General features: G+C 69.9%; 91 protein-coding genes, 2 pseudogenes and 1 riboswitch. Of the genes and pseudogenes, 46 read left to right on the top strand and 47 right to left on the bottom strand.

All coding sequences use genetic code 11. The annotated features are described in order from the left end of the window. Positions 1-145 precede the first annotated feature (145 nt). The gene (locus ACIRP2_RS29600) at positions 146-400 is read right to left on the bottom strand and encodes a LapA family protein (protein ID WP_351085683.1); all 255 of its coding nucleotides are present in this window, start codon (positions 398-400) and stop codon (positions 146-148) included. Positions 401-746: 346 nt separating this feature from the next. Between ACIRP2_RS29600 and ACIRP2_RS29605 the strand changes: the two genes are divergently transcribed. Then, positions 747-2,018: an FAD-dependent oxidoreductase gene (locus ACIRP2_RS29605; protein ID WP_404255537.1), complete on the top strand. Its 1,272-nt coding sequence runs from the start codon at positions 747-749 to the stop codon at positions 2,016-2,018. 165 nt (positions 2,019-2,183) lie between these two features. On the opposite strand, the gene ACIRP2_RS29610 is transcribed toward ACIRP2_RS29605, so the two are convergent. Further along, positions 2,184-3,002 carry a ribonuclease activity regulator RraA gene (locus tag ACIRP2_RS29610; protein WP_404255539.1) on the bottom strand — a complete coding sequence of 273 codons (819 nt, stop codon included), beginning with the start codon at positions 3,000-3,002 and terminating at the stop codon, positions 2,184-2,186. Positions 3,003-3,077: 75 nt separating this feature from the next. Here ACIRP2_RS29610 and ACIRP2_RS29615 point away from each other — a divergent pair, with 75 nt between their 5' ends. The 6 genes from ACIRP2_RS29615 (at position 3,078) to ACIRP2_RS29640 (ending at position 12,171) form a co-directional block, all read left to right on the top strand. Next, positions 3,078-4,364: an alpha-L-fucosidase gene (locus ACIRP2_RS29615; RefSeq protein ID WP_404255703.1), complete on the top strand. Its 1,287-nt coding sequence runs from the start codon at positions 3,078-3,080 to the stop codon at positions 4,362-4,364. 4 nt (positions 4,365-4,368) lie between these two features. Further along, a complete protein-coding gene (locus tag ACIRP2_RS29620; protein WP_404255541.1) occupies positions 4,369-6,354 on the top strand; it encodes a heparinase in 1,986 nt (661 codons plus the stop codon). 654 nt (positions 6,355-7,008) lie between these two features. Further along, positions 7,009-8,256, top strand: a complete 1,248-nt coding sequence (locus ACIRP2_RS29625) for an ABC transporter substrate-binding protein (RefSeq protein ID WP_404255543.1) — start codon at positions 7,009-7,011, stop codon at positions 8,254-8,256. Then, positions 8,235-9,191 (top strand): carbohydrate ABC transporter permease, encoded by a 957-nt coding sequence (locus ACIRP2_RS29630; RefSeq protein WP_404255545.1) that lies wholly within the window; start codon positions 8,235-8,237, stop codon positions 9,189-9,191. The genes ACIRP2_RS29625 and ACIRP2_RS29630 overlap by 22 nt, the downstream gene beginning before the upstream one ends. A gap of 9 nt (positions 9,192-9,200) precedes the next feature. Then, positions 9,201-10,112: a carbohydrate ABC transporter permease gene (locus ACIRP2_RS29635; RefSeq protein ID WP_404255547.1), complete on the top strand. Its 912-nt coding sequence runs from the start codon at positions 9,201-9,203 to the stop codon at positions 10,110-10,112. A gap of 136 nt (positions 10,113-10,248) precedes the next feature. Continuing rightward, positions 10,249-12,171: a right-handed parallel beta-helix repeat-containing protein gene (locus tag ACIRP2_RS29640; protein ID WP_404255549.1), complete on the top strand. Its 1,923-nt coding sequence runs from the start codon at positions 10,249-10,251 to the stop codon at positions 12,169-12,171. Between the two features lie 200 nt (positions 12,172-12,371). Here the strand turns inward: ACIRP2_RS29640 and ACIRP2_RS29645 are convergent, their stop codons facing one another. From ACIRP2_RS29645 to ACIRP2_RS29655, 3 genes are all read right to left on the bottom strand, one after another. Continuing rightward, entirely contained in the window at positions 12,372-13,109 is a 738-nt protein-coding gene (locus ACIRP2_RS29645) for a GntR family transcriptional regulator (RefSeq protein WP_404255551.1), read from the bottom strand. A 107-nt stretch (positions 13,110-13,216) separates the two neighbouring features. Further along, the gene (locus ACIRP2_RS29650) at positions 13,217-14,203 is read right to left on the bottom strand and encodes an acetylxylan esterase (RefSeq protein WP_404255553.1); all 987 of its coding nucleotides are present in this window, start codon (positions 14,201-14,203) and stop codon (positions 13,217-13,219) included. Between the two features lie 99 nt (positions 14,204-14,302). Further along, entirely contained in the window at positions 14,303-15,124 is an 822-nt protein-coding gene (locus ACIRP2_RS29655; RefSeq protein ID WP_404255555.1) for an amidohydrolase family protein, read from the bottom strand. 161 nt (positions 15,125-15,285) lie between these two features. Between ACIRP2_RS29655 and ACIRP2_RS29660 the strand changes: the two genes are divergently transcribed. Both ACIRP2_RS29660 and ACIRP2_RS29665 read left to right on the top strand, forming a co-directional pair. Beyond that, positions 15,286-17,187, top strand: coding sequence for a hypothetical protein (locus ACIRP2_RS29660; protein WP_404255557.1), 1,902 nt, complete (start codon positions 15,286-15,288; stop codon positions 17,185-17,187). Next, positions 17,184-18,140: an aldo/keto reductase gene (locus tag ACIRP2_RS29665; RefSeq protein ID WP_404255559.1), complete on the top strand. Its 957-nt coding sequence runs from the start codon at positions 17,184-17,186 to the stop codon at positions 18,138-18,140. The genes ACIRP2_RS29660 and ACIRP2_RS29665 overlap by 4 nt, the downstream gene beginning before the upstream one ends. Before the next feature lie 158 nt (positions 18,141-18,298). Here the strand turns inward: ACIRP2_RS29665 and ACIRP2_RS29670 are convergent, their stop codons facing one another. Then, entirely contained in the window at positions 18,299-19,765 is a 1,467-nt protein-coding gene (locus ACIRP2_RS29670; RefSeq protein ID WP_404255561.1) for a hydrolase, read from the bottom strand. A gap of 250 nt (positions 19,766-20,015) precedes the next feature. Between ACIRP2_RS29670 and ACIRP2_RS29675 the strand changes: the two genes are divergently transcribed. Continuing rightward, complete coding sequence (locus ACIRP2_RS29675) at positions 20,016-22,097, top strand: DUF4139 domain-containing protein (RefSeq protein WP_404255705.1); 2,082 nt, start codon at positions 20,016-20,018, stop codon at positions 22,095-22,097. Between the two features lie 8 nt (positions 22,098-22,105). Beyond that, positions 22,106-23,668 carry a DUF4139 domain-containing protein gene (locus ACIRP2_RS29680; RefSeq protein WP_404255563.1) on the top strand — a complete coding sequence of 521 codons (1,563 nt, stop codon included), beginning with the start codon at positions 22,106-22,108 and terminating at the stop codon, positions 23,666-23,668. A 96-nt stretch (positions 23,669-23,764) separates the two neighbouring features. On the opposite strand, the gene ACIRP2_RS29685 is transcribed toward ACIRP2_RS29680, so the two are convergent. Further along, positions 23,765-24,700 (bottom strand): oxidoreductase, encoded by a 936-nt coding sequence (locus ACIRP2_RS29685; RefSeq protein ID WP_404255565.1) that lies wholly within the window; start codon positions 24,698-24,700, stop codon positions 23,765-23,767. 104 nt (positions 24,701-24,804) lie between these two features. On the opposite strand from ACIRP2_RS29685, the gene ACIRP2_RS29690 reads away from it, so the two are divergent. Further along, the gene (locus tag ACIRP2_RS29690; protein ID WP_404255707.1) at positions 24,805-25,407 is read left to right on the top strand and encodes a TetR family transcriptional regulator; all 603 of its coding nucleotides are present in this window, start codon (positions 24,805-24,807) and stop codon (positions 25,405-25,407) included. Between the two features lie 199 nt (positions 25,408-25,606). Here ACIRP2_RS29690 and ACIRP2_RS29695 read toward each other — a convergent pair whose 3' ends face one another. After that, entirely contained in the window at positions 25,607-26,224 is a 618-nt protein-coding gene (locus ACIRP2_RS29695) for an HAD family hydrolase (RefSeq protein ID WP_404255567.1), read from the bottom strand. A gap of 404 nt (positions 26,225-26,628) precedes the next feature. On the opposite strand from ACIRP2_RS29695, the gene ACIRP2_RS29700 reads away from it, so the two are divergent. The 3 genes from ACIRP2_RS29700 to lnt all read left to right on the top strand — a co-directional run bounded on the left by ACIRP2_RS29700 (position 26,629) and on the right by lnt (position 29,851). Next, positions 26,629-27,492: a universal stress protein gene (locus tag ACIRP2_RS29700; protein WP_404255569.1), complete on the top strand. Its 864-nt coding sequence runs from the start codon at positions 26,629-26,631 to the stop codon at positions 27,490-27,492. A gap of 69 nt (positions 27,493-27,561) precedes the next feature. After that, entirely contained in the window at positions 27,562-28,059 is a 498-nt protein-coding gene (locus ACIRP2_RS29705) for a nuclear transport factor 2 family protein (RefSeq protein ID WP_404255571.1), read from the top strand. 100 nt (positions 28,060-28,159) lie between these two features. Further along, positions 28,160-29,851 carry an apolipoprotein N-acyltransferase gene (gene lnt, locus ACIRP2_RS29710; RefSeq protein ID WP_404255573.1) on the top strand — a complete coding sequence of 564 codons (1,692 nt, stop codon included), beginning with the start codon at positions 28,160-28,162 and terminating at the stop codon, positions 29,849-29,851. On the opposite strand, the gene ACIRP2_RS29715 is transcribed toward lnt, so the two are convergent. From ACIRP2_RS29715 to ACIRP2_RS29725, 3 genes are all read right to left on the bottom strand, one after another. Next, positions 29,802-30,149: a hypothetical protein gene (locus ACIRP2_RS29715; RefSeq protein ID WP_404255575.1), complete on the bottom strand. Its 348-nt coding sequence runs from the start codon at positions 30,147-30,149 to the stop codon at positions 29,802-29,804. The two genes, lnt and ACIRP2_RS29715, sit on opposite strands and share 50 nt — an antisense overlap. 252 nt (positions 30,150-30,401) lie before the next feature. Further along, positions 30,402-31,301: a Gfo/Idh/MocA family protein gene (locus ACIRP2_RS29720; protein WP_404255577.1), complete on the bottom strand. Its 900-nt coding sequence runs from the start codon at positions 31,299-31,301 to the stop codon at positions 30,402-30,404. An 83-nt stretch (positions 31,302-31,384) separates the two neighbouring features. Then, positions 31,385-32,596 (bottom strand): FAD-dependent monooxygenase, encoded by a 1,212-nt coding sequence (locus tag ACIRP2_RS29725; RefSeq protein ID WP_404255579.1) that lies wholly within the window; start codon positions 32,594-32,596, stop codon positions 31,385-31,387. Between the two features lie 83 nt (positions 32,597-32,679). Here ACIRP2_RS29725 and ACIRP2_RS29730 point away from each other — a divergent pair, with 83 nt between their 5' ends. Further along, on the top strand, positions 32,680-33,393 hold the full coding sequence (locus ACIRP2_RS29730) for a TetR/AcrR family transcriptional regulator (protein ID WP_404255581.1): 714 nt from the start codon (positions 32,680-32,682) through the stop codon (positions 33,391-33,393). 75 nt (positions 33,394-33,468) lie between these two features. After that, positions 33,469-33,921, top strand: coding sequence for a hypothetical protein (locus ACIRP2_RS29735; RefSeq protein WP_404255583.1), 453 nt, complete (start codon positions 33,469-33,471; stop codon positions 33,919-33,921). Between the two features lie 54 nt (positions 33,922-33,975). Here ACIRP2_RS29735 and ACIRP2_RS29740 read toward each other — a convergent pair whose 3' ends face one another. The 10 genes from ACIRP2_RS29740 to ACIRP2_RS29785 form a co-directional block, all read right to left on the bottom strand. Then, the gene (locus ACIRP2_RS29740; RefSeq protein ID WP_404255585.1) at positions 33,976-34,461 is read right to left on the bottom strand and encodes a hypothetical protein; all 486 of its coding nucleotides are present in this window, start codon (positions 34,459-34,461) and stop codon (positions 33,976-33,978) included. Positions 34,462-34,595: 134 nt separating this feature from the next. Next, entirely contained in the window at positions 34,596-35,279 is a 684-nt protein-coding gene (locus tag ACIRP2_RS29745; RefSeq protein WP_351072868.1) for a uracil-DNA glycosylase, read from the bottom strand. An 88-nt stretch (positions 35,280-35,367) separates the two neighbouring features. Beyond that, positions 35,368-36,948 carry an ABC transporter substrate-binding protein gene (locus ACIRP2_RS29750; protein WP_404255587.1) on the bottom strand — a complete coding sequence of 527 codons (1,581 nt, stop codon included), beginning with the start codon at positions 36,946-36,948 and terminating at the stop codon, positions 35,368-35,370. A 118-nt stretch (positions 36,949-37,066) separates the two neighbouring features. Then, positions 37,067-37,822, bottom strand: coding sequence for an SDR family oxidoreductase (locus ACIRP2_RS29755; RefSeq protein ID WP_404255589.1), 756 nt, complete (start codon positions 37,820-37,822; stop codon positions 37,067-37,069). A 20-nt stretch (positions 37,823-37,842) separates the two neighbouring features. Next, positions 37,843-38,604 (bottom strand): 3-oxoacyl-ACP reductase FabG, encoded by a 762-nt coding sequence (gene fabG / locus ACIRP2_RS29760; RefSeq protein WP_404255591.1) that lies wholly within the window; start codon positions 38,602-38,604, stop codon positions 37,843-37,845. 236 nt (positions 38,605-38,840) lie between these two features. Then, positions 38,841-39,224, bottom strand: coding sequence for a DUF3037 domain-containing protein (locus ACIRP2_RS29765; RefSeq protein WP_404255593.1), 384 nt, complete (start codon positions 39,222-39,224; stop codon positions 38,841-38,843). Continuing rightward, positions 39,221-40,075 (bottom strand): HipA family kinase, encoded by an 855-nt coding sequence (locus ACIRP2_RS29770; RefSeq protein WP_404255595.1) that lies wholly within the window; start codon positions 40,073-40,075, stop codon positions 39,221-39,223. The genes ACIRP2_RS29765 and ACIRP2_RS29770 overlap by 4 nt, the downstream gene beginning before the upstream one ends. Positions 40,076-40,741: 666 nt before the next feature. Continuing rightward, a complete protein-coding gene (locus ACIRP2_RS29775) occupies positions 40,742-41,626 on the bottom strand; it encodes an ABC transporter ATP-binding protein (RefSeq protein WP_404255597.1) in 885 nt (294 codons plus the stop codon). Next, positions 41,623-42,588: a FecCD family ABC transporter permease gene (locus ACIRP2_RS29780; protein WP_404255709.1), complete on the bottom strand. Its 966-nt coding sequence runs from the start codon at positions 42,586-42,588 to the stop codon at positions 41,623-41,625. Before ACIRP2_RS29780 ends, ACIRP2_RS29775 begins: the two co-directional genes overlap by 4 nt. 56 nt (positions 42,589-42,644) lie before the next feature. Continuing rightward, positions 42,645-43,700 (bottom strand): ABC transporter substrate-binding protein, encoded by a 1,056-nt coding sequence (locus tag ACIRP2_RS29785; protein ID WP_404255599.1) that lies wholly within the window; start codon positions 43,698-43,700, stop codon positions 42,645-42,647. Positions 43,701-44,034: 334 nt separating this feature from the next. Here ACIRP2_RS29785 and ACIRP2_RS29790 point away from each other — a divergent pair, with 334 nt between their 5' ends. From ACIRP2_RS29790 to ACIRP2_RS29820, 7 genes are all read left to right on the top strand, one after another. Beyond that, entirely contained in the window at positions 44,035-45,531 is a 1,497-nt protein-coding gene (locus ACIRP2_RS29790) for a PepSY-associated TM helix domain-containing protein (RefSeq protein ID WP_404255601.1), read from the top strand. Continuing rightward, positions 45,528-46,187, top strand: a complete 660-nt coding sequence (locus ACIRP2_RS29795; protein WP_404255603.1) for a DUF5134 domain-containing protein — start codon at positions 45,528-45,530, stop codon at positions 46,185-46,187. The genes ACIRP2_RS29790 and ACIRP2_RS29795 overlap by 4 nt, the downstream gene beginning before the upstream one ends. 196 nt (positions 46,188-46,383) lie before the next feature. Next, positions 46,384-46,602 carry a hypothetical protein gene (locus ACIRP2_RS29800; RefSeq protein WP_404255605.1) on the top strand — a complete coding sequence of 73 codons (219 nt, stop codon included), beginning with the start codon at positions 46,384-46,386 and terminating at the stop codon, positions 46,600-46,602. Next, positions 46,602-48,884 carry a heavy metal translocating P-type ATPase gene (locus ACIRP2_RS29805; RefSeq protein ID WP_404255607.1) on the top strand — a complete coding sequence of 761 codons (2,283 nt, stop codon included), beginning with the start codon at positions 46,602-46,604 and terminating at the stop codon, positions 48,882-48,884. Before ACIRP2_RS29800 ends, ACIRP2_RS29805 begins: the two co-directional genes overlap by 1 nt. Further along, positions 48,884-49,402 carry a copper chaperone PCu(A)C gene (locus tag ACIRP2_RS29810; RefSeq protein WP_404255609.1) on the top strand — a complete coding sequence of 173 codons (519 nt, stop codon included), beginning with the start codon at positions 48,884-48,886 and terminating at the stop codon, positions 49,400-49,402. The genes ACIRP2_RS29805 and ACIRP2_RS29810 overlap by 1 nt, the downstream gene beginning before the upstream one ends. 136 nt (positions 49,403-49,538) lie before the next feature. Beyond that, positions 49,539-50,276, top strand: coding sequence for a hypothetical protein (locus tag ACIRP2_RS29815; protein WP_404255611.1), 738 nt, complete (start codon positions 49,539-49,541; stop codon positions 50,274-50,276). A gap of 249 nt (positions 50,277-50,525) precedes the next feature. Continuing rightward, positions 50,526-51,155 carry a sigma-70 family RNA polymerase sigma factor gene (locus ACIRP2_RS29820; RefSeq protein ID WP_404255613.1) on the top strand — a complete coding sequence of 210 codons (630 nt, stop codon included), beginning with the start codon at positions 50,526-50,528 and terminating at the stop codon, positions 51,153-51,155. Positions 51,156-51,580: 425 nt separating this feature from the next. On the opposite strand, the gene ACIRP2_RS29825 is transcribed toward ACIRP2_RS29820, so the two are convergent. Further along, positions 51,581-52,291 carry a tectonin domain-containing protein gene (locus ACIRP2_RS29825; RefSeq protein ID WP_404255711.1) on the bottom strand — a complete coding sequence of 237 codons (711 nt, stop codon included), beginning with the start codon at positions 52,289-52,291 and terminating at the stop codon, positions 51,581-51,583. Positions 52,292-52,825: 534 nt separating this feature from the next. On the opposite strand from ACIRP2_RS29825, the gene ACIRP2_RS29830 reads away from it, so the two are divergent. Continuing rightward, positions 52,826-53,995, top strand: coding sequence for a serine hydrolase domain-containing protein (locus ACIRP2_RS29830; protein WP_404255615.1), 1,170 nt, complete (start codon positions 52,826-52,828; stop codon positions 53,993-53,995). A 295-nt stretch (positions 53,996-54,290) separates the two neighbouring features. Here ACIRP2_RS29830 and ACIRP2_RS29835 read toward each other — a convergent pair. Next, positions 54,291-54,410, bottom strand: a pseudogene (locus ACIRP2_RS29835) (IS5/IS1182 family transposase); the annotation flags it as partial. 124 nt (positions 54,411-54,534) lie between these two features. Here ACIRP2_RS29835 and ACIRP2_RS29840 point away from each other — a divergent pair. From ACIRP2_RS29840 to ACIRP2_RS29850, 3 genes are all read left to right on the top strand, one after another. After that, positions 54,535-55,074, top strand: coding sequence for a hypothetical protein (locus ACIRP2_RS29840; protein ID WP_404255617.1), 540 nt, complete (start codon positions 54,535-54,537; stop codon positions 55,072-55,074). After that, entirely contained in the window at positions 55,071-56,612 is a 1,542-nt protein-coding gene (locus ACIRP2_RS29845) for a multicopper oxidase family protein (RefSeq protein ID WP_404255619.1), read from the top strand. Before ACIRP2_RS29840 ends, ACIRP2_RS29845 begins: the two co-directional genes overlap by 4 nt. Positions 56,613-56,992: 380 nt before the next feature. Continuing rightward, positions 56,993-59,446, top strand: a complete 2,454-nt coding sequence (locus ACIRP2_RS29850; protein WP_404255621.1) for a GH92 family glycosyl hydrolase — start codon at positions 56,993-56,995, stop codon at positions 59,444-59,446. A 497-nt stretch (positions 59,447-59,943) separates the two neighbouring features. Here the strand turns inward: ACIRP2_RS29850 and ACIRP2_RS29855 are convergent. After that, positions 59,944-60,730: pseudogene (locus ACIRP2_RS29855) on the bottom strand (transposase family protein). A 342-nt stretch (positions 60,731-61,072) separates the two neighbouring features. Between ACIRP2_RS29855 and ACIRP2_RS29860 the strand changes: the two are divergent. The 6 genes from ACIRP2_RS29860 to ACIRP2_RS29885 all read left to right on the top strand — a co-directional run bounded on the left by ACIRP2_RS29860 (position 61,073) and on the right by ACIRP2_RS29885 (position 67,965). Then, positions 61,073-61,699: a hypothetical protein gene (locus tag ACIRP2_RS29860; RefSeq protein WP_404255623.1), complete on the top strand. Its 627-nt coding sequence runs from the start codon at positions 61,073-61,075 to the stop codon at positions 61,697-61,699. A gap of 745 nt (positions 61,700-62,444) precedes the next feature. Continuing rightward, complete coding sequence (locus tag ACIRP2_RS29865; protein WP_404255625.1) at positions 62,445-63,857, top strand: family 2B encapsulin nanocompartment shell protein; 1,413 nt, start codon at positions 62,445-62,447, stop codon at positions 63,855-63,857. A gap of 76 nt (positions 63,858-63,933) precedes the next feature. Further along, the gene (locus ACIRP2_RS29870; protein ID WP_404255627.1) at positions 63,934-65,262 is read left to right on the top strand and encodes a family 2 encapsulin nanocompartment cargo protein terpene cyclase; all 1,329 of its coding nucleotides are present in this window, start codon (positions 63,934-63,936) and stop codon (positions 65,260-65,262) included. A 5-nt stretch (positions 65,263-65,267) separates the two neighbouring features. Continuing rightward, positions 65,268-66,173, top strand: a complete 906-nt coding sequence (locus ACIRP2_RS29875) for a geranyl diphosphate 2-C-methyltransferase (protein ID WP_404255629.1) — start codon at positions 65,268-65,270, stop codon at positions 66,171-66,173. Between the two features lie 290 nt (positions 66,174-66,463). After that, on the top strand, positions 66,464-67,087 hold the full coding sequence (locus tag ACIRP2_RS29880; protein WP_404255631.1) for a TetR/AcrR family transcriptional regulator: 624 nt from the start codon (positions 66,464-66,466) through the stop codon (positions 67,085-67,087). Between the two features lie 395 nt (positions 67,088-67,482). Further along, a complete protein-coding gene (locus ACIRP2_RS29885) occupies positions 67,483-67,965 on the top strand; it encodes a nuclear transport factor 2 family protein (RefSeq protein WP_404255633.1) in 483 nt (160 codons plus the stop codon). A 53-nt stretch (positions 67,966-68,018) separates the two neighbouring features. Here ACIRP2_RS29885 and ACIRP2_RS29890 read toward each other — a convergent pair whose 3' ends face one another. After that, the gene (locus ACIRP2_RS29890) at positions 68,019-68,399 is read right to left on the bottom strand and encodes a hypothetical protein (protein WP_404255635.1); all 381 of its coding nucleotides are present in this window, start codon (positions 68,397-68,399) and stop codon (positions 68,019-68,021) included. A 647-nt stretch (positions 68,400-69,046) separates the two neighbouring features. Here ACIRP2_RS29890 and ACIRP2_RS29895 point away from each other — a divergent pair. Continuing rightward, on the top strand, positions 69,047-69,496 hold the full coding sequence (locus tag ACIRP2_RS29895; RefSeq protein WP_404255713.1) for a Rieske (2Fe-2S) protein: 450 nt from the start codon (positions 69,047-69,049) through the stop codon (positions 69,494-69,496). Here ACIRP2_RS29895 and ACIRP2_RS29900 read toward each other — a convergent pair. After that, positions 69,480-70,133 carry a cysteine hydrolase gene (locus ACIRP2_RS29900; RefSeq protein ID WP_404255637.1) on the bottom strand — a complete coding sequence of 218 codons (654 nt, stop codon included), beginning with the start codon at positions 70,131-70,133 and terminating at the stop codon, positions 69,480-69,482. The two genes, ACIRP2_RS29895 and ACIRP2_RS29900, sit on opposite strands and share 17 nt — an antisense overlap. Before the next feature lie 112 nt (positions 70,134-70,245). Here ACIRP2_RS29900 and ACIRP2_RS29905 point away from each other — a divergent pair, with 112 nt between their 5' ends. Then, positions 70,246-70,722, top strand: coding sequence for a pyridoxamine 5'-phosphate oxidase family protein (locus ACIRP2_RS29905; protein WP_404255639.1), 477 nt, complete (start codon positions 70,246-70,248; stop codon positions 70,720-70,722). 18 nt (positions 70,723-70,740) lie between these two features. On the opposite strand, the gene ACIRP2_RS29910 is transcribed toward ACIRP2_RS29905, so the two are convergent. Beyond that, on the bottom strand, positions 70,741-71,655 hold the full coding sequence (locus tag ACIRP2_RS29910) for a LysR family transcriptional regulator (RefSeq protein WP_404255641.1): 915 nt from the start codon (positions 71,653-71,655) through the stop codon (positions 70,741-70,743). Between the two features lie 74 nt (positions 71,656-71,729). On the opposite strand from ACIRP2_RS29910, the gene ACIRP2_RS29915 reads away from it, so the two are divergent. Further along, a complete protein-coding gene (locus tag ACIRP2_RS29915; protein ID WP_404255715.1) occupies positions 71,730-72,758 on the top strand; it encodes a DMT family transporter in 1,029 nt (342 codons plus the stop codon). Here ACIRP2_RS29915 and ACIRP2_RS29920 read toward each other — a convergent pair. Next, positions 72,749-74,080, bottom strand: a complete 1,332-nt coding sequence (locus tag ACIRP2_RS29920; protein ID WP_404255643.1) for an aminotransferase class I/II-fold pyridoxal phosphate-dependent enzyme — start codon at positions 74,078-74,080, stop codon at positions 72,749-72,751. The two genes, ACIRP2_RS29915 and ACIRP2_RS29920, sit on opposite strands and share 10 nt — an antisense overlap. 35 nt (positions 74,081-74,115) lie before the next feature. Between ACIRP2_RS29920 and ACIRP2_RS29925 the strand changes: the two genes are divergently transcribed. Then, positions 74,116-74,811: a pyridoxamine 5'-phosphate oxidase family protein gene (locus ACIRP2_RS29925; protein ID WP_404255645.1), complete on the top strand. Its 696-nt coding sequence runs from the start codon at positions 74,116-74,118 to the stop codon at positions 74,809-74,811. A 57-nt stretch (positions 74,812-74,868) separates the two neighbouring features. Here the strand turns inward: ACIRP2_RS29925 and ACIRP2_RS29930 are convergent, their stop codons facing one another. From ACIRP2_RS29930 to ACIRP2_RS29940, 3 genes are all read right to left on the bottom strand, one after another. Then, a complete protein-coding gene (locus tag ACIRP2_RS29930; RefSeq protein ID WP_404255647.1) occupies positions 74,869-75,825 on the bottom strand; it encodes a DMT family transporter in 957 nt (318 codons plus the stop codon). A gap of 156 nt (positions 75,826-75,981) precedes the next feature. Continuing rightward, positions 75,982-77,010: an EamA family transporter gene (locus ACIRP2_RS29935; RefSeq protein ID WP_404255649.1), complete on the bottom strand. Its 1,029-nt coding sequence runs from the start codon at positions 77,008-77,010 to the stop codon at positions 75,982-75,984. A 450-nt stretch (positions 77,011-77,460) separates the two neighbouring features. Further along, positions 77,461-78,030: a Clp protease N-terminal domain-containing protein gene (locus ACIRP2_RS29940; protein ID WP_404255651.1), complete on the bottom strand. Its 570-nt coding sequence runs from the start codon at positions 78,028-78,030 to the stop codon at positions 77,461-77,463. Between the two features lie 248 nt (positions 78,031-78,278). On the opposite strand from ACIRP2_RS29940, the gene ACIRP2_RS29945 reads away from it, so the two are divergent. Both ACIRP2_RS29945 and ACIRP2_RS29950 read left to right on the top strand, forming a co-directional pair. Then, entirely contained in the window at positions 78,279-78,488 is a 210-nt protein-coding gene (locus tag ACIRP2_RS29945) for a hypothetical protein (protein WP_404255653.1), read from the top strand. A 78-nt stretch (positions 78,489-78,566) separates the two neighbouring features. Further along, positions 78,567-78,998 carry an SRPBCC family protein gene (locus tag ACIRP2_RS29950; protein ID WP_404255655.1) on the top strand — a complete coding sequence of 144 codons (432 nt, stop codon included), beginning with the start codon at positions 78,567-78,569 and terminating at the stop codon, positions 78,996-78,998. A gap of 66 nt (positions 78,999-79,064) precedes the next feature. Here the strand turns inward: ACIRP2_RS29950 and ACIRP2_RS29955 are convergent, their stop codons facing one another. Then, positions 79,065-79,676, bottom strand: coding sequence for a PadR family transcriptional regulator (locus ACIRP2_RS29955; RefSeq protein WP_404255657.1), 612 nt, complete (start codon positions 79,674-79,676; stop codon positions 79,065-79,067). Positions 79,677-81,196: 1,520 nt separating this feature from the next. After that, on the bottom strand, positions 81,197-81,781 hold the full coding sequence (locus ACIRP2_RS29960) for a cysteine hydrolase family protein (protein WP_404255659.1): 585 nt from the start codon (positions 81,779-81,781) through the stop codon (positions 81,197-81,199). Between the two features lie 748 nt (positions 81,782-82,529). On the opposite strand from ACIRP2_RS29960, the gene ACIRP2_RS29965 reads away from it, so the two are divergent. Then, positions 82,530-83,495, top strand: a complete 966-nt coding sequence (locus ACIRP2_RS29965; protein ID WP_404255661.1) for a WD40 repeat domain-containing protein — start codon at positions 82,530-82,532, stop codon at positions 83,493-83,495. A 705-nt stretch (positions 83,496-84,200) separates the two neighbouring features. On the opposite strand, the gene ACIRP2_RS29970 is transcribed toward ACIRP2_RS29965, so the two are convergent. Next, the gene (locus ACIRP2_RS29970) at positions 84,201-84,638 is read right to left on the bottom strand and encodes a VOC family protein (protein ID WP_404255663.1); all 438 of its coding nucleotides are present in this window, start codon (positions 84,636-84,638) and stop codon (positions 84,201-84,203) included. A 214-nt stretch (positions 84,639-84,852) separates the two neighbouring features. Between ACIRP2_RS29970 and ACIRP2_RS29975 the strand changes: the two genes are divergently transcribed. Continuing rightward, positions 84,853-85,674: a PhzF family phenazine biosynthesis protein gene (locus ACIRP2_RS29975; RefSeq protein WP_404255665.1), complete on the top strand. Its 822-nt coding sequence runs from the start codon at positions 84,853-84,855 to the stop codon at positions 85,672-85,674. A gap of 169 nt (positions 85,675-85,843) precedes the next feature. On the opposite strand, the gene ACIRP2_RS29980 is transcribed toward ACIRP2_RS29975, so the two are convergent. After that, positions 85,844-86,638, bottom strand: a complete 795-nt coding sequence (locus ACIRP2_RS29980; protein ID WP_404255717.1) for a CPBP family intramembrane glutamic endopeptidase — start codon at positions 86,636-86,638, stop codon at positions 85,844-85,846. 169 nt (positions 86,639-86,807) lie between these two features. On the opposite strand from ACIRP2_RS29980, the gene ACIRP2_RS29985 reads away from it, so the two are divergent. After that, a complete protein-coding gene (locus ACIRP2_RS29985; RefSeq protein ID WP_404255667.1) occupies positions 86,808-88,598 on the top strand; it encodes a substrate-binding and VWA domain-containing protein in 1,791 nt (596 codons plus the stop codon). A 353-nt stretch (positions 88,599-88,951) separates the two neighbouring features. Here the strand turns inward: ACIRP2_RS29985 and ACIRP2_RS29990 are convergent, their stop codons facing one another. Continuing rightward, a complete protein-coding gene (locus ACIRP2_RS29990) occupies positions 88,952-90,457 on the bottom strand; it encodes a glutamate-cysteine ligase family protein (protein WP_404255669.1) in 1,506 nt (501 codons plus the stop codon). A gap of 483 nt (positions 90,458-90,940) precedes the next feature. On the opposite strand from ACIRP2_RS29990, the gene ACIRP2_RS29995 reads away from it, so the two are divergent. Continuing rightward, the gene (locus ACIRP2_RS29995; RefSeq protein ID WP_404255671.1) at positions 90,941-91,534 is read left to right on the top strand and encodes a hypothetical protein; all 594 of its coding nucleotides are present in this window, start codon (positions 90,941-90,943) and stop codon (positions 91,532-91,534) included. 322 nt (positions 91,535-91,856) lie between these two features. Next, positions 91,857-92,063, top strand: coding sequence for a DUF5999 family protein (locus ACIRP2_RS30000; RefSeq protein ID WP_351083398.1), 207 nt, complete (start codon positions 91,857-91,859; stop codon positions 92,061-92,063). Between the two features lie 87 nt (positions 92,064-92,150). Here the strand turns inward: ACIRP2_RS30000 and gcvP are convergent, their stop codons facing one another. Beyond that, positions 92,151-95,036, bottom strand: a complete 2,886-nt coding sequence (gene gcvP, locus ACIRP2_RS30005; protein WP_404255673.1) for an aminomethyl-transferring glycine dehydrogenase — start codon at positions 95,034-95,036, stop codon at positions 92,151-92,153. A 194-nt stretch (positions 95,037-95,230) separates the two neighbouring features. Further along, a riboswitch (glycine riboswitch) is annotated at positions 95,231-95,327 on the bottom strand. 101 nt (positions 95,328-95,428) lie between these two features. Between gcvP and ACIRP2_RS30010 the strand changes: the two genes are divergently transcribed. Next, entirely contained in the window at positions 95,429-95,809 is a 381-nt protein-coding gene (locus ACIRP2_RS30010) for a PRC-barrel domain-containing protein (protein WP_404255675.1), read from the top strand. On the opposite strand, the gene ACIRP2_RS30015 is transcribed toward ACIRP2_RS30010, so the two are convergent. The 10 genes from ACIRP2_RS30015 to ACIRP2_RS30060 all read right to left on the bottom strand — a co-directional run bounded on the left by ACIRP2_RS30015 (position 95,734) and on the right by ACIRP2_RS30060 (position 105,667). Then, positions 95,734-97,194: a DNA polymerase IV gene (locus ACIRP2_RS30015; protein ID WP_404255677.1), complete on the bottom strand. Its 1,461-nt coding sequence runs from the start codon at positions 97,192-97,194 to the stop codon at positions 95,734-95,736. The genes ACIRP2_RS30010 and ACIRP2_RS30015 overlap by 76 nt on opposite strands. A gap of 57 nt (positions 97,195-97,251) precedes the next feature. Next, complete coding sequence (locus tag ACIRP2_RS30020; RefSeq protein WP_404255719.1) at positions 97,252-97,797, bottom strand: MerR family transcriptional regulator; 546 nt, start codon at positions 97,795-97,797, stop codon at positions 97,252-97,254. A gap of 240 nt (positions 97,798-98,037) precedes the next feature. Next, positions 98,038-98,511, bottom strand: a complete 474-nt coding sequence (locus tag ACIRP2_RS30025; protein ID WP_006123076.1) for a bifunctional nuclease family protein — start codon at positions 98,509-98,511, stop codon at positions 98,038-98,040. Between the two features lie 53 nt (positions 98,512-98,564). Then, a complete protein-coding gene (locus tag ACIRP2_RS30030) occupies positions 98,565-99,308 on the bottom strand; it encodes a MerR family transcriptional regulator (RefSeq protein WP_404255679.1) in 744 nt (247 codons plus the stop codon). 17 nt (positions 99,309-99,325) lie between these two features. After that, positions 99,326-100,114, bottom strand: coding sequence for an FHA domain-containing protein (locus ACIRP2_RS30035; protein ID WP_404255681.1), 789 nt, complete (start codon positions 100,112-100,114; stop codon positions 99,326-99,328). 190 nt (positions 100,115-100,304) lie between these two features. Continuing rightward, on the bottom strand, positions 100,305-101,093 hold the full coding sequence (locus ACIRP2_RS30040) for a DUF881 domain-containing protein (protein WP_404255683.1): 789 nt from the start codon (positions 101,091-101,093) through the stop codon (positions 100,305-100,307). 5 nt (positions 101,094-101,098) lie between these two features. Beyond that, entirely contained in the window at positions 101,099-101,431 is a 333-nt protein-coding gene (locus ACIRP2_RS30045; RefSeq protein WP_003970459.1) for a small basic family protein, read from the bottom strand. Next, positions 101,428-102,351, bottom strand: a complete 924-nt coding sequence (locus ACIRP2_RS30050; RefSeq protein WP_404255685.1) for a DUF881 domain-containing protein — start codon at positions 102,349-102,351, stop codon at positions 101,428-101,430. The genes ACIRP2_RS30045 and ACIRP2_RS30050 overlap by 4 nt, the downstream gene beginning before the upstream one ends. A gap of 98 nt (positions 102,352-102,449) precedes the next feature. After that, a complete protein-coding gene (locus ACIRP2_RS30055) occupies positions 102,450-104,945 on the bottom strand; it encodes a sugar phosphate nucleotidyltransferase (protein ID WP_404255687.1) in 2,496 nt (831 codons plus the stop codon). Positions 104,946-105,058: 113 nt separating this feature from the next. Continuing rightward, positions 105,059-105,667, bottom strand: coding sequence for a CDP-alcohol phosphatidyltransferase family protein (locus tag ACIRP2_RS30060; protein ID WP_404255689.1), 609 nt, complete (start codon positions 105,665-105,667; stop codon positions 105,059-105,061). Between the last annotated feature and the right edge of the window lie 188 nt (positions 105,668-105,855).

The raw sequence follows: 105,855 nt of genomic DNA on the forward strand, positions 1-105,855 counted from the left end.
CCCACCGGCCGGCTTCTCCCCCCTGGAGGATGGCGAACTTCCCCCCGCGGAAAGGCCGATCGATGTGCTGAGCCGCAACCGTCCCGCCGGTGCGGCCACTCACCGGTCGTCGACGATCGTCCGGACGGAGCGTCGGTTCGGGGACTCAGCGCTTCGCACGGCGGTGGGCCAGGATCCCGCCCATGATCAACCCGACCAGCAGGGTGACCGTCAGGACCGCCCAGAGCGGCAGGGTGACCGTGGTGACCCACAACCGGATGCCGACCGATTCGGTGTTCACGGCGATGAACCAGATCGCGAGCCCCGCCAGCACCACGAGCCCGATGGTGCGTATCCGTACGTCGCGGCCCTTGACGGAGAGGGTCGGCGGGGCGTGCGGCCGAGAGGTTTTCTGTGCCATGGTCCCAGTATCAAGCGGTCCAGACGATTAGTCCTGACAAGTCGCATCCATCCTCTGCGCGGTGATGTCACGGACGCAGGCCCCAGGGGCCCGGGACCGGCAGGGCACAAAACTGGTCGGCTCGCACCCCGCGGCGCACCGCACGCGGTGTCCCCGGGCTGCCGGGCTGCCGGGCTGCCGGGCTGCCGGGCTGCCGACCCGGTGTCGTCGTCCGACGTCGTCGGTGGACGGACAGTACTGTCAAAGACAGTGGCTGCGGTTTCCGGCAGGCGGCCCTGACGACGAAGGATTCGGAGCCGATCGCCCCGTCACCGGCCGGGTGATGTCACCGGGAGGAGCGTTTGCCATGGAGCGGACCACCTGTTGTGTGGTGGGCGGTGGCCCCGCAGGCATGGTCCTCGCACTGTTGCTGGCACGGGCGGGAGTGGCCGTCACGGTCCTGGAGAAGCACGGCGACTTCCTGCGCGACTTCCGCGGGGACACCGTGCACCCGTCCACCCTGGCGCTGCTGGAGGACCTGGGACTGGCCGAGCGGTTCGGCCGGCTGCCGCAACGGCGCGTGCAGACGGTCCAGCTGCCGCTCGGCCCGGACCGTTCGCTGGTCACCGTCGGAGACATCGGCGCACTGCGGGGCAAGTACAACTACATTGCGATGGTGCCCCAGTGGGACCTGCTCGACCTCCTCGTGGACGAGGCCGGGCGTGAGCCGTCCTTCTCCCTGCGGATGAACACCGAGGCGACCGCCTTCCTGACGGAGCACGGCGAGGTTCCTGCCGGTCGAGCGGAGCCGAGAGCTCGGGGGCGGGTCACGGGGGTCCGGTACCGCACGTCCGACGGCCGTACGGGCGAGCTGCACGCCACCCTCACCGTGGCCTGCGACGGGCGCGACTCGCTGGCCAGATCGTTGCCCGAGCTGGGGCTGCGGGAGTTCGCCTGCCCGATGGATGCCTGGTGGTTCCGGCTGCCGCGGCGGGAGAACGACCCGCACGGGCTCGTGGGAGGCGTGGGAGACCGGTTCGTCAGCGCCCTGATCGACCGTGGGGACTACTGGCAGTGCGCCGCGCTGATCCCCAAGGGAACCGACGGCCGTCGCCGCGCCGCCGGCCTCGGCCGGTTCATGGACGAGTTCACGGCCGCCGTCCCCTGGCTCGCGGACCGGGTGCACACACTGGGGTCGTGGGACGACGTGAAGCTGCTCGACGTACGGCTCGACCGCCTCCGCCGCTGGCACCGTCCGGGACTGCTGTGCATCGGCGACGCGGCACACGCGATGTCACCGGTCTTCGGCATCGGTATCAACCTGGCCGTCGAGGACGCCGTGGCCGCCGCCCGCCATCTCGTCGAACCGTTGCGCGGGGGCGCGGTCGGCCTGCGGACCGTACGCCGCATCCAGCGCCGCCGCCTGCCGACCACCGTCGCGACGCAGGCCCTGCAGTGCTTCGCCCACCGGAACGTCGTCGCCCCGGTGCTCTCGGGCCGACCGGCGTTCGGCGACGCGAAGCGCGCCCGGCGGCTGAGCGAGCTCGTCACGCGCTCGCGGTGGCTGAACCGCGTGCCGGCGTACTTCCTCGCCTACGGCGCGCTGCGCGAACGCCCGCCGGCCGCGTCGGTGCGCTGAGTCGGGGCCGCCCGTGTGCCGCCCGGGGCGGGGACGGCACACGGTTGAGCGTGCGGGCACGGACCCGCTGGATGCGCGTACGGGTCCGCCCCTACGGGCAGTGCCGGTGCCGGGTGTCACGCCGGCCCGGCGGGACGGCGCCGCGGGTGGCCGCCGGCCCGTCGGCTACACGCTGCCGTCGGCGGTGCGGCTTGCCAGGTACTCGGAGAGACCCGCCCCGGTGAGCGGGTAGTAGTCGGACAGCCGCCCGCCCTCGTCGAGGCGCCGACGCGCGAACGCCTCGCGGTCCTGGTGCAGCAGCGAGTCCTCGGCCAGGGGGACGGCCTTCTCCTGCGGCACGACGACGGCCCCGTCCTCGTCGGCGACGATGAGGTCCCCTGGCGTCACCAACGCGCCGCCGACACCCACCGGCACGTTGAACGCCGACGGGAACAGCTCCGTCTGCGAGGCGTAGTGCGGGGTCACGCCGGTGCACCAGACGGGCACACCGAGCGCGCGGATCCGTGCCGCGTCCCGCACCCGCCCGTCCACCACGATGCCGGCACCGCCGCGCAGTTTGAAATAGCGCACCAGCATGTCGCCGAGACAGCCCGTGAAGTGGCTCGCGTACGCCGATACCACCAGCACGTCACCGGGCTGCACGGACTCCAGGACGCCCCACAGCGCCGTCTTGCGCTCGGCGTCCTCCTGGTCGGCGCCGGAGAAGACGTCCTCGCGCTGCGGGAGGAACTGCAGGGTCACGGCGCCGCCGGTGATCTTGACGTCCGGCTCGCGGTGCAACGGCACGGGACCGTCGATGAAGGTCCGCGTGATGCCCATCTGATGCAGCTTCGCGCAGGCCGTCGCCGCGCTCACGTCCGTGAGGGCCTCCACCATGCGCGCGGTCGGGCGCTTGAAGGACGCGGTGTGGACCGGCGCCCGCATCGAGTCGTAGGTCCGCGCCTCCCCCGTCGACGGCGCTCCTTGATCCCCATTCGGGTTCATTCACATGCCTCTCCGCGCGCTCCGTCGCACGCACCACCAGTGACATCATCGCCTATCGATGGTAGATAACAGCCGATCGATAAGGACTGTCAACCGCGACAGGAGAGTTCAGTGCCCACAGCATCCATCGGGTGGTTCGAGGCCGCGCGCTTCGGATTGTTCGTCCACTTCGGCCTGTACAGCCTCGCGGCCAGGCACGAGTGGGTGCGCAGCCGGGAGGCCATGTCGCAGGAGGATTACGACCGTTACCTGGAACGGTTCGACCCGGACCTGTTCGACGCGCGGAAGCTGGCGCGGGCGGCCCGGGAGGCCGGCATGCGCTACGCCGTGCTGACCGCCAAGCACCACGACGGCTTCTGCCTCTTCGACTCGTCGCTCACCGGCTACACCTCGGTACGCGCGACGGGCCGGGACCTGGTGGCCGAGTTCGCCGAGGCGATGCGCGCCGAGGGCCTGCACGTCGGCCTCTACTACTCCCTGCTCGACTGGCACCACCCGGACTTCACGGTCGACCGCTATCACCCGCTGCGCGGGACGCCGGCCGAGCAGGAGCCGCGGGACATGGAGCGCTACCGCACGTACCTCCGCGGCCAGGTAAGCGAATTGCTCACCGGCTACGGGCCGATCGACCTGCTCTTCTTCGACTTCACCTATCCCGACAAGGGACCGGCCGAGTGGGGCGCACAGGAGCTGATGGCCACGGTCCGCGAGTTGCAGCCGGACATTCTCGTCAACGACCGGCTCGGGATCCCGGGTGACTACGTGACACCCGAGCAGTACCAGCCCGACCGGCCGTTGGAGCGGGACGGCGCCCCGGTGATGTGGGAGGCCTGCCACACGCTCAACGGCTCGTGGGGCTACGACCGGGACAACCACGAGTACAAGGACCCCGCGATGCTGGTCAGGATGCTGGTGCAGTCCGTCGCGTGCGGGGGCAACATGCTCCTCAACGTCGGACCCACCGGCCGCGGCGCACTGGATCCGCGGGCCCGGGACACGCTGGCGGCCATCGCCGACTGGACGGCCCTGCACGAGCGGGCCGTGCGTGGTGCCGGACCGAGCACCTTCGAGGCACCCGCGAACGCCCTCTACACCCAGGCCGGACGCCGGTTGTATCTGCATCTGCTCGCGTGGCCGCTCAAGCAGATCCACCTGGCCGGTCTCGCCGGGCGGGTGCGCTACGCCCAACTGTTGCACGACGGTTCGGAGATCCGGTTCCAGCAGTTGGACGGCACGCAACACGAACACAACAATCTGACCCCGCCCGGCCAGGCGGCGGGCACGCTCACGCTGACCCTGCCGATCGCCCGGCCCGGTGTACTGCTTCCGGTGATCGAGCTCGAACTGCTCGGTGATGAGTGATCCCATGACCGGCCCCCTGCAGGAGCGGCTGGCTCCGCTGCTGGATCCGCGCGACGGCGGAAGACTTGAGAAGCTGCTGGCCGATCCCGCGCGGTGGACCGGTGTCCCCGATGTCACCTGCCGTTCCGCCTGGGACGCGGTGCCCGCCGCGGTGCGCGACGGGATACTGTCCGCCGCCGCGGAGGAACTGGCCCGCCCTGCCCCGCGTCTGCTCGCCTCCGCCTGGGCCCGTGCCTTCCGTGACGGCAGTCGCAGCGCGTACGAGGATCAGGCCTGGGCACTGCAGGAACGGGTGGGCCTGCTGGTGCTGGCCGCCGTCCTCACCGGCGAGGTGGCGGCCCCGTCCGCGGCGCCCGGGGACTGCCCGCATCTCGACGGCGCGGTCGACGGGCTGGTCGCGTTCGCCGAGGCGAGTACCTGGTGCTGGGCTCCGCACGAGCGCAACGCGGCCGCACGCGAAGAGGTGGTGCCCGATCCGGACGACCCGTTCCTCGATCTCGGAGCGGCCGAGGTCACGGCGCTCTTCGCCTGGGCGGACCACGTGCTGGGGCCCCACCTGGACCGACGCATGCCGGGACTGCGCCGTCGCCTGCGGCGCGAGGTGGACCGGCGGGTGCTCACCCCGTTCGAACGGAAACGGGACTGGCACTGGATCGGCGCCGACGGTACCGCGAACAACTGGAACCCTTGGATCCACAGCGCCGTGCTCGCCGCCGCGCTGCTGGTCTGCGACGACGACGGCCGGCGCGCCCGCCTGGTCCGGCTGGTCGTCCAAGGCCTGGACCACTACCTGGTCACACTGCCCGACGACGGCGGGATCGACGAGGGGATCGCCTACTGGTGGGTGGGCGCGTGCCGCCTGCTGGAGGTGCTGGATCTGCTCGCCGACGTCGGCGGCGCGGATCTCGACACCCGGGATCTTCCGTTGCTGCCGGAACTGCTGCGCTACCCGCAGCGCATGCATCTCGGCGCGGACCACTACGTCAACGTCGGCGATGCGCCCGCGCGGTTGTCCGGCGAGCAGCCCTGGCAGGTGCCGTTCCGGTGGGGTGAACGGCTCGGGCAACCCGAGACGTCCGCATACGCGGTGGCGGGCGCGCGGGAGTCGGGATGCGCCGCGCCGCCACGGGCCGGCCTCGGGCGCGCGCTGCTGGCGCTGGCGGACCGGCGGTGGTGCCGGGCCGTCGGCGAGGCCCCTCCGGTGGACAGCGCTCCCTGGCTGGCCCGCGAGTGCTGGCTTCCGCGGCTGCAGATCCTGGTGGCGCGGGAATCGGCGGCGCGTACGTCCGGGCTGGCGGTGGCGATGAAGGCAGGCCACAACGGTGAACACCACAACCATCTCGACGTCGGTTCGTACTGGGTGGTCGCGGACGGCCGGCCGCTGGTCGTGGACGTCGGCCGGCCCACATACACCGCCGCGACGTTCGGACCGGACCGCTATGCGGCCTGGCCGTTCCAGAGCGCCTGGCACAACGTGCCCGAGCCCGGCTGCGGGCAGCGAACCGGCGCGGACCACGCGGCCCACGACGTGTCCGTCCGACTCGACGCACACGTCAGCGCGTTGCACGCCGACCTGAGCGGTGCCTACCCGCACGGCCTGCTCACCCGCTGGGACCGGACACTGCGCCTGGTACGCGCCGACGGCGGCGAGCCGGCTCATGCGGTCGTCGAGGACCGGTGGCAGGGGGGTGCCGAACCGTTGAGGCTGCACCACGTCCTGGCCGGTGAGGTGGAGTGCGGCGAGGGGTGGGCCACCGTCACGGGCGCCGGGGGCGAAGGGCTGCGGATGCTCTGGGATCCGCATGTCGCCGTCGCCTCGGTCGAACGCCGGGTCCTGAACGATGCGCAGCTGAGACGGAGTTGGGGCGACCACCTCAGTCGGCTGACGCTGACGGTCCGACAGCCCGCCGCCGAGGGCCGGGTCGCCGTGCGGTGGCAACGAAACAGTGAAGAGAGGGTTGCCGCAGCACTCTTGAAACATTCGGGGTGACCCACATAGCATCAGTAATCGATAGACGATAGCGATGGGGGTGATGACCGATGCGACTCCTTCGGGGGTGGCGGGCTGTCGCCGCGCCACCGGACACGCCGCCGCGAGAGCGGCGGCCCGCACCGACGCGGCCCCCCGCCGCGTGCCGCTCACGAGGGACCACGGTGCGACCGACGCTTCGCCGCCGATCGCACTCACGCCCGTCCGGCGCCGCGCGACCCCCGGTCCGCGGAGGCCGGCATCTTCACCGAAAACGGGCAGGGCCGAATTCCTGACCCGGAAAGAACCACCGAAAACCCATAAGACGTTCTCGCCGCGTCGCCCGAGCAGGCGATCGCAGACGATCGGCGGGAACGGACGACCCCGTCCCGGAACGAGGCGGGGCACACATGCCTGGTATCACCAGAGCTCCAGGCATGGAAATCACCTTCGACATCTTTGATGTCGGAAATGCGTGGACGTCATATCGGGAATCACAATTTCCGACGAACCAGCACTTGATCTGCGGTTTCGTCAAACGGTGCGATATGCCGATTTCCGCGCCCCCGCCGTGCGGGGTCTCCGCTTTCTTTTACTTGTTGACCTCGCCGAAACGCCTGTGCTTCGATCTCGACAATCGATTATTCATTGACTAAGCAATGGAGCGTGTCCCGAATGAGAAAAGTGTGGCGCCGCGCCTGCGCACTCGCAGTGGCTCCGCTGGTGATGGCGTCGGCCGCCGCCTGCGGTGGCAACGACTCCGAAGATGCCGCGGGAAAGAAGACCCTCCGCGTCATCGTCAACATCACACCCAACCTGACCGAGAAGTACTGGTCCGGGCTCTTCGCCCGGTACGAAAAGAACCACCCCGATGTGAAGGTGAAGCTGGAGCTGACGGGCACGATCTCGGCGAACGCGAAACTGACCCAGGACCTGGCCGCGGGCGACCCGCCCGACATCGCACAGCAGATCTCGCTGACCGCGGAGAACGCCTCCCTGTTCACCGACCTGTCGGACCAGCCCTGGACGAACGACACCCCGCTGGTCGACCAGTACGCCATCGACGGCAAGCGGTACATGGTCGGCGTGGGCGAGCAGATCCAGTCCCTCGTCTTCTACAACAAGGCCGCCTTCACCAAGGCCGGCGTCGACGCGACGAAGATCCGGACCATGGATCAGTTCACCAGCGCGATGGGCAAGCTGAAGTCAGCCGGCTACAAGCCGCTGCAGACGGCCGGTCAGTGGGTGACGGGCGCGCAGTTCTCGATGATGGCCGATGCCGGAGTCCTCACCGAGGACCCGCAGTGGACGGTCAAGCGCAACCAGGGCAAGGGCTCCTTCGCCGACAGCGGCTACGTGCCCTACCTGAAGCACTACAAGAGCTGGATCGACTCGGGCTACCTGGAGAAGAGCGCCCTGGGCCTGACCTACGCGGACGGCCAGACGGCGTTCCTCAACGGCAAGTCCGCGATGTACATCATGGGCTCGTACTTCGTGCCCGCCGCGGACGCCGCGAAGAAGAGCGACGAGATCGGCGTGTTCAGCATGCCGACCGACGGCGCGTACCCCTCCGGCCAGTTCGGCAACATCTCCAACCCGTACGTCGTGGTCAACAAGTCGCGGCACAAGGCCGAGGCGACCGAGTTCGTCAAGTGGCTGGTCACCGACCGGGAGGCCATCAAGAGCCAGCTCGCCGCCGACGGCAATCTGCGGGGCGGCTTCAGCTACCCGATGTCCAGCCTCGGCACCGAGGTGCAGAAGGTCCTGGACAAGGCTCCCTCGGTGATCGTCAAGTCCGGTTCCAGCCAGCCGATCTCCGGCTTCAGCGACGAGCTCAACAAGCAGATCCAGTCCTTGTACACGGGCGCGTCCGCGAAGAACGCCGCGGCCGGATTGGACAAGTGGTGGAACTCGCAGAGCTGACACGGCGGGGGCGGTCCGGCACCGCCCCCGCCCGGGCGGGGCGTGACCTGGACCGCCGACGCGCGCGGTTCCGGGAGGCAGCCGTCTCCCTGGGCCTGATGGGACCTGCCGTGTTGCTCTACACGGTGATGACCGTCGTGCCCGTGGGCGTCGCGGTGTATCTCAGTCTGACGAACTGGGACGGGTTCTCCACGGCCGAGTTCATCGGCCTCGACAACTACCGGCACCTGTTCGACGACCCCAGCTCGACCGATTCCTGGTACGTGACCGCCCTCATCGCCGGCGCGGGCACCCTGCTCATGGTCGGTCTGGGACTGGTCTACGCACTGGTCCTCAAGGGTAGGTCGCGGTCCAACTCGTTCTTCCGCGCGGTGGCCTACTTCCCGCACGTGATCAGCGCGCTGATCCTCGGGTACCTGTGGGCTGCGATCCTCGGCACCAACGGCGCCATCAACAACACACTGGCCAAGTTCGGTGTCGAACCGATCGGGTTCCTCTTCGACGAGCAGTTCGCACTGATCACGCTGATCGGCGTGATCGTGTGGGCCGGGTTCGGGTTCAACGTCGTACTGTTCGTGGCCGCCCTGCAGACGGTGCCGGCCGAACTGCTGGAGGCTGCGGCGATCGACGGTGCCACCAAGCGCCAGACGAACCTGCGCGTGGTGATCCCGATGATCGCGCCCGTGGTGACCGTGGCCACCGTGCTGAACCTGGTGGGCCTGATCCGTGCCTACGACATCGTGGTGAGCCTCACCGGCGGTGGACCCGCCGGATCGACGCAGACGTTCACCTACCTCATTCTCGCCCGGTCCTTCGAGGGCACCAAGGTCGGCTACGCGACGGCGCAGGCAGTGTTCCTGATGGTCGTGTCCGCCGCGCTGGCACTGCTCGTGACGGCGCTGCGCAACCGACAAGATCAAGCTGCGACAGGTTAGGAGCCGGTGGTGGTGGTACTAGAGGCGGAGATCCGCGACAAGCACAAGCGGCTGCCGGATCCCGACGACGCTCCCCGCGGCGAGGCAGAGCGGGAGTCACGCTCGGTCGTGCGCTGGGTGATGCTCTCCCTGCTGTTCGTGATCATGATCGTGCCGGTCTACCTGCTCCTGGTGAACGCGTTCAAGTCGCAGGACGACATCCTCGACAACCCGTTCTCGCTGCCGCTGGGCGGTCTGACGCTGGAGCATCTGTCCGCCGCCGTCGACAGCCCCCAGTACAACGTCATAGGCGGCTACGGGTTCACACTGTTCCTCGTCGTGATCGTGGACGTGCTGTGCATCGTGCTCGCGGGACCGGCGGCCTACGCGATCGCGCGCAGTCTCAAACGGCGCACACAACTGGTGCTGCTGTACTTCCTGGCCGGCACCTTCATCCCCGGCGCGGCCGTGATCATCCCGGTGATCTACGTGCTCCGCGAGATCGGGCTCGCGAACACCGTGACCGGTCTGGTCGCGCACGACGTGGCGTCGACCCTCCCCGTGAGCATCTTCCTGTTCGTCGGCTTCATCCGCACCATCCCGGTGGACATCGACCACGCGGCGACGATCGACGGCGCGGGCAGGTACCGGACCTTCTGGACGATCATCTTCCCGCTGATGCGCCCGGCGGTCGTCACGGTGCTGATTCTCAACTCGATCGGGATCTGGAACGACTTCATCAGCCCGCAGATCCTGCTCAGCCCGTCCTCGGGGCACTACACGGTGACGACGGCGATCTACGCCGGGATCAGCCAGTACTCGACGGACCTGACGAAGGTGTTCCCCAACCTTCTGCTCGCGATCGCTCCCGTGATCATCTTCTTCATCTACATGCAGCGTCACATCATCAGCGGCCTCACGGTCGGTGCGGTGAAGGGCTGACCCGGGCGACCCCGTTCCCATCCATCCATCCATCCATCAGAGGAGAGAGGACATTGGAGTGCTGACACAACGGTTGTCACGGCCCCACCGGGGGCTGTGGCCTGCAGCCGCCGCCGTGCTGGCGTCCCTGTGCGTCGTGGCGTCCGCCGTCCCGGCCGGCGCCCATCCCCATCCGGCCGGAGCCAAGGACGGCCGTACCTATTACGTCGCACCGTGGGGACGGGACACGGCCGGTGGCCGCACGCTGCTGACGCCGTTCCGGAACATCCAGGAGTGCGCCGACACGGCGGCTCCCGGAGACACCTGCGTGATCGCGTCCGGCACGTACGAGGAGACGGTCGTGCCAGCCCGTTCGGGCACGGCGGAGAAGCCGATCACCTACCGCGCCGCCAAGGGCGCGAAGGTGACGCTGAGCGGCGCCACGCGGGTCCAGGGATGGTCGCCGGTCACCGGCGACGACGTCGCCGAGATCGGCAAGACCGACCCCTACGCACCGAACTCGGCGTTCAGCGAGGCCGTGGCGGCGGGCCGGGTCTACAGCACGAACGTCGACCTCGGATCCGACGTGACCACCGTGCAGGTCTTCACGGACAAGAAGATGGGCATCGAGGCCCAGTGGCCCTACCCCGGCCTCGACCTGCTCGACCCGGAGCTCCAGTACGCCGGTGCGGGCAGTGCGGACGCCACGATCGCCGACGCGGATCTGACCCGCCCGGCGGGCTACTGGAAGGGGGCACGTGCGCTGACGAGCTACTGGTACGTGTCCGCCACGACCACCGTGAAGAGCTCCGGCGTCGGATCGGTGGAACTGGACGCGGCGCCTCCGTGCGTCCACAAGGTCGTGCCGAAGGACACCCGTTACTCGCTCTCCGGCAAGATCGGGGAGCTCTCGAACCCCGGCGAGTGGTTCTACGACCCGGACGCGAAGCGGCTGTACGTGTACAGCACGGACGATCCCGCTCTGCATCGGATCGAGGCGAGGACCAGGCCGCTGGCGTTCGACCTGACGAACACCAGCCACACCGCGGTCGAGGGCATCGACCTGTTCGCCTCGACGATCAGGACCGGCCCGTCCAGCACGAACGTGACCCTGGACGGCATCACCGGCACGTACCTGTCGCACTACACCGACATCACCCGCGGCACCACCGACTGCGGCAGCTCCGTGACCCGCGGTGTCGGTGACACCGGCATCGTGATCGACGGAACGCACAACAAGATCGTCAACAGCGATCTGTCGCTGAGCGCCGGCAACGGGATCGCGCTGCGCGGGCAGAACAACACCGCCACGGACAACGTGATCCACGATGTCGACTACCTGGGCACGTACGCTGCCGGCATCGCCGTGCAGGGCAACAGCCAGACGGTCATGCACAACACCATCTACCGGGTCGGCCGCAGCGGGATCAACCTGCAGTGGGGCACCACCGAGGGCCTCGCACCGGGGCCGGACCGGATCGCCCACAACGACATCTCCCAGTACGCCCGGCTGAGCCTCGACACCGCGGGGATCTACACCTGCTGCAGCGCCGACATGATGGGGTCGTCGATCGACCACAACCTGTTGCACGACGGCACACCCACCCCTGGCGTCACTCCGTTCGCGGTGGCCGGTGTCTACGCGGACAACGGGCAGAGCAACCTCGTGATCGCGAACAACGTGGGCTGGAACAATCTTGAGGGGACGGTGATGCTGAACGGCCTCGGCACCGGATCGCACGACAACCTCGTGTCCAACAACACCGGCGGCATGACGTTGTTCTACGTCAAGGAACCGGGTCAGTCCACCGGTACCAGGATCTACAACAACATCGGTGCCATCCGGGGTCTGGCCGGTGCCACCGACGGCGGACTGGTGCTGTCGAACAACCTGCCCGCGGAGACGGATCCGCTGTTCGTCGACGCGGGGCAGCGCGACTACCGGCTGTCCGAGGGTTCCCCCGCGCGCAGCCAGGCGATACCGCTGCCGGGCATCAACGACGGGTCGACCGACGCGACCCCGAGCCTCGGCGCCTACCAGTACGGTGCGCCGAAGTGGACGGCAGGCGCCCGCCGGTAGCAACCGATCGGCAAGAAGCGGGGCCCGAGCCGATGTCCGGCTCGGGCCCTTCGCGCTCGCCCGTTCCTCCCCCGGGCCACCGGCCTTCGCCGGCCGGGCATCGGCCCCGGGCCCACCGGGGAGACGCTGAACGGGCCGGGACGCCGAACGCGGCGGGGGTGTGTGCCCACGCACACGCGCCCCGCCCGACACGAGAGGTCCTAGTGGTTCTTCCCGGCCGCGGAAGCCTTTCGCGGCTTCCTCGTCGCACGTGCGTCGGGCACCGGTCCGCGCCCGGCCGCATGGTCGGCGAACGCGGCGGCCGCCACGTCGGCGTCGCCGGCACGCAGCAGGCTCACGAGGCGGCCGTGCTCGTCGGCCATCGCGTGCCGGTCGCCCTCGAAGAGGGGGTCGGAAATGGCGCGCAGCGCACGCAGACTCGGCTCGATGACCTCCCACATCCGGGCCAGGAACGGGTTGCCGGCGATCTGCGCGACCAGGGTGTGGAACTCGATGTCGACGTCGCGGAACCGGCTGACGTCGTTGGCGGCAACTGCGTCGTGCATCTGCTCCACGAGCGCGTCGAGCTCACTCAGGTGTTCCTCGGTGATGCGCCCGGTGGCGAGTTGAGCCGCCAACCGCTCCAGCGGCTCCCGCACCTGGCGGGCGTACTCCGCGTCCTGCGAGGAGATCTCGATCACGAAGTGGCCACGGCGCGGGACGTGCATCAGCAGCCCCTCACGGGCCAGTTGCTTGACCGCCTCACGCACAGGAGCCTGGCTCACCCCGAGGCGCCGCGCGATTTCCGATTCGACCACCCGGTCGTTCGGTGCGAGGTCGCCCTCCACAATGGCCTTGCGGAGCAACTCGTACACCTGGTCGGAGATCAGGGTTTTGCGGAAGCGGTCCTTGTTGGTGGCCAGCGTGGAGACAAATCCAGCCGACGCATTCGATGCCATGAATTCCCAATCCTGCGATGGGGGGAGAGCCGGTTGTGCCATGATACGCGCTCATCGTCTATCGATGGCGAGATCCCATGACGCGGTCCCATGGGTCGTAAGGATTCTCATCCCGCGGTTCCCAGCTGTTTCGCCAGCCATTCCAGTTTGACGACCTCGTGCGCGGGTCCGCCACCCTCGTGATCGTTGAACGGATACACGCTGATCTGCTTGTCCGCCTGGTCGACCCGGCGCTGCGAACCGTAGTGGTTGAACGCGGCGTACACGGTCGAGGGCGGGCAGATGTGATCCATCAGCCCGACCGAGAACAGGGTCGGCGCGTTCGCCCTGCGGGCCAGCGTGACACCGTCGAAGTAGGACATCGTGCGCGCCACCGTGGCCGCGTGCTCCCGGTGCAGCTTCACGAACCGCGAGACCTCGACATAGGGCTGGTGGTCGGTGATCGTGGTGGCGCGCGGGAAATGGCACAGGAACGGCACATCCGGCATGACGGCGACGAGATCCGGGACGAGCCCCGCCGCGGCCAGCGCGATCCCGCCGCCCTGGCTGGTGCCGGTGACCACGACGCGCGCCGGATCGACGGCCGGATGCGTGCGGACCGCCTCGACGGCACGCACCGCGTCGGTGAACAGGCGGCGGTAGTAGTAGCGCTGCGGATCGAGGACGCCGCGGGTGAGGAAGCCGGCTGCCGCCATGTCGCCGGAGGCGGGGTCCGGATCGGGGGTCTCGGCACCCTGGCCCCGGGTGTCCATGATGAAGTGCGCGTACCCCGCGCACGCCCACAGCCGCTTCTCGTGCGGGGCGCCGCGACCACTTCCGTAGCCCAGGTACTCCACGACGGCCGGCAGCGGCCCGGTGCGGGTGACGGGCAGTTGCAGCCAGCCGCGGACCGGATGCCCACCGTAGCCCGCGAAGGTCACGTCGAAGGTGTCGATCGTGGCCAGTCCGTTGTGCACCGGCTCGAACGTCGCGGCGAGCTCGAAGTCCCCCTGCTGTGCGAGGGTCTTGCGCCAGAACTCGTCGAAGTCCGCCGGCTCGGCCAGGGTGGGGCGATATCTCTCCAGCTCGTCCTGGGGCAGGTCGAAGAAAGCCATCTCGGGTCTCCGCGGAGGTCGGGGCCGGCTCGGCCGGAAGAAGGCGACCGCTTATCGCCTATCGATGATCCGAATCGAAGCAGGGCACTCTCAGCACTGTCAACCACACAGTCCGTACACGCGTTCGGCGGTGGTGTGCAGTACACGCTTCTGCTGACCGGCGGGGAGATGGGCCAGTCCGAGCCGCGCCACCGCCAGCGAGTCGGCCCGGGAGCCCCGGGGCAGGCAGATCGGCCAGTCGGAGCCGATGAGGCAGCGGTCGGGCCCGAAGGCGTCGACCACGTGCCGCACCAGACGCGCCACCCGGTCGGCCGGGACGCCGTGCTGCTGGGTGAGCAGGCCGGAGATCTTCACGACCACGTCAGGTGTCCTGGCCGCACGCTCGACGTCCCGGTACCAATCCCCCGGATCCGCCCTGAGGTTCGGGGGGTTGCCGAGATGGTCGACGACCACGGTCAGCCCTGGATGCCGGACGGCCACGTCCGCAGCGGCCGACACGGCGCCGGTGCCGAGGTTGAGTTCGAGCGCCACACCCGCCTCGGCCAGCACCGGGACGAGCGCGCGGGCCGACGCCGGCGTGTCGGCCCAGGCCGGTCCGCCCAGACGCATCCCGTTGGGCCGTGTGTCGCCCAGGCCGCCCAGGAGACCCCGGAAGCGATCCGGGCCGGCTTCCCCGTGGACGTGCAGGTTGGCCACGTATCCGGTGACCAGATCAGGCCGGCGCAGACGCAGGTCACGCAGGGCGAGCGTCTCGCCGGTGTCGCCGCGGGACGCCTCGACCAGGACGGTTCCGGTCAGACCGAGGCCGGCGCCCGCGTCCTCCAGATCCTCGGACGAGAACGACCGGTGGTGCACGGAATCCGGACGGATCCAGGGGAATCCCTCCCCCGGGTTCCACAGATGGGCATGGCAGTCGATCACGGACGGCTTCCTTCCCGGAGGCGTTGCCGAGTATTGACACGTCAGCCCCCGCCGGTGAGTCTAGCCATCGGTAATCGATGGGCGATTGTGAGGGGCCGGGTGTTCTTGATGCTCATAACCGGGCGAATCGGCGGCACGTCCGCAGCAGGAGTGGCGCACCGATGACGACCACCGCCGACGCCGCGCACGTGCCGCATGTGCGTGCGACCCGCCGCGTCACCGACGTTCCCCGGTGGGCCGCGCTCGAACGGGAACTGTTCGCCGTCCAGGACAAGGCGTGGCGCGTCTTCGCCGACCGCTACACCGAACACGACGGCCGCCTCGTCTTCCGCGGTGCACTGGGAGAGGGGCTCGACGGCCGCGACGGCGTGGACGACTTCTACGAGCCGTTCTTCAACTGGCCCACGCTCTATCTGCTGGGCGGCAGTGCGGATCTGCTGACCGCGGCGCGACGGCACTGGCACGGGGTCTCCGAGCAGCTCACGGAGATGGGCATGCTGGAGAGCGGCCTGGAGCGCGGCTACGACTGGTTCCACCAGGGCGAGGGGCTGTTGCTCTTCTACGGCCTGTGCCTCGCCGACCCCGGCGACGCACAACTGCGTGAACTGGCCGGCCGCTTCGCCGACTTCTACCTGCCGGGCGGTCCCAACTACGACGCCGAGCACCGCGTGATCCGTGCCCCGCACAACGGCTCCGCCGGCCCGCGCTGGGGCTTCAGCGACCACGACACGTACTTTCCGTGGAGTCTCGCCCTGCGCCCCTACGGGCTGCCGCTCGACGGGATCGACGACGTCACGTCCTTCGACGAGCTGGCCGCCTCCCCCGAGCGCGCTCGCGCCTACGGCCGGGCGATGTGGGACCGGATGGGCCGCGGCGACACCCTCGTGAACCTGGCCGCGACGGGGCTCGCCACCAACGCGTACCTGCTCGGCGGGGACCGGCGCTACGCGGACTGGGTGGCCGAGTACGTCGGCGCGTGGCGGGAGCGGCTCGCCGGGCACGACGTCGTGCCCGACAACGCCGGGCTGCACGGTGAGGTGGGCGAGTATCTGGACGGCCGGTGGTACGGCGGCCACTACGGCTGGTCGTGGCCGCACGGGCTCTCTCCGGTCGGGAGCGCCACCCTCGTCGGAGCGTCCAACGCGACGCTGCTGACCGGCGACCGGTCCTTCCTCGACCTGGCCCGCAACCCGCTGGACGCGGTGCTGCGCCGGGCCGAGCACCGGAGCGCCGACGAGATGGGGACCCTGGGCGAGCGCTGGGAGCCGCATCTGCGGGCGATGACCGACGAGCGCACGCTCATGGTGCCCCAGCGGCACAACGATTCCGGCTGGTTCGACTTCACGATCATGCCCGGTCAACTTCCCCTGTCGCTCTGGCACTTCAGCCGCGAGGCGGTGGATCAGGAGCGCATCGAGCAGCTGCGGGCCGGATCGAACTGGGACTGGACGGCGGTGCACACCCAGCGCATCAAGGACGAGGCCGGACACGAGGAGCCGTGGTACGAGTTCCTCCAGGGCCGCAATCCGGACTTCCCCGAGCGGATGCTGCTCAGCGCCATGGCCTCCTGCGCCGCACGGATGGAGGCCATCGGGAACGACCCGGTGGATCCGGCCGTGGGCCCCGATGCCCTGGACATCCATCACTGGCAGCATCTCAATCCCGTGGTCACCGAGGCCCTGCTGCAACTCACCACCGGATCGCCGCAGGTGCTCTACAACGGCGGCCTGGCCCAGCTGCATCTGCGCTACCACGACGCCCTCGACCCACGGCCCGGACTGCCCCCGGACGTCGCGGCGCTCGTGTCCGACATCCGGCCGGACCACACCGTGGTGGAGCTGGTCAACCTCGGCGGCGTCGATCGCTCGGTGATCGTGCAGGCGGGTTCGTTCGCGGAACACCTCGTGCACACCGTCCGCGTCGACGACGGACCGGCACAGGATGTCGATGGACCGTACTTCCGGGTGGAGCTGCCCGGAGCCACGCGGGTACGGCTGACGCTGACGATGGCGTTGCACGCCGGCCGGCCGACGTACCGGTCCCCGTGGGAGGTGACTCGATGACCGGCGCGTCGGCGCACGGCGCGCCTTCCCGGCTGTCCTTCGACCTGCCCCGGCTCGGGATCGGCACGGCCCCGCTGGGCGGGTTGTTCCAGGAGGTGTCGGAACAGGACGCGGCCGCGACTCTGGAGGCCGCGGCCGCGGCCGGCATCACCTACTTCGACACCGCACCGCGCTACGGGCACGGGCAGGCCGAGGACCGTCTCGGTCGGCTGCTGGCCCCGGCGGGGATCGCCGAGCCGGTGATCTCCACGAAGACGGGGTGGCTGCTGCGGCCCGAGCCGGACGGCTCGCCGGGCACCGTGGTGACCGACTGGACGGAGCGGGGGATCCGCGCGTCACTGGAGTCGAGTCTGGCGCGGCTGCGGCGGCAGTCGGTCGACATCCTCTATCTGCACGACCCGGACGACTACCCGGACGAGATCCGGCGTACCGCCTACCCGGCGGTGCGCCGCCTCAAGGACGAGGGGCTGGTCCGGGCGATCGGGTTCGGGATGAACCATGGCGAGCGCCTCGCCGCGTACGTGGCGGAGTTCGAGGTGGACGTCGTCCTCGTCGCCGGCCGGTTCTCCCTGCTCGACCACGAGGCGTTGACGACCCTGCTGCCACTGTGTGCGAAGACCGGCACCGCCGTGGTCGTGGGCGGGGTCTTCAACACCGGTCTGCTCGCCGACCCGTCGCACGACGCCATGTTCAACTACCGGCCGGTGCCGGCGGAGGCGCTGGCTCGCGCCCGGCGGTGCCGCGAGATCTGCGCCGAGTTCGGGGTTCCGCTCGCCGCGGCCGCGATCCGGTTCCCGTATCTGCATCCCGCCGTCACGTCGGTCGTGGTCGGCTGCCGTTCGGCTGCCGAGGTGACGGCGAACGCCGCCGCATCCCGGTTCCCGATCCCGGACCGGCTGTGGCAACGGCTCGCCGAGGAGGGTTTCGTGCCTCCGCAGTTGCTGGCCGATTAGCCCGGACGAGCTCGGCCCGGCCCGCCTCGTCGGTGGGCCGGGCCGCTCCGCCCTGACGGAGGCGGTCGCCGGTCACGGCGGTCCCCGTCCGGACGGGGAACCTGCAGCAGAACCCTCCGGCACCCGAGCGCGCCCGTGGCGCCGAGGGGGTTCGCGGTTCAGCTCACGTCGACCGCCGTGTCATCGATGACGAACGATGTCTGGAGCTTGCTTCCCTCGGTCCCGGTGAACTTCACCGTGACCGTCCGCCCGGCACAACCGGCGAGGTTGAACGTGCGCAAGGTGTATCCGGGGGCCGCGTCCAGGTTCGAGTAGGTGGCGAGCGTGGCGAGGACCGTCCCGGAAGAGGCGTCGAGAACCTGGACCTTGAGGGTGTCGTAGGGGGTGGTGCCGGTCTCCGCGGTGTCGATGTGCAGGTGGAAACCGAGGGTCGCGGAGCAGCCGGAGGGAATCGTGACGGACTGGGAGACCGTGTCGGTGGTGGCGGTGCCGTTTCCGTCGAGCCACGCGTAGTACGAGCCGGTGCGCGGGGACTCACCGGTAGCGTCGGTGATGACTCCGTCGGTGGCGTTCCAGGAGGTGGCACCGGACTCGAAGCCGTTGTTGCGCAGCAGTTGGGCGGTTGTGCAGGGGTCCGTGCCCCCACCGCCTCCCCCACCGTCGCCGGTCGCACCGGAGAGCCATGCGGTGGCGTTGAGGGCGAGAGCCGCGTTGGTGGCGCTGGAGTCGTGCCATCCGTCGTAGAGGGTGTTGCCCGCCTGGCCGGTGCCGTCGTCGACGGGTGAGCTGTCGCCCCAGAAGGCGACGCGGCCGCTGCCGAAGGTGCTGGTCGCGAAGAAGGCGCCGGTGTTGCCGGAGTGACCGGTGCGGTAGAGCAACCCCTTGACCGCGGGGTTGTCGGCCGGCTTGAGCGTCGCGGTGGTGCCGTCGGCGATGAGGCTCTTGGCGACGGTGCCGAAGGAGCCGTGCAGGACGGGATCGGTGCTGTCGTCGATGGCCGCCGGATGGTCGGAGCCGACGTCCGACGTGTCGACCGAGAAGCCGAACGGGTCCGTGGAGTCGACGCTGTTGTCGGACATCAGGTCGTTGAGGATCTCGACCGCGTCCTCGCCGTCGTTGTTGCGGTCCGCTCCGCTGTGATCGGAGATCATGAACAGGCCGCCACCGTTCTTGACGAAGTTCATGACGGCCGTCTTCTCGGCCGTGGTGAACAGCGTGTTGGGTTCGGGGAGGACCAGGGTGTCGAAGTTCGAGAGATCGGTCGCCGTCGACCCGCCGTAGGCGAGACCGGCTCCCGGGGGCAGCGTCTTGAGGCTGTAGTCGCCGGTCTGCTGGAGGGCGACCCCCCACGAGGACAGCGCGCCGGTCCAGTCCGTCTCGGCGGACGGAGTCGGGTCCTGGCCCAGGGGGTCGGGCTGGCTGGTGGAGATGATCCAGTCCGCGTTTCCGGCCGTCTCCGCATGGGCGTTGTCGAACAGGACACGGTACGGGGCGGCCGCCGCGGAGGCCGGCGCGGAGGGGACGGCGGCCGGCACTGCGTCCGCCTGGGTGGCGGCTCCCGCGACCAGCAGTCCGAAGGCGGCGAGTGCGGCGGTCGGTCCGCCGGCTTTTCGGTGTCCGAGCATCCTGCATACCTCCGAGCGGGGGTGGGGGAAGAGGCGGCGCGGGTGCCAACTCTGCGCGCGTAGAACGATGGTGGGCTCTTACTGCACAGCTAATGAACTGTACATGACATGCGCTTTGCCGAACAGAACCCGCGAACCGCCTGCACACCGTGACAGCGGGCAGCGGCCGCCATCCTTCCGATTCCACGCGGACACGCGGACCGCCCGGGCGTAAGCTGCGCTCGACGTGGACGCGACGGGGGCGAAGCGCATGCAGAGGTGGGGGTCGACCCTCGATTCGGTCGTGGTGTACGCGCAGGGCGCGGTCTGCCGACGCACGGCCCGGGGCAGCGCGTCGCCCGACGGCCGGGTGCGGGTGACGGGACTGCCCCGCTCGCTGGACCCGGGCTCGCTGCGGGCCCGTGTCCTGGGCGCCCCGGGGGTGCGCGTCACCGAGGTCCGGACGGAGGTCGAGGCCGAGCCGCTCGGCACCGGCACGCCCGACGAGGCGCGGCGCGAGGTCGAGCGGCTGAGCGACGAGTACGCGGCGGCGCAGGGACGCCGGGACCGGCAGCTGAACCTGATCGAGGAGGTCGGGGCTCTCCGCCCGGTCCCACCTCCCCGCAGGCGCGAGGACCCGCACCGCCGCACTCCGGTCGACGCGTGGCTGGAGCTCACCGACTTCGTCGACGAGCGGCTGACGGGACTGCACCGGCGCCTCGTCGAGCTGGAGAAGGCACTGCGCGACGTCGAGCACCAGCTCACCGTCGCCACCGACCGACTCGCCCGCGCCTCCACCGACGCGCCGTCAGTGCATGTGGAGACCACGGTCAGCACGGTCCTGACCCTCGACGGCACCGGTGATGCGGAGGTGGAACTGGAGCTGGAGTACGGGGTGCCGGGCGCCGTCTGGGTGCCGACCTACCGCCTCACTCACCGTCAGGGCGACGGCAGCGGCCGTCTCGTGCTGCGCGCCTCGGTCGCCCAGCGGACCGGCGAGGACTGGACGGGCGTGCGCATCGCCCTGGCCACCGCCGATCTCCGGCGCCGCACCGACCTGCCGAGGCTCCGCTCGGTCCGGATCGGACGCAGTCAGCCCGCCCCCGCGCCTTCCGGCTGGCGCGAGCCCCCGGCCGGGCTCGTCGACCTGTTCTCCGGCTACGACACGGCAGGTCCTCGCCCGGCCCCGACCGCCGCACCCGCGGCCGTCGGGGCAGTCGCAGTCTCCGCGCGCGCGGCTTCCGTGGGCGGCTCGTCGTCCGGTCCCGTTCCGCCACCGCCGCCGGCACCGCAGGGCTACGGCGGGCCGCCGGCCGCGGTCCCGGCGCCCGGCGGCCCGGCCGGTGCTCCCCCGGAATCCTTCGGTGGCAAGATGCCCGTCCCCGCGCAACCAGCCGGGTCGCGACCGGGCCACAGGCCGCGTACGGACGGCAGGTCCTTCGCGGCTGCCCCTGCCTCCATGGCTGCGGGGGCCGGCCTCGCTGCGCCGCCACCCCCTCCGGCACCGATGACCGGTCCGCCGCAGCCGAGCGGCGCCGAACTCGACTATGCCGCTCTCGTCCTGTGCGGCCCCGACGAGCAGGGCGGTCGCAGAGGCCGGCTGTTTCCCGGCTCTCCCTTCGATCCGGTGGCGGCCGAGCACCGCCGCCGTGCCGAAGCGGTGGCCGCGCTGCCGTTGCCCGGACAGGCCGTGCGGCCCCGCGAGTCGGCGGGTTCCTTCGACCACCGCTTCGATGCCACCGCCCGCGCCGACATTCCGTCGGACGGCACGTGGCACACCGTCACGGTCGGCGAGATCCCGGTCGGCCTGCGTACCGAGTATCTGTGCGTGCCGTCCGTGGAGCGGACCGTGTACGCGACGCTGGTCCTCTCCAACGCCACCGACCAGGCACTGCTGGCCGGCCCGGTGGAGATCACCGTCGACGACGACTTCCTGCTGACCGCCGCACTGCCCACGCTCGCCCCCGGCGGTGTCAGCCGGGTCGGGCTCGGGCCGGCCGAGGGCATCCGGGTCACCCGCCGCACCCACCTGCGTGAGTCCGCCTCGGGCCTGCGCAACAACACCACCGTGCTCGACCACCGCGTCCACGTGGAGCTGGCCAACCGGCTCGCCGGGCCCGTCACCGTGGAAGTCCGCGAGCGGGTGCCGGTCACCTCCGAACCGGACGTCCGGATCGAGGAACGGGCCGACTGGACGGCACCCGAGGAAGGCGCGGGACCCGATCGACATGCGCCGGGCACCCGCGTCTGGCGACTGGAGCTGCCCGCAGGCGCCACTGCCGCGCTCGACGGCGGCTACGAGATCCGCATCCCGGCCGGCAGGGCCCTGGCCGGCGGCAACCGCAGGAGCTGACACACGCCATGCCCACGGCCCCGAAGCCGATCGCCCTCCCCGTCACCGCCGTCACATGCCTCGAGGATCGCGCCCAGGTCGAGCGCGTCGTCGTGCTCGACCTGGAGGCCGGCGTCCAGCGGCTGCGTCTCGGGCCGGTCAGTGCGCTGGCCGTCGACCGGACCGTGCATGCCGAGCTGACCGCCGATCACCTCGCGACCGTGCTCGACGTGCGGATCGTCCGCAGCTGGACACCGCGCGGGCCGCTGTCGTCCGCCGACGACGACTCCGCCCTGCGCCACCGTGTGCACACCCTCGAGGAGGAACGGATCGCCCTGGGGCAGCGACGCGACCGGCTGCATGCCCGCCTCGACCTGCTCGGTCGCCTCGCCGCCGACGTGCTGCGGGAGATCGGCGAGGGCGCCGGCTCCGGGGAGAGCGAACGGCCCCGCTGGGCCCGCGAACTGGACCGGGTGGACAACGAGCGTGACGCGCACGGCGAACGACTCCGATCCGTGGAGGCCCGGCTGGACACCCTCGCGGTCGAACTCGGGGAAGCCCGGCGGGCCATGGATCTCTCCGAGGAGGAGCCCGCCGAGCTGGTCGGCCATGTCGAGTTGACCGTGAAGTCCGCCGTCGCCGGGCCCGTCGAGCTGCGCCTGAGCCACCTCACCCCGTGTGCGCTGTGGCGCCCCGTGTACCGGGCCGTGCTCGACGGGGACTCCCTGACACTGGAGACCGACGCGATGGTCTGGCAGCGCACCGGGGAGGACTGGTCGGACGTACGGCTGACATTGTCGACGGCCCGCTCGGCACCGGCGACCGATCCGCCACGGTTGGTCGAGGACCGGCTGACGCTCAAGGACCGCTCGGCGGCGGAGCGCCGCACGGTCGACGTCGAACTGCGGGAGGAGGAGATCGGGACCCTCGGTCCGGCCCCGGTGCTCGGCCTGCCGGGGGTGGACGACGGCGGCGAGGCCCGGGTGCTGAGATCCCCCGTGTCGGTCTCGGTGCCCGGTGACGGCCGCGCCCACCGAGTGCCGCTCTCGGCGTTCACGACGGCCGCGCGCAGTGAGTACGCCTGCGCACCGGCCCTGTCCCCCTTGGTCACCCAGGTGGTTCGGGGCGACAACCTGTCCGGCCACGCGCTGCTCGCCGGGCCCGTGGACCTGGTCCGCGGCGGCGGGTTCAGCGGCCGCGGCACACTGGACTTCACTGCCCCCGGCGCCCCTGTCGAGCTCGCCTTCGGCAGCTGCGACGACTACAGGGTGGTCCGACATGCCGAGGAGTCCCGTGACTCCCGCGGTATCACCCATCGCACCGTGGTCACCCGTACGGTCCGGCTGCATCTGTCCCGGTTCTCCGCCCCCGGGGAGCGCGGAGAGCGGTCGGTCGCCCTCCGGGAGCGGATCCCGGTCTCCGAGATCTCGGCGGTGGAGATACGCCTGCGCAAGGATTCGTGCTCCCCGGCCCCCGACGTGGTCGACGCCGAGGGCATCGCCCGCTGGGATCTCGTCCTCCCGCCCGGCAGTCGCCGCACGGTCACCCTGGTCTACGAGCTGTCGGCGAGCGCCGGAGTCACCGGGCTCTGAGTTCGGTGGGCCGCCGGCCGGAAGAACGTGGCCGTCGAAGCGGCGGACCGAGAAGTCGACCACCCCACGACCTCGCCGTGCGGGTCGAAGATCGAGTCAGACCGGAGTCGGGAACTCGAACCGCACGTCGGTCATTTCTTCCGACACCTCCCACAGACGACGGGCCGTCCCGGCGTCGGCCGCCGCGGAGGACAGCCGCACCCGCGTCGGCGCGCCGCGCAGCTCGGCCGGACCGTCCGGCCCGATGAAGTCGCCACTCTCCGCGTTCGGATCGGTCGCCGCGTACAACTGCGGCAGCGCGCCCTGCGCCGGGGTCTGGGCGAGGAGCGGCCCGCCCACGCGGCCGAACACCACGCGCCACAGGGCGACGGCACCCATCTGCAGGTTGGTGGCGGTGTAGCCGGGATGTGCGAGGACACTGCGCACCGGGCTGGCGACCGCGGTCAGCCGCCGGTGCAGTTCCCTGCCGAACACGGCGTTCGCGAGCTTCGACTGGTTGTAGAAGGCCATGGGTCTGTACCGGCGCTCACCGGCGAGGTCGTCGAAGTGGATGCGTCCCTGGCGGTGATTGATCGAACTCACCGTGACCACGCGCGGGTCGCGCCCGGCGGCCAGCAGATCGAGCAGCAACCCGGTGAGCGCGAAGTGACCGAGATGATTGCAGGCGAACTGCAGCTCGTGGCCCTGCGCGCTCGTCGACCGGGGCGGTGCCATCACACCGGCGTTGTTGACGAGGACGTCCAGCCTCGGACGGTCGGCGCGCAATTGCTCCGCGAAGGTCCGGACCGAGTCCAGGTCGGCCAGGTCGAGGCGGCGGACCTCGAGGTCGGCGCCCGGTTGCTCGGCCGTGATCTCCGCGACCGCCCGGCGCCCCCTCTCCTCGTCACGTACCGCGAGGATCACGCGCCCGCCCCTGCGGACGAGCGCCCGGGTGGTCGCCAGGCCGAGCCCGCTGTTGGCTCCGGTGACGACGAACACCCGATCGGTCTGGTCCGGGATCTGCTCGGCAGTCCAGCTCTGCTGCTGTTTCATGCGGCACAGATTGCCTTTGGTGGCATCGAGTGTCAAGACGCCCCTTGGTGTCATGCAGGGCATGGCGATACGATGATGCGGTGAGTTCCCGTCCTGAAGTGACCATGGCCCAGCGCAAACGTCAGCTCGTCTCGAACGAGTTGACCGAAGCGGCGCTGCAACTGCTGGCGCTGAAGGGGTTCGACGCGGTCACCGTCGACGAGATCGTGACCGCCGCCGGCGTGTCCAAGCGGACGTTCTTCCGGTACTTCGCGTCCAAGGAGGACGTGGTCGTCCAGTTCCTGGCCGACATGGGCACCGGCATCCGGGCCGAGCTGGCGGCTCGCCCCGTCGAGGAGCGGCCCTCCGTGGCGCTGCGGCACGCCGTCTCGGTCCCCATCGCCGCCTGCGCCGATCATTCCGACAGGGCCCTGCGCGTGGTTCAACTGATTCTGCGCACCCCCGCCCTGCTCGCACGCTTCATGGAGCGCCAGACACAGTGGCGCTCTGACCTGACGGCGGAGCTGACTCACCGTCCGGGGCCGGTCCCCGACACCGATCTGTACCCGCAACTGGCCGCCGGAATGGCGCTGGCCGCCTTCGACGCCGTGCTGCGGCGGTGGAGCGGCAGTGACGGCACCGAGGACCCGATCGAACTGATCGACCGCGCCTTCGCCGTGATCGCCCCGGCACTGGACGCCGCCCACACGACGGGGAGGACGGGGTGAACCCCGACCGGCGGGGCTCGTAGGCCGAGTCGGCGGGGCCTTTTGACGCTCGGTCGCGTGTCCGATCCGGAGCCGCCGAGAGGCCTCGCGCCTCGCGCCCGCGCCGCTGAAGGATCCCCGCGGCGCCGCACGACCGACCGGCGCGGCGCCGCACGATCGACGCAGAGGAACGCCGGGAGGGCGCGGCCGGGGTGCGGGATCAGTCCGGTCGCGCCGACGTCAGGTGCCTCTCGATGGCGCCGATCGTCTCCGCGTTGGACTCGAAGAGGAGCCCCCGCATGCCGGCCGCACGCGCCGCGGTGACGTTGACCACGACGTCGTCGACGAAGAAGCAGTCCGCGGGCCTCACCCCGAGCCGCGCGCACGTCACTTCGAACGCGGCCGCCGCGGGCTTGAGAATGCCGATCTCGTGCGAGTAGACGATGTCGTGGACCAGGGCGCCGAAGCCGTACCGCTTCTCCTCGCGTTCCCGGGCGCCGACGAAGCTGTTGCTCAGGATGCCGAGCCTGCAGCGGGAGGCGAGGGACCGTACGTAGTCGATCAGCTCCTCGTTGGGGCTGCCGAGGTACTCGTCCCACAGGTCGGCCATGAACGCCTCCGTCTGCGCCGCGTCCAGGCCGAGGTCCGCCGCGACCCGTGCCCGAACCCCCGACTCGTCGACCGTCCCGACACTCCCCGCTTCCCAGACATCACCCAGCCGCTCGTGCACGGCACCGGGCGGGAGACCGAGTCGCCGCTCCCACGTCCCCTCCCACCCCGTGGCGGGAGTCGTCTCCAGCACTCCGCCTATGTCGAGGACGACGCAGCACGATTCCATCCGGACCACTCCCGCTTCCGTTCCCGGCACCCGGGCGGCCGACCGTCCGGGTGCTTCCGACAGGCACACGCTGGGGCCTGCCGGGAGGAAAGGTCAAGGAGCGGCCGGTACGCCACCGACGGGTGGGAGCACCCCCACCCGTCGGTGGGCGACGACCGCCCGCACCGGCGCCTTGACGACAACCGCCGCCCGGCCGTGGCGGCGGAGGCGGTCCCAGTACGCCGAGCGGAGTACCGGAGGCCGACGCCGGACGCAGGCCGGCCGTACCTTGCGTGGCATGCGGCGGCCGTACACCAGTGGCGGCATCCGGCCGGATCCTCGGGCAGATGGGGCCGAAAGTCCCTGCCGCGCCATGTGCGCGCGTACCAGTGTGGGACATGTACCACCGGAACCTGGAGGGAATCATGACCGCCACCGAGCTCCCCGTGATCGCAGCCGTGGACGGCTCGTCGCACAGCCGTGACGCGCTCGACTGGGCCGCCCACGAAGCCGTCCGCCGGAGGCTCCCGCTGGTGATCGTCCATGCCCGCACGCCGACCCGCCGCGCCGTCCCGGAGGCGCAGCAGCGCGAGGCGGAGGAGTTGCTCACCCGGTCCGTGCGAAGGGTGGCCGGGATCGCTCCCGATCTGCACCCGAGGACGCTCGCGCCGCTGGACTTTCCCGCGGCGTCGTTGACCTCGCTCAGCAATGAGGCCTCGCTGATCGTCGTCGGCTCGCGCGGCCTGGGAGGTTTCCGGTCGCTGATGCTCGGCTCCAACAGCCTGGCGGTCGCCTCGATGGCCAGATGCCCCGTCGTCGTCGTCCACGGCGGACCGTCCGACGAGCGCGACGAGGAATCGAAGGACGCATTCCCCGACATCGTCGCGGGCGTCGCCGCCGACGAGAGCAGTGGAGCGGTGCTGGATTTCGCCTTCTCGGCGGCCGCCTCCCGGCCCGGTGCGCGACTGCGGATCGTGCACGGCTGGACGATGTTCTCCTCGATGCTGTCGGGCGGACCCGTCTTCGACCGGGACGCGGCGGCGGGTGCGGCCGAACGGAGTCTCGCCGAAGTCACCGCGGGCCGGCGGGAGCGGTACCCGCAGGTAGAGGTCGTCAGGGAACCCGTCGGCGGCTCCGCCTCACGCACCCTGGTCACCGCCTCGGCCACGGCGGCACTGACCGTGATCGGGCGGCGCAAGGGCGGTGAGTCCCTCGGGCTCGGGCTCTCCCCGGTCGCGCAGACCACGCTCACGCACGCGCTCGGCCCGGTGGCGGTGGTGCCCTGCTGACGGCATCGCCCGGCCCGCCGTGCGTGCACGCCCCTTGGCCTCGCGCGCCGGCGGGCAGACACTGACCCGATGACGCAGCGCGTGGATCTCGCGACCGTGATGGACCGTTTGTCCATCGATGCAGTGATCACCGGCTATGCGAGGGCGGTGGACGACGGCGCATGGACGGACTACCGCGCCCTGTTCACCGAGGACGGCCGTGCCGACTACCTCGGTGCGGGCGGTATCGAAGGGTCCGCGGCCCAGGTCGCCCGGTGGCTCGCGGAGACCATGCGGCTCTTTCCCGTCCGCCAGCACCTGATCGTCAACCGTCTGGTCGCCCTCCTGGACCCGGACGGCTGTCCGAGCGACCGCGCCGAGGTGCGGGCCGACTACGTCAACCCGATGCGGCTGGAGAGCGCGGGAGGGGACGGGAGCGGCTCCGGGGCGCGGGCGGGCGCGCTGAACTTCGTTTCCGGCGGGCGGTACACCTTCACGCTGGAGCGCACGGGGAGCGGCTGGCGGATCCATACCGTCACCGTCCACGAGAGGTGGCGCGGCACCACGGACCCGCTCCTGCCGGGCTGATCCGGTCCATCGGGGCTTCCGCTCCCCGGCCCGGGGGAAGAACTGCGGAACGGGGAGCCAGGGGGGAGACTGCTGATCAGGCGGGACGAGGAGGCGCGGCATGCGAATTCCGGCCGGTCGGCGCGAGCAGTGGGAGCGGATACTGCGGTCCGGCCGGTGGCGAGGCTGTCTCGCGCTGCTCGCCGGTGCGCTGCCCGCGCTCGCGTTCCCCGCGCCGTCCCTCTGGTGGCTCGCCCCGGTGGGACTGGTGCCGTGGCTGCTGCTGATCCGCTCCGCCGGTACGGGACGCAGGGCGGCGCTCGACGGCTGGCTCGGCGGCACGGGCTACCTGCTCGCCGTGCACCAATGGCTGTTGCCGAGCCTCCATGTCTTCCTCGTGGTTCTGGCGGCGCTGCTCGGTCTGCTGTGGGCGCCCTGGGGACTGCTGGTCCTGCGGATGCTGCGCGGGACGGTGTCCGCCGCGAACGCGGCGGCCGCGGTCGTCGTGGTGCCATGCGGCTGGCTGATGATCGAACTGGTCCGTTCCTGGCAGGGTCTCGGCGGCCCCTGGGGGCTTCTCGGTGCCAGCCAGTGGGAGGTGGCTCCGGCACTGCGGGTGGCTTCCGTCGGCGGAGTGTGGCTGGTGAGCCTTCTGCTCGTGGCGGTGAACACCGCGGTCGCCCTGCTGTTCGTGAACGCCGCCGCCCGTACGGTCGCCGTCCTCGGCCTCGCGGTGTCCGCTGTGGCGGTGGGGGCGATGGCGCAGTGGGCGCCTCGGCCCGAGCAGTCGGGCGTGGCCAGGATCGCCGTCGTGCAGCCGGGGGAGATCGCGGGTCCGCGGAGCGTCGAGCGGCGGTTGGCGGTCGGTGAGCGGCTGACCGGCTCCCTGGTGGGACGCGACCTCGATCTGGTGGTGTGGGGCGAGAGCAGTGTCGGCATGGACCTCTCGCGGCACCCGGACATCACTGCCCGGATCGCGGCCCTCTCGCGTCGGCTGGGCGCGGATGTGCTGGTCAACATGGACGCCCGGCAGACCGGCGGATCCGGGCGGAGGGGGATTTTCAAGTCCGCGGTGCTGGTGGGTCCGGACGGGCTGACCGGGGAACGGTACGACAAGATGCGGCTGGTGCCGTTCGGTGAGTACGTCCCGGCCCGGTCGGTGCTCGGGTGGGCCACGTCCCTGGGCAAGGCCGCGGGTGAGGACCGGCTGCGGGGCACCCACCCGGTGACGATGCGGCTGCCTTCGGCGCTCGACGGGAAGGGACTGCGCATCGGGCCGCTGATCTGCTTCGAGTCCGCGTTCCCCGACATGAGCCGGCGGCTGACCCTGGACGGCGCTCAGGTGCTGATCGACCAGTCGTCGACGTCGACGTTCCAGCACAGCTGGGCCCCCGCACAGCACGCCTCGCTCGGAGCGTTGCGCGCAGCCGAGAACGGCCGCCCGATGGTGCATGCCACGCTCACCGGTATCAGCGCGGTGTACGGCCCGCAGGGCGCCCGGGTGGGTGAGCCGCTCGGTACGGACACGAGCGGTGCCGTCGTGTACGACGTACCGCTGGCGTCCGGTACGACGCTCTATGTGCGGCTGGGCGACTGGCCCGTGCAGGGCGCGGTGGCGGTGCTGGCCGTGTTCTGCGCCTTCGAGGGGGTGCGGTGGTTGCGCAGGCGCGACCGGGACGGACCGGCCGGGGCGAGGACCGCGGCGGCTCCGGTGCGGTCCTCGGGTCCGGTGGACGCCTCACGCTCGGGGACCGCCCCCCGCACTATCCCGGGCCGTGCACGGAGACGATGTGGCCCTGGGCGTCGACGGTGAGCGCGACGCGCTCGACCCTGTTCGTCACGGCCAGCACCAGCCACACGCCGCCCCAGAGAAAGCAGGTGAAGACCATGAGGACGGCGTGCAGCACATGGTTCAGCGGCCGGCCACGGACCATGACGACCTGGGTCTCGGAACGGGACTCCACGCGCCAGCCGCTCGCGATCCGCTGATTGACCGCCCAGTCGAGGATCAGCGCGCGCTGCATCGCGTCGGGCGGCCGCCCGTCGGCCGAGTAGTAGCCGGGCGGCGGCTGGAGCGCTCCCCAGCCCGTTGGCTCGTCGTGGGGCCTCACGAGGTCACCTCCACGGGCCGGTGGTCCATCACCCCAGCCTGCATCGGGGTGGGGCCCGACGCATCCCGGGGGCCGGTGGCCCCGGGACGCGCACGCTCGCAGAGCCGCCTCGGGCAGGACGAGTTCCCATGACGGTCGGGAGCGACGAGCTCGCAGAGCCGCCGCAGCGTACGGGGCTGGAGATCGTGGGGCCCGGGTCACCCGTACCTCGCACGTCATCGGGGCAGCCCTCGGGCGGTGGTTCCTCCGGACTCAGGCGACATCCAGGTCGCGCAGGATGCGCTCGCACAGCTCGTGGGTGCGCAGGGCGTCCTCGGCGCTGAGCACCTTTCCGGCCCGCACGGCCTCCAGGAAGGACAGCACGCTCTGCTCGATGCCGCGCTGCCGGGCCACGGACACCCAGTCGCCGCGCCGCCGCACGCTGGGCTGCCCCTTGTGGTCGATCACCTCGGCGAGGTTGACGACCTCTCGCTTGGAGTCCTGCCCCGAGACCTCCAGCCGCTCCTCGGTCGAGCCGCTGAGCCGGTTCATCATCCCGATGGCGGTGAATCCGTCGCCGGACAGCTGCAGCACGACATGGTGCATCAGCCCGTCGCGGATCCTGGCCTGCACAGCGGTGTGCTCGACCGGCCCCGGAACCAGGAAGCGCAGGGTGTCGACGACGTGGATGAAGTCGTCGAGCACCATCGTGCGGGGGTCCTCGGGCAGGCCCACCCGGTTCTTCTGCATGAGGATCAGCTCGCGCGGATGCTCGGCACACTGCGCGTAACCGGGCGCGACCCTGCGGTTGAAACCGACGGCCAGGCTCACCCCGCGCTCCTCGGCGAGACTCACCAGCCTTTCGGAATCGGCGAGTTCGTAGGCCAGCGGCTTGTCCACGTACGTGGCGACGCCCGCGTCCAGCAGCCGGGCCACGATCTCCGGGTGCACGGCCGTCGGCGCGTGGACGAAGGCGGCGTCCAGCCCCTGGTCGAGCAGCGATTCCAGATCGGTGTGGCACTGCCCGGACGGGATCCGGTGGGACTCGGCGACCTCGGCCAGGGTGGCGGGGGTACGGGTCTGCAGATGCAGTTCGACCCCGGGCCGAGTGGTCAGAACCGGCAGATACGCCTTCTTCGCGATGTCGCCGAGTCCGATGCAGCCGACCTTCACAGGGGTCTCCCTCTCACTGTCCGGCGCGGGCCCGTGCGGTGCCGTCGGACGAGGGTGCCCCGTGGAGCCCTTCGGACCGATGTCTACCGCGGTGACCTGTGCGCCTCCTTCGTCCGGGCAGCATACGTGTGCTGCGGCGGCCGCCAGTCCGCGATGCCGTCGAAGGTCCGCAGGACCAGCGTGGGCCCGAGCCGCGAGGCGACGGACATCAGCGTGTCGCGCAGCACCACGGCCGGACCGCTCCTCAGACACATGAGCCGGGCGGCCTGAGCGGCCTTGCGGACGACGGCGGATGTACGGGGCAGCCGGTCGGCGGTGTACGCCGCCAGACCCGCGCCGAGATCCCCCTCGGGCGTCACATGGTGGGCGAGCACGATCGCGTCCTCGACGGCCTGGTTGCCACCCTGTCCCAGGCTGGGTGCCATGGCATGCGCGGAGTCGCCGAGGAGGACGACGCGCCCGCGGTGGAAGGACGGCAGGGGGTCGATCAGTTGGTGCACGTCGTTGCGGAGCACCTGGCCGGGCTCGGCGGCGGCGATGATCGAGGGGATCGGGTCGTGCCAGCTGCCGAACCGCCGCATCAGCTCCGCCTTCTCGTCGTCGGCGGCACGGGCTCCGGCGGGGGCCACAGCGGCCCCGTAGGCATAGATCCGGCCGTCCTTGAGCGGCTGGGTGCCCCAGAGGGCACCACGCCCCCAGGTCTCGTGGGGGGCGAAGGGCCGCTCGGGCGCGGGGACGACGATGCGCCAGGTGGTGAACCCGGCGTACGAGGGTCCGGGGTGGGCCGGGAAGAGGGCCTCGCGCACGCCGGACCTGATGCCGTCGGCGCCGACCACGAGGTCGGCCTCGATGTCCCCGGACGCCGTTGTGACCACGGCCCGCGCCCCGTCCGCGACGCCCGGGTCCAGCAGTTCTGCGGCGGCGTCGGTACGGACGGCGGAGTCGGGCAGCCGGGCCACCAGGCGGTCGACGAGGGCGGCCCGGTGCAGCAGGACGAGCGGGCCACCGAACCGCGCGGCCGCGGCTGCGCTGTTCGTACGGGAGAGCCAGCGGCCGCTCGGGGTGCGCATGCCGCCCTCGCCCTGCCAGGCGGCGAGTGACCTGATCTCGTCGCCGAGACCGATGACGTCCAGGGCGCGCTGTGAGTTGGGGGCGAGGGCGATACCGGCACCGACGGGTTCCAGGGAGGCGGCGCGTTCCAGAACAGTGACCCGCCAACCACACGCATGGAGAGCCACCGCCGCGGTGAGTCCGCCTATTCCACTGCCGATCACGACGGCATGGGGATGGTCCATCGGTCCTCCTCGATTCCTGGGACTACACCTGTAGTGACGCCTTCACCGTACTACAGGTGTAGTTAGAAAGGTAGATTGGCCCCATGTCCACACGCGCCACCGGCACCTCCCGGGCCGACCTCATCACCGATGCCGCCCTCGCACTCCTCGCCGAACGCGGGATGCGCGGGCTGACCCACCGAGCGGTGGACGAACGCGCCGGACTCCCCCAGGGCTCCACGTCCAATTTCGCGCGCACCCGGCAGTCCCTGCTGGAGGCGACGGTCCGGCGGCTGGCGGAGCGTGAGGCCCGGGTGCTCGCACCCGGCGAACTTCCGGCCCCGGGCGGCGGGCCGGCCGACACCCCACGCACCGGCACGGGGCGCGGCCCGGACGGCGGTACGACGCGGAGACCGGAACACGGCGCCGACGGCAACACGACGCACGGGCCGCGCACCGATGCGCAAGCGGTGATCGACGGTCTCGCGCTGGCCCTGCACCGCTATCTCACCCGCCATCCCGAACTGCTCGTCTGCCGTTACGAACTCGCCCTCGAGGCGACCCGGCGCCCGGAACTGCGGGAGTTCTTCGACGCGACGGGACGACAGTTCCGCGAGCCGCTGTCGGCGCTGATGGCCGCGGCCGGATCGACCGAGCCCGAGCGGCACACCCTGTCCCTTGTGGCCTGGTGCGAGGGGCTGATGTTCTCGTGCGCCGCGGGATCGTTCCACCGCTCGGTGCCGACCGAGGAAGAACTGCGCACCGGCTTCACCGAACTGCTGAGCGGAATGCTGGGATCCGATTGGACATTGCGCTGACCGGCGTCACTCGTGCGGGCCAATCAGCGCTTCCCGGCTCACTCCGCACCGGCTCCGCACAGCAGAGTTGCTCAGGTGCAACGAACCAGAATCACCGTGAAGCTCCTGGTCGGCGTGGCCGTCACCACGCTGTCCGGCTGTGTGTCCGTGGCCCCGCAGGCGGACGTTCCGGCCCGGCCCGGGACCAGCAGGCCCGGCCAGGACCTGGCGCCGCAGATCATGCCGCCACCCGCCCACGACAGACTGGAAGCCGTACCGGTCCCCCAGGCGCCCGTCTCCGCGTCCACCCCGACCACCGGCACACCGCCGGACACCCGGCGTGCCGCGCCCCACGCGCCGCGACAACGCAACCACCCAGGAACGGCGCGGCCCCGGCCGCGCCACGCACCGCCCGCCGTGGCCGTGCCCGCCCCGGCCCTGCCGGCCCCCGTCTCCGGGACGGACGTCTGCGCGCTGGGGCGGGGGTACGGGCACTGGCCCGCAGGCAGCCCGCAGTCCCGCATCTGTGAGAACACCTACGGTCACTGAGCCCGGCAGGAGAGAGCCGGGCGGGTGGCCCGTCCGCCAGGGACGGGCCACCCCTCACAGCTCCCGCAGCCTCAGCTCCAGCCGCGTGATCGCCGCGCGGACCCCTCCCCCGTATCCGTCGTCCGCCCCGTCGTCCGCGAGCACATCGGAGGCGGCGCGCGCCCTGTCCAGATGGATCCGGGCCGCCTCGGGACGCTGGAGCTTCACATAGTCCGCGGCGAGATTGAGATGGAGCGAGGGATAGAACGCCCGCAACGCGGACGCGTCGGCATGCTGCGCCGCACTCTCGTCGGTGAGACTGTCAGCCGCGGTCAACGCCCTCAGGTCCCAAGCCAGTTCATCCCCGGGATCGTCCTGGGTGTCGGCCATGTAGTGCGCGAGGGTACAGCGGTGCAGGGCATCACCGTCCTCGCCGATCTCCGACCAGAGGCCGCCGAAGCGATTGCGGGCCTCCTCCCGGTCACCGCCGTGCAGCAGCATGATCGCCTGGCCGATCCTGGTCATGACGGCGTCCTTCGACGCCTCCCGCTGCTCCGTCACCGCGGCCTCCCTGTTCCTGTCCACCCGTTCCTGATCGACGCTAGCCGCAGCCGCGGTCAATCCCGCTGAGGCTCGGGCGGGCGCCCGGGTCTGTCCTCCGGGCGCCCGCTGTCGACGGAGCGGGAACCCCGGCGTCAGCCCAGATCGGGGATGCGCCAGTCGATGGCCTGGTGCCCCTGCGCCGCAACCGCCTCGTTGATCTGCGTGAACGGGCGGGAGCCGAAGAACTTCTTGGCGGAGAGCGGCGACGGGTGCGCGCCCTTCACCACCACATGCCGTTCCTCGTCGATCAGCGGGAGCTTCTTCTGGGCGTAATTGCCCCAGAGCACGAAGACCGCCGGATCGGGCCGCGAGGCGACCGCGCGGATCACCGCGTCGGTGAACTTCTCCCAGCCCTTGCCCTTGTGCGAGTTGGCCTCGCCCGCGCGCACCGTCAGCACGGCGTTGAGCAGGAGCACGCCCTGCTCCGCCCACGGCATCAGATAGCCGTTGTCCGGGACGGGCAGGCCGAGCTCCTCCTTCATCTCCTTGTAGATGTTCCGCAGGGAGGGCGGCGTCTTCACACCCGGCCGTACCGAGAAGCACAGGCCGTGCCCCTGCCCCTCGCCGTGGTACGGGTCCTGACCGAGGACGAGGACCTTCACCTTGTCGTAGGGCGTGGCCTCCAGGGCGGCGAACACCTGGTCGCGCGGCGGATAGACCGGCCCCTTGGCCCGCTCCTCCTCGACGAACTCGGTGAGCTCCTTGAAGTAGGGCTTCTGCAGCTCTTCGCCGAGGACGCCGCGCCACGACTCGGGCAGCAGGTCGGTGTCGGTCACGTCAACAACCTCCGGTAAGTAATACGTTCTTCACCCGAGAACCTACCGGGGGCCACTGACAACAGACGCCGCGAGCCCTGTTGCCTGCCTACCAGCTGGCCTTGCGGTACAGCTCCCACATCTGCATCACCGTCTGCGGGTCCAGCGCGCGCTCCCCGCCGCCGATGTCCTCGCCGGAGGCGACGTACAGCTTGCCCTGCCACAGCGGCAGCAGCCGTACGTCGTCGACCAGGATCTGCTGGGCGCGTTCGAACTGCTTGCTGACCGCTCCCCGGTCGCTCTCCTTGCGGGTCTGCGGCAGCAACTGCTGGGTGATCTCGTTCTTCACGTACGGCATCCCGGTGATGCTGTCCTTGCCCACGAAGGGGGCGATGAAGTTGTCCGGGTCCGGGAAGTCCGGGAACCAGCCGCGGCCGAAGACGGGGTACTGCCCCTTGGTGAAGCCTTCCTGGAACTCCTTCCAGGGCTTGCTCCGCAGCGTGATCCGGAACAGTCCGGAGGCCTCCAGCTGACGCTTGAGCTCGTCGAACTCGGGCGCCGTGGAGGAACCGTATCGGTCGGTCGTGAACCAGAACGTCATCGTGACGGGCCTGGTGATACCGGCCTTGGCGAGGATCTGCTTCGCCTTGACCTTGTCCGGTTCGCCGTAGGCGTCGAAGAAGCTGGTGGTGTGACCGGCGATGCCCTTGGGGACCATGGAGTACAGCGGCTCGGCGGTACCCTGGTAGACCTTGGCCACCAGGGCGTCACGGTCGACGAGCTGGGCGATGGCCCGCCGTACGGCCACGTTCCCGGCGGCCGGGTCCTCGGGGTTGAAGACCAGGAATCGGATGTCCGCGCCGACCGTCTCCACGATCTGCAGTTTGCTGTCCGGGTCCTTGTTGTCCTCGAGATTGACGACCTCCTCGGCGGTGAGGCCTCGGTAGATCGCGTCGATCTCGTTCTTCTTCAGTGCCGCGACCACGGGCGCCGATTCCTTGAAGTAGCGGATGGTCACGGCGTCGTTCTTACGGTTGGCGAAGCCCTTGTAGTCCGGGTTCTTCACCAGATCGGCCCGATTCCCCGGCTTGTACGAATCAAGCAGGTAGGGGCCGGAACCGGTGACCCTTCCATCGCTGCGGATCCTGTGCTTCGAATAGTCGCTCGGTGCCACGAGCGACATCGCGGGGGTGGCGAGGATGAAGGGGAATGTGGCGTCCGGCTTGGTCAGATGGAAGACGACGACGTCGTCCCCCCTGGTCTCGACCCGGTCGAGCGAGCCGAGCATGCCGACGGGTCCGCCCTTGACGTTGATGTCCCTGATCCGGTCGATGGAGTACTTCACGGCCTCGGCGTCGAGTTTGTCGCCATTGGAGAATTTCAGGCCCTCGCGGAGTTTGCACCGGTAGGCCGTGCTGCTGGTATCGGTGAACGTGCACGATTCCGCGGCATCGGGCTCGGGACTGTTGCTGCCCGAGGGAAAACTCACCAGGGTTTGGAAGACATTCCGCATCAGCTCCCAGGAGTTGTCCCACGCCGCCGCCGGATCGAGGCTCGAGGGCTCACTGGTCGTACCGACGACTATCTTCTCCTCCTCTTTCGAGCCGCCGTCGGAGAGAAGTCCGCAGCCTGCCAGCAGAGAAAGGGCAGCAAGGACTGCAGTGGCCTGCACACTGGCCCGGTAGAACACGTGAACGCTCCTCGATCAGCCATAGGTCGGCAGACCTTACCGCAGTGCCCCGTCGGGTCAATCCGTAGGCCCGACAGGGCACTTGAGTCAATCAGGGCCAAAACCGCTCAGGCCGCGCTCAGCTCACGCCGGCATTCAGGAAGATCCCGCCGTCGACGACCAGGGTCTGTCCGGTGATCCATTCGGACTGGCTCGACGTGAGAAACGCGGCGGCGCCTCCGATGTCCTCGGGAGCGCCCAGCCGGCCGAGCGGATAGGCGGCGGCAGCCTCCGCCTCACGGCCCTCGTACAGCGCCCGGGCGAATTTCGTCTTCACCACCGCGGGAGCGATCGCGTTGACCCGCACGACCGGCGCGAACTCGTGCGCCAGCTGGAGGGTCAGATTGACCATGGCGGCCTTGCTCATGCCGTACGCGCCGACGAACGGCGAGGCGGAGATCCCGGCGATCGAGGCGATGTTGACGATCGCCCCGCCGTTCTCCTTCTGCCAGGCCTTCCAGGTCCGCTGGGCGAATCCGAGCGCCGAGATCACATTGGTCTCGAACACCTTGCGCGCGACATTGAGATCGAGGTCCGCGATCGGGCCGAAGACCGGATTCGTCCCCGCGTTGTTGACAAGGAAGTCGACCCGGCCGAACGCCTCCATGGTGCGCTCGACGGCCGCCGCCTGGTGCGCCTCGTCGTGCGCCTTGCCCGCCACACCGATGACCCGGTCGGAGCCGAGCCGCTCGACGGCCTCCTTGAGTGCCTCCTCGCCGCGTCCGGTGATGCACACCCGGTCGCCGCGGGCCACGAGCGCCTCGGCGACGCCGTAGCCGATGCCCCGGCTCGCGCCCGTGATGAGCGCGACCTTCCCACTGTCCTGCACAGTCATGACGTCCGCCTCCCTTCGGATCAGTTGAGCGGTCCGCCGGCGACGTACATCACCTGGCCGGAGACGAAGCCCGCCGCGTCGCCCGTGAAGAAGGCGATGGCGTTGGCGATGTCCTCGGGACGGCCGACGCGCTGCACCGCGATCTGCGTGGCGGCAGCGGCCTGGAACTCCTCGAAGCCCATTCCGATGCGGGCCGCGGTCTGCGCGGTCATCTCGGTGACGACGAAGCCGGGAGCGACGGCGTTGGCCGTGATGCCGAACTTGCCCAGCTCCTTGGCGAGGGTCTTCGTGAAGCCCTGCAGACCCGCCTTGACGGCGGAGTAGTTGGCCTGACCGCGGTTGCCGAGCGCCGAGGAGGAGGAGAGCGAGACGATACGGCCGAACCCGGCGTCCACCATGTGCTTCTGGACGGCCTTGGCCATCAGGAACGCACCCTTGAGGTGCACGTTCATGACGGTGTCCCAGTCGGACTCGCTCATCTTGAAGAGCAGGTTGTCACGGAGCACGCCCGCGTTGTTGACGAGGATCGTCGGGGCCCCGAGCTCGGCGGCGACCCGCGCGACCGCGGCTTCCACCTGGGCGCTGTCCGACACATCGCAGCCGACGGCGAGGGCGGTGCCCCCGGCGGCGGTGATCTTCTCGACCGTGTCCTTGCAGGCCGCCTCGTCGAGGTCGAGTACGGCGACGGCGCGGCCCTCGGCCGCCAGGCGTACCGCAGTGGCGGCGCCAATGCCCCGCGCCGCCCCGGTCACGATGGCGACGCGCTGCTCGGTGGTGGACATGCTTGGTTCTCCTCGCCCTTGGATCGCCGCTCAGCGGACGTCGGGGCATCCCCGGCACGGAATCCTCGTGTGCGCGGGATCTTCCCGATATCTGAGCAACCGCTTAGTACCTTCAGCAGACGAGACGCTAGAAGCCCTGACACCCGGTGTCAACGGCCCACGGCCACGGGGGCGCATGTCACACCCGCAGGCGCCGCCGCCTCGGTGGTCGGGTGCGGCGCCGCGGGGCTGGAGGATCAGCGGACGAGCAGATCGAGCAGCCGCGTGACCTCGGCTTCCGGGTCGTTCGTGAGGCCGCTGTGCACGGGGCTCGGCTGGATGACGGTGGAGCGCGGCGCGATCAGCCAGCGGAAGCGGCGGCCCGCGTCGTCACCGGCCGCCTGGCCCGCGTCCGTACCGCCGCGGCAGACTCCCTCCACCGCGTGCAGGGCGGCCTGTACACCGACCACGTCGGCGTTCGGGTCCAGGGCCTTCAGCTTGGCCTCGTCGAGATGGGTACGGGCGCCGACGAAACCCCGCGCGCGGCAGTAGACGACCACGCCCGCGTTGAAGAACTCGCCGCGCTGCACCCGCGGCACCACGCGCAGCAGCGCGTACTCGAAGACATCGCGCTCACTCACCGCTGGCCGTCCTTGTCGCTCTTCTTGGTGGGATGCGGCCACGGGGTGAGGTGCTCGGTGAGCCAACCGGGGGCCTGGGAGGGCTTGGGTTCGGTGGGGGCCTCCATCGTGATCCGCTCATGGATGGTCGCGGCACGCGGCAGCAGTGCCTCCACATAGGCGCGGCGCAGCTCGTCCGTGGAATCGAAGCCGGGCTCGTCCACCAGCCACTCGTCGGGGACGTCGGCCGTGACCTCGGTGAGCAGTTCCTCCGTGACCAGCGGAGCGAGCTCGGCGGCGGCTGCCGCGACATCGGGCGCGAAGGGGGCGAGCGCGTGGTCCGAGGCGTTGTACGGCTTGGCGGCGGAGGTCTGGGCTCCGGGCCAGTTGTGATGCCAGATCATGGTGGCGCCGTGATCGATGAGCCACAGATCGCCGTGCCAGATCAACATGTTCGGATTGCGCCAGGAACGGTCGACGTTGTTGATCAGGGCGTCGAACCAGACGACCCGTCCGGCTTCCCGGGAGTCCACCTGGTAGGCGAGCGAGTCGAAGCCGATGGATCCCGGCAGGAAGTCCATCCCCAGGTTGAGCCCGCCACTGGCCTTCAGGAGTTCCTGCACCTCCTGGTCGGGCTCGGCGAGCCCGATGACCGGGTCGAGCTGGATCTGCACGAGATCGGGGACGCGCAGGCCGAGCCGACGGCCGAGCTGTCCGCAGATGACCTCCGCGACCAGGGTCTTGCGCCCCTGTCCGGCGCCGGTGAATTTCATGACGTAGGTGCCGAGGTCGTCGGCCTCGACGATTCCTGGCAACGATCCGCCCTCCCGCAAGGGCGTGACATAGCGGGTCGCTGTGACTTCGGTAAGCATTTTCTCAGGCTATACGGCTCACATCTCTGGAGTTCCACGGACCGAAGTCAGGGCCGCACAGCCCTTGGTCGCAGAATGCGCGCGCCGTTGCGCACCTGCTTCGATGGGGCTCGATAGAGGGCTCGATTCCGAGTTGGAGCGGGAATCCGATTGCTCCTGCATGCGCACCCGGGCGTCGAGCAACACCGGCCTGTGCACGACCCGGCCGCGGACTCCCCTCCGGAAACGTGGCGGCCCCTGGCGACGGTGCGGCCGGACGAACAGGGTGTGAGGGGACATCCCGAGGTGGTCGACCGCTTCCCGCACATCGAGAAAAGCTCTGATACTCGCTCCGGATGCGTCAGCCGCTGGATCGGATTTGGCCCCGGACAGGGAGGACGGCATCTTGGCACCTCGGGATCACAAAGACGGTCGAAGGACACATTGATTCCGCGTATTGCGGGACAGGTGAGAACTCGCCCGCCCGGCTCCACCACCAAGCGCAGTCCAGTGCGAACTCAACGGTCGCGACGATCGCCGGTTCGGCCAAACGGCGATCACGGCCTGCGGTGCACGCCGCATCAGATGAATCCGACAGCTTCTCGGGCCGGCCGCCGTCGGGCAGCCGGCCGGTATGAGCGCAGGGCCGGGGTCGCGCCGTCCGCAACGAGCACCAGTGGATCGTCCTCAGTGATGGTCGTCGCACACCACCGCTGCATCGCCTGACTCTTTCTGCTGCTCACGCGCCCACTCACCGTCAGCTTGCGCCATCGTGTCCTTGGGCGTCGCCCGGGATCGAGTCGCCGCGAGCGGGTCCGCCTCGTACGTGACCCGGATGACGCCGTCGGGGTGTCGTTCGGCGCGTGCGCGGACACCGAAGACCTCGTGAAAGAGGTCCGGAGTGAGGACGTCGAGGACCGGGCCCGCGGCGACGACACGGCCGTCGTGCAGGACGACGAGGCCGTTGCAGAGCCGGGCGGCCAGATCGAGGTCGTGCAGCACGGCAAGGGTCGTGACGCCGGTGTTCCGGATCAGGCCGAGAAGTTCGAACCGGGCCCGGATGTCGAGGTGGTTGGTCAGTTCGTCCAGGACGAGGAGTTCCGGGGCCTGGGCGAGGGCTCGGGCGAGCAGGACGCGCTGGCGCTCGCCGCCGGAGAGCGAGGAGAGGTCGCGGTCGGCGAGCGGCGCGATGCCGCAGCTCTCCATCGCCCCGACGACCGCGCGCCGGTCGCTCTCGCCGTCGCGCCCCAGCACCCCGTGGTGTGGGGTGCGGCCGAGCGCCACTGTCTCGACGACGGTGAGGCCGCCCGCGCCCGCGCCGTCCTGGAGGACGGCGGCGGTGTGCCGGGCGGCGGCCCGCGAGGAGAGCCGCCACACATCCCGCCCGCTCACCTCGACGACCCCCGCGACGGGCCGCAGCGAACGGTAGACGGCACGCAGCAGGGTGGACTTGCCGCTCCCGTTGGGGCCGACGAGGCCGACGATCTGGCCTGGTGACACGTCCAGTCCGATGTCGTGCAGGACCGGGGTGTCGTCGAGGGTGACGTGGAGGCCGTCCACGGTGAGTCTCATGCGGCGTCGAGCCCCTTGTTGCGGCGCAGCAGCCAGAGGAAGAACGGTGCGCCGAGCAGTGCGGTGAGGATGCCCAACGGGAGCTCGTTGGGCCGGTTGAGGGTACGGGAGAGCAGGTCGACCAGTACGAGGTAGACGGCCCCGAGGAGTGCGCTCAGCGGGAGCAGCCTGCGATGGTCGGCACCGAGGGCGAGCCGTATCAGGTGCGGGATCATCAGGCCGACGAAGCCGATGCCGCCCGCGACGGCGATGACGGTCCCGGTCAGGAGTGCGCTCACCACGAGCAGCACCGCACGGGTGCGGTGCACGTCCACGCCGAGCGACGTCGCCGACTCGTCCCCCGCGAGCAGCGCGTTCAGACGCCGCCCGAAGAAGGAGAGCAACGCCACCCCGAGTGCCACCACGGCCGTGACGGTGGGCAGTTGACTCCAGCGGGCGCCGGAGACGCTGCCCAGCATCCAGAACATGACGCCGCGCAGCTCGGTCGGTGTGGCCCGCAGTTGCACGAAGCTCGTCGCCGACAGCAGCACGTAGCCGACCGCGACCCCGGCGAGCACGAGCCGCGTGGGCGCGAGCCGTCCCCTGCGTTGTCCGAGCGCGAAGACCAGCATCCCCGCCAGGAGTGCCCCCACGAACGCCGCCCCGGAGACGCCGAGTCCGCCGAGGCCCGCCCCGCCGAGCGTGATCACGAGGACCGCGCCCAGCGAAGCTCCGTGCGAGAAACCGAGGACCGTGGGATCGGCGAGCGGGTTGGAGACAAGGGTCTGCAGGACAGCGCCGGAGACGGCGAGTCCCGCCCCCACGACCGCCGCGAGGACGACACGCGGGGTGCGGAACTGCCAGACGATCTGGTCGAGGGCGACGTCGTCCACGGGCCCCCGGCCGGTGACGTGGTGGACGAGGACCGTCCACACGTCACCGACCGGCACGCCGACCGTGCCGATGCCGACGGCGAGGACCATCGAGACCAGCAGCGCGGCGGTGAGCACGAGGACGCAGGCCCACAACGGGAGACGGCTCAGAAGACGTCGGGATGCAGCATCCTGGCGATCTTCTCGACCGCCACGTCGTTGCTGGGGCCGAGGTACATGGAGTCGGACAGCACCACGAACTTGTTCTTCTTGGCTGCGGGCCACTGGGGGAACTCCTTGAGCAGCTTCTTCGCGTATGCCGTCGGGTCCGGGTCGTTGTAGCTGACGACCACGAGGGCGTCCACGTCGGTGGCGGCGACCTTCTCCTTGCTGAGGTCGGCGAAGGAGGTCCTCGACGCGCTCGCGAAAGCGTTGCTGCCGCCGGCCCTGGCAAGGATGTCGTTGTAGATGCCGTGGGCGGCGACGGAACTGAAGTCGTTGCCGCCCATGGTCATGTTGGAGAAGATGACCATGACCTTCGGCTTCTTCGCTTCGCCGATCCTCTCCGCCACGTCGGCGATGTTCCGCCGTTCGGTGGCGACGAGCTTCTCGGCCCTGTCCTCGACGCCGAAGACCTTGCCCATGTCCCGCAGCAGTGCGTAGCTGTCGTCGATCGTCATGTTCAGGTTGTCCTGGCCGCAGCCCTCGGGCGAGACGTAGGTGCGCGCCCCGACCTCCTCGAGCTGTTCGCGGGTGGCGAAGCCGTTCTCGGCGTCGAAACCGTAGGACGTGGTGGAGAGCACGAAGTCGGGACGCAGACCGATCATGGCCTCGCGCGGGATGTCGAAGGCGTCGTTCGGTTTCACCCCGCCCGTGGGCAGCTTCTTCATCTCTTCGGCGCGCCCGGGGACTTCGGACATGCCGTAGGACTGCTGGTTGGAGACGATCCGGTCCCCCTGGCCGAGGGCGAGCAGCGTGGACACCTCGGCGACCGAGGCCCCGTTCATCACGACGACCCGGCTGGGGGCCTTGTCGAACTTCTGGTTCAGCCCGCAGTTCTTGAGAGTGACGGGGTAATCGCCCCGCGCGGCGGGGGACGTCTTCTGGTCGGCACCCGTCTTCTTGCCGTCCGCGCCGGAGCCGGAGTCCGATTCGGAACAGCCGGCCGCGGCGAGGCACAGCAGGGCGGCGAGAGCGATGGCTGCCGGCCTACATGTCGGCATGGGGTTCTCCTCGGTGATCAAGTGGGCGCGTCAAGGCGCTGTTGCAGGAGTCGGGGGCAGAGGCGGGGAAGTTCCCGGCGGTCGGGGTGTGATGTACGTGACGCAGGCGATTGCCGGCGCGGTGGGCGCGGGGAAGGCCGTACGCCCGGCGCGACCGGACCTGGGACGGCGCCCGGGGTGCGGACTACCCCCGGTCACAGGTCGGTCCGGACGCGCGGCAGCACCGCTCACCGATCTGCGGCCTGCGTCACACCTGCGCGCGGGAACTCGCGCACCTTTCGCACCGACTTCTGTACGTCACCGTCCCCACCGGTCCACGCACGAGGAAGAATCGATGACCGAGACCACGCCTGCCGCGTCACCACCGCCCCGGCAACGCTCGGCCGAGGAGACCTCCCCGGTCGAGGAATTCACCACGTCCGCGCCGAGCAACGGCGGCGGCACCTGGAGCGGGTTGCGCCCCCTCCTGCTCCGCCTGCACTTCTACGCGGGCATCCTCATCGGCCCGTTCCTGCTCGTCGCGGCCGTCACCGGACTGCTCTACACGGCCACCCCGCAGATCGAGTCCGTCGCCTACCGCCACGAGTTGAAGGTCACCCCGCACGGCGAGCAGAAGCCGCTCACCGCTCAGGTGGACGCCGCCCGCGAGGCGATACCCGGCGGGCGGCTCGTCTCCGTCACCAGGGGTGCGGGGGACAGCGACACGACCCGGGTCACCTTCGACGTCAAGGGATTGCCCGAGGGCTGCACACAGACCGCGTTCGTCGATCCGTACGACGCCAAGGTGCTCGGCACGCTGCGCACCTTCGGCGAGTGGCTGCCCGTACGGTCCTGGTTCGACGGGCTGCACCGCACCCTGAACCTCGGCGACTTCGGCCGCAACTACAGCGAGATCGCCGCGAGCTGGCTGTGGGTAGAGGTGCTCGGCGGGCTGGCGCTGTGGCTCGGAGCGCCGCGCAGCCGGGAGCGGCTGCGCAAGCTGTTCGTGCCGCGCCGGGGCCCGAAGGGGCGCGGGCGCACGCTGTCCTGGCACGGGGCGGTCGGGCTGTGGGTGTCGATCGGCTTCCTCGGCCTCTCGGCAACCGGGCTGACCTGGTCGGCACACGCGGGCGCGAACATCGGCAAGATCCAGGACTCGCTGGGCGGGGCGACGCCCTCCGTCTCCTCGGACCTCGGTCACGGCACGCACGGCGGCTCGACGGGGGCGGACTCGGGTGGCGCCTCCGCGGATGCCACCGCCGCGAAGGTCGATCTCGACGAAGCCGTCCGCATCGCACGCTCCGAGGGGCTGCGCGGCAAGCTGGTCATCAGCCCGCCCGCGGACACCAGGAGCGCGTACGTCGTCCGCGAGAACACGCGGCACTGGCCGGAGCAGCAGGACTCGATCGCGATCGACCCGGCCACCGGCAAGGTCACGGACAAGCTGCTCTTCGACGACTTCCCCGTCCTCGCCAAGCTCACCCGCTGGGGCATCGACGCCCACATGGGCCTGCTCTTCGGTCTCGCCAACCAGATCGTCCTCGCGCTCATCGCCGTCGCGCTCATCGGGATGCTCTTCTGGGGCTACCGCATGTGGTGGCTGCGCAGGCCCACCCGGGCGAGTGGGACGCGGCTCGGCCGCGCACCGGCGCGGGGAGCCTGGCGCCGGGTGCCGGGCGGGGTCATGGCGCCGCTCGTCGTCGTGGCGGCCGTCCTCGCTTACCACCTGCCGCTGTTCGGGCTGCCCCTGGTCTGCTTCCTGCTCGGGGACCTGGCGGTCGCGCAGGCACGCCGACGCGCGTGCGAGCGCGCGGAAGCGCGCGCCGAGACACCGAAGGAGACGGCCCGTTGATCGCCGCCACCGGGCTGCGCTGGATTCTGACGCTGCTCTTCTGCGCGCTCGCCGCCTACGGCCTGTGGCGCGCCCTCGCAGCCCGCTCCCACTCGTGGACCGAGCGGCTCGCCCACGCTCTGCACGCGGTCATGGCCCTCGCCATGCTCGCGATGTCCTGGCCCTGGGGCATGGACCTGCCCGGCACGCCGCAGGTGGTCTTCTTCTCCGCCGCCGCAATCTGGTTCGTGCTGATCGCCCTCGCTCCGCCGGGCGGACCCGAACCCCGGGCGCGCACCCTCGTGAACGCACTGCCCCACGCCGCGATGACCGGAGCGATGGCGTGGATGGTCGCCGCGATGTCCTCGGGCATGTCCACGGGCGCGACAGGCGGGGGCCACGCGCACGACATGCCCGGGATGGACATGTCGGCCCCGGGCGCGACCGCGACGATGACGCTCAGCGGCACCGGCGACCGCTGGAGCGCGGGACTGCTCGCCCTCGTTCTGCTGGCGCTCGCGCTGTGGTGGCTCGCGAAGGGTTTCGACAGGGGCCGCCTCGCGCCCCGCACGACGAGCGGCGCGGCCTCGGACGACGCGGTGCGCACCGCATGGGACCTGGGCTGTCACGGGCTGATGGCTCTGGGCATGGCGGTGATGTTCGTCGTGATGGTGTGATCCGCGGGGATCGGCGCACGGGCTGCGGCTCGTGCGACCCCGGGCGCCGGACGCGCGTCCCGGACCGTGATGCTCCTGGGACACGCGTGACAGGTGTCCGTTATGTGACGCACGTCACCCGACTGCGGAGGAACTCGCGGCCCGGTCCGGCCGACCTCTGGACCGTACGACCCGCACTCTCGCCGGAGCCTCCCTCATGGACCACTCTGTGACGCCGTCCGCCGGATGGCGTTCCACCCCCGTGCCGTACGCGCCGCTCGGGGGCTTCCTGCTTCTGCTCGTCACGCTCTTCGCCGTCTCGTACGGGGTGGGGCACCTCGCCGGGCCCGTCGCCCCCGACATGCGCGGGGTCTCGCACCAGGATGACGACCCGGGCTCGCACGACATGGGCGGCATGAGCGGGATGGGCCACTGATGGGCCGGGAGACCGCTCCGCGCACGCTCGCCACGACCGATCTGGTCGTCGGCGGCATGACGTGCGCGGCCTGCGTGCGCAGGGTCGAGAAGAAGCTCGGCGCCCTGGAGGGCGTGCGCGCCACCGTCAATCTCGCGACCGGGACGGCCCGCGTCGAGCACCCGGCGGATCTCGGTACGGACGCGCTCGTCGCCGCCGTCGAGAAGGGCGGGTACACCGCCCGTCTCCCCGAGCCGCCCGCGTCCGAGGAGGACCGGGACGACGAGGCGACCGGTCCGGGTGTCCCGCAGCGGCTGCTGGTCACCGCGCTGCTCGCCGTCCCCGTCCTCGTCCTGTCGATGGTGCCCTCGCTCCAGTTCCGCAACTGGCAGTGGCTGTGCTTCGTGCTCGCCGCGCCCGTCGCCCTCTGGAGCGCGTGGCCCTTCCACCAGCGGGCCTGGCGCGGGCTGCGGCACGGCGCGGCGACGATGGACACGCTCGTCTCGCTCGGCGTGCTCGCCTCCTTCGGCTGGTCCTCGTACGCGCTCTTCCTCGGCGGTGCCGGCGCCCCCGGCATGCGGATGCCCTTCACGCTGCTGCCCACCGCGTCGGACGGGACGGCGCACGTCTATCTCGAAGCGGCCGTCGGCGTACCGCTCTTCGTCCTCCTCGGCCGCCACCTGGAGGTCCGCGCCCGGCGCGGCACCTCGGCCGCCCTGCGTGCGCTCGCCGAGCTCGGCGTGAAGGAGGTGACGGTGCAGAACGGAGCCGTGGAGCGCACCGTCCCGGCCGCGCGCCTCGCGGTGGGCCAGGTCTTCCTCGTACGTCCCGGGGAGCGTGTCGCGACGGACGGCGAGGTCGTGGAGGGCGCGTCCGCCGTGGATCTGTCCCTCGTGACCGGCGAGACGCGGCCCGTGGAGGTCGCGGCCGGCTCCGCCGTCACGGGCGGCTCGGTCAACGCGGGCGGGCTCCTGCTCGTACGCGCGACGGCCGTCGGCGCCGACACCCGGCTCTCCCGCATCACGGCCCTCGTCACCGAGGCCCAGGCCGGGAAGGCCCGCGCCCAGCGGCTCGCCGACACCGTGGCCGGGGTGTTCGTACCGGTCGTTCTCACCCTCGCGGTCACCGTGCTCGGCTTCTGGCTCGGCGCGGGCGCGGACCCGCAGCCCGCCTTCACGGCGTGCGTCGCCGTCCTCGTCGTCGCCTGCCCCTGCGCGCTCGGGCTCGCGACCCCCACCGCCCTCATGGCGGCCACCGGCAGAGGCGCCCAGCTCGGCGTCCTCGTCAAGGGACCGCAAGCCCTCGAAACCCTTCGGCGGATCGACACCGTCGTCCTCGACAAGACCGGCACCCTCACCTCCGGGCACCTCACCGTCACCGCCCTCACCGCGCGTGCGGAAGGCCCCGGCGCACAGGAGGTGCTGCGGCTCGCGGCGACCGTCGAGACCGGCTCCGAGCACCCGCTCGGCCGGGCCCTCGTCCGCCACGCCGAGCGCTCCCTCGCCGAGGGCGCGGTACGGCCCGACGCACTCAGCGGTTTCACCGCGACGCCCGGCAACGGCGTGCGCGGACACGTGGACGGGTGGCTCGTCGAGGTCGGCGCCCCCGAGGGCGAACTGCCCGAGGAGCTGGGCGCGGCCCTCGCCACCGCCCTGGAAGCCGCCCACACCCCCGTCCTGGTACGTGTCGACGGGCGGCCCGAGGCCGTTCTCGGGCTCGGCGATGTCGTACGCCCCGGCAGCTATCACGCCGTGGACCGGCTCCGCCGCCTCGGTGTGCACCCCGTCCTCGCCACCGGGGACCGGGAAGAGCCCGCCCGGGCCGTCGCCGCCGCGCTGGGCATCGACGAGACGTACTCCCGCTGCACCCCCGAGCGCAAAGCGGAGCTCGTCCGTGCGCTGCGCGCGGAGGGGAAGCGGGTCGCGGTCGTGGGGGACGGCGTCAATGACGCGGCGGCACTCGCCGGGGCGGACCTCGGCATCGCGATGGGCACCGGCACCGATGTCGCCATCGGTGCCGCCGACGTCACCCTCGTCCGCGACGACATCGAAGCCCTCGCCGACGCCGTACGCCTCGCCCGCCGCACCCTCGCCACCATCCGTGGCAACCTGCTGTGGGCCTTCGGCTACAACGTCGTCACCGTCCCGCTCGCCATGGTGGGTCTGCTCGACCCGATGCTCGCCGCCGCCGCGATGTCCCTCAGCTCGGTCCTCGTCGTCCTCGGCAGCCTCCGCCTGCGCCGCTGGCAGCCCTCCGCCACCGTGGCGCGGCGCCGGCGCCCCTCCCCGAGGGCGGCGTTCTGATGCCCGTTCCCTCCGCGCGCCTGCGCGCCCCGCTCGCCGCCGTCGGCGTTCCCGTCCTCGCCTGCGCCCTCGCCCTCTGCGGTCTCGGCACCTGGGCGGCGAGCGGACGTGCCGGGAGCCCGCCGCACGTGGCCGTCGCGAATGCGTACGTCTACCAGCCGCTCGGCTCGACGCCGGAGACCGCCGCCTTCTTCGTCCTCACCAACGACGGCGGCTCCGCCGACCGGCTCGTGAAGGTCGCCTCGCGCGACACGGCCGCGCCTCCCGCGCTGAGCCGACACCGCATGACGTCCTTCGGCTCCGCCTACCGGCAGCCGGTGGACTCCGCCACCGTCCCGGCCGAGGACGGGCTCACGATGGCTCCGCACGGGATCGACGTGACCGTACGGCCGAAGGGGAAATGGCGGGCCGGCGGAGAGGTCTCCTTCACGCTGCACTTCGCGCACGGGAAGCCGTTGAGGGTCCGGGCGGTGGTGGTCCGGCCGGGTACGGAGACGGACCGCCCTCTTCGCCCGTAGCACCATGCCCCGCACCGCCGCCTGTTCCCGCCGCATATGCCGGAACTCCGCTCCAGCAGTCGCTTTTCCGGCATTGAAGGCAAGCCGGACGCCCTGCCATGTCGCCCGGCCCTCCGCGATGGGAGGATGAGGCGCCATGGAAGCGGGACCGGTCGGACGCTCGGTGAGGGCGGCGATGTTCGCCGTCGTCTCCGTCACGCTCGCCGCGACCGGGCACGTTCTCATGTCCGAGGCACCGATCCCCTTCTGGGTGCTCGCCGTCGGCTTCCTCGCGCTCGCGGTTCCCGGCTGGTGGTTCGCCGCCCGCGAGCGAGGACCCTGGCTCGTCACGGGCCTCGCCGTCGCGACCCAGGGCGTGCTGCACAACGCCTTCACCGCCGCGCAGTCCGCCCTCGGAACCGTCGGGGGTACGGGCTCGTACGACGCCGGAGCGGGTGCGGCGCCGACGGACACCATGACGGGCATGGACCACATGGCGGGCATGGACCACTCGGCCGCGAGCGGCGCGATGACCGGCATGGAACACATGGCCGGCATGGATCACGCCTCCGCCACGGGCCACCTGGGCTCGGTGGGCCACATGGGCCACGACATGGCCGGAATGTCCTCGACGGGGATGCTCGCCGCGCATGTCCTCGCCGCCCTCGTCTGCGGCGTGTGGCTGGCCCGTGGCGAACGCGCCGCTTTCCAGGTCCTGCGCGCGGTCGCGGGCCGGCTGCTCGCTCCCCTTCACCCCCTCCTCACAGCGCCGTTGCCGGCCCCGCGCCGCCGCCTGCGCCCCCACCGGGGTCTGAGCGACCGGCTGCCGCTGGGCCTGCGGTGCGCTCGCGCGCGGGACCGGCGCGGGCCGCCCGGGGTGCTCGCCGCGTTCTGAGGACGCGGCAGGCATTCCGGAGGACGTACACACCCTGGCACGCGACCGGTCGCCGACCGGCCCGCCGCCGTACCCGCACGCAGCGGGAGTCCTCCGGCACACCCGGCCCCGAAGGGCCCGGGTGCCCCATTCACCGGAGACCCGGACCCGTCCCGTGCGCCGCCACGCGCGCCGTAACCCCGGCGCGCGACCCCGCGCCGTGACCGGACGCCCGGGTGCCGGACCGATCCGTGAAGGACACACCTGGCGATGAACACCACACTGCCCGCCCTGCGCGGGTCACAGTGCGCCTCCGTCCCGCGCGACAGGACGGCGGAGGACACCGTCTCGACCGGCTGGGCGCTCGCCGCCCGCGCCGGGGACCGCGAGGCCGCCGACGCCTTCGTGCGGGCCCTGCACCGCGACGTCGTGCGGTACGTGGCCCACCTGTCCGCCGACCCGCAGGCCGCCGAGGACCTCGCGCAGGACACGTTCCTGCGCGCGCTGCGCACCCTGCACCGCTTCGAGGGCCGCTCCTCGGCCCGTACCTGGCTCCTCACCATCGCGCGCCGCGCCGTCGTCGACGACTTCCGCAGGGCCGCCGCGCGTCCCCTGCTCGCCGACACCGACGACTGGCGCGCGACCGTCGAGCGCGCCCAGCCGACAGGTCTGCCCGGCTTCGATGAAGGGGTGGCGCTCCAGGAACTCCTGGCCGCGCTCCCGTACGACCGCCGACAGGCGTTCGTCCTCACCCAGTTGCTCGGGCTCTCCTACGCCGAGGCCGCCCGCGCGGCGGGCTGCCCGGTCGGCACGGTCCGCTCCCGGGTGGCCCGCGCGCGTACCGCCCTGACCGCACAGCTGGAGCGCGACGAGGCAAAGGCCCTGGCACCGGCCGCCTAGCGCACACCGGGGCCGCTCCCGCGCCGGGGCGGCCCCGGCCCCACCGCGCGCGAAGAGGCGCGCGTCCTCTCGGCAGTCGAACCCGAACCGTATGCAGTTCCCCGGTTGCGCGGAGAGATGGCGCACCCGCCGCACCGGTCCGGCCGGCGCGTGAGCACGGGCATGTCCGCCGCGAGCGAGGACCGCCGCAGTCTCGTCCGCGGTGCGGCCCGGACTGCTGCGGGTGGTGCGCCTGCCGGTCGCCCTCGCGTGCCGGGTGCGGCCCGTGGGTGTCCTCGCGGGGCGGCCGGATGGCTGACCGGGATGAGGCGCCGGGCCGGGCGCGGGCCTGCGGCTCCCTGCACGAACCCGACGACGCGGAGGACGGCCGAGTCGTCCGGGCGGGCCCCGGCCCATCCCGGCAAGAGGCCCGCACGGAGCCGGAATCAGCTCGGCTGGTCGCCGATGTACCGGTAGATCTCGCCGGCGCTGTTGACGTGCCACGCAGTACCGTCGGCGCCCGCGGCGATGTCGGTGGCGACGCCGGGAATCTTGATCCACGGGTTGGCGCCACTGGAATCGTTGTTGGTGTACCGGTAGATGCTGCCGGCCGGATCGACGCCCCACACGTTCGTCCTGGAGCCCACCGCGATGCGCTTGAGACTGCCGGGGACGCTCTTCCACGTGGTCGAGCTGTCCTGGTCCCCGATGTACCGGTAGATCTGGTTGCCGCCGTTGACGTGCCATACGGTGCCGTCGGCACCCGTGCCGATGTCGACGGCGACGCCAGGGATCTTGATCCACGGGTTGGCGTCGTTGTTGGTGTACCGGTAGATGGCACCGGCGGAGTCCACGCCCCACACATTCGTCCTGGATCCCGCATCGATGCGGACCAGACTCCCGTTGATGCCCACCCAGTTCGTGGACCCCTGGTCTCCGGCGTACCGGTAGATCTGGTTGTTGCCGTTGACCCCCCACACGGTGCCGTCTGCCGCGGCACCGATGTCACTCAACCCCCCGGGGATGTTGATGAACGGGTTGGCGTCGTAGTTCGTGTACCGATAGATGGCGGTCGCCCCGTTCACGCCCCACAGCGTCGTTCTGGACCCCGCCGAGACGGCGCTGAGACTGCCCGCGACTTTCACCCAATCCGCCATGCCGAGCACGCCCTTTCCCTGAATCACCGGCAACTGTCGTGCTCCACGACGATATGGGCCAATGGGATGAGTGAAGACATGCCTTGATGTCAAATAAGACGAAAACTAGGTGTTTCAAATCCTGTCTGCTTGCACGAGCGGGGCAGGAGTGCCCTGGCTGTCGGCAACTTGACGCGAAGCGTTGTCCCACCCTGGGGGGATCGACACGAGTGCCGGTGCGTGTCTCCCGCCGGGCTGGCCATGCGGACGGGAGACCGAAGCGGGAGGCCGGTGGCAGCTATCGCGCTCAGCCACCCACCATCGGCAAGATCACGATCTTGCTGGACGGGGTCGAGCCTCAGCATCCATGGAGGGGTAACCCCCTGCTCTGCCCTGAGGACAGTGCACCGGTACATCAGGGGGAAAGCCGGATGGGGCGATCCCTCCTTCGCTGGTGGGATGGTCGCCGACCGCCGGCTCCGGGGGCGACACAGTCGCGGGCCGCAGCCTGAACGGTCCCTGAACGCGCGCAACTCGAACGGAGAAGAGGTCGTCATGCAGGGGTCAAGAAGGCGTCGGCGAGACCTGCTCGTCCTGACCAGCCTGGCCACAGCTGTCCTCGCCGCATCCATCGCGCCCACGGCGGCGGCGAAGCCGCAGCCGACCGATCCGCTCCAACGGCAGGTTGAGGCGATCCGCGACACCGGGGCCGTCGGTGTGCACGCCGAGGTGACGTCAGCGGACGCACGCGACAGCGCGTACGCCGGGACGGCCGAGATGAACACAAAGAGAAAGATGCCCCGGGAGGGCAGGTTCCGGATCGGCAGTTCCACCAAAACCTTCACCGCCGCGATTGTGCTGCAACTCGTCGGCGAGGGGCGAATGTCCCTGGAGGACACCGTCGAGCAGTGGCTGCCCGGCGTGGTCCGGGGCAACGGCAACGACGGCAGCCGGATCACTGTGCGGCAGTTGCTGCAGCACACCAGCGGCATCCCTGATGTCGGGCCGGATATATCCGCGTTGAACAGCGCGGACGGCTATCGCGCCGAGCGGTTTCGCACGTACACCCCCGAGGAGCTGGTGGGCCTGGCGATGCGGCACGCTCCCACGTTCTCCCCGGGCGATGGCTGGTCGTACTCCAACACCAATTACATTCTCGCCGCGATGATCATCCACAAGGCCGTCGGCCGGAGTTGGGAACAGGAGGTGAAGGACCGGATCGTCCGCCCCCTCGACCTGAGGGACACCAGTACGCCCGGTGTCTTCCCTTCCATCCCGGGCCCGCACGCCCAGGGCTATGCCGCGTTCGGCACCGACAGCGGCATCGACGTCACGGAGCTCAATTCGAGTATGGCCGTCGGCTCCGGCTCGATCGTCAGCACCGTGCATGACCTGAACCGGTTCTACGCCGCGCTGCTCGGCGGCCGTCTGTTGGCTCCGGCGCAGCTCGACGAGATGACGACCACCGTGCCCGCGCCCGAGCTGGGCGTGAGATATGGACTCGGCCTTGCCGAGATTCCGTTGCCCTGTGGAGGCAGCTACTTCGGCCATCGGGGCGAACTCCTCGGCTATGTCACCTGGGGTGGCGCCACCAGAGACGGGGCCCGGACCGTCGCGGTGTACGTCACGAGTGACGGCGGCCAGGACACCCAGCAGTCCATGATCACACTCGTGGGTCAGGAACTGTGCCGGACGAGCTCCCAGCACTCCGGCCGTAGACCTTGACGAAGCGGAGATCCTCTCGGAAGAGATCCAAACCAATACCCCCAACCCGGCCGCATCCAAGCCGGAAGGTCATGGCCGTACGGGGCGCCACCACCGCGCCTCGGTGGGCTGGAACGCCTGCGCCTAAAGGCTGTCCCGGGCCCTCTTGGCGTTTACCCCATGGCTCCGAGAGGGTCGGCACCACGGTCGCCTGCGGCGGCAAGGACGAACACGGCGCCGCCACCGCACCCCACCGCGAAGAGGCCGTGGCTTCGTGGATGTCGTCGCGTCTTTCGCAGCGGACGCGAAGGCGTCAAAAGCCGTGGAACCAGGCGACGGTGCGCTCGACAACCCAGCGGTGAACACCGAGGCCGGAGCCGTGCTGTACTCCGCGGCGGGCGATGACCGGTGTGATGCCCTGCGCCCGGACCACTCTGCACGCGGAGATCAGGGAGCCGTCCGAGAGCGGGCGGCTCGGCCCTCTACGTCCAGGCGTAGACGCGCATGTGGGCGCGGACTACGGTTGCGTGCCGATCACCCACTGCCCAGGGGAGACGCCCATGCAGCCGTCGTTGGCCTCCGCCGAGCCCGGCGGCACCGGAACGCGCGAGTCGTCAGACCCGCGACGGCGCCCCGCGCGGGCCCGCGGTGCACTGCGCGCGGTGACGACGGTGCACACCGCGACCCTGTTCACCCAGGCAGTCCTCGCCGGGCGGTTCCTGTCCGGCGACTACGACATGCTCACCGCGCACGCGGTCGACGCCGACGTCATCGTCGCCGTCGGCCTCGTGCAGGTCGTGGTGGCGGTGCTGTACTGGCGCCCCGGCCATGGCCCGGGCTGGCCGGCCGCGGTCAGCGCCGTGATGCTCGGGGCCGAGGCCGGGCAGGCCGTCCTCGGCTACCAGCGGACCCTGGGGGTGCACGTCCCGCTGGGCGTGACGCTCATTGCCGCCGGGCTGCTGCTCCTGATCCAGGTGTGGCGGCACCTGCCCCCGGGCCCCGTCCCGGCCGCGCCCGGTGACGCCGAGTCAATGTCCGGGAGGGTGCCGCGGCCCGGCACGTCCCCGGAGGCGTCACGACCCGCGAAGGAGGTCTCGTGAGGCCGGCGATACCGCGCCGCCGCCTCCTCGGCGCCCTGGGCGGGGCGGCCGCCCTGGCAGCGGTGGGCACACAGATACCGCGGCTGGCCACCGGCGTCCAGACCGGGGAACTGCTGCGCAGCCTGCTCCCACTGCCCGCCCCGTACCGGGTCCCGCTGCCGGTACCGCCGGTACTGACCCCGCGTCAGGACGCCACCACCGACTACTACGAAGTGACGCAGAAGGCCGCGACCCAGGAGATCCTGTCCGGCCACACCACCGAGATCTGGGGGTACGAGGGGATCTTCCCCGGGCCCACCCTCGTCTCCCGCAGCGGTCGGCGGACCGTCGTCCGTCACCGCAACGCGCTTCCTGTGCCCGCCGTCGTACACCTGCACGGCGGCCACACCCCGTCGGCCGGCGACGGCTACCCCACCGATCTGATCCTGCCGGACGGGTTCACCGGCCCGCTCCCGCACCACGACCACCGGGCCAGCCTGGCCCACGGCTCACGCGTCTACGAGTACCCCCTCCAGCAGCGGGCCGCCACGCTCTGGTACCACGACCACCGCATGGACTTCACCGGCGCCTCCGTCTGGCGCGGACTGGCCGGATTTCATCTCGTACACGACGACGAGGAGGAGGCCCTGCCGCTGCCGCGCGGGGACCGGGACATGCCCCTCATGATCACCGACCGGGCCTTCGCCGCCGACGGCTCCTTCCGCTACCCCGCGACCGACCCGACCCTGCTGCACACCCCGGGCGTGCAGCAGGACTACGTCGAAGGGGTTCTGGGCGACGTGATCCTGGTCAACGGTGCGCCGTGGCCCGTCCTGGAAGTCGACGCCGCCCGCTACCGGCTGCGCATCCTCAATGCCTCCAACGCACGCCGCTACCGGCTGGAGCTGGCCCCCCAGCCCGCGGGCGGCGGCGCCCTGGTGCAGATCGGCTCCGACGGCGGCCTGCTGGCGGCCCCGAGAGCGCACGACGCGATCGTACTGGCGCCCGCAGAACGCTTCGACGTCGTCGTCGACTTCTCCCGGTACCGGGTCGGCGATGAGGTCACCCTCGTCAACCGGCTCGGCAGCGGCACCACCGCCGCGGTCATGCGCTTCCGGATCGCCCGGCGCGCCACCGACGACAGCGCCGTGCCCGCGCGGCTGTCGGGCATCGAGCGTCTGGACCCGGGGCGCGCGTCGGTGACTCGTACCTTCGCCTTCCGCGACCAGGGCGACGAGGGCTGGACGATCAACGGCCGGCCCTTCGACCCGATGCGGGCCGACGCCACCCCTCGGCTGGGCGCGACGGAAGTCTGGCGGTTCACGAGCGACTTCCACCACCCGGTCCACCTTCACCTGGCGCACTTCCAGGTACTCTCCCGCAACGGCGAGGCTCCCGGCCCCTACGACGCGGGCTGGAAGGACACCGTCGATCTCAGCCCGGGCGAGGCGGTCGCCGTCATCACCAGATTCACCGACTACCGGGGGCGCTTCGTCTTCCACTGCCACAACCTGGAGCACGAAGACATGGCGATGATGGCCAACTTCGAAGTCTTCTAGCTTTTTTGACCGATGAGAACCTGCTTCCGATCCCGTGGTTGCCGGCCTCCCGACGGACCAGGCCGGAGCGCGAGGCGAGAGCGAGCCGGAACTCTCAGCTGTCTGCGGCTCGGTCATCGGGGTGTGAGTGCCGCCGCAGCCCGCGGGCGGCGGCGCGCGCCACGGCCGGACTCGCACACGCACCCCCTCGGGGGCCCGGCCCGCACCCGCCGGGTCGTCACACCTCGGCAGGCCACGATTCACGACGAATTCACCCGACGTAGCGTCGAGGGCCTCCTCGCGCCTGCGCCTCCTGTCTATCTTCACGATCGTTCCGGGAACTTGTACTCCACAAGGGACACCCGGAGTTCCAAGTACGCACGAAAGGAAAGTGCTTCATCATGAAGAAGTTCCGGAGAAGACGGGACCACCGTCCGGCCACCGCCGTGGGCGTCGCCGTGATCTCGGCCGGGCTGCTCCTCCCGCTCCTGGGAAGTCCCGCGGCCATGGCCGACTCCACCGCGGCGAACCCGGTTTCTCACCCCGTTCAGTACGTGGACCCGCTCATCGGCACCAGCAACGGCGGCAACACCTACCCCGGCGCCAATGTGCCGTTCGGGATGATCGCCTGGTCGCCCACCAGCACCGCGGGCGACCAGACCAACACCGCCGCCGCCAACGGGTACTCCTACAACACCACCCGACTGCGGGGCTTCTCCCTCACTCACGTCAACGGCGCGGGGTGTCACCCCGGAGCAGCTGGTGACGTGCCGATCATGCCGTTCGCCGGCAGTGTGGACTCCTCACCCACCGCCGACACCAAGGACGCGAAGTACGCGGCGAACTTCTCGCACACCGACGAGACGGCCGAGCCGGGCCGCTACCGCGTGGGGCTCGACTCGGGTGTCACCACCGACCTGGCGGTCGGCGAGCGCGCCGGCGTGGCCGACTTCACCTTCCCCGCGGACAAGCCCGCCAGCCTGTTGTTCCGGGTCTCCAACTCCCTGAACGGCAGCGAGGACGCCCACGTCGACATCGACACCGCGCACAACAAGGTCACCGGCTGGGTGGAGACCGGCGCGTTCTGCGGTCGTCGCGCCAACGGCGGCACCCCCAACAACAACCGCAAGAGCTACTACCGCCTGTACTTCACCGCCGCCTTCGACCGCAGCTTCTCCGGCGTGGGTACCTGGCGCGACAACCAGCTCTCCCCCGGGTCCACCAGCGCCGACGGCGGCGAGGGCTACCTGACCGGCTCCGACCGGGCCGGCCGGGGATCCGGCGGTTACGTCTCCTTCGACACGGCGCATGACAACGATGTCCACATGAGCGTCGGGATCTCCTACGTCTCCCTGGCCGGTGCGGAGGCGAACCTGCGCGGCGAGATCGCCCCGAACGCGAGCGTCGAGGACGTGGCGAAGGCCGGGAAGGGGGCCTGGGACCGGGCGCTGAAGTCCGTCAAGATCAGCGGTGGCGACGAGGACCGCCGTACCACCTTCTACACCGCCCTCTACCACGCCCTGCAGCAGCCCAACCTGATCAGCGACCGCAACGGCACCTATGTGGGCATGGACCGCAAGGTCCACGCCCTCGCCCGTGGCCAGAAGGCGCAGTACAGCAACTTCTCCGGCTGGGACCAGTACCGGGCCCAGGTGCAGCTGCTCGCCCTGCTCAAGCCGCGTGTCGCGGGTGACTTCGCCCAGTCGCTGTACAACTTCGCGCAGCAGAACGACGGGATCTGGGACCGCTGGGTGCACATCAGCGGCGCCACCCACGTGATGACCGGCGACCCCTCGGCGGCCACCCTGGCGACGTTCTACGCGATGGGCGTGCGCAACTTCGACGTCCGGGGCGCCTTCGACTCCCTGTACCGCCAGGCCACCGTGCCGCACCCGTCCGGGCTGTCCGACGCGGGCTGTCCCGGCCAGTGCGAGGGCAATCGTCCCAACCTCGCCCAGTACATGAAGTCCGGCTACGCCGCCCAGGATCAGTGCCACTGCTGGGGCGGCGCCGCCGAGACGCTCGAGGACTCCGTCGCCGACGCGGCTCTCGCGCAGTGGGCCCAGCAGCTGGGCCGTGACGAGGAGCACCGGACACTGAGCGAGCGCGGCGGTTACTGGCGGAACGTGTTCAACCCCGCGGCCGGCCCGACCGCCGGTTACATCCAGGCCCGCAACGCCGACGGTTCCTGGGTGACCCCGTTCGACCCCGCTTCCGGTCTCGGCTTCGCCCAGGGCAGCGCCGCCACCTATGTGTGGATGGTGCCGCAGGACGTCCAGGGACTTGCCACTGCCATGGGCGGACGCGACAAGGCAGCGACCCGCCTGGACGACTTCTTCCACAAGCCCGACGGCTCCTGGTCCGTGCGGGGCGGCGACCAGCTGCGCTACGACCCCACCAATGAGCCGGGCATCCACGCTCCGTGGATGTACAACGCACTGGGCAAGCCGTGGAAGACCCAGGAGACCGTCCGCCAGATCGTCGACACCGTGTACGGGACGGGCCCGGCCGGTCTCCCCGGCAACGACGACCTCGGCACGATGTCGGCGTGGTACGTCTTCGCGGCGCTCGGCATCTACCCGAAGGCGCCGGGCTCGGCCGACCTGCTGCTGGGTGCTCCGGTCTTCCCGCACGCCGTCATCGCGGGCGTCGGCGACCGAGCGGACATCACGATCGACGCTCCCGGGACATCCCGCACCCACCTGTACGTGGACGCGGTGACCCTCGACGACAGGAAACACGACTCCTCCTGGGTGAACGGCTCGCTCGTGCGCCGGGGCGGCTCCCTGTCGTTCGGGTTGAGGGACCGCGCTGACACCGACTGGGCGACCGACCCGGGCACCCTGCCTCACTGATCCACTGATTCCGCCGGTCCGTGACGGCCATACGTCCATCGAGCGGAGGCCCGACCATCGGTCGACGTCACGGCCGCGCTGTGGCGTCGACCGGCACGCAGAAGCCGCCGGCTTCGTCAACCTCTACGGCTCCTCCCGGAACCACAGCGTCTGCGACGCGGGCAAGCGGGCGGAAGGCTTCATCGCCTCGTCCGACCAGCTGTCCTTCGTAGACCCGAGCGCCCTCGGCCACCGCAACGCCGCCGACCACGTCGAAGAAGCGATGCTGAACGCCATCAGCTGGGCCGACCCGCACCCCGCACCCGGCACCCGGCACCCGGCACCCGGTCGACGACCCCACAGTGAACTGGCCTCCGGCACCAGCCGGAGGCCAGTTCCGCGCTACTGGGTACGCTCACCCCTGACAACTCCACAGCCAGGTCCGAGAGCCAGGCCCTGAAGCGTCTTGCGGAAGCCTGGGACCGGGCAGGCCGAACCGGCTTCTGCGCCTTTGTGGATCACGCCGTCAGGGCGTGGTTGTGCGGGGTGGCGACGGCTTGGACTGCGTAGTGGAGGCCGTTTCCGCGCTGTCGGCAGTCGCGGAGGATGGTGTAGTGCTTCATGCGCGCGAGGGTGCGTTCCACGCGGGCCCGCACGCGTCGATGTTCCGCGTTGTCCGTTTCCTGGCCGGGCAGGAGTGGGCGGCCGGGTCGTTCGCGGTGGGGGACGACGGACGACGAGTCCGGTGTTGATGCAGGCGCCGTCCCGGAGCACCGTTGCGCCGTGGCAGACCGTCGCCGGCCCGGAGTCCCGCCATGCTTTGGCGTCCGCGGTGTTGTCGGGTGCCGGGCGGGCCGTCGCGATCACGAGTTTGGTGTCGGCGTCGATGACGACCTGCATGTTCGCGGAGTAGCGGTGGTTGTGTGAGGAGGCGCCGATCTTCCGGTCCCGGACCGGGATCGCGGTGCCGTCCACGATCCGCAGCCGTCGCACGGCGTCGGCAGGGCGGGTGGCCGACTCGATCGCCATGAGTGGCCGCAGCCGCTGGACGACCCGGCAGGGGGTGGCCCACGAGCAGCCGAACAACGGCGCGAACTGCCGCATGGTCAGGTTGGTCCGGCAGCAGACGGCCACCGGGAGAACCCGGTCCGCCGGCGGCAGGCACCGCCGCCGCCCCCGCCGGGCCCGTTCCACCCCGTTCCCGCATGACCTTCCGCAGTCGGTCGCACTGCCTCACCCGCAGCCCGGTGAACGTTCAACCCACAACGAATCAGCCCGCAACACCCCGCCCCGTACAGGAGAAATTCCCGCCCGCAGGCTTCTGCGCACACTTGACGACAGGCCACATGTCAAGCAGCGACGTGCCGACACTTCCCGGCGCCCCACCGCCACAGCGGGTGAGCAGGCGTCAGAAGATCACCTGCAAGGGCTAATCGCTGCTCAGCATCCAAGCTTTTACATAGTTTTGACGATCTTTCAGATAGCTGCCGAGAGTGGCGCGGAGGAACCCTGCACACCCGATCAGCCCCATGAAGCCGGAGTCCCGATTTGCTCGATATGACAGGAATAGGGGGTGTTAGTACGTTCAATTACGCACCGGCTGTCACAGCGGGACTGTCTCTGAGTCCGAGAAGGAGAACAAGCGACATGATCATGACCCGTTCCCAAGCGATCGCCACGGCCGTCGCGGCCGCCGCGGCACTGACCGCGACCGGCATCACCTACGCCACCGCCGCCCCCGCCGCCCAGGACCAGGTGGCCCCGGTCACCCTCCCCGCCCAGACCCCCATGGGCGGAGAGGGCAACAACACGGGCAAGGGCAACGAAGGCAAGGGCAACGAAGGCAACGAGCGCCGGGGCAACGAGCGCGAGGGCAAGCGCCGCCACCACGAAGAGGGCAGGATCCACATCAACGAGCGCGAGTACTCCGGCCGCCCCGACGGCTGCATCGTCGCCGTCAGCGGCCTGGGCGCCAAGAGCTTCAACATCCGCAACGACAGCCGCAACGAGGTCGAGGTCTTCCGCGGAGCCGTGTGCGACAACGGAGCCCCCATCGCCACCGTCGGCCCCCGCAGCACCGCCAACAACGTCCGCCCGGGCAAGGACGAGGACGAGGACGACAACTGCGAGAAGGGCGACCACAAGAAGGGCAAGCACCACGAGAAGATGAACGACGGCGTCAAGGTCAAGAACGGAGTCATCGCCAGCTTCCGCGTCGTCAAGCGCCACCACGGCGAGGGCGGCTACGGCGGCGGCGACTTCGGCGGCTACTAGAACCAGCAACCGCCCGATGCGCACACCGGAGAACCCCGGCCCGCCGTAATCGGGCCGGGACCCTCCGGCCAGGCACACGACACAGAATCCCGGCCCGCCGTAATCGGGCCGGGATTCCCGCCTGGACCCCGGCCCGAGGACATCCCTTCTCGACACATCCACATCTGACCGTTCTCCGACAAATCCACATCTCCTACGGCAGCCTTGTCCCAGCGACGGCCAACAGCCGCCATGCCGGTCGGCAACAGCGATCCGGAGCACAGCCAAGCCCTGTCGAACACCGTAAGGCGCAACGCGTCGCCGCATGCAGAACCCCCGTCAGCACCGGCCGACGGGGGTTCCTCGCCTCTCACGCGCGCCTCACCGACAGCGACGAAGCCCCTGGACCACCGCGATCTTCTGAGCACGCGGCATCGGACGCTCCGACGGCGAACACGGCTCCGCCCTTTCTCGCGGCCGCCACCGGCCTTCTCGGGCTGCCGCCGTCCGCAGGGAAGCGCCGACCGTGTCCGAGCACCGCCGACCGGCCCGGCAAACCTCCCGGCGGGCAAGATCATCGCATCGAGCTAATGTCCACGGCTTCTCAGGGCTGATCGGGTGCACCGGCCTTTACTGTTTCCCGGGATCTGGACGGATTCCCAGACGTTTGCCCCCACTTTTCCTCTTTCCCGGTGACGTGCACGCACGTTTCCCGCGTGACGCGCACGCACGCCAACCACAGCCCTGACGAAGGAGACCCCGCCCGATGTCTGTTGACACCAGCCCGGAAGCACAGCTGGAGCCGCCGCAGCAGTCCAGCCTGAGCACGGCGGCCGCCCGCAACCTCGCCACCACGACCAAGTCCGCGCCGCAGATGCAGGAGATCACCTCTCGCTGGCTGCTGCGCACGCTCCCCTGGGTGGAGGCCAAGGGTGGCGCCTACCGGGTGAACCGTCGGCTGAGCTACACCGTCGGCGACGGACGCGTGGAGTTCGTTCAGGACGGTGCCGACGTCCGGGTGATCCCCCGCGAACTCGGTGAACTGGCCCTGCTGCGCGGCTTCGAGGACGTGGAGGTGCTGACCGCGATCGCCGGCCGGTGCGTCCAGCGTGAATTCCGTGCCGGCGAAACGCTGGTCGAGCGCGGTACGCCCGCCGAACAGATCCACCTGATCGCCCACGGCCGCATCAGCCAGACCTCCGTCGGCAAGTACGGGGACGAGGTCGCCGTCGCCGTACTCGCCGACGGCGACCGGTTCGGTGAGAACGCCCTGTTGGACGCGGACGCCCGGTGGGACTACACGGCCACAGCCGATACCGCCGGCACCCTGCTCACCCTGTCCCGCGGCGACTTCGCCGCCGTGCTGTCCACTGCACCGAGCCTCCAGGCCCACATCCAGCAGTTCAGTTCACTGCCCCTCCAGCGGCAGAACCGTCACGGCGAGGCCGAGATCGCCATGTCGGCCGACCACACCGGCGAGCCGGAACTGCCCGGCGCGTTCGTCGACTACGAACTGAAGCCGCGCGAGTACGAACTCTCCGTCGCACAGACCATTCTGCGGGTCCATACGAGGGTCGCCGACCTCTACAACGGGCCGATGAACCAGACCGAGGAGCAACTCAGGCTCACCATCGAGGCGTTGCGCGAGCGCCAGGAGCACGAGCTGATCAACAACCGGGAGTTCGGTCTGCTCCACAACGCCGACTTCAAACAGCGCATCCAGACGCACTCCGGCCCGCCCACCCCGGACGACCTCGACGAGCTGCTCTGCCGCCGCCGCGGTTCCAAGCTCTTCCTCGCCCATCCCAGGACGATCGCTGCGATCGGGCGTGAGTTCAACTCCCGCGGGCTCTACCCGGACCACGTCGACCTCGGCGGGCAGCAGGTCCCGGCCTGGCGCGGGGTGCCGATCCTGCCGTGCAACAAGATCCCCATCACCAAGGAGAACACCAGCTCGATCCTTGTCATGCGTACCGGCGAGGACAACCAGGGCGTCATCGGTCTGCACCAGACCGGTCTGCCCGAGGAGTACGAACCGGGCCTGTCGGTGCGGTTCATGGGCATCGACGAACGGTCGATCATCTCCTACCTCGTCACCACCTACTACTCCGCCGCCGTCCTCGTTCCGGACGCGCTCGGCGTGTTGGAGAACGTGCAGATCGCCCGCAGGCACGACTGAGGGCTGTCCCGCAATCCTCAGAGGATTCGCCCTGCCCGGCGGCTACGACCGTCCGGACCGTCCGGGCCGGCCGAGCATGCCTGGATCCGCGGCAGCCGCCCATCCCACCAAGGAGCCATGGATGCCCGCCCCTGAGCCTTCCCCCGTGCAATCGAGTCTGCCTGCGTCTGCTTCCCGCTTCGGGACGTACGCTCTCGCCGGCGCCGCCCGTGCCTGCGACATCGGGGCCGCTGTCGGCGGCCGACCCGGTCCGCCTTCCCCGCCGACTCCGTCTCCTGTCGATGTCCCTGCCGCCGAGGTGCGGACACCGAGCCCCGAACTGGAACGGATCCTTCGCGGACCCAGTGGCCTGGGCACGGCGAGTCTGCACCTGGCCCGGCGCGAGAAGCCGTCGACGCCGCCGGAGCCACCGACGGCTCCGGCGGAGGGCAACCCGATCCCGGGTCTCTATCACCACCCGGTGCCGGAGCCCCACCCCGGACGCGTGGAGGAGGTGAGCCGCAGGATCAAGGCCTGGGCGCTGGACGAGGTCGACCTGTACCCCGAGGACTGGGAGGACCAGTTCGACGGCTTCTCCGTGGGGCGGTACATGGTCGCCTGCCATCCGGACGCTCCCACCGTCGACCATCTGATGCTCGCCACGCGCCTGATGGTCGCCGAGAACGCGGTGGACGACTGCTACTGCGAGGACCACGGAGGCTCCCCCGTCGGCCTCGGCGAACGCCTTCTGCTGGCTCACACCGCCCTCGACCCCCTGCACACGACGAAGGAGTACCAGCCGCAGTGGGCGGAGTCTCTCCATTCGGACGCGCCTCGACGCGCCTACCGCTCCGCCATGGAGTACTTCCTCCAGCGGGCCAGCCCGTCCCAGGCCGATCGGTTCCGGCACGACATGGCCCGTCTGCACATGGGGTACCTCGCCGAGGCCGCGTGGGCCCAGGCGGACCACGTCCCCGAGGTGTGGGAGTACCTGGCGATGCGCCAGTTCAACAACTTCCGCCCCTGCCCCACCATCACCGACACCGTCGGCGGCTACGAACTGCCGGCCGACCTGCACGCCCAACCCGCCATGCAGCGGGTCATCGCGCTCGCGGGCAACGCCACCACCCTCGTGAACGACCTCTACTCGTACACCAAGGAGCTCGCCTCCCCCGGCCGGCACCTGAACCTGCCCGTGGTGATCGCCGAACGAGAGGACATCTCCGACCGTGAGGCCTACCTGAAGGCGGTCGAGGTCCACAACGACCTCATGCACGACTTCGAGGCCGAGGCCGCAGCACTGGCCGCTGCCTGCCCCGTCCCGAACGTGCAGCGCTTCCTTCGGGGCGTGGCCGTCTGGGTCGACGGCAACCACTACTGGCACCAGACCAATACCTATCGCTACAGCCTGCCCGACTTCTGGTAAGAAGAATGGATTCATCCGTGACCAGCAACGAACTCATCACCGCCACCACCTCCACCAGCACCCCGGTGTTCATCCCCTCCCCGGCGACGCCGTACCAGGGGGACATCGCCCGCTACTGGGACGGTGAGGCCAGGCCCGTGAACCTCCGTCTCGGCGATGTCGACGGCCTCTACCACCACCACTACGGCATCGGCGACGTCGACCGCACCGCCCTCGGCGCCGCCGACGACAGCGAGCACGAGAAGAAGCTGATCGCCGAGCTCCACCGCCTGGAGTCCGCTCAGGCCGAGCTGCTCCTCGACCACCTCGGCCCGATCGAGCGCGACGACATGGTCGTGGACGCCGGCTGCGGCCGCGGCGGTTCGATGGTCATGGCCCACCAGCGCTTCGGGTGCAGGGCCGAGGGCGTCACCCTGTCGGCCAAGCAGGCCGACTTCGCCAACCAGCGTGCCCGCGAACTCGACATCGAGGACCACGTCCGCGCACGCGTCTGCAACATGCTCCGTATGCCCTTCGAGACCGGGCAGGCCGCGGCCTCGTGGAACAACGAGTCGAGCATGTACGTCGACCTGCACGACCTCTTCGCCGAGCACTCCCGCATCCTCGCGGTCGGCGGCCGCTACGTGACCATCACCGGCTGCTGGAACCCCCGTTACGGTCAGCCCTCGAAGTGGGTCTCCCAGATCAACGCCCACTTCGAGTGCAACATCCACTCCCGCAGGGAGTACCTGCGTGCCATGGCGGACAACCGCCTCGTACCGCAGGCCGTCATCGACCTCACGCCCGCAACCCTGCCCTACTGGGAGCTGCGGGCCACGTCCTCGCTGGTGACAGGCATTGAGGAAGCGTTCATCAACTCCTACAAGGACGACTCCTTCCAGTACCTCCTGATCGCGGCCGACCGCGTCTGACCACCTGTCGACCGAAGGAGTCGGGTCCGTCACCGACGGACGCAGTCGGTCGATCCGGTTCCTGACATGACATCGGCCCTCAAGACGTGGTGGTGGTCTTGAGGGCCGACGTGCCGTACGGGGAGGGTGCCGATGCCATGGCTCCCGACGCGTCCGGCCCGATCGAAGACCGACCCGATGGCGGACGCAGGCGCGTGCGGAGCGGGAACCATGGAGGCCATGAAACCTTCCGGGCGCCGGGCGCACCCGCCCGTTTGATTATTGGTCGCACACTCAATAGCATGGACGTCATGTCGTCAAGCATCCAGCGGAAGCGTGTTCGAAAGTCGCCGTCGGACCGACGTGCGGAGATCGTCGACGCGGCTGCCGGCATTGCTCTGACCGAAGGCCTGGAGGGCATCACACTGCGCCGGATCGGCGAGCAACTCGGCGTCCGACCAGGCCTCATCAGCCACTACTTCCCCGCGGTGGAGGATCTCGTGGCCGAGGCGTTCGGCACCGCGGCAGGGGCCGAACTGGACACGCTGCTGCCGACGGACCGGGCGGCGGGAACGCCCACCGAACAGCTCGCGCGCTTCTTCTCACTCGCGACGGGTGCCGCCTACGACGACATCAGCCGGCTCTGGATCAACGCCCGGCATCTCAGTCGCTACCGCCCCGTCCTGCGCGACAGGGTCGGCCACCAGGAGGCCATGTGGCGTGGCCGCCTGGAGAGTCTCATCCGTGAAGGCGTCGACCGCGGGGAGTTCCGCACCGACGACCCTCATGTGACGACCATTCGGATTCTCGTGGTCATCGACGGTCTCGGCGCGCACGCCAATACGCGCACCGGCGACCGCCCCGACGCGGTGACGAGGATGGCCGTGACCACGGCCGAACGCGAACTCGGTCTGGAGAGCGGCTCACTCCTGTGACCACGGGTTGCGCAAGCGCCCGGATGACCCGCTCGACCAGCCCAAGTGCGGCGTGCAGCCCCTTGTCGTAGCCGGGCTGCTGCGGCAGGCAGGGGAACAGACCCGTCAGGTGGCCGGGGGCGTAGCGCGACCAGTGTGCCTCAAAGGCGAAACCGGGCTTCGCCCGGGCGACAGCGACGCAGACCCGCTCGGGGTCGGTCACACACGGGCGGTCGGCCCATCCATCGTCGTCCTCCCAGCACGTCGTCGATCCTCACATAGAGTGCGGTGACGAGGATCTCCAAGTTTGGTTTCACAAAAGGAACTTGGGGGACTTCGTACCGTCCCCACGTCGAACTCCTGTCCATCACTCGAACGAGTTCCTCCATAAGCAGACCGAACGGAGTCCCACCGTCATGCCAGACACCACCTCGGCCGTCTTCAGTCCCCGCGATGTCCTGGCCCGCTTCCACCGCGCGATGCTCGACAAGTCCGCGGACGATCTGGCCGATCTGTACGCGGCCGACGCCCTGCACGAGTTCCCGTTTCTCGGCTTCCCCGGCATGCCCGAGCGCTACCGGGGACGGGAAGAAGTCCGTGCGGGCTATCGAGCGGCCTGGGGCGCCAGCCCAGCACAGCCACAGAGGATCCACGACGTCCTTGTCCACGAAAGCACCGACCCCGAAGTGATCACTGTCGAGCAGGTCGTCACTGGAACCGTGACCACAACCGGCCAGACGTTCAGCTTCCCCGGCCTCCTGGTGCTCCGGGTACGAAACGGCCTGATCGTGCATGTCCGGGACTACATGGACGGCCTCCGCGTCGCCCACACGATGGGCCGACTGACCGCCGTGGCTGCCGGCCTCGGCGCCGGCCGGACGGAAGCGACGCAGCCCTGATCCTGCTCAGACGGTGCTCAACGCCGCTCCGGTCCGACTTCGGACTTGATCATTCAGGGACGCAGCGCTGCCAGGACCCGGCCGCGGAGCAGCTCGTACTCCTCACGGAGCCGTACGATCTGCGCCGGCCGTTCGATCACGTCGCCGCCGACGACCATCTCGTCGGGGCCGAACTGCTCGCGCGTGAGGTCGACTTCTATCCCCATGCCCAAACGGTTCCACCAGTGGTAGTCCACTCGCTCACCGTTGACATGGACCTCGCCACGGATCAGCACCCCGCCCAACAGATCGTGCACCACCAGGGCAGTGACACCGCACTGGTCGCGCGCCGGGTTGTCCGCCGTCCAGTTCGGTCGGTGCTCCGGCGTCGAGGTGTCCGCACCCCAGGCGCCGCGAATGGCCTGCTCGAGATCGTTCAGGTTGCTCGGTGTCATGCCACTCAGCCTCGCAGACACCTCTGACAATCACCCGGGACGCATCGTCTCGGCCCCGGGCCGTCGCCGTCCGGGGCCGGTGGCCGCCCCTGTGGTCGCGGCACTCCGTGGCGCGGGGAGGGATGCCTGGGAGAAGTCGGTGTACAGGGAACGGTTCACGACCGTGCCGGAGGACCGGATCGACGCGCCGCGGGCAGTCGCCGCCCCGCTTCCCGCGCTGGACCCGACTCGGACCGCGATACGCGGCTGATCGCGCGACGGGTATCTCACGGCTGCCGCTGTGCCGCGTCATCGGGACTCTTCCGAGCAGCAGCGGTCGGCGCCGCACCGACCGGCCGACGACTCCACGACACCCATTGGGAGGAACGGTTCCTCGGCCACCCGGAGGCAATTCCGGAGAACTACGAGATCCGGGGCGGGCCGCCCGGTCACCCGGGAGGAGACGGCGAACACTCTGTTGCCGCTGGAGAGGGACTTCCTCGAGAGGTCCCTCGGACGGGAATTCGGGGAAGCCGACGCGCGCACCCAGGTCGGTCACAGAAGGCGTGAACACCGTAATCATGAACAAATGAGTCGTGAGTTCCGAAGTCGGGAACTCCGACATCGTGGAAATCGACGTCATGAACATCACGGAAGGGAAGGCCGGCATGAGCGCTTCGCAGAACCAGGAGATCCGTCCCGGGCGGAGGGCCGTGGTCGCGGCAGCCGGGGCCGCCTCGGCGGCTGTCGTACTCACCGCGTGCGGCAGCCAGAAGGGTTCCGTCGGTTCGGGTACGGTCAAGCCGGCCGACGACGGAACGGACGGCGGCGGCCCACTGGCGAGGACCGCCGACATCCCGAAGGGCGGCGGGAAGATCTTCGCCGACCGGGGTGTCGTGGTGACACAGCCCGAGGCCGGCGAGTTCAAGGCGTTCTCGTCGAAGTGCACACATCAGGGCTGTGCGGTGTCGAGTGTGTCGGACGGCACCATCAACTGCCCCTGCCACGGGAGCAAGTTCGACATGGCGACGGGCGAGGTGGCGGCGGGTCCGGCCAGTCGGCCCCTGCCCGCCAAATCGATCACGGTGAAGAACGGCTCGATCACGCTCGCGTCCTAGCCCTCCCCCGGCTCCGCCAGCAGCCGAGCACATCATCGGTGGTCGTGACGGTGGCGACGAGGGACAGGGTGTTGCGGATCACCGCGGGCGTGTAGTCGGCCGGCACTCCCGCGATGGCGTCGGACGGCACCAGCGCCGTGTATCCGAGATTCACCGCGTCGAACACGGCGTTGGGGACGGCGACATTGGCCGAGACCCCGGTGACGACCAGCGTCCGGCAGCCGAGGTTGCGCAGCAGCGCGTCCACATCCGTTCCGGCGATGGGCGAAAGGCCGTGCAGCCTGCGCACGACGAGGTCCTCGTCCGCCACCTCGATGGGCTCGGCGATCCGCACGGCCGTGGTACCCGAGTACTGCTGCACGGGCAGCCGTCCGGCAGCCCGGAAGAGGCGGGCGTTGTGGTTGGCGCCGCGCCCGTCGGGGCGGCGTTCGGCCACCGCGTGGATCACCTGGACCCCGGCCTCGTGGGCGGCCGCGACCAGCCGGGCGACACGGTGGAGCGCCCCGGAGGACCTGGCCTCGGCGGCAAGTTCCGGCAGCGCGCTCTCGGTCCCCACAACTCCTTGCTGGCATTCGACCGTCAGCAGCACGGTGGTGGCCGGATCGAGCTGCTCGGCGAGTTGTTCCTTCGACGGCACGGCGGCCCCTTTCGGTGACGGATCGGGCGCGCGAGGCTAACCGCCATTGCGTGACGGCGGAAGAGGCCTCATGATTTCTGACACTTAGTCAGCTACCGGGAGGGGGCGCCCCATGGCCGCCATTCAGCGACGGGGCCGTCGGATCATGATGACGGACACCGAACGCGACACCTATCTCGCCGAGCAGCGCACCTGCCGCGTCGCCACCGTGTCCACCGACGGCCGCCCGCACGTCGGTGCCCTGTGGTTCACCTGGGACGGCTCCTCGATCTGGCTCTACTCGATCACCCGCAGCCTGCGCTGGTCCCAGCTGCGAGAGGATCCGAGGGTCGCGGTCGTCGTGGACGACGGGGTGGAGTACGCGGATCTGCGCGGCGTGGAACTCTCCGGCCGGGTCGTCACCGTGGGCGAGGCGCCCCGCATCGGCGACGCGTGCCCCGAACTCGACTCGCCGGAAAGGCTGTTCGCGGCGAAGTACTTCGGGATGGACACCATGCCGCACGACGGCCGGCACGCCTGGCTCCGACTCACCCCGGAGGCCATCACGTCCTGGGACTTCCGCAAGCTGTCAGTACCGTCCGCTACCTGAGCGGACCCCCCTCCCGGCCTACGTCAAGGGTGCGTCCATCTCCCGACCGACCACCCGGAGCGCCGCCACCGCCGCCCTGATGGACGGGCGCCGATCCGCGTCGGTACGCCACACGGCGTGGACGTGCCGTCGCATCTTCTGCCGCACGGGGACGAGCCGCACCCCGTCGGGCACCGGTCCGCGCCCCAGCCGGGGCGCCACGCAGACGCCCAGCCCGGCGGCGATCAGGGCGAGTTGGGTGTGGTGCTCGCCCGCCAGGTGCGCAATGCGCGGTTCGATGCCCTTGGAGCGCAGGGTGAACATCAACCAGTCGTAGCAGAACTCGCCCTCGGGCCAGGACACCCAGTCGTCCTCGGCGAAATCCTCCAGGTCCACCTCCGCCCGGTCCGCGAGCCGGTGGCCGGCCGGCATCGCGATGTCCGGTGCGTCGTCCAGGAGTTCGGCCATGGCCAGGCCGCCGGGGACGGGCAGCCGCTTGTTGCTCCAGTCCAGCACCACCGCCAGGTCGATGTCGCCCCTGATGACCGCACGGATTCCGTCCTCGGGTTCCAGTTCCCGTGTGAACACGCGTAGTTCCGGATGGTCGGCGCGCAGTGCGGCGAGCGCCGCGGGAAAGAGCCCGCGCGCCGCGGTCGGAAAGGCGGAGAGCCGGATCTCACCCACCACCTCACCGCGCTGCGCCTCGATGTCGGCCTGCGCGAGCTCGACCTGGGACAGGATCCGGGCGGCATGGTCGGCGAGCAGCCGGCCGGCGTCGGTGAGCCGGACCCCGCGACCGTTCTTGGCGAGGAGTTGCTGACCCACTTCCCGCTCCAGCTTCGACATCTGCTGGGAGACCGCCGAAGTGGTGACATGCAGCCCCTCAGCGGCTCCGCTGACCGAACCGTGCCGGGCGAGGGCGTCCAGGGTACGCAGGCGCTCCAGATTCAACATGTAAGCAATGCTACGCGGATCGCCATACAAAATCTCACTTGTCCTACTTGATTCTCTTGGTCATCGTGGACTCCATGAGCGCGCCCGCGACATCGAGAAGCACCCCGTCGACCACCACTCCCCCCGCCGAGCCCTCCGCCGCCCAGCCGGGCGGGGGGACCGCTCCGAATCCGCCCCCGGACCCGGCGCCCGCCACGCGCCCGAGGCTGGACTGGCGGATCCGTTTCGGAGCGCTCTCGCTCATCTGGGGCTTCAGCTTCCTTCTGATCAAGGTCGGCACCGAGGGGTACGCACCGTTCCAGGTCACTCTCGGCCGCCTCCTGTCGGGCACCGCGGTGCTGGCTGTCGCCATGGTGGTACGGCGGGAACGGCTGCCGCGCGGCGCCCGGACCTGGGGGCATCTGGCCGTCGCCGCGTTCCTCCTGAACGCGCTGCCGTTCTCGCTCTTCGCCTACGCCGAGCTGAGCATCCCGTCGACGCTGGCCGGCATCTGCAACGCGACATCGCCCTTGTGGGGCATGGCGCTGTCGCTCGTCGCGCTCTCCGAGGACCGGCCGACCCGTCGCCGCGTAGCCGGACTCGGGCTCGGCTTTCTCGGCGTGCTCACCGTTCTGGGAGCCTGGCAGGGCTTCTCCGGGCTGGACATCAGGGGTACGGCCATGGCCCTGCTCGCCTCCCTCAGCTATCCGATCGGCTGGATATACGTCCGCAGAACGCTGGCGGGCAGCGGTTCGTCCACACTCTCCCTGACCGGCGGCCAGCTTCTCCTCGGCACGGTGCAGATCGCTCTGGTCACCCCGGTGTTCACCTCGGCCCCCAACAGCTTCCCGCCGCTCCCGACCCTGGCGGTGGTCGCCCTGGGGGCGCTCGGCACGGGCTTCGCGGTCCTGGTGCAGTACGGCCTGGTTGCCGAGGTCGGACCGACGACCGCGCAAATGGTCACCTACTTCATCCCGGTCATCGCCACCACGGCCGGCATCGTCGTGCTCGGTGAGCAGCTGAGCTGGAACACTCCGGTCGGCGCGCTCGTGGTCCTGGCCGGCGCCGCTCTCACCCAGAGCAGGGGGCACAGCACCGGGTCCGGATCCAAGGCTCAGCCGTAGTTCAGCGGCTTCGCCGGCCCTGCCGCGCCCGCGACCGCGTCGGCCAGCGGCCCGATGTCGGCCTCGGTGAGCGGTGAGACGGTGAGCCGGATCCCCTGGGGCGCGGCCATCCGGAACCGCGCCCCGGGCGCAACCGCCCAGCCCGCGTGCAGCAGCCGCGCCACGGCCCAGGTCTCGTCGCTGACCGGCACCCACACGTTCATGCCGCTGCGGCCGTGCGCCTCCACTCCTCTCTCCCCCAGAGCCCGTACGAGTGCGTCACGCCGCCGCGCGTACGCCTGCGCCACCGCACCCGGGTCGACCGCGTCCGACGTCCACAAATGCGCCACGGCTCGTTGCAGCAGCCTGCTGACCCAGCCGGGTCCGAGCCGCTGTCGGCCAGAGACCCGGTCGACCGTGACCGGGTCTCCGGACAGCACCGCGACCCGCAGATCCGGCCCGTACGCCTTGGCCACGGATCGCACGAACGCCCACCGGTCCGTGGCGCCCGCCAGCGGGTGCAGCGGCAGATCGACGATGCCGTGCCCGTGGTCGTCCTCGATCAGGAGGACGCCACGGTGCCCGGCGAGGACACCCCGCAGTTCGAAGGCACGCCCGCCGGTGATCGCGGCGCCGGTCGGATTCTGCGCCCGGTCGGTGACCACGAGGGCGCGGGCACCGGCGTTCAGCGCGCGCTCGACGGCATCGGGCAGCGGCCCGTCGTTGTCGAGCGCCACGGGCACGGGACGCAGCCCCAATGCCGGTACGAGATCCAGCAAGCTGCCCCACCCGGGGTCTTCGACGGCCACCGCGTCACCGGGTTTGAGATGTGCGACCAGTACCCGTTCGATGGCGTCCAGCGATCCGGAGGTCGCCACCACGGCACCGGTCGGCACCCCGTCGGCGTCCAGCGCGGCACGTGCGAGTGCGGCGAACTCCGGATCCACCGGCGCCTGCCCGTACATCCCGGGCTGTCGCGCGTACTCGCCCGTGACCGCCGCGAACACCTCTCCCAACGAGGGCAGCAGGGCCGGATCGGGATTCCCCTCTCCCAGATTCCGCACCCCGGGCGGGGCCTCGACCCTGAGCGAGCCGCGCGCCGTGCTCGCGGGGCGCGGCCGGACTCTGCTGCCCCGACGCCCGGCCGTCTCGATCACCCCGCGTTCCCGGAGCGTGCGGTAGGCGGCCGCCACCGTATTGGGGTTCACCCCCAACAGATCCGCCAACTCCCGCATGGGGGGAAGTACTTGCCCAGGCGCAAGGTCACCCGAGCCGACCCCCAGCTCCACGCTGGCGGCAATTTCCGATGCACGCCGTCCGGCGATCCGATACTCTCCTAGCACAAACAAGATTATGCACTAGTGCAATGGAGTACGCAATGTCGGACACCGCATCGTCACAGACCACGGGCGCGGACGCCCCGGCCGCATACCAGCCGACCGGGCGCACCGTCCCGACCCGTTCCCGCGACCGCGCGGCGTACGACCGGGAACTGGTCCACTCGATACTCGACGAGGCGTACGTCTGCCATCTCGGTTTCGTCCGTGACGGCGCGCCGGTCGTCCTGCCGACGCTCTTCGGACGGATCGGCGAGCGGCTCTACGTACACGGCTCGACCGGCTCCCGTCCGCTGCGGGAGTCCGGCCGGACCGACCCCGGACTGCCCGTCTGTCTGACGGTGACGCATGTCGACGGGCTGGTGCTGGCGCGCTCCGCCTTCCACCACTCGATCAACTACCGCTCCGTGGTGGTCCACGGCATCGCGCACACGGTGACGGACCCCCAGGAGCGGCGGACCGCTCTCGACGCGATCGTCGACCACGTGGTACCGGGCCGGTCCGCCGACTCCCGGCCCGCCGACGAGAAGGAACTCGCCGCGACCGCGGTGATCCGGCTGGACCTCCAGGAGGTCTCCGCCAAGATCCGCACCGGCGGCCCGAACGACGAGCCCCGCGACCTCGGACTCCCCCACTGGGCGGGCGTCGTCCCGCTCGCCCACGGCTATGCGACGCCGCTCCCTGCGGACGACCTCGACCCCGCCGTCGCGCTGCCGGACTACATCACCGCGCTGTGAACCGCCTCGGGGTGGACGGGCCCGCCCCGGGGGCACGGGCCACGTCCACCCCGGCGGTCAGGCCGGCGCCGCCGCCCGGCGGCGGGCGTGCGCGGCGCCGCGCGCCTCGGCGAACGCCAGCCCCGCCACGGCCACGAGGAGCAGCAGTGTCCCGACGACGGTGGCCGCGGTGAGCCGCTCACGGAGCACCACGACGGCGATGACAGCCGCGCTGACCGGTTCGAGCAGCATGATCACGGACACCGTCGCGGCACGCACCACGGCGGCGCCCGCGAAGTAGAGCGCATAGGCGAGCGCGGTCGGCACCGCCGCCACGTACACCAGGAGCATCACCACCTGCACCGGCTGATCGGTGTGGGGTACGAGCCCTTCGGCCGCGGCCATCGGCAGCAGCCCGACGGCTCCGATCCCGAAGGCCCAGGCGCTGGTGGCGAGGGAGTCGGTGGCGCCGCCGTCACGGCCGAGCCATCGGGTCAGCAGCGTGATCGTCGCGTAGCCGGCCGCGGAGAGCAGCGCCAGGGCGACGCCGGCGGGCCGTACCGTCGCCCCGTCGCCGCCGAGCACCAGCACGGCGAGCCCGGCCAGCGCACCCGTCACAGCGGCCGAACCGCCGCGCCCCAGCCGTTCCCCCATGGTCAGCCGCGCACCGACCGCGATGAACACCGGTCCCGCCCCGAGAGTGACAACGGTCCCGACCGCGAGTCCGGTCGCCTCGACGGCCGCGAAGTACGCGCTCTGGAAGACAGTGAGACCCGCGCCGGTACCCAGGACGCGCAGCATCCGACGGCCGCGCGGTTCGGCCGGGGCTGCTGCGCGTCGGGGCCGCAGCGCCAGAGCGGCGAGCAGGAGCAGAAGGCCGCCCGCACAGCGCCAGAAGGACAGGACGAGCGGCCCCAGGTCGCTGACTTCGAAGATCAGCGAGGCGGCGGCCCCGGCAGTGCCCCAGGCCACACCGGCGACGATCAGATAGATGAGGCTCCGCCCGACGGGCAGGCCGGAAGCAGGGTTCGACATATGACTTCTCCGGATGAAGACGGAACGGTGGTCGCTCGGCTCCGCACGGGCAGCGACGATCCGCTCGGGAAGTGCCCGAGCCCGGTCTTCGTCAGGAGTGGCCGCCCGCGCTATGCGGCGGGTGGCGAAAGCACGGTCGAATTCATGATCAGCAGGCTACGTCGCAGTGCGGCCCGCGGACAACTCCCCCTCGACCTCGGCCCGGCCCGCGCCCGAACCCTCTGCGCGCCCCTCGCCCGTCCCCGAGGCAACGGGACCGGAGGGCGTCCTCGGCGTCGCCGACTGGGCGATCAAGGCACCGACCAGCACCATGGAACCGCCGATGAGCTGCGGCGCCGAAAGGTGCTCGCCCAGCAGCACCCAGGCGAGCACGGTCGCGATGACCGCCTCCAGGCAGGCGACGACGCCCGCGACCGCGGGAGAGAGCAGCCGCACCGAGATCACCCCGGTGACATAGGCGACCACCGTCGCCATCAGCACGATCCAGACGATCAGCAGCCAGGCGGGCACGTCCGCACCGTCCATGACCGCGCTGCCGCCCAGGACCGTCCAGTCCATCCTCCAGGGCCTTGCGACCAGAGTGAGGACGACCGTACCGATCAGCAGTCCGTACGCGATGACACCGACCGGATGGGGCGGTTCGACGCCTTCCGCCCGGTCCGCGCTCCCCTGGTCCGACAGGACGAAGTAGCCGACCTGACAGCAGGCGGCACCGAGCGCGAGCAGCAGCCCGAACACGTCGAAGCTCAGCCCGGACCAGACCTCGACCACGCAGGCGAGACCCGCGACCGCGAGCACCACGCCGACCGCGGCGCCCCGGGTGACCGGACGGCGCTGGACGAAGCGGACCCAGCCCAGGACGAGCGCGGGCGCCAGGTACTCGACGAGGAGCGCGACACCGACGGGCACGCGGGAGATCGCGGCGAAGTAACAGGCCTGCACACCCGCGACGGCGAGCAACCCGAACCCCAGAAGCAGGACCGGCCGACTGCGGACGAGGTCCCGGTGACGCCAGGCGACGGGCAGCATGACGAGGGCGGCACCCGCCACCCGTAGCCACACCACATGGAGCGGATCGAGCCCCGCCTCGATGAGCGGCTTGGCCGCCACTCCTGAACCACCGAATGCGAACGCCGAGGCCAGGGCGAGTCCCAGGCCGGCGCTTCTCCCCTGAGACGCGTGCATCGGCACATCATGACAGCTGCGGTCAGGAGCGTCACCCCGGTGACCACTGACGCACCTCCCCCGTCCGGTGCCCGGCTCCGTCGCAGCCTCCTTCAGCAGCTGCCGGGCTTCACACCTCTGTGCCCGACCACCGGCCGTCAGCCCGCAGACGGCCTGGCCACCCGGCCTTCGCCCGGCCCGCATGGTCACTCCCGTCCTGGACGGGGACGGCTTCCCGATGCGTACGCCCGCGACGGTGACCCACTCCGTGCACACCGGTCCGGTCGCAGCCGATCACGCCCGTACGCACCCCGACCAGGATCGACCGCGGCGCCGTCAGGAATCGACCGCCCCGCGGCGTCGTCGACGTGGTCGGCGTCGTCCCCGGACGGCAACCGGGGCGAGGCGCGGCCCGGACCGCGGGACGCCGAACGAACTGCCGTGCCCGTTCGGCGCCGTCGGGCCGGGCGCTCAGCCCCCGACCCCGCGCCATCCCTGGTCGGAGGCCCCCACGACCCGGGCCGCGAGTCGCTCGGCGTCCACACCGGCCCGCTCCAACACCTCGACGGCCCTGCACTCGTGATCCATGGCCAGCGCCGCGAGCAGGTCGAGCCCTCCGGCCCGCGCATCGCCGCGCAGCGCCGCCCGCTCGTGGGCTTCGGCCATGGCCGAGGCGGCCGAGGGCGACCAGCCCTCCACTCCCGCGTCACGCACGGCGGAGCCCGGATCCCTGACGACCGGGACGGCGCCGGAGTCCTCCACCGTGCCCTGCCATCGGAGCCCGTACCCGATACTGCGCTGGACGAGGTAGCCGAGCACCTTCGCCAGTTGAGGTCCGCCCTCGAAGGCCGACCTCACCTCGGGGTCCGATTCGATGAGGGAGTGCAGCAGATGCGCCGTATCGATCTGCCGGTCGCCGTCCCGCAGTGCGCGCCTGCGGGCGCCCGTCACCACCACGGCCAGCTCCACGGTGAGTCTGGCGTCGAACCCAGCACGGTTCGGTGCGGGCTGCTGAGGGATCCGCGGCGTCCGGTTTTGCACACCTCTTACCCCATCAGTCCCACAGCCCCGAAGCATCGCCGGAGGGACCCATTTAGGCATCCCACGCAAGTTGGGCACATCAGAGCCCCCTCTCCTCCTTACGGATGAGATCTCGCCATTCCGGGACCCGATCCGGAAAAACGGCGCGCGCCGCCTTGCTTCGCGCCCCCCGGAGCAACCGGGGACCGCCCCCCGTACGTCCCACAGGCCACACCACCCATACGGCAGCCGGAAGGGAGTGCGCGGACGTGTCCTGGTTGGTCGCGCTGCCGACGCTGGACGGACAGGAATACGTGTACCTGGTCCACGCACCGGCGGACGCCCTGCGCGCCGATCTCTTCTGGGCCGCGTTCCACTGCCATGACGACGGCCCGCACCCTCGCGCCTGCGACCGTTTCGACGCGGCTCTGATCTGGCGGGCGGGAGCGGAAGGAAAGGAGCGAAATCCGAAGACCTGACGGTTCATCAGTATTGAATGTTCACGTCTGTGCGACTACGTTCCGCGACACCGTAACCCGCCGAGAAGGGGTGGTCGCATGGCCGAAGTCAGTGCAGAGGCTCGCATCGAAGCACCGGCCGAGAAGGTCTGGGCCCAGCTGACGGACTTCACCGCGTACGACCAGTGGAACGCCACCCACACCAGCTTCCCCAAGGGCGGCCCGGCGACACTCGAAATCGCGGCCACCTACGAGGAGAACATGAAACTCATGGGCTTCCCCGCCGAGGTGACCTGGACGGTGGCGGAGCTGGAGACAGCGCGCCTGCTGACCACGAGGGGCAAGGGGCCGATGGGCGTCAACCTGGCGATGCGCTACTCGCTGACGCCCGACGGGGATGCGACCACGGTACGTATCGACGGGGAGTTCACCGGCGCCGCGGTCTCCTTGATGGCGGGCAAGCTCAAGGACTCCGCGACCGCCGCCCTGGTCGAGTCACTGCGCAAGCTCGGCGGGCTCGTCGCCGCCTGAGACCACCGGAACGACGGAAAGGGCCTCGCGGCTCGGCCGCGAGGCCCTCGGCGCACCACCCACGGGTCAGTGCTCGTCGGCAAGGATCAGATAGAGCTTCTTCCGGGCGTCGTTGATGACCGTGAGCGCCTTCTGACGCTGATCGGCCGAGCCGGTCTTCCAGACCTGGCCGAACGCCTCCATCAGACCGAAGCCGGCCTGCCGGATCTCGTTGACGCCTTCCCAGTCGACCCCACGCCCGGCTTCCTCCCAGGGCGCGTCGGGACCCGACTCGGCCTCGGTACGCCCGGCGTCGGTGAGCGTGAACAGCTTCTTGCCACCCTCGCTCGCACTGACGATCAGCCCCTCGTCCTCCAGCAGCTGAAGGGTCGGGTAGACCGAACCCGGACTGGGCCGCCAGGCCCCGCCGCTGCGGTCGCCGATCTCCTGGATCATCTCGTACCCGTGCATCGGCCGGTCCTTCAGCAGCGCCAGGATCGACGCACGCACGTCGCCTCGGCGCGCCCTCCCTCGACCACCGCCCCGGCCACGCCCGCCACCGAAGGGGCCACCACCGAACGGCGGACCGAACGGCCCGAAGGCGGCCCGACGCCCCTCGAAGTCACCCCGCCCCGGATGACCCGGCCCGCAATGTCCGTGTCCATGCCCGTGCTCATGTTCGTGTCCACGTGAACGCATCGTCGCATTCCTTTCATCTTTGATCTGTCGCGATGCGTCAACGATATATCGGAACCGATCGCTTGACAAACACCCCGGTCACACCCCGGATGTCCCGTCTCACGTCCTGGCTGGGTGGCCTCCAATCCCACGTTCGGTGGCCGTGATCAAGGGCGGGGCCACTGTCCGGGGTGACTCGTGTCCCCAAAAGGCCTGTCCCACGGCATCCGAGGTGGTCATGTCATGGGTTCGGCGGGGCGGGGCCCCGCCAGAGGTACCGGAATTCGATCCGGCTCGACCGGGCCGCGGTGAACGGGTACGCAGGCCGTCGAGGTACGCGGCGGCGGTGGCCTTCGAGGTGCGCCGGAGTTCTTCGCGCGGGCGGTGGATGGGGCCGGGCGGGTGGTGGACCGCCGCGCGGCGAACCGCATCGACGCGCGGTCCGTGGCGGCGTTCGCCTCGATGCGCCGAGCAGCTGGGGTGGGTCCATCGGTTGGTCGGGGAGATCGATGCGGTGAGACGGCGAACCTGCGTTGCCGGCCGGCTACCGCCGCCGCGTCACTCGGAGTCGGAGGTTGAGACTGGTAAGAGCCTTTGACCGAGCAGTCGGTGTTCCTGGGACCTGACGACTTTTCGGCTTCCGAGTCCATCACTGCTCGTGATCAACGGCAGCGCGCGTCGCCTCAAGGGCGGGCAGCCAGGGGAGAATGAGCGGCATGACACGTCTCCGGGCTCCGTTCGGCAGGTGGGGTCCCGCCTCTCCGAGCGAGGTTGTTGCGAGGTTCTCCGGCTTGGAGTCCCGCCGGTGGGTGGCAGGGGGATGCGCGATCGAGCTCGCGGTGGGCGGCCGGATTCGGAGCCATGGGGACATCGATGCCCTGCTGCTGCGCTGTGACCAGCTCGTGGCCCAGCAGGCTCTGCCGGGGCTGGCAGTGGCGGGCCGCAGATCCGCCGGGAAGCCTGCGTCCGTGGGCATCGGACGAGGTTCTGCCCCTGGGAGTTCACGACATCTGGTGCCGACTCGGGCCCGACGATCCCTGGCGCGTCCAGGCCGTGATCGACGAGTCCCGCGGCCAGGAATGGGTGTCACGGCGCGACCCCCCGGGCGTTGATGGTTGGGCGGTTCGGGATGGTCAGCCGCGGCATCCGGCGGGTCTCCGTGCACCACCGAGGGAAAGCCTGTGCAGTACGCCGGGTGGCGCACTTCTCCGCCGGCCAGGCATCGAGGTCGGCCTGGGTGCGGGCGCTCAGCGTGACGCGCCGGGCAGCGAGCCGGACCAGGAAGGTGCGGGCCTGGGTGGTCTGCTGGCGGAATTCCTGCGCTGTGCTGGTGCCCGGCGGTCTCTTGGCGGCTTGGCACGGGGCTTGCCGAGTTGATGCCAGGTGGCGAAGTGCTGGAGCAGCCGGACGGTCGCGCGTGGCAGGGGGTGCGGGGGCGGCGGTAGGACCTCCGGGCCGCTGCCGGGCCGGCACCGGGGTGCGCGCGGCCGCCGCACCGGGTGGCTGCGGCGGCCGTGGGTGGCATCGGCACGTGGTTCGAGTCAATCAGCCCGGAGCAGGGCATACAGCTCGGCAGTGTCGACAACGTGGGCCCGCGAGGGGAAAACGTTGTGGACTTCGGTGTCCGGGTCGGCGACGCCGTCGGACAGGACGTAGAGCTGGTAGTCGCGGTCGGCCGCGTCCATGACGGTGGACAGGACAACACCGCTGGTACTGATGCCGGAGACGACCAGAGTGGTGATGCCGCGCTCGCGCAGCTGCTGGTCGAGGTCGGTGGTGGACATGCCACCGTAGCGGATCTTGCGCACGACGATGTCGCCGTCCTGGGGAGCCATGCGCTCATGGACGGCTGCGACAGGGTCCTCGTGGTGCATGACGCGGTGCCGGGCCATCGGGGCGAAGGACTTGTTGCCGGCCGGGATCGCGTCCCAGTCGGTCTCGGTGAAGCCGACGCGCACATAGGCGATGGTGCCGCCCTTCGCGCGAACGTCGGCGATGGCCCCTTCCACGCGACCGAGCAGGGCTTCGCAGCACCCGCCTTCGGGTAGAGCGGCCAGGATCGCGGGTTGGAAGTCCATGACGAGAAGAGCGGTGTGCGCGGGGTCAAGTGCGGGGGCGGTGCTCATGCGAGGGTTCTCCTTGCTGGTGGTGTGCCTGGTCGACGCGGACACGAACCGGCGGACCAGCTGCGGCCTGCGGGCTCCAGTGGCGCATTGCGGTGTGCCATGAGTGGCTACGGGACAGTTGTGGCTCGCGCTGCGGCCGTCCGGTCGCGCCGGGGAAGCGGGAGCGAGGCCGGCAGGAAACAGTCCCGCGCCCGTGAGAGCGGTGCATGGACCGGTGACGTCGGCGAGCAGCCCGCCGGGCGCCGTGAAGACGGCCATGGACGCCTGGCGGCCGATCGACCAGGCCGACAGTGTGCGGGCGACGAGCTGCTCGGGGTGTGTTCGAGCCGGAAGGTGGTGGGCACCGGGGTGTACAGGCCCATCAGCGCTCCTCCTTGACGTTTCACCCGAACAAAATGACGTTGACCGGTGAGAGCCAAGCGGGCAGCACAACAGCAGGTCAAACAACCGACCGGCCAGATACTCACAACCATTCGTTGTTCACCAGGGTGGATCGACGTCAACCCGCACGTGGCCCTGGCTGGCGACCTTCTCCTTCTGCCGCCCACCTGGTGAGCCGAGCCGTCGGCCGCTCGTCCGTGCCGCGGGCCATCCCGTGTTCCGCGTCCGATACGGGGTACGGGATGCTCGGTTCACCTCCGGGAGAGGAGTGGTTAGCCTCCCGATCACGACGGACCCGGTTCATGAGGAAGTTGCCGGCGACGAGCCGGCCGCGACACGGTTGGCGGGCGCGGGGATGGGGTGGCGGGTGGAATGGGCCACCGGCGACCTGATCGGTGCGGCCGTCAGGGCGGCCGGCCACGCCGACTGGGTGCGGTCTGCCGCGACGGCGGTGGTCAACGGGCGCGCGGTCGCCGTCACCGGCGGCGACGACGAAGTCGTGCTGGTTTGGGACCTGGCGACCGGTGAGCGGATGGGCGACGCCCCGCCCGCCCGCGGCGCGGTGTGGGCGGTGGTGACGGCGATGGTGGACGGCAGTCCTGTTGCCGTTGTCGCCGATCCGTCCACGCTGGTGCAGTCGTGGGACCTGACCGGACACCGGCCCCTGGCGGGACTCGTCGGCGGGGCGTGGACGGCGGCAACGGCCGTGGTGAACGGTCGTTCCGTGGTCCTCACCGGCGGAAGCGCTCCGCGACTGCAGATGTGGGACCCGGCCACGGGCGAGCCCTTGGGTGTCCTCGCGAGGGACCCCTCGACGGGCCACGTCGGCGCTGTGGGGGCGGTGGTGACGGCTGTGGTGGATGGCCTCCCCAAGGCCATCACTCTGCACGACGACAGCACAGTCCACGTATGGGACCTGACGGAGCGTCGACACGACGGCCGGGTGCTGTCTCCGACTGGAGGCAGCCGCCAGCGGGTGTCGCTGGCCGTCGCCGTGGTGGACGGCCGCCTGGTCGCCGTCACCAGCAGCTGGGACGGCCGGATTCAGGTTTGGGACGTGGCCACGCGCACGGGAGCGATGGGTCGTGCGCACCTGACGGCCCACACCGGTCCGGTGTGGGCCGTCGCCACGTCCGTGGTCGACGGCCGGCCGCTCGTGGTCACCGGCGGCGACGACCGGACGGTCCGGGTGTGGGACCTTGTCTCCCACCGCCAGGTGGGCTCGGATCTGGTGTTCCCCTCGGAGGTGACCGCGGTGACCATGGCGCCCGACGGTCGGCTGGTGGTGGGGTTCGGCGGCGACATCGCGGTCCTGGCCCCACCGCCTGCTTGACCAAGCGGTCGACGCCCGCCACGGGCATGCGCGGGTCGGCAGACCACATGCGGCCCGGCTGTCTCCTCTCAGGTGAAAGAGGCAGACTTCCTGCCAGGCTCCGGTTCGACGGGGTTGCCGGGCGACGGACACGCCTGCTCGGGATGGGCCGCAGGTCAAGATCACTGACGTGAAGCGCCGTCAAAACCCCTGAACATTCATCGCTCCCGTGATCGCCGACTGTTGCTCGAACTCGTCGACAAACGCTGTCACCGAAGAGGCCCTGGCTCAACTTCTGTGGTGTCGGCGCCGGAGGTGAGTCGGTCAGGATGGCCGGCTCAGGAAATCTGCATGTCAGGGGCTGAAGCCACTGTCGCAGCAGGGGCCGATCCAGCGAGCTCCACAGAAGTTGAGCCAGAACCACCGAAGATGAGCGCAGCCAAGTGGTCGAACTCGGTTGAGGCGGGACACCGGATGCCGGAGGCTGTACCGACGGACAAGGATCCGGCAGGGGCTCCTCCGCCCAGCACACGCCACCGGAGTGGCTGCCGGTCGGGTTCGCCGAGTTCCACCGCACGCTGGCCACGGCGGGCAACTGATGCCGGCCGGCTACGTGGGGGACGACGAACGTCGTCCGACTCAGGCGTACGGCGGTCATCGGGTGTCCTTCGAGACGCACCTGCCATCGAAGCACGACCGGCATCCATCACACATCGAAGAACGCTGTCAGACCAGACAGAACTCGTTTCCTTCCGGGTCGGCCATCAGCACATGATCGGGTCTGCCCTGCATCTCGTACTCACGGACCACGGTCGCCCCCGCGGCGGTCAGCCGCTCCACCGCTCGGACCACACGGGGCCACCTGACCTCCCAGGGCGTGTCACGACCGCCGCCGACCTGCACGTCCAGGTGCAGGCGGTTCTTCACCACCTTCGACTCGGGCACCTGCAGGAAGGACAGCGTGGGGCCCACCCCGTCCGGATCGGAGAGGTACGCTCCCTGGTCCCACTCGTCCGGCGGGACCTCGTGATGAGAGAACCATTCCTCCCAGCTCTCGAACCCCGCGGGCGGGGGCTTGGGCGTGTAGTCCAGCGCCAGCGCCCAGAACTCGGCCAGCTTTTTCGGGCGTGCGCAGTCGATCGTCAAAGTCCATTTGGTCGCCATGAGGCTCTCCTCGATCCGGTCCACGGACCGTACCGTGTGCCACTGACACACCTTCCGGTCCGCCGTTACACCCGCGGCACTCGACGTCCGGTGCTCAGAACGGCACCTGGGCAGCCGGCACATGGCCGAGACGCTGCCGCCCGCCGGGTTTTTCGGTCCAGCAACACGGAATTGGCCTTGGTCTGCCGCTCCGCGCCGCACGTACGGTCTCGTCATGAGGATCCGAATCGTCGACACATTCACCGACCGCCCCTTCACCGGCAACCCGGCAGGAGTCCTGCTGCTGGAATCCGGCGCCTTTCCCGACGACGCGCAACTCCAGCGGATCGCCATGGAACTGAACCTCTCCGAGACCGCCTTCGCACACCCGCTGCCGTCGGGCGGCGAGGCGGACTGGGCTCTGCGCTGGTTCACGCCTACCACCGAGGTCGACATGTGCGGGCACGCCACGCTCGCCACGGCACACGTCCTGCACACCACCCGGACGGCGAGCGGCACAGTGCGTTTCGCGGCACGCTGCGGAAACCTCAGCGCGACCGCGCACGAGGACGGCACGATCACGCTCGACTTCCCCACAGCCCCATTGACACCCGAGACCGCCCCGGCCGGCCTGGCCGCCGCTCTGGGTGCGCAGCCGCTCTCCGTCCACGACACCGGTCCGCACATCGGCGACCTGCTCGTCGAACTGGCCGACGAGACGACGGTGCGAGGGCTGACCCCGGACCTCGCCGCAGTGGCCCGCCTCTCCCGGCGGGGCATCATCGCCACAGCCGCCGCGGAGAACCCCGCCCGCGGCTACGACTTCGTCTCCCGCGGCTTCTTCCCACGCGTCGGGATCGACGAGGACCCGGTGACCGGCAGCGCCCACACCGCACTGGCCCCCTTCTGGTCGGCGCGTCTCGACCGAGCCGAGCTGACCGGACTCCAAGCCTCCGCCCGTTCCGGCCTGGTCCGCACATCGCTGCGCGGCGACCGTACCCTGCTGACCGGCACCGCCGTCACGGTCATCGACGGCGAACTGCTCGCGACGCTCTGAGCCTTCCGACGACGCCGTCGAGGGCGTGCGGGATCACTCCGTACGCCCTCAGCACCGAATCACCCGGGCATCACCCTCGCCCCCGCACGCCCAGGCACGCCTCGGACCACCGGACGCGCCTCCGCGCGTCCCGCGGGCCGTCCGTCGGCCATCGGCCGCGCCACGGCGCTCACGGCGTGGGCAGCCAACCCACCTTCCCGGCCAGCAGGGCGTATCCGACGAACGCCCCGATGTCGAGCAGTGCGTGTGCCGCCACCAGCGGACCGACCCGCCCCCAGCGCCGGTACAGAAGCACGAAGACCACGCCCATGACCATGTTGCCGATGAAGCCGCCGATCCCCTGATACAGATGGTACGAGCCGCGCAGCACCGAACTCGCCACCAGAGCGGCCATCGGTGTCCATCCCAACTGTCCGAGTCTGCGCAGCAGATAGCCGACGACGATCACTTCCTCCACCACGGAGTTCTGCAGCGCGGACAGGATCAGGACCGGGTATTTCCACCACACGTCGGGCAGCGACTCCGGGACCACTGTCAGGTTGAACCCGGCGGCCCGCGCCAGCAGATAGAAGGCGAGTCCGGCGCTTCCGATCCCCGCCGCCACCATCACGCCGCGTCCCAGATCCGGCCAGGGCCGGGTTCGGTCGAAGCCGATGGCGCGCAGGCCGGAGCCCTCCCTGATCAGCAGATGCGCGACAAGGGCGACGGGCACCAGAGCCGTCGCGATACCGAAGAGCTGCCAGGCGAGATCCAGCCATGGGCGCCCCGGTGCGTGTGAACTGTTGAGTATCGCGGCCTGTTCCTTCAAACCCCCTGGTTTCGTCAGCGATCCGACAAAACTGATCAGGGCAGACACCCCGCTGGCCCCCAACGAGAGAGCCAGTACCAACATCGTTTCGGACCGCAGGATCCGTCGCGACACAGCCTCTTGAGGGAAAGAACCAGCCACGTACCCCGCCTCCATCTGTACACCTGCCTTGAGTTGTGCATTCACGCCCCATACCGCTCCCCGTCCCGCTAGGGTCTCGAATGCAGGTACGAAGATCATGCGCGACAGGCCGGGGGACAACCACCATTGGCAGTGGTGTGGTCCCCCTTTTCCTTGTTCATCCTCAAGGAGGGGCACCACCGACATGGCACGTCACAGCTTGCCCGACGACTACGCGACCGATGGCAGCGGGGACGGTCCCCCGCCGCGACGTCGGCGCACCGTCGCGATCGCGACCACGCTCGTCCTCGCCGTGGCGGCGGGCACTGCGGTCGCGGCGCAGGGTGGTCTGCTGTCGTTCTCCAAGTCCTGCAAGGACTCCGCCGTACGCCTCTCCATGGTGGCCTCACCGGACATCGCGCCCGCCATGCGTGCGGTCGCCGACAAGATACGCGAGGACGACGTCAGATCCGACGGCCGCTGCCTGTACGTACAGGTGATCGCCCGCGATTCCTACAAGGTCGCCAATGCCCTCTCCTCCGGGACCGGCACCCCTGACTACCAGATCTGGTTGCCCGATTCCGATCTCTGGCTCGACCGGGCCAAGGGCTCCGGTGACGGCATCCCGATCACACCTGGCGATTCCATCGCCTCCTCCCCCGTCACCCTGGCCATGGTGCCGTCGGCGGCCAAGAGGCTCGGCTGGCCGGAGAAGAAGTACACCTGGGCCGAATTGACGGCCGCGGCCATGGACTCGGACAAGGTACGCCTGGGTTCGGCCGATCCGGCGCGCAGTGCCACCGGTCTGCTGGCGCTCTCCAGCATCGGCGCGTCCTCCGAGAAGCAGGGCGGCGACAGCGACACTCGGGTCGCGGCGACCGCCAAACTGCTCGCGCAGCGCATGTCCGACGGTGACACCCAGGTGCTGGAAACGCTGGCGCAGAACGATTCGGGCGCGGAGCAGGACAATCCGGCACACAACCAGGCGGTGCTCCTCTCCGAGCAGGCCGCGTTCGCGCACAATGCGGAGTCGACGGGCGGCGGGCGGCTCGATCTCTTCTATCCCAAGGACGGCACCCCGCTGCTCGACTACCCTTACACGCTGGTCGACGAGACAAAGATGAGTACGTCCGAAGGCCGGGCGGCGCTCAGGTTCATGACGCTGCTCAACGAGCCCGGCGCGCAGTCCACCCTCCGGAAGTACGGCTTCCGGGAGGTCGACGGGACGGCTGGGGACTCCGTGGTCAAGTCGGCGGGTGGCAGGAAGCCTCAGCCGTACGCCACCGCGGCCGCCGCCGCACCGTCCGCGGAGGAACTCCAGCAGACGCTCGGCATGTGGACGATCACGGTGCAGAGTGCGCGGCTGACCACGGTCGTCGACGCCTCGGGCTCGATGGCCACGATCGTGCCGGGGCGCAACCAGTCCAGGATGGACGTCACCAAGGCATCCCTGATCCAGGCGCTCGGCCAGTTCACGCCGAACGACGAGATCGGACTCTGGGAGTTCGCCACCACGCTCGACGGCGACAAGGACTACCGCAGGCTGGTACCGACGGGTCGGCTCGGCGACCCGGCGAAGGGCGGGGGTACTCATCGCGAGAAGCTCGCCGCGGCCTTCGCCGCGCTGCAGCCGGTGCCGGGCGGTGCGACCGGTCTGTACGACACCGCTCTGGCCGCGTACAAGGACGCCCAGGCGACCTACGTGAAGGGCAAGTTCAACGCCGTGGTGATCCTCACCGACGGCTCCAACCAGGACAACCACTCCATCTCGCGCAGCGCCCTGATCGCGGAGCTGAAGCGGATCGCCGACCCGGAGCGTCCGGTGCCGCTCCTCGCCATCGCGGTCGGTCCCGAGGCCGACCGCGATGAGGTCAACGAGATGGCGAAGGTGACCGGCGGCGGGGGCTACCAGGTCACCGACCCTGCCGACATCCAGGCCGTGATCCTGCAGGCCGTCATGACGGCCGGACAGAGCAACCACACCGCCCAGGAGTAGCACTCCACCCGATGACGGGAGGCTGAGGGCTGTCCCGTAATCCCTGGTGGATCAGCGCGCGGCGCCGGATGCGGGGCATCGCAAGGCGGAGGGAGATGCACACGCTGGATGCATGTGGACGTTCCGGCAACGCAGCGAGGTGCCGTAGCTGACGTCGCGCGCCCGCCAGGGATCACGGGACAGCCCTCAGGGCACCCGCCGGTGCGGGCCACGACGCGGTCGCGGCACGAGGACGACGCCTGGCGACGGCGCCCGCGCCAACGGGGTCGCGGCGCAGAACACAGCGGACATCGGTATCCGACACGAAGAAGTCCCACTGCGCGGAATCATGACGGACCCCCGCCGGGACGGGGTCACGGCGCGGGGACGCTTGTCGGCCAGCTGTGCACGGGTTCACCACTGTGCATCAGTTCCGCGTATCGGCGGGTCGTCGCGGCCAGTGCCGCCCGCCGTCCGAGCCCGGCCTCCCGGGCCCGGTGATAGGTGTCCACCTGCCAGGACGCTCCGTTCATCCGCCGCCTGCAACGCTCCTCGATGACCCCGAGGTAGCGGTCACGGTCCGCGGGCTCGATGTTCCAGGCATCGAGCCCCGCGGCCGCCAGCGGCAGCAGCTCGTCCCGTACGAGCTTGACGGCCGGCACCCGGGTCAGCCCGCCCGATCGCCCCGGCCGGGGCCACATCAGCTCCGCGTCGATGCCGTGCCGGCAGGCGGTGTCGAAATTCTCCGCCGCGGCGGAGAACGGGAGCCTGGTCCACACCGGCCGGGACTCCTCGGCGAGCGCCCGTACGAGCCCGTAGTAGAGCGCGGCATTGGCGATCACATCGGTGACGGTGGGACCTGCGGGCAGGACCCTGTTCTCCACCCGTAGGTGGGGTACGCCATCAGCCAGCCCGTACACGGGACGGTTCCAGCGGTAGACCGTACCGTTGTGGAGCACGAGCTCCTGCAGTCCCGGCACCCCTCCCTCGTCGAGCACCCGCAGTGGTTCCTCGTCGTCGCAGATCGGCAGCAGCGGCGGGAAGTAGCGCAGGTTCTCCTCGAAGAGTTCGTACGCCGATCCGACCCATCGCTCGCCGAACCAGGTCCTGGGCCGCACCCCCTGGTTCCGCAGTTCGGGTGGTCTGGTGTCCGTGGCCTGCTGGAAGAGCGGCGGCCTCGATTCCCTCCACAGCTCCTTGCCGAACAGGAAGGGCGAGTTGGCGCCGAGCGCGATCTGAACCCCGGCAACGGCCTGGGCCGCGTTCCATACGGCCGCGAATCGCGCCGGTGTCACCTGCAGATGCAGCTGGACCGACGTGCAGGCGGCCTCGGGAGTGATCGACGAAGAGGTGGAGACCAGCCGCTCCACCCCTTGGATATCAAGAGAAAAATCCTCACCTCGCGCAGCCACCATTTGATCGTTCAGCAGTGTGTAGCGGTCCGCGGTCGAGAGGTTCGCCGCAACGAGGTCCGCGTGGCCCAGGGTGGGAAGAATTCCGATCATCACGATCCCGGCATCGACCTCGCTCGCCTTGCGATGGGCATATCCGAGTCCGGTCCTGAGCTCTTCGGCCAGTTGATCGAAAACGCGTCCGTCCAGACGGTGCGGGACTATGTTCACTTCCAAATTGAACATACCGAGTTCGGTCTGGAAATCACGGCTCGCGATGCGCGGGAGCACCTCGCCATTCATCATCTTCGGCATGCCGTCGTCGCCAGCCAGATTCAGCTCGATCTCCATGCCCATGAGGTTGCGGGGCCGGTCGAACCTCCGCTCCGCCAGGAGCCTCTCCAGCCCCTCCAGGCACTGATGGAGCTTCCTCCGGTACCTCTGTCGATCGGACAGGTCAAAGGCGCCCGACACGACCTTCTCCCCCATCGAAGCGTCCCTCCCTCAAGTGGGCGGCCCGCGGCCCAGGCCGCTCGCGTCACGGTCGATAATGCCCAGGCCGAGTGATCCATAACGCCCCCGCGAACGCCGCACAGCCAGTAATCTGAACGCGGCCGCCCGCGGCACATTCCCGCGGCATGACGCAGTATGCGGTTTCGTTCGGCCGACAGACGGCGAAAACGCCGACGCGTTTCGGCCGACCGCGTCCGGGGAAAAATCCCTGGCGGTGGCTGCGCCGCTGACGCCAAATCAGCAGAATCTCCGCATAATAAAGTCTTGATACCGCCTTGTCGGCAATACCTGCGACGGCTAGTGGAATCACTGAGTGAACACGTGTCGTATAAACTTCGCGGACGAGGCAGAGAGTTGATGCACCGGCCCAGTCACCGGCCTCCTCTGGCCCCGCATGCCGACAGCGCCGTCTGCACCCGCCCACGCACCACGTGTCTCCGAAGTGAGAGGCGACCCACTATGCCGCTGCATGTCCCCCCGGCCCCCGCGCCCGCTCTGCGCAGCGTTCTCGCGGCACTCGGTTCACCGACCGCAGTCCGCGAGGCCCGCACACCTGCTCTCCGATCGGCCCAGGGACCGCTGAGCCCGGAACTCCCGCTCCCGGTCCATGTACTGGACCGGATCGGACCGGGCGGGCTGGCACCCGCCACCCGGCTCGCCGCCTGGCGGTTCCTGATCCGCACCTCGGGACATGCAGTCGCCGCGGCGGACACCATGCTCACCCCGGACGGCTGGACCTTCTCGCACTTCTTCGAGGGCCCCTACATCGCCTCGACCGAACTCGCCCTGCGTCGGGCCGAGACGGTGACGACGCACTACCAGCCGCGACTGCTGTCCATTCCGGAGCTGTACATGCTGGCACTGTGGCTGCACGCCGACACCGAAGCCGACGCATCCGGCGGGGCACTCGCCCCCGCCGATCTGCTGGTGCCACTGGCACCCGCGCCGCCCGGCATCGCGGCCCATCACCCGCACCGGGTCGCCGATCTGCTCCGCGTGATGACACTGCGCATCACCCCGGGTCCCGGCCCCCTGCTCGGATCACCGGCCTGACGACGGACGCATCCCGCACATCACCGCACTGTGCCCCGCCACCGCTCCGGGTGGCGGGGCACAGCGCTGCGGGTGGCACCCGGCGCCCATCCGGACTAGCCCGGTCCGACCACCCCGAACCACCCGAAGGGACAGTGCAATTGCGGTGAACCGTCCGGCCGGGTGACGCGTCATCGGAGTAAGGAGAAGTGCTGCTGCGAAATCCCTGCGGATTGACGCCCGTAGGGCAACACTGGGACCGGACCGATCGATACGGGGGGCGGCCGTGAACACCTCGTCAAGCCGCAGGACATTCACTACAACGCAGCGAAAGAACCCTTCCATGTGCCAGCACCAGCCACCATGCCCGACCGCCGACTCAGCCGACCGGGAGGCCGCCCGCCTAACGGCACACCATCCGGAACAGGGCTGGAGCCTGCTGTGCAACGGCGTCCTGCTCTTCGAGGACACCGGTGAGCTGCTCCCGGACGGGCAGATCATCGCCCCGCACCGGCCCCTGGGAACGGGCCGGGCCGTGAAGGCCGCCTGAACCCGGCCGGTACGAACGGGGGCCGGCCCGGAGAATGCTCCGCACCGGCCCCGACGCATGTCCGCGTCACGTCGTGTCGCTCATGCCTCAGTTGTCGTACTCGTCCAGTGGCGGGCAGGAGCAGACGAGGTTGCGGTCACCGAAGGCACCGTCGATGCGGCGCACCGGCGGCCAGTACTTGTCGGCGGCCGAGACTCCGGCCGGGAAGACCGCCACCTCACGGCTGTATTCGTGCTTCCACTCCCCGCCCAGCATCACCGCGGTGTGCGGAGCGTTGCTCAGCGGGTTGTCGTCCGGGCCCCACTCGCCCGACGCCACCTTCTCGACCTCGCCGCGAATGGCGATCATCGTGTCGCAGAAGCGATCGAGCTCCGCGAGGTTCTCGCTCTCCGTCGGCTCGATCATCAGCGTTCCGGCCACCGGGAACGACATGGTCGGCGAGTGGAAGCCGTAGTCGATCAGACGCTTGGCTATGTCGTCGACGCTGACGCCGGTGGACTTGGAGATCGGCCGCAGGTCCACGATGCACTCGTGTGCGACCAGCCCGGCCGGACCGTTGTACAGGATCGGGTAGTGCGGTTCGAGACGCTTGGCGATGTAGTTGGCGGCGAGCACGGCGACCTGTGTCGCGCGCTTCAGTCCCTCCCCGCCCATCAGGCGCACGTACGCCCAGGAAATGGGAAGAATGCCGGCCGAGCCCCACGGAGCGGCCGAGATCGGTCCGACGCCGCTCTCGGGCCCCGCCGCGGGCTGCAGCGGGTGGTTCGGAAGGTACGGCGCGAGGTGCGCCCGCACGCCGACCGGGCCGACGCCGGGGCCACCGCCGCCGTGCGGGATGCAGAAGGTCTTGTGCAGGTTCAGGTGCGAGACGTCGCCGCCGAAGCGGCCCGGCTTCGCGAGGCCGACCAGGGCGTTGAGGTTGGCGCCGTCGACGTACACCTGTCCACCGGCGTCGTGCACCTCGGCGCAGATGTCCGCGACGTGCTCCTCGAACACACCGTGCGTGGACGGGTACGTGATCATGAGCACCGCGAGCTCGTCGCGGTGCTTCTCGATCTTGGCGCGGAGGTCCTCGATGTCGACCTCGCCGTCGTCGGCGGTCTTCACCACCACGACCTTCATGCCGGCCATCACGGCGCTGGCCGCGTTGGTGCCGTGCGCGGAGGACGGGATGAGGCAGACGGTCCGCTGGTCGTCGCCGTTGGCCCGGTGGTACGCGCGCACCGCCAGGAGACCTGCGAACTCGCCCTGCGATCCGGCGTTCGGCTGGATCGAGACCGCGTCGTACCCGGTGACCTCGGCGAGGCGCTCCTCCAGCTCGCGGATGAGGGTGAGGAAGCCCTGTGCCTGCTCGGCCGGCGCGAAGGGATGCAGCGCGCCGAACTCGGGCCAGGTGATCGACTCCATCTCGGTGGTCGCGTTCAGCTTCATGGTGCAGGAGCCGAGCGGGATCATGCCCCGGTCCAGGGCGTAGTCCCGGTCGGCGAGCTTGCGCAGGTAGCGCAGCATCGCCGTCTCGGAACGGTGCTGGTGGAAGACCGGGTGGGTGAGGATCTCGTCGGTGCGCAGCAGGGCCTCGGGCAGTGCGTCGACGGCGGCCGCGTCCAGCGCCTCGACGTCCCCGTCGGCGCCGAAGGCGGCCCAGACCGCGGCGATCTGCGTTCGTGTGGTCGTCTCGTCGCAGGCGAGGGAGACCAGGTCGGCGTCGACGGGCCGGAGGTTGACACCTCGTTCGCGAGCCGCGGCCACGACGTCGGCGGCCTTCCCCGGAACACGCACGGTGAGGGTGTCGAAGTAGGCGCCCGTCACCACCTCGACGCCCGAGGCGCGCAGGCCCTCGGCCAGGATCGTCGCGTAACGGTGGGTGCGCTGAGCGATCGTCCGCAGCCCGTCCGGGCCGTGGTAGACGGCGTACATCCCGGCCATGACGGCAAGCAGCACCTGAGCCGTACAGATGTTGCTGGTGGCCTTCTCACGGCGGATGTGCTGCTCGCGGGTCTGCAGGGCCAACCGGTAGGCCTTGTTGCCGTCCGCGTCGACGGAGACGCCGACGAGGCGGCCGGGCAGGCTGCGGGCGAACTGCTCGCGTACGGCCATGAACCCGGCGTGCGGTCCGCCGAAGCCCATCGGCACACCGAAACGCTGCGTGGTGCCGACCGCGATGTCCGCGCCCAGATCACCCGGTGAGGTGAGCAGGGTCAGGGCCAGCAGATCGGCGGCGACCGTGACGATCGCGCCGAGCTCGTGGGCCTGCTCGATGACGGGCTGGATGTTGCGCACCGCGCCGGAGGCCCCGGGGTACTGCACCAGGACACCGAAGACACCGCGCTCGGCGATCTCCGCCGGGATGCCGTCGGCGAGGTCGGCGACAACGACCTCGACACCGGTCGGCTCGGCGCGGGTCTCGATGACGGCGATCGTCTGCGGCAGGGCGTCGGCGTCGATCAGGAAGACACCGTTCTTGACCTTGCCGACGCGCCGCGAGAGCGCCATGGCCTCGGCGGCCGCGGTGCCCTCGTCGAGCAGCGAGGCGCCGGAGGTGGGCAGGCCGGTCAGCTCGGCCACCATCGTCTGGAAGTTGAGGAGCGCCTCCAGGCGGCCCTGCGAGATCTCCGGCTGGTACGGCGTGTAGGCCGTGTACCAGGCGGGGTTCTCCATGACGTTGCGGAGGATCACCGGAGGGGTGAAGGTGCCGTAGTAGCCGAGCCCGATCATCGGGGCCAGCACCTGGTTGCGGTCGGCGAGGGCGCGCAGTTCGGCGAGGACCTCGGCCTCGGTGCGAGCGGTCGGCAGCCGGAGTGCCTCCGCGCTCTTGATGACATCGGGCACGGCTGCCGCGGTGAGCTCGTCCAGCGAGCCGTAGCCGACCTGGGCGAGCATCTTCGACTGGGCCTCGGCATCGGGACCGATGTGGCGCTGCTCGAACGGAATGCCCTGCTCCAGCTGCGAGAGCGGAGTGCGGCGGGGGGTCATGGTGGAGGCCTCCTGGTCTGTCACGACCTGCGAGGGGCACCACGGCGCGGGTGCCCGAACGGCCTCCCCCTCTGTCATCTCAACCTGAGAGCTTCACCGGCGCACCCTGCGGCGCACCGGCTTTCACCGTCGGTGAGGGAAGGAACCGCATCGGCGCTCGGCCGCGCGGAACCCGCCCTGCTTTCCAGAGTGACCTCGTCCGTGCGGTACGGGGGCCTGAGAGATTCCGGGGAGGATTTGCTCCTTCGGCGCCTCCGGATCAGCTCCGGAGGACTCTCCCGCACGGGTTCAGCGGCCAGTACCAGCCTACCAGCGGGGTCGATGGCGCCATTCTCGAGTGGCCAACCCCCCGGATCTGCACTTTTGTAGTGCTTGTGGAGTAGCCGCGACCAATGGGAGGGACCGTGCAGACCGACATCGATCCGCGCAGCCTGATCGGCCGCAAGGCGTTCGACCGCAAGGGCACCAAGATCGGAACCGTGGACGAGGTGTACCTCGACGACGCGACCGGTGTCCCCGAGTGGGCGGCCGTACGCACCGGACTCTTCAGCCGGGACGCGTTCGTCCCGCTGGAGCCCAGCGAATTCGTGGAGGACTCGCTCCGCGTCCCCTTCGACCGTGCGCTGATCAAGGACGCACCGGACTTCGGCGTCGGCCGCCATCTCTCGCCCGAACAGGAGCTCCAGCTCTACCGGCACTACGGTCTGGACTCCCCGTCCGAGGAGACCGGCCCGGACAGGGACTTCGGCAGACTGGCCGGCCAGGACGAGTAGTCCACCGGGTTCCGGACCAGCGGCAACGGCTCGGCCGGGTGCAGCGCCGGATCGTCGATCCGGAACGTCCGCACCCGGCCGGGTGCCGACTCCGGTTCCTCGAACCGCACCGTCACCCGGCCGATGCCGCTGCCCTGCACCCAGCCGTGGCCGTACGTGTCATGGCGTACGTCGTGCCCGGCGGTCCAGCGCCGGGCCTCCGGCGGCTCCACGCTTCCCGGGGGCTCCTCCGACGCACCGGTCACCGACTCCTCCCCGCGGCCTCCCGCCGTCGTCTCCTCCTCGGCCGCTTCCTCGGTCGCGGCCCGCTCACCGGCGGCCTGTGCGAAGAGATCCTCCTGGGTGTAATCGGCGAGCCCCGTGACGCCCACGCCGAGGAGCCGTACGCCCCCGGTGGTGTCCACAGCCTCCAGGAGCCGTGCGGCGGCCTCCCGGACCACCGTGGGATCGTCCGTGGGCCCACGCAGCGTCTCCGACCGTGTGAGTGTGGAGAAGTCGTACCGGCGCACCTTCAGCACCACCGTCCGACCGGAGCGCCCCGCTCCGCGCAGCCGCTGGACGCATCGGTCCGCCAGCCGCTCCACCTCCGTCCTGACCCGCACCCGGTCGTGCAGGTCCGCGTCGAAGGTGTCCTCCACCGACACCGATTTGGCGTCCCGCTCCGCGACCACGGGCCGGTCGTCGTACCCGTGCGCCATGCGATGGAGCGAGCCCCCGTGCGCCCTCCCCAGCAGGCGCACGAGCTCCGCCTCACCCGCCTCGACGAGGTCGTCCACGGTCGTCATCCCGGCGCGGCGCAGATGGTCCGCCGTCGCGGGTCCGACGCCGGGCAGGATCCGCACCGGCATGGGTGCGAGCAGTTGCCGCTCCGTGCCCGGTTCGATGAGCAGCAGCCCGTTCGGTTTCGCCTCCTCCGAAGCGATCTTGGCCAGCATCTTGGAACCGGCGAGCCCGACCGACCCGGTGAGCCCGGTGACCGCTTTGATGGCCGTACGCAACTGTTCACCGATCTCCCGCGCAGAAGCCGAGTCGTCGGCCGCCCCGCCTGCCTCCAGGTCCACGAAGGCCTCGTCGAGGCTGAGCGGCTCCACCAGTGGGGAGAGCCGCCCCAGCAGCTCCATCACCTGGTCGCTGACCGTCCGGTACAGCAGGAAGCGCGGCACCAGATAGGCCGCGTTGGGGGCCAGCCTCCGCGCCTGTGCCGTCGGCATCGCCGAGTGCACCCCGAAGCGCCGCGCCTCGTACGAGGCGGTGGCGACGACACCGCGGGGCCCCAGCCCGCCCACCACGACCGGCTTGCCGCGCAGACTGGGCTTCGACGCCTGCTCGGCGGAGGCGTAGAAGGCATCCATGTCGAGGTGCAGGATGGTGGGCGCGGCTCTCACATCAATCGATGCTGCCCTACGGCACTGACAATCGCCGCGCCCGATTCCGGGACGGGGTCAGCCGGCGCGGTTGCGTCGACGCGCGAGTTCATCGGTGGGGTTGTTCCCGATCAGTGTCTCGCCGGTGTCCACCCGCTCACCGTGCAGCTGTGACAGCGCCGCATCCACGTCCTGCCACACCACGCCCACAGCGATACCGAAGACCCCCTGGCCGCCCTGGAGCAGACTGACGACCTCGTCCGGCGAAGAGCACTCGTAGACCGTCGCCCCGTCGCTCATCAGCGTCATCCGCTCAAGATCCTGGAATCCGCGGGCCCGCAGGTGCTGAACCGTGGTGCGGATGTTCTGCAGGGCGACGCCCGTGTCCAGGAAGCGCTTCACGATCTTCAGCAGGACGACGTCCCGGAAGCTGTAGAGCCGCTGCGTGCCCGAGCCGTATGCGGGGCGCACGCTCGGCTCGACCAGCCCCGTACGGGCCCAGTAGTCGAGTTGCCGATAAGTGATCCCCGCAGCCGCGCAAGCCGTCGGCCCGCGATAGCCGATGTCGTTGGCCGATGCCACGCCGCCCCCCGCCACCGCCGCCGGTTGAACCGGTTGCCTGATGGTGTGGCCGGCTGTACTCCCCTGCTGCGGATACGGCCCACCCGCTGCCGTACCGTCGCCGCTGCTTCTCACGCCGACCTCCGTCCTTGACCTGCCATCTCGAAGGTAGGCAGTCACTCGGGGTGCGTCAACGATCGCCACACTCGGCACGCCGAGTGATAATCACCCTGAGGGTGGTTTCACGTGACGTGCGAGCGGGAAAGGCTTGTCGGATGCGCTGATGACGGCCCCGCAGAACGGTTACTGACTGTTGGTCCCGAAGTCCTCCGGTGAGATCTGGTCGAGGAACTCGCGGAACTTCTCCACTTCGTCCTCCTGCTCGTCCGGAATGGCGATGCCCGCGTCGTCCAGCACCCCGTCACTGCCGTAGATCGGCGTTCCGGTGCGCAGGGCGAGCGCTATGGCGTCGGACGGCCGTGCGCTCACCTCGACCCCGCTGGCGAACACCAGCTCCGCGTAGAAGACCCCTTCCCGCAGGTCCGTGATACGGACCTCGGTGAGCTCCTGGCCGACGGCCTCGAGCACATCCTTGAAGAGGTCATGGGTCAGCGGCCTGGCCGGTGCCATGCCCTGCTGGGCAAAGGCGATCGCGGTCGCCTCACCAGGACCGATCCAAATGGGGAGGTACCGGTCGCCTCCCACTTCACGCAGGAGCACGATCGGTTGGTTGGAGGGCATTTCCACCCGGACACCCACAACGTCGAGCTCGTTCACACAGCAACCCTAGGACGTGCTCGGCAGGTTTGGGTAGTCGGGCACCGACGTGATCAGTGGAACCGGACCCGCAGAGCCGCCTGCACCAAGGCCGAATGAAGCCGTACGGACAGCTCTCCGAGTTCCCGTGCGGTGGCCTCCGCATGTGCTCTGGTCTGCGGATTCCGGTGTCGGCGCAAGGGCGCGACCACTTGCTCGACGAGTCCGGCCTCACGGTCTGCAGCCGCTCGCATGGCGCGCAGGTGACGCGGTTCCAGACCGAATCGGCCCAGATCCGCCACAAGCTTGGCCACCGTGACCATCTCGGCGTCGTATCCGCCCTCGGAGGTCGGAACGACCAGGCCGTACGACTCCCACTCGACGAGGTCACTCTCGGTGATCTCGGCGGCCGCGAGCAGTTCGGCTCTGCCGATCCGGGCTGCGGTAGCCCGTCCGGGCTCCGCCTCCCAGCCGCTGTCGGTCAGCCCCCGTGGCCCGCCTCCGGACGGCAGGGCGGACCTCTCACCGCGAGCGAGGGCGTCCAGATGTTCCCGGATGACCTTCAGCGGCAGATAGTGGTCCCGCTGCATACGCAGCACCTGAGCCAGCCGCTCCACGTCGGCCCCACGGAACTTGCGGTAGCCGGAGGGGGTCCGCTGCGGCTCGACGAGCCCTTCGGCCTCCAGAAAACGAATCTTGGAGATCGTCACCTCGGGAAACTCGTCCCGCAGCTGCAGGAGCACCGTGCCGATGCTCATCGGGCGGTCGTCCGCGGTGGCGGTGCCGTGACCGGCACCGCCCGTCGGTGTTCTCAGCATGGACCTTCCCTGACGGGTCAGATGCCCCGCTGGCTCGCGTAGAAGACCAGCCGGTACTTGCCGATCTGCACTTCGTCGCCGTTGGACAGCGCGACGGAGTCGATGCGCTCACGGTTGACATAGGTGCCGTTCAGGCTGCCGACGTCCCCGACCGTGAAGCTGCCGTCAGGCATCCTGTGGAACTCCACATGCCGCCGCGACACCGTCACGTCGTCGAGGAAGATGTCGCTCTGCGGGTGGCGGCCGGCCGTGGTCAGCTCCCCGTCGAGCAGGAAACGACTGCCGGAGTTCGGACCACGTCGCACCACCAGGAGCGCCGAGCCGAGCGGAAGAGCGTCGACAGCCGCCTGCGCCTCGGGCGAGAGGGACGGTACGGGCGTCTGCCCGGTGGCCTCCGCCTCGTACGCCTCCAGACCGGAGATGGAGATGGTCGAGGTCGTCTCCGAGGCTCGCTCGGGAATTCCGCCCCTCAGCGGCGCTCCGCAGTTGGAGCAGAAACGACTGGCCTCGGCGTTGCGATGCCCGCACCTCGTACAGACCGGCATGGACGAACCCTCCTGCCCCGGGCTGAACCCTCCACCCGTACTTGAGGTTGACGGTTCCCCGAAACCTATGCGGCCGGCACCGGCAGGGTCAACGGACGACGCGCCGGAAAAACCCGAATTGTCACCGCTCGAACCGGATACCTGATCGCGGTAGAGCGGGCGCTCCGAGCCCTGCTCATCCGCCTGGCCATGGCGTGGTGCGCGATGACGGGCAGCCTCATCGCGAGCGCTCTTGCCGAACAACTTCCCAAACAACTTCACGGGCGATTCCCCTTGACCGAAATAGACCCGCCCGTGGGGCAGGACGAACCCTGAATGAACACACCTGCCGACCCGGACATCTTCACAACGTCCGTATCCACTCGACAGTTTCCACCACGCACCACCTTTACGATGCGCCGACCCCCCGCAACCTCCCGCCCGTGTCCTTCGACCCCTCCGCGCCGCCGGCTCACTGGGTCGACGACCGAGCGTAGTCAGGCCGCTTCGCCGGTCGCAAGACATCCACGACGATGTCGTCGACCTGCTCCACACGCACGGTGGCCTGCTCCTTCTCCAGTGTCTGCACCACACCCCCGGGGATGTTCAGAGCCGGCTCCAGATCCTGGGGCTTACCGATCACCTTGAACACATACGGCGCGGTGATCTTACGATCGTCAACCTTGACATGGCCGCCGTCACCGGAAAAGTAGGTATTGGCCACCACCCTCACCCCATTGACCTCGATCGCCTCGGCGCCCGCCGCGCGCAACTCCTGGAGCGCATCGAGCAGCATGTCCGCCTTGACCCCGTCCCCGGGATCATTGACCGTGAGCGTGATCCCGGGACCGTGTGCTGCGACGGTGCCCGCGAGGATACCGAGTTGCCGCTCCTTCTCGACCGTCTGCTTGCGCGCCTCCTCGGCCTGGTCGGAGCTGTTCTCCAACTCCGTGCGCTGGGCATCGAGGCGCTGTTTCTCGTCCTCCAGACGCTGCGTACGGTCGTCCAGCTCGTCGAGGATGCGGACCAGGTCTTCCTGACGGGCACCACGCAGAGCGCTGTTGTCGCTGTTCGAGCGCACCTGAATGGCCAGCCCGAGACCGAGGACGAACAGCAGCAGCGCGACGATGAGTTGGGCCCGAGTCACCCGCGGCGGCCACAGCCCGGCGATCAGCCGCTGACGCCCGGTGAGCTCCTTGGCGGCACCGGAGGACTGCTCGCCGGTGCGCTCCTTGTCGCTGGGAAGTTCTTCGTTGCTCATCGGCCTCAAGCCCGGAAGACGTGCCGTCGGATGGCCGCGGCGTTGGAGAAGATCCGGATCCCGAGCACGACCACCACACCGGTCGAGAGCTGCGCTCCGACGCCCAGCTTGTCGCCCAGGAAGACGATCAGCGCGGCCACCACGACGTTCGACAGGAACGACACGACGAAGACCTTGTCGACAAAGATTCCGTCGAGCATGGCCCGAAGACCACCGAAGACTGCGTCCAGGGCAGCCACGACGGCGATCGGGAGATAGGGCTCGACCACCGCGGGCACCTCGGGCCGGACCAACAGTCCGACCACGACTCCCACGACGAGGCCCAGTACGGCGATCACGATGTGCCCTTCCTTGTGTCTGCCGCACCACTGCCGGTGTCTGCGGCCTTATAAGGCTCTGCTGTTCGTACGATCAGGCTCGGTGCGACCGGGAGACTCACCTTCTGCTGCACGGACATGCTCGTCCGGATGTCGAAGGTGTCCTTGAGCGCCTGCAGATACTGGCCGTCGGCACTGGCCTGGAATGCGGTGCCGAGCGGCTTTCCGTCCCCCGCCGCCAGCACCGTGTACGGCGGCACGAGCGGTCTGTTGTCGACCAGTATGGCGTCGCCGGCCGCGCGGATCGCCGACAGTGCCGTCAGCCGTTGCCCATTGATCGAAACGGCTTCCGCGCCGGACTGCCACAGGCCGTTGACGACCCGCTGGAGGTCCCGGTCGCGAACCCGACCGGTGTCGGTGAATCCGCTGGTCTCCCTCGGCCCGCCACCGCCTTGATCGGTGCCCTCGGCGTCATCGACGACGAGCTTCACGCCGGGCCCTTCCACCGGCGTCGCCCCGGCGAGCAGCGCCACCAGCTCCCCCTGGTCCCCGCCGTGCTTCTCCAGGGCCTTGCGCTGACGCCTGCCCACATCGTCGCGGAGCTTGTCGACCTGGGCCTCAAGGGTGTCGGCCGCCGCCGTCTCTCCGTCGATACGGTCGATCAGTTCCTCGCGTTCCTTGGCGAGGACCGGCGCGGAGACACGTGCCTGCGCGGCCCCGAGCGTGACGACGAGGGCAGCGAGCACCAGACATGCGGCGAGACCGAGTTTCGACTTGAGCGTGCGGGGCAGACCCGCGCTTCCGTCGGCCTTGCGACGTGCCGACGCCTCGGCGTATCCGTCGTCCAGGCTGTGGTCCATCACATTGGTCAGCAGCGACATGGACGCGTCGGGGCGCGCTCGTGGCGGGGCGGTACTCCGATCGGGGGTCTGCTGCGACATGCCGCACATCGTCGCACGTCACCACCGCTACCGCCGAATGGCCCCACCGGTGCGCCCGGAGACGCCGCAGAGCGCCGCCGGGCTCACCGATGAAACCGTCACTGACCTGCGCTGTCCACGACTCCAGCCCATTCGTCCAGCAATGCCTGAGCGGAGGCGTCGTCCGGGCCCTCGGCCCACAAATGGGTGACAGCCTCGGCCGGGTCCGGCAGCACCATCACCCATCGCCCGTCGGCCTCGACGACCCGCACGCCGTCGGTCGTGTCGACGCTGCGGTCCCCGGCAGCCTCGACGACCCGCCGCATGACCATGCCCTTCACCGCCCAGGGTGTGGCCAGGTCACGGCGCAGTACGTGGGCACGGGGAATACGGGCATCGATCTGGCTCAGGGTGAGCTGGGTCCTGGCGACGAGCCCGAGAAGTCTCACGAAAGCGGCGGATCCGTCGAAGACGCTGCTGAATTCGGGAACGATGAAGCCGCCGCGGCCGTCTCCACCGAAGATGGTGCCTTCCTCGCGTCCCACGCGCGTCAGATCGTCGGGCGACGTCGTCGTCCATTCCACCTGCGTGCCGTGGTACGCCGCGACCTGCTCGGCGACCCGGGTCGTGGTCACCGGCAGTGCCACCCGCCCGCTGCGCCGCTCGGCCGCAACGAGGTCCAGCATCACCAGGAGCGCCCGGTCGTCCTCCACGATCCTGCCTCGTTCGTCGACCAGGGAGAGCCGCTCGCCGACCGGATCGAAGCGCACACCGAACGCGGCTCGCGCCGAGGAAACGATCTCGCCCAGCCGCACCAGCCCCGACCGCCGGGTGTCGACGGACTCGGTGGGCCGTGATTCGTCCAGCCCCGGGTTGATCGTCAACGAGTCCACACCGAGCCGTCCCAGCAGGCTGGGCAGAACCAGGCCCGCACTGCCGTTGGAGGCGTCGACGACCACCTTGAGACCCGCGTCGGCGATCCCGGCCGTGTCCACGTTGCGCAGCAGCGACCCCGTGTACGAGTCGAAGACGCTGGACGGGAAGTGCAGATCCCCGATCTCTCCGGGGAAGGCCCTGCGGTACTCCTGACGTGCGTACACCCGGTCCAGCTTCCGCTGCCGTGCCTGGGAGAGATCGGCGCCCCGCTCGTCGAAGAACATGATGTCGACCGAATCGGGCACACCGGGAGACGTACGGATCATGATGCCGCCGGCACTGCCCCGCGCCGTCTGCTGGCGCGCGACGGGCATCGGTACGTTCTCCAGGTCCCGTACGTCGATGGCGCTGGCCTGAAGCGCTGAGATCACCGCTCTCTTCAACGCACGCGCACCACGGGAGTGGTCACGCGCGGTGGTGACCGTCGAACCCTTCTTGAGGGTCGTGGCGTACGCTCCGGCAAGCCGGACCGCCAACTCCGGCGTGATCTCGACGTTCAGGATCCCGGACACCCCGCGGGCTCCGAAGAGATGGGCCTGTCCACGCGATTCCCAGATCACCGAGGTGTTGACGAAAGCTCCGGCCTCGATGGTCTTGAACGGGTATACACGAACATTGCCCTGAATGATCGATTCTTCACCGATCAGACACTCGTCCCCGATGACCGCACCGTCCTCGATGCGGGCGGCCCGCATGACGTCGGTGTTCTTACCGATCACACATCCGCGCAGATTGCTGTGCTGGCCGACATAGACGTTGTCGTGCACGACGGCTTTGTGCAGGAAGGCGCCGCTCTTGACGACGACATTCGACCCGATGACCGTGTGCTCACGAATCTCCACCCCGGCTTCGATTTTCGCGTAGTCCCCGATGTACAGGGGGCCTCGCAATACCGCGTCGGGATGTACCTCCGCGCCTTCTGCGACCCATACGCCGGGCGAGATCTCGAAGCCGTCGATCTCGACGTCGACCTTCCGTTCAAGGACGTCGGCCTGGGCCTTCACATAGCTCTCGTGAGTACCGACATCCTCCCAGTAGCCCTCGGCGACATAGCCGTAGATCGGCTTGCCTTCCTTCATGAGCTGCGGGAAGACATCCCCTGACCAGTCCACCGAGACATCGGCTTCGACGTAGTCGAACACCTCGGGTTCCATCACATAGATGCCCGTGTTGACCGTGTCCGAGAAGACCTGACCCCAGGTGGGCTTCTCCAGGAAGCGCTCGACCTGGCCCGCCTCGTCCACGATGGTGATGCCGAATTCCAGAGGATTGGGCACACGGGTCAGGCACACCGTCACCAGGCCGCCTTTTTCCTTGTGGAAGGCGATGAGATCGGTGAGATCGAAGTCGGTGAGCGCGTCCCCCGAAATAACGAGGAAGGTGTCGTCCTTCAGTGCTTCCTCGGCATTCTTCACGCTCCCCGCGGTGCCGAGCGGCTTCTCCTCGTTGGCGTAACTGAGATCCATCCCGAGCTCTTCGCCGTCCCCGAAGTAGTTCTTGACGAGCGAGGCGAGGAATTGGACCGTCACGACGGTCTCGTTGAGCCCGTGCCGCTTGAGCAGTCGAAGCACATGCTCCATGATCGGCCGATTGGCGACGGGCAGAAGCGGCTTGGGCATGCTTGAGGTCATGGGGCGAAGACGAGTGCCTTCGCCACCAGCCATCACGACGGCCTTCATGTCGGAAACGTCCTCCTTGCAGAGACGACGGTCAAGCCGACTTCGCCCGTCGGGGCGCCATCCGGGTCATCAGCGGCGGGTCGGCCACACTGCGCGACACCGCGTCAACGAGCTCAATCGGCTACTGCATCCGCCTTGACGAGTCGGCGGACCTGAACCACGTAGAGGATCCCTGCCCACCAATAGAGCGTTGTACCCCAAACTGCGAACGCCCATCCGAAAATGGCAGCCAGCGATGCAAGCCAACCACTTCCGTCACTGAGCAGCAACAAGGGGAACGCGTACATCAGGTTGAACGTCGCAGCCTTCCCGAGGAAGTTCACCTGGGGCGGTGGATAGCCGTGCCGACGGAGAATTCCCACCATCACGAGGAGCATCAGCTCGCGTGCCAGAAGGGCTGCGGTGAGCCACAGTGGCAGAATCTCCCGCCAGGTCAGCCCGACGAGGGTGGAAAGGATGTAGAGGCGGTCCGCAGCAGGGTCCAGAAGCCGGCCAAGGCTGCTGATCTGGTTCCACCGGCGAGCGAGCTTGCCGTCGAGGTAGTCGCTGATACCGCTGAGCATGAGCACCAACAGGGCCCAGCCATCGCTTTTCGGCCCGCCGAACTCGGGACGAAGAATCAACCACAGGAAGAGCGGAACCCCGACAAGGCGCGCCATGCTGAGGATGTTGGGGATGGTGAGTACCCGGTCCGTCTGAACCCGAGTCTCCTGGACCTCCACCCGGGGGCCTCCTGTGAAGAACGTGCCAATGATGCCCCTTGACCCTACCGTCAGCCGCCATCGGCAGACGCACTGGGGTGACGCAGGCATCCCGTGAACGCAGAAAAGCCCCGTGCCACAAGGGCACGGGGCTTCTCCGTAAAAGGAGTTCGGCGGCGTCCTACTCTCCCACAGGGTCCCCCCTGCAG

Source organism: Streptomyces sp. NPDC101194, assembly GCF_044767885.1.
GTDB lineage: Bacteria > Actinomycetota > Actinomycetes > Streptomycetales > Streptomycetaceae > Streptomyces.

Excerpts from the sequence above, each read along its gene's own strand:
- ACIRP2_RS29890 (WP_404255635.1), bottom strand. The coding sequence starts at position 68,399 with ATGACACCGAGCAACCTGAACGATCTCGAGCAGGCCATTCGCGGCGCC.
- ACIRP2_RS29910 (WP_404255641.1), bottom strand. The coding sequence starts at position 71,655 with ATGTTGAATCTGGAGCGCCTGCGTACCCTGGACGCCCTCGCCCGGCAC.
- ACIRP2_RS29675 (WP_404255705.1), top strand. The coding sequence starts at position 20,016 with ATGCAGAGGTGGGGGTCGACCCTCGATTCGGTCGTGGTGTACGCGCAG.
- ACIRP2_RS29960 (WP_404255659.1), bottom strand. The coding sequence starts at position 81,781 with ATGAGCACCGCCCCCGCACTTGACCCCGCGCACACCGCTCTTCTCGTC.
- ACIRP2_RS29780 (WP_404255709.1), bottom strand. The coding sequence starts at position 42,588 with ATGGTCCTCGCCGTCGGCATCGGCACGGTCGGCGTGCCGGTCGGTGAC.
- ACIRP2_RS29605 (WP_404255537.1), top strand. The coding sequence starts at position 747 with ATGGAGCGGACCACCTGTTGTGTGGTGGGCGGTGGCCCCGCAGGCATG.
- ACIRP2_RS29860 (WP_404255623.1), top strand. The coding sequence starts at position 61,073 with ATGATCATGACCCGTTCCCAAGCGATCGCCACGGCCGTCGCGGCCGCC.
- ACIRP2_RS29725 (WP_404255579.1), bottom strand. The coding sequence starts at position 32,596 with ATGGACCATCCCCATGCCGTCGTGATCGGCAGTGGAATAGGCGGACTC.
- gcvP (WP_404255673.1), bottom strand. The coding sequence starts at position 95,036 with ATGACCCCCCGCCGCACTCCGCTCTCGCAGCTGGAGCAGGGCATTCCG.
- ACIRP2_RS29870 (WP_404255627.1), top strand. The coding sequence starts at position 63,934 with ATGCCTGGATCCGCGGCAGCCGCCCATCCCACCAAGGAGCCATGGATG.
- ACIRP2_RS29895 (WP_404255713.1), top strand. The coding sequence starts at position 69,047 with ATGAGCGCTTCGCAGAACCAGGAGATCCGTCCCGGGCGGAGGGCCGTG.
- ACIRP2_RS29660 (WP_404255557.1), top strand. The coding sequence starts at position 15,286 with ATGACGACCACCGCCGACGCCGCGCACGTGCCGCATGTGCGTGCGACC.
- ACIRP2_RS29985 (WP_404255667.1), top strand. The coding sequence starts at position 86,808 with ATGGCACGTCACAGCTTGCCCGACGACTACGCGACCGATGGCAGCGGG.
- ACIRP2_RS30055 (WP_404255687.1), bottom strand. The coding sequence starts at position 104,945 with ATGAAGGCCGTCGTGATGGCTGGTGGCGAAGGCACTCGTCTTCGCCCC.
- ACIRP2_RS29800 (WP_404255605.1), top strand. The coding sequence starts at position 46,384 with ATGGACCACTCTGTGACGCCGTCCGCCGGATGGCGTTCCACCCCCGTG.
- ACIRP2_RS29670 (WP_404255561.1), bottom strand. The coding sequence starts at position 19,765 with ATGCTCGGACACCGAAAAGCCGGCGGACCGACCGCCGCACTCGCCGCC.
- ACIRP2_RS29820 (WP_404255613.1), top strand. The coding sequence starts at position 50,526 with ATGAACACCACACTGCCCGCCCTGCGCGGGTCACAGTGCGCCTCCGTC.
- ACIRP2_RS30040 (WP_404255683.1), bottom strand. The coding sequence starts at position 101,093 with ATGAGCAACGAAGAACTTCCCAGCGACAAGGAGCGCACCGGCGAGCAG.
- ACIRP2_RS29755 (WP_404255589.1), bottom strand. The coding sequence starts at position 37,822 with ATGACTGTGCAGGACAGTGGGAAGGTCGCGCTCATCACGGGCGCGAGC.
- ACIRP2_RS29880 (WP_404255631.1), top strand. The coding sequence starts at position 66,464 with ATGTCGTCAAGCATCCAGCGGAAGCGTGTTCGAAAGTCGCCGTCGGAC.
- ACIRP2_RS29975 (WP_404255665.1), top strand. The coding sequence starts at position 84,853 with ATGAGGATCCGAATCGTCGACACATTCACCGACCGCCCCTTCACCGGC.
- ACIRP2_RS29950 (WP_404255655.1), top strand. The coding sequence starts at position 78,567 with ATGGCCGAAGTCAGTGCAGAGGCTCGCATCGAAGCACCGGCCGAGAAG.
- ACIRP2_RS29815 (WP_404255611.1), top strand. The coding sequence starts at position 49,539 with ATGGAAGCGGGACCGGTCGGACGCTCGGTGAGGGCGGCGATGTTCGCC.
- ACIRP2_RS29825 (WP_404255711.1), bottom strand. The coding sequence starts at position 52,291 with ATGGCGGATTGGGTGAAAGTCGCGGGCAGTCTCAGCGCCGTCTCGGCG.
- ACIRP2_RS29970 (WP_404255663.1), bottom strand. The coding sequence starts at position 84,638 with ATGGCGACCAAATGGACTTTGACGATCGACTGCGCACGCCCGAAAAAG.
- ACIRP2_RS29930 (WP_404255647.1), bottom strand. The coding sequence starts at position 75,825 with ATGTCGAACCCTGCTTCCGGCCTGCCCGTCGGGCGGAGCCTCATCTAT.
- ACIRP2_RS30000 (WP_351083398.1), top strand. The coding sequence starts at position 91,857 with ATGTGCCAGCACCAGCCACCATGCCCGACCGCCGACTCAGCCGACCGG.
- ACIRP2_RS29770 (WP_404255595.1), bottom strand. The coding sequence starts at position 40,075 with ATGCTTACCGAAGTCACAGCGACCCGCTATGTCACGCCCTTGCGGGAG.
- ACIRP2_RS29980 (WP_404255717.1), bottom strand. The coding sequence starts at position 86,638 with ATGGAGGCGGGGTACGTGGCTGGTTCTTTCCCTCAAGAGGCTGTGTCG.
- ACIRP2_RS29875 (WP_404255629.1), top strand. The coding sequence starts at position 65,268 with ATGGATTCATCCGTGACCAGCAACGAACTCATCACCGCCACCACCTCC.
- ACIRP2_RS29620 (WP_404255541.1), top strand. The coding sequence starts at position 4,369 with ATGACCGGCCCCCTGCAGGAGCGGCTGGCTCCGCTGCTGGATCCGCGC.
- ACIRP2_RS29600 (WP_351085683.1), bottom strand. The coding sequence starts at position 400 with ATGGCACAGAAAACCTCTCGGCCGCACGCCCCGCCGACCCTCTCCGTC.
- ACIRP2_RS29680 (WP_404255563.1), top strand. The coding sequence starts at position 22,106 with ATGCCCACGGCCCCGAAGCCGATCGCCCTCCCCGTCACCGCCGTCACA.
- ACIRP2_RS29790 (WP_404255601.1), top strand. The coding sequence starts at position 44,035 with ATGACCGAGACCACGCCTGCCGCGTCACCACCGCCCCGGCAACGCTCG.
- ACIRP2_RS30010 (WP_404255675.1), top strand. The coding sequence starts at position 95,429 with ATGGGAGGGACCGTGCAGACCGACATCGATCCGCGCAGCCTGATCGGC.
- ACIRP2_RS29785 (WP_404255599.1), bottom strand. The coding sequence starts at position 43,700 with ATGCCGACATGTAGGCCGGCAGCCATCGCTCTCGCCGCCCTGCTGTGC.
- ACIRP2_RS30050 (WP_404255685.1), bottom strand. The coding sequence starts at position 102,351 with ATGTCGCAGCAGACCCCCGATCGGAGTACCGCCCCGCCACGAGCGCGC.
- fabG (WP_404255591.1), bottom strand. The coding sequence starts at position 38,604 with ATGTCCACCACCGAGCAGCGCGTCGCCATCGTGACCGGGGCGGCGCGG.
- ACIRP2_RS29645 (WP_404255551.1), bottom strand. The coding sequence starts at position 13,109 with ATGGCATCGAATGCGTCGGCTGGATTTGTCTCCACGCTGGCCACCAAC.
- lnt (WP_404255573.1), top strand. The coding sequence starts at position 28,160 with ATGCGAATTCCGGCCGGTCGGCGCGAGCAGTGGGAGCGGATACTGCGG.
- ACIRP2_RS29810 (WP_404255609.1), top strand. The coding sequence starts at position 48,884 with ATGCCCGTTCCCTCCGCGCGCCTGCGCGCCCCGCTCGCCGCCGTCGGC.
- ACIRP2_RS29730 (WP_404255581.1), top strand. The coding sequence starts at position 32,680 with ATGTCCACACGCGCCACCGGCACCTCCCGGGCCGACCTCATCACCGAT.
- ACIRP2_RS29925 (WP_404255645.1), top strand. The coding sequence starts at position 74,116 with ATGTCGGACACCGCATCGTCACAGACCACGGGCGCGGACGCCCCGGCC.
- ACIRP2_RS29865 (WP_404255625.1), top strand. The coding sequence starts at position 62,445 with ATGTCTGTTGACACCAGCCCGGAAGCACAGCTGGAGCCGCCGCAGCAG.
- ACIRP2_RS29775 (WP_404255597.1), bottom strand. The coding sequence starts at position 41,626 with ATGAGACTCACCGTGGACGGCCTCCACGTCACCCTCGACGACACCCCG.
- ACIRP2_RS29990 (WP_404255669.1), bottom strand. The coding sequence starts at position 90,457 with ATGGGGGAGAAGGTCGTGTCGGGCGCCTTTGACCTGTCCGATCGACAG.
- ACIRP2_RS29625 (WP_404255543.1), top strand. The coding sequence starts at position 7,009 with ATGAGAAAAGTGTGGCGCCGCGCCTGCGCACTCGCAGTGGCTCCGCTG.
- ACIRP2_RS29705 (WP_404255571.1), top strand. The coding sequence starts at position 27,562 with ATGACGCAGCGCGTGGATCTCGCGACCGTGATGGACCGTTTGTCCATC.
- ACIRP2_RS29915 (WP_404255715.1), top strand. The coding sequence starts at position 71,730 with ATGAGCGCGCCCGCGACATCGAGAAGCACCCCGTCGACCACCACTCCC.
- ACIRP2_RS29840 (WP_404255617.1), top strand. The coding sequence starts at position 54,535 with ATGCAGCCGTCGTTGGCCTCCGCCGAGCCCGGCGGCACCGGAACGCGC.
- ACIRP2_RS29805 (WP_404255607.1), top strand. The coding sequence starts at position 46,602 with ATGGGCCGGGAGACCGCTCCGCGCACGCTCGCCACGACCGATCTGGTC.
- ACIRP2_RS29830 (WP_404255615.1), top strand. The coding sequence starts at position 52,826 with ATGCAGGGGTCAAGAAGGCGTCGGCGAGACCTGCTCGTCCTGACCAGC.
- ACIRP2_RS29650 (WP_404255553.1), bottom strand. The coding sequence starts at position 14,203 with ATGGCTTTCTTCGACCTGCCCCAGGACGAGCTGGAGAGATATCGCCCC.
- ACIRP2_RS29690 (WP_404255707.1), top strand. The coding sequence starts at position 24,805 with ATGGCCCAGCGCAAACGTCAGCTCGTCTCGAACGAGTTGACCGAAGCG.
- ACIRP2_RS29995 (WP_404255671.1), top strand. The coding sequence starts at position 90,941 with ATGCCGCTGCATGTCCCCCCGGCCCCCGCGCCCGCTCTGCGCAGCGTT.
- ACIRP2_RS29935 (WP_404255649.1), bottom strand. The coding sequence starts at position 77,010 with ATGCACGCGTCTCAGGGGAGAAGCGCCGGCCTGGGACTCGCCCTGGCC.
- ACIRP2_RS29610 (WP_404255539.1), bottom strand. The coding sequence starts at position 3,002 with ATGAACCCGAATGGGGATCAAGGAGCGCCGTCGACGGGGGAGGCGCGG.
- ACIRP2_RS29685 (WP_404255565.1), bottom strand. The coding sequence starts at position 24,700 with ATGAAACAGCAGCAGAGCTGGACTGCCGAGCAGATCCCGGACCAGACC.
- ACIRP2_RS29885 (WP_404255633.1), top strand. The coding sequence starts at position 67,483 with ATGCCAGACACCACCTCGGCCGTCTTCAGTCCCCGCGATGTCCTGGCC.
- ACIRP2_RS29850 (WP_404255621.1), top strand. The coding sequence starts at position 56,993 with ATGAAGAAGTTCCGGAGAAGACGGGACCACCGTCCGGCCACCGCCGTG.
- ACIRP2_RS29700 (WP_404255569.1), top strand. The coding sequence starts at position 26,629 with ATGACCGCCACCGAGCTCCCCGTGATCGCAGCCGTGGACGGCTCGTCG.
- ACIRP2_RS29955 (WP_404255657.1), bottom strand. The coding sequence starts at position 79,676 with ATGCGTTCACGTGGACACGAACATGAGCACGGGCATGGACACGGACAT.
- ACIRP2_RS29695 (WP_404255567.1), bottom strand. The coding sequence starts at position 26,224 with ATGGAATCGTGCTGCGTCGTCCTCGACATAGGCGGAGTGCTGGAGACG.
- ACIRP2_RS30030 (WP_404255679.1), bottom strand. The coding sequence starts at position 99,308 with ATGCTGAGAACACCGACGGGCGGTGCCGGTCACGGCACCGCCACCGCG.
- ACIRP2_RS29905 (WP_404255639.1), top strand. The coding sequence starts at position 70,246 with ATGGCCGCCATTCAGCGACGGGGCCGTCGGATCATGATGACGGACACC.
- ACIRP2_RS29665 (WP_404255559.1), top strand. The coding sequence starts at position 17,184 with ATGACCGGCGCGTCGGCGCACGGCGCGCCTTCCCGGCTGTCCTTCGAC.